The organism is Alloacidobacterium dinghuense (assembly GCF_014274465.1).
In the GTDB taxonomy this organism is placed as follows: domain Bacteria; phylum Acidobacteriota; class Terriglobia; order Terriglobales; family Acidobacteriaceae; genus Alloacidobacterium; species Alloacidobacterium dinghuense.
In genome coordinates this window covers 57672-173014 of sequence record NZ_CP060394.1, presented here as the reverse complement: position 1 = coordinate 173014, position 115343 = coordinate 57672, and the positions used below count along the sequence as shown (strand labels likewise).

Annotated in this window: 86 protein-coding genes and 2 tRNA genes; 63 read left to right on the top strand and 25 right to left on the bottom strand. The window is 56.1% G+C overall.

Annotated elements, in window-relative coordinates; translation table 11 throughout:
• The 4 genes from H7849_RS00665 to H7849_RS00650 all read left to right on the top strand — a co-directional run bounded on the left by H7849_RS00665 (window position 1) and on the right by H7849_RS00650 (window position 8729).
• Window positions 1-3552 (top strand): carboxypeptidase-like regulatory domain-containing protein, encoded by a 3552-nt coding sequence (locus H7849_RS00665; RefSeq protein WP_186743528.1) that lies wholly within the window; start codon window positions 1-3, stop codon window positions 3550-3552.
• A 133-nt stretch (window positions 3553-3685) separates the two neighbouring features.
• Complete coding sequence (locus H7849_RS00660; protein WP_251106519.1) at window positions 3686-5203, top strand: GH39 family glycosyl hydrolase; 1518 nt, start codon at window positions 3686-3688, stop codon at window positions 5201-5203.
• A gap of 6 nt (window positions 5204-5209) precedes the next feature.
• Window positions 5210-6349 (top strand): LacI family DNA-binding transcriptional regulator, encoded by a 1140-nt coding sequence (locus H7849_RS00655; RefSeq protein WP_251106518.1) that lies wholly within the window; start codon window positions 5210-5212, stop codon window positions 6347-6349.
• 1 nt (window position 6350) lies between these two features.
• Window positions 6351-8729 carry a glycoside hydrolase family 3 N-terminal domain-containing protein gene (locus H7849_RS00650; RefSeq protein WP_222439747.1) on the top strand — a complete coding sequence of 793 codons (2379 nt, stop codon included), beginning with the start codon at window positions 6351-6353 and terminating at the stop codon, window positions 8727-8729.
• A 30-nt stretch (window positions 8730-8759) separates the two neighbouring features.
• Here H7849_RS00650 and H7849_RS00645 read toward each other — a convergent pair whose 3' ends face one another.
• Window positions 8760-9860, bottom strand: coding sequence for an alpha/beta fold hydrolase (locus H7849_RS00645; protein ID WP_251106517.1), 1101 nt, complete (start codon window positions 9858-9860; stop codon window positions 8760-8762).
• 399 nt (window positions 9861-10259) lie between these two features.
• Here H7849_RS00645 and H7849_RS00640 point away from each other — a divergent pair, with 399 nt between their 5' ends.
• From H7849_RS00640 to H7849_RS00615, 6 genes are all read left to right on the top strand, one after another.
• Entirely contained in the window at window positions 10260-14735 is a 4476-nt protein-coding gene (locus H7849_RS00640) for a beta strand repeat-containing protein (RefSeq protein WP_186743526.1), read from the top strand.
• A gap of 198 nt (window positions 14736-14933) precedes the next feature.
• Complete coding sequence (locus H7849_RS00635; protein WP_186743525.1) at window positions 14934-17705, top strand: ligand-binding sensor domain-containing protein; 2772 nt, start codon at window positions 14934-14936, stop codon at window positions 17703-17705.
• Window positions 17702-18331, top strand: a complete 630-nt coding sequence (locus tag H7849_RS00630) for a response regulator (RefSeq protein ID WP_186743524.1) — start codon at window positions 17702-17704, stop codon at window positions 18329-18331. Before H7849_RS00635 ends, H7849_RS00630 begins: the two co-directional genes overlap by 4 nt.
• A gap of 103 nt (window positions 18332-18434) precedes the next feature.
• Entirely contained in the window at window positions 18435-21614 is a 3180-nt protein-coding gene (locus H7849_RS00625; protein WP_186743523.1) for an efflux RND transporter permease subunit, read from the top strand.
• On the top strand, window positions 21604-22806 hold the full coding sequence (locus H7849_RS00620) for an efflux RND transporter periplasmic adaptor subunit (protein WP_186743522.1): 1203 nt from the start codon (window positions 21604-21606) through the stop codon (window positions 22804-22806). The genes H7849_RS00625 and H7849_RS00620 overlap by 11 nt, the downstream gene beginning before the upstream one ends.
• 37 nt (window positions 22807-22843) lie before the next feature.
• Window positions 22844-24265 carry an efflux transporter outer membrane subunit gene (locus H7849_RS00615; protein WP_186743521.1) on the top strand — a complete coding sequence of 474 codons (1422 nt, stop codon included), beginning with the start codon at window positions 22844-22846 and terminating at the stop codon, window positions 24263-24265.
• Between the two features lie 105 nt (window positions 24266-24370).
• Here H7849_RS00615 and H7849_RS00610 read toward each other — a convergent pair whose 3' ends face one another.
• Window positions 24371-25237: a LysR family transcriptional regulator gene (locus H7849_RS00610; protein WP_186743520.1), complete on the bottom strand. Its 867-nt coding sequence runs from the start codon at window positions 25235-25237 to the stop codon at window positions 24371-24373.
• Window positions 25238-25472: 235 nt separating this feature from the next.
• On the opposite strand from H7849_RS00610, the gene katG reads away from it, so the two are divergent.
• Window positions 25473-27737, top strand: a complete 2265-nt coding sequence (gene katG, locus H7849_RS00605; protein WP_186743519.1) for a catalase/peroxidase HPI — start codon at window positions 25473-25475, stop codon at window positions 27735-27737.
• A 121-nt stretch (window positions 27738-27858) separates the two neighbouring features.
• On the opposite strand, the gene H7849_RS00600 is transcribed toward katG, so the two are convergent.
• Entirely contained in the window at window positions 27859-29442 is a 1584-nt protein-coding gene (locus H7849_RS00600; protein WP_186743518.1) for a trypsin-like peptidase domain-containing protein, read from the bottom strand.
• Window positions 29443-29617: 175 nt separating this feature from the next.
• The gene (locus H7849_RS00595; protein WP_251106516.1) at window positions 29618-30205 is read right to left on the bottom strand and encodes a YkgB family protein; all 588 of its coding nucleotides are present in this window, start codon (window positions 30203-30205) and stop codon (window positions 29618-29620) included.
• Between the two features lie 39 nt (window positions 30206-30244).
• On the opposite strand from H7849_RS00595, the gene H7849_RS00590 reads away from it, so the two are divergent.
• The 5 genes from H7849_RS00590 to H7849_RS00570 all read left to right on the top strand — a co-directional run bounded on the left by H7849_RS00590 (window position 30245) and on the right by H7849_RS00570 (window position 34559).
• The gene (locus H7849_RS00590; protein WP_186743517.1) at window positions 30245-31090 is read left to right on the top strand and encodes an AraC family transcriptional regulator; all 846 of its coding nucleotides are present in this window, start codon (window positions 30245-30247) and stop codon (window positions 31088-31090) included.
• Between the two features lie 87 nt (window positions 31091-31177).
• Entirely contained in the window at window positions 31178-31546 is a 369-nt protein-coding gene (locus H7849_RS00585; RefSeq protein WP_186743516.1) for a PadR family transcriptional regulator, read from the top strand.
• Window positions 31507-32133: a permease prefix domain 2-containing transporter gene (locus H7849_RS00580; protein ID WP_186743515.1), complete on the top strand. Its 627-nt coding sequence runs from the start codon at window positions 31507-31509 to the stop codon at window positions 32131-32133. Before H7849_RS00585 ends, H7849_RS00580 begins: the two co-directional genes overlap by 40 nt.
• A 331-nt stretch (window positions 32134-32464) precedes the next feature.
• Window positions 32465-33139 carry a heavy metal response regulator transcription factor gene (locus tag H7849_RS00575; RefSeq protein WP_186743514.1) on the top strand — a complete coding sequence of 225 codons (675 nt, stop codon included), beginning with the start codon at window positions 32465-32467 and terminating at the stop codon, window positions 33137-33139.
• A complete protein-coding gene (locus H7849_RS00570; protein ID WP_186743513.1) occupies window positions 33129-34559 on the top strand; it encodes a heavy metal sensor histidine kinase in 1431 nt (476 codons plus the stop codon). Before H7849_RS00575 ends, H7849_RS00570 begins: the two co-directional genes overlap by 11 nt.
• Before the next feature lie 3 nt (window positions 34560-34562).
• On the opposite strand, the gene H7849_RS00565 is transcribed toward H7849_RS00570, so the two are convergent.
• The 5 genes from H7849_RS00565 to H7849_RS00545 all read right to left on the bottom strand — a co-directional run bounded on the left by H7849_RS00565 (window position 34563) and on the right by H7849_RS00545 (window position 44273).
• The gene (locus tag H7849_RS00565; protein ID WP_186743512.1) at window positions 34563-35060 is read right to left on the bottom strand and encodes a hypothetical protein; all 498 of its coding nucleotides are present in this window, start codon (window positions 35058-35060) and stop codon (window positions 34563-34565) included.
• A 66-nt stretch (window positions 35061-35126) separates the two neighbouring features.
• A complete protein-coding gene (locus H7849_RS00560) occupies window positions 35127-38162 on the bottom strand; it encodes a TonB-dependent receptor (RefSeq protein WP_186743511.1) in 3036 nt (1011 codons plus the stop codon).
• Window positions 38163-38635: 473 nt separating this feature from the next.
• Window positions 38636-41497: a bifunctional YncE family protein/alkaline phosphatase family protein gene (locus H7849_RS00555; protein ID WP_186743510.1), complete on the bottom strand. Its 2862-nt coding sequence runs from the start codon at window positions 41495-41497 to the stop codon at window positions 38636-38638.
• 337 nt (window positions 41498-41834) lie between these two features.
• Window positions 41835-43478 (bottom strand): tetratricopeptide repeat-containing sulfotransferase family protein, encoded by a 1644-nt coding sequence (locus tag H7849_RS00550; protein WP_186743509.1) that lies wholly within the window; start codon window positions 43476-43478, stop codon window positions 41835-41837.
• 702 nt (window positions 43479-44180) lie between these two features.
• Window positions 44181-44273, bottom strand: a tRNA-Ser gene (locus H7849_RS00545).
• 174 nt (window positions 44274-44447) lie between these two features.
• On the opposite strand from H7849_RS00545, the gene H7849_RS00540 reads away from it, so the two are divergent.
• From H7849_RS00540 to H7849_RS00525, 4 genes are all read left to right on the top strand, one after another.
• Window positions 44448-45338, top strand: coding sequence for a hypothetical protein (locus H7849_RS00540; protein WP_186743508.1), 891 nt, complete (start codon window positions 44448-44450; stop codon window positions 45336-45338).
• A 156-nt stretch (window positions 45339-45494) separates the two neighbouring features.
• On the top strand, window positions 45495-46817 hold the full coding sequence (locus H7849_RS00535) for an APC family permease (protein WP_251106515.1): 1323 nt from the start codon (window positions 45495-45497) through the stop codon (window positions 46815-46817).
• Between the two features lie 172 nt (window positions 46818-46989).
• Window positions 46990-48771: a tetratricopeptide repeat protein gene (locus tag H7849_RS00530; RefSeq protein WP_186743507.1), complete on the top strand. Its 1782-nt coding sequence runs from the start codon at window positions 46990-46992 to the stop codon at window positions 48769-48771.
• A 107-nt stretch (window positions 48772-48878) separates the two neighbouring features.
• Complete coding sequence (locus H7849_RS00525; protein WP_186743506.1) at window positions 48879-50093, top strand: threonine synthase; 1215 nt, start codon at window positions 48879-48881, stop codon at window positions 50091-50093.
• Between the two features lie 220 nt (window positions 50094-50313).
• Here H7849_RS00525 and H7849_RS00520 read toward each other — a convergent pair whose 3' ends face one another.
• Window positions 50314-50724, bottom strand: coding sequence for an ester cyclase (locus tag H7849_RS00520; RefSeq protein WP_186743505.1), 411 nt, complete (start codon window positions 50722-50724; stop codon window positions 50314-50316).
• A gap of 236 nt (window positions 50725-50960) precedes the next feature.
• Between H7849_RS00520 and H7849_RS00515 the strand changes: the two genes are divergently transcribed.
• The 6 genes from H7849_RS00515 to rho all read left to right on the top strand — a co-directional run bounded on the left by H7849_RS00515 (window position 50961) and on the right by rho (window position 57305).
• Window positions 50961-51914, top strand: coding sequence for a WG repeat-containing protein (locus tag H7849_RS00515; RefSeq protein WP_186743504.1), 954 nt, complete (start codon window positions 50961-50963; stop codon window positions 51912-51914).
• A 133-nt stretch (window positions 51915-52047) separates the two neighbouring features.
• Window positions 52048-52383, top strand: a complete 336-nt coding sequence (locus H7849_RS00510; RefSeq protein ID WP_186743503.1) for a VOC family protein — start codon at window positions 52048-52050, stop codon at window positions 52381-52383.
• Window positions 52384-52570: 187 nt separating this feature from the next.
• Window positions 52571-53656, top strand: a complete 1086-nt coding sequence (locus H7849_RS00505; RefSeq protein WP_186743502.1) for a hypothetical protein — start codon at window positions 52571-52573, stop codon at window positions 53654-53656.
• A gap of 423 nt (window positions 53657-54079) precedes the next feature.
• A complete protein-coding gene (locus tag H7849_RS00500) occupies window positions 54080-55153 on the top strand; it encodes an isoaspartyl peptidase/L-asparaginase family protein (RefSeq protein WP_222439746.1) in 1074 nt (357 codons plus the stop codon).
• Between the two features lie 563 nt (window positions 55154-55716).
• Window positions 55717-55938, top strand: a complete 222-nt coding sequence (locus H7849_RS00495; protein ID WP_186743501.1) for a DNA-directed RNA polymerase subunit omega — start codon at window positions 55717-55719, stop codon at window positions 55936-55938.
• A gap of 116 nt (window positions 55939-56054) precedes the next feature.
• Window positions 56055-57305, top strand: coding sequence for a transcription termination factor Rho (gene rho / locus H7849_RS00490; RefSeq protein WP_186743500.1), 1251 nt, complete (start codon window positions 56055-56057; stop codon window positions 57303-57305).
• A gap of 115 nt (window positions 57306-57420) precedes the next feature.
• On the opposite strand, the gene H7849_RS00485 is transcribed toward rho, so the two are convergent.
• Window positions 57421-57768 carry a YciI family protein gene (locus tag H7849_RS00485; protein ID WP_186743499.1) on the bottom strand — a complete coding sequence of 116 codons (348 nt, stop codon included), beginning with the start codon at window positions 57766-57768 and terminating at the stop codon, window positions 57421-57423.
• A gap of 90 nt (window positions 57769-57858) precedes the next feature.
• Between H7849_RS00485 and pstS the strand changes: the two genes are divergently transcribed.
• Complete coding sequence (gene pstS / locus H7849_RS00480; RefSeq protein WP_186743498.1) at window positions 57859-59328, top strand: phosphate ABC transporter substrate-binding protein PstS; 1470 nt, start codon at window positions 57859-57861, stop codon at window positions 59326-59328.
• A gap of 2 nt (window positions 59329-59330) precedes the next feature.
• Here pstS and H7849_RS00475 read toward each other — a convergent pair whose 3' ends face one another.
• The gene (locus H7849_RS00475; protein WP_186743497.1) at window positions 59331-59888 is read right to left on the bottom strand and encodes a hypothetical protein; all 558 of its coding nucleotides are present in this window, start codon (window positions 59886-59888) and stop codon (window positions 59331-59333) included.
• A 146-nt stretch (window positions 59889-60034) separates the two neighbouring features.
• Between H7849_RS00475 and H7849_RS00470 the strand changes: the two genes are divergently transcribed.
• Together H7849_RS00470 and H7849_RS00465 are read left to right on the top strand one after the other, a co-directional pair.
• On the top strand, window positions 60035-61309 hold the full coding sequence (locus H7849_RS00470) for an alanyl-tRNA editing protein (protein WP_251106513.1): 1275 nt from the start codon (window positions 60035-60037) through the stop codon (window positions 61307-61309).
• A gap of 98 nt (window positions 61310-61407) precedes the next feature.
• Window positions 61408-61483 (top strand) — tRNA-Ala (locus H7849_RS00465).
• A 162-nt stretch (window positions 61484-61645) separates the two neighbouring features.
• Here the strand turns inward: H7849_RS00465 and H7849_RS00460 are convergent.
• From H7849_RS00460 to H7849_RS00450, 3 genes are all read right to left on the bottom strand, one after another.
• Window positions 61646-61930 carry a hypothetical protein gene (locus tag H7849_RS00460; protein ID WP_186743495.1) on the bottom strand — a complete coding sequence of 95 codons (285 nt, stop codon included), beginning with the start codon at window positions 61928-61930 and terminating at the stop codon, window positions 61646-61648.
• A gap of 214 nt (window positions 61931-62144) precedes the next feature.
• Window positions 62145-63194 (bottom strand): hypothetical protein, encoded by a 1050-nt coding sequence (locus tag H7849_RS00455; RefSeq protein ID WP_186743494.1) that lies wholly within the window; start codon window positions 63192-63194, stop codon window positions 62145-62147.
• Window positions 63195-63476: 282 nt separating this feature from the next.
• On the bottom strand, window positions 63477-63917 hold the full coding sequence (locus tag H7849_RS00450; protein WP_186743493.1) for a hypothetical protein: 441 nt from the start codon (window positions 63915-63917) through the stop codon (window positions 63477-63479).
• Window positions 63918-64159: 242 nt separating this feature from the next.
• On the opposite strand from H7849_RS00450, the gene H7849_RS00445 reads away from it, so the two are divergent.
• Window positions 64160-64702: a superoxide dismutase family protein gene (locus H7849_RS00445; protein WP_251106512.1), complete on the top strand. Its 543-nt coding sequence runs from the start codon at window positions 64160-64162 to the stop codon at window positions 64700-64702.
• An 82-nt stretch (window positions 64703-64784) separates the two neighbouring features.
• Here the strand turns inward: H7849_RS00445 and H7849_RS00440 are convergent, their stop codons facing one another.
• Complete coding sequence (locus tag H7849_RS00440; protein WP_186743492.1) at window positions 64785-65261, bottom strand: GNAT family N-acetyltransferase; 477 nt, start codon at window positions 65259-65261, stop codon at window positions 64785-64787.
• An 84-nt stretch (window positions 65262-65345) separates the two neighbouring features.
• Here H7849_RS00440 and H7849_RS00435 point away from each other — a divergent pair, with 84 nt between their 5' ends.
• The 23 genes from H7849_RS00435 (at window position 65346) to H7849_RS00325 (ending at window position 90848) form a co-directional block, all read left to right on the top strand.
• A complete protein-coding gene (locus H7849_RS00435; protein ID WP_186743491.1) occupies window positions 65346-67745 on the top strand; it encodes an ABC transporter permease in 2400 nt (799 codons plus the stop codon).
• A gap of 100 nt (window positions 67746-67845) precedes the next feature.
• A complete protein-coding gene (locus H7849_RS00430; RefSeq protein WP_186743490.1) occupies window positions 67846-68769 on the top strand; it encodes a Cof-type HAD-IIB family hydrolase in 924 nt (307 codons plus the stop codon).
• Between the two features lie 5 nt (window positions 68770-68774).
• On the top strand, window positions 68775-69500 hold the full coding sequence (locus tag H7849_RS00425; RefSeq protein WP_186743489.1) for a lytic transglycosylase domain-containing protein: 726 nt from the start codon (window positions 68775-68777) through the stop codon (window positions 69498-69500).
• A 94-nt stretch (window positions 69501-69594) separates the two neighbouring features.
• Window positions 69595-70677, top strand: coding sequence for a lysylphosphatidylglycerol synthase transmembrane domain-containing protein (locus H7849_RS00420; RefSeq protein ID WP_186743488.1), 1083 nt, complete (start codon window positions 69595-69597; stop codon window positions 70675-70677).
• Window positions 70678-70731: 54 nt separating this feature from the next.
• Window positions 70732-71193 (top strand): DUF1440 domain-containing protein, encoded by a 462-nt coding sequence (locus tag H7849_RS00415; protein ID WP_186743487.1) that lies wholly within the window; start codon window positions 70732-70734, stop codon window positions 71191-71193.
• Between the two features lie 138 nt (window positions 71194-71331).
• A complete protein-coding gene (gene nrdR, locus H7849_RS00410) occupies window positions 71332-71817 on the top strand; it encodes a transcriptional regulator NrdR (protein WP_186743486.1) in 486 nt (161 codons plus the stop codon).
• A 50-nt stretch (window positions 71818-71867) separates the two neighbouring features.
• Window positions 71868-72890, top strand: a complete 1023-nt coding sequence (locus tag H7849_RS00405; RefSeq protein WP_186743485.1) for an isocitrate dehydrogenase (NAD(+)) — start codon at window positions 71868-71870, stop codon at window positions 72888-72890.
• Between the two features lie 44 nt (window positions 72891-72934).
• Window positions 72935-73693 carry a carboxypeptidase regulatory-like domain-containing protein gene (locus tag H7849_RS00400; RefSeq protein WP_186743484.1) on the top strand — a complete coding sequence of 253 codons (759 nt, stop codon included), beginning with the start codon at window positions 72935-72937 and terminating at the stop codon, window positions 73691-73693.
• Between the two features lie 153 nt (window positions 73694-73846).
• A complete protein-coding gene (gene asd / locus H7849_RS00395) occupies window positions 73847-74911 on the top strand; it encodes an aspartate-semialdehyde dehydrogenase (protein WP_186743483.1) in 1065 nt (354 codons plus the stop codon).
• Window positions 74908-76386: a lysine-sensitive aspartokinase 3 gene (gene lysC / locus H7849_RS00390; RefSeq protein WP_186743482.1), complete on the top strand. Its 1479-nt coding sequence runs from the start codon at window positions 74908-74910 to the stop codon at window positions 76384-76386. Before asd ends, lysC begins: the two co-directional genes overlap by 4 nt.
• A gap of 9 nt (window positions 76387-76395) precedes the next feature.
• Window positions 76396-77076: a 4-hydroxy-tetrahydrodipicolinate reductase gene (locus H7849_RS00385; RefSeq protein WP_186743481.1), complete on the top strand. Its 681-nt coding sequence runs from the start codon at window positions 76396-76398 to the stop codon at window positions 77074-77076.
• Between the two features lie 57 nt (window positions 77077-77133).
• Entirely contained in the window at window positions 77134-78057 is a 924-nt protein-coding gene (dapA, locus tag H7849_RS00380) for a 4-hydroxy-tetrahydrodipicolinate synthase (RefSeq protein WP_186743480.1), read from the top strand.
• A 192-nt stretch (window positions 78058-78249) separates the two neighbouring features.
• The gene (locus H7849_RS00375; protein WP_186743479.1) at window positions 78250-78732 is read left to right on the top strand and encodes a hypothetical protein; all 483 of its coding nucleotides are present in this window, start codon (window positions 78250-78252) and stop codon (window positions 78730-78732) included.
• 23 nt (window positions 78733-78755) lie between these two features.
• A complete protein-coding gene (locus H7849_RS00370; protein WP_186743478.1) occupies window positions 78756-79589 on the top strand; it encodes a 2,3,4,5-tetrahydropyridine-2,6-dicarboxylate N-succinyltransferase in 834 nt (277 codons plus the stop codon).
• Window positions 79590-79655: 66 nt separating this feature from the next.
• Window positions 79656-81317, top strand: a complete 1662-nt coding sequence (locus tag H7849_RS00365) for a ribonuclease J (protein WP_186743477.1) — start codon at window positions 79656-79658, stop codon at window positions 81315-81317.
• A 9-nt stretch (window positions 81318-81326) separates the two neighbouring features.
• Window positions 81327-81836, top strand: coding sequence for a hypothetical protein (locus tag H7849_RS00360; protein WP_186743476.1), 510 nt, complete (start codon window positions 81327-81329; stop codon window positions 81834-81836).
• A 21-nt stretch (window positions 81837-81857) separates the two neighbouring features.
• Entirely contained in the window at window positions 81858-82823 is a 966-nt protein-coding gene (locus H7849_RS00355; protein ID WP_186743475.1) for a threonine ammonia-lyase, read from the top strand.
• A 9-nt stretch (window positions 82824-82832) separates the two neighbouring features.
• Window positions 82833-83615: a HipA family kinase gene (locus tag H7849_RS00350; protein ID WP_186743474.1), complete on the top strand. Its 783-nt coding sequence runs from the start codon at window positions 82833-82835 to the stop codon at window positions 83613-83615.
• Window positions 83593-83979 (top strand): DUF3037 domain-containing protein, encoded by a 387-nt coding sequence (locus tag H7849_RS00345; protein WP_186743473.1) that lies wholly within the window; start codon window positions 83593-83595, stop codon window positions 83977-83979. Before H7849_RS00350 ends, H7849_RS00345 begins: the two co-directional genes overlap by 23 nt.
• 20 nt (window positions 83980-83999) lie before the next feature.
• Window positions 84000-85016, top strand: coding sequence for a tetratricopeptide repeat protein (locus H7849_RS00340; protein WP_186743472.1), 1017 nt, complete (start codon window positions 84000-84002; stop codon window positions 85014-85016).
• 158 nt (window positions 85017-85174) lie between these two features.
• Complete coding sequence (locus tag H7849_RS00335; protein WP_186743471.1) at window positions 85175-86044, top strand: undecaprenyl-diphosphate phosphatase; 870 nt, start codon at window positions 85175-85177, stop codon at window positions 86042-86044.
• Window positions 86045-86182: 138 nt separating this feature from the next.
• Window positions 86183-88597 carry a DNA translocase FtsK gene (locus H7849_RS00330; protein ID WP_186743470.1) on the top strand — a complete coding sequence of 805 codons (2415 nt, stop codon included), beginning with the start codon at window positions 86183-86185 and terminating at the stop codon, window positions 88595-88597.
• Window positions 88598-89546: 949 nt separating this feature from the next.
• Entirely contained in the window at window positions 89547-90848 is a 1302-nt protein-coding gene (locus H7849_RS00325) for a metal-dependent hydrolase family protein (protein WP_186743469.1), read from the top strand.
• Window positions 90849-90866: 18 nt separating this feature from the next.
• Here H7849_RS00325 and H7849_RS00320 read toward each other — a convergent pair whose 3' ends face one another.
• Window positions 90867-92615, bottom strand: a complete 1749-nt coding sequence (locus H7849_RS00320; protein WP_186743468.1) for a DUF2339 domain-containing protein — start codon at window positions 92613-92615, stop codon at window positions 90867-90869.
• Between the two features lie 74 nt (window positions 92616-92689).
• Window positions 92690-96073, bottom strand: coding sequence for a TonB-dependent receptor (locus H7849_RS00315; protein WP_251106510.1), 3384 nt, complete (start codon window positions 96071-96073; stop codon window positions 92690-92692).
• A gap of 302 nt (window positions 96074-96375) precedes the next feature.
• On the opposite strand from H7849_RS00315, the gene H7849_RS00310 reads away from it, so the two are divergent.
• Together H7849_RS00310 and H7849_RS00305 are read left to right on the top strand one after the other, a co-directional pair.
• Complete coding sequence (locus H7849_RS00310) at window positions 96376-97026, top strand: response regulator (RefSeq protein ID WP_251106509.1); 651 nt, start codon at window positions 96376-96378, stop codon at window positions 97024-97026.
• A 170-nt stretch (window positions 97027-97196) separates the two neighbouring features.
• The gene (locus H7849_RS00305) at window positions 97197-98789 is read left to right on the top strand and encodes an OmpA family protein (RefSeq protein WP_186743465.1); all 1593 of its coding nucleotides are present in this window, start codon (window positions 97197-97199) and stop codon (window positions 98787-98789) included.
• Between the two features lie 259 nt (window positions 98790-99048).
• Here the strand turns inward: H7849_RS00305 and H7849_RS00300 are convergent, their stop codons facing one another.
• Together H7849_RS00300 and H7849_RS00295 are read right to left on the bottom strand one after the other, a co-directional pair.
• Entirely contained in the window at window positions 99049-99450 is a 402-nt protein-coding gene (locus H7849_RS00300) for a putative toxin-antitoxin system toxin component, PIN family (RefSeq protein ID WP_186743464.1), read from the bottom strand.
• Window positions 99451-99684, bottom strand: coding sequence for a hypothetical protein (locus tag H7849_RS00295; protein WP_186743463.1), 234 nt, complete (start codon window positions 99682-99684; stop codon window positions 99451-99453).
• 195 nt (window positions 99685-99879) lie between these two features.
• Here H7849_RS00295 and H7849_RS00290 point away from each other — a divergent pair, with 195 nt between their 5' ends.
• Window positions 99880-100764 (top strand): NAD(P)-dependent oxidoreductase, encoded by an 885-nt coding sequence (locus H7849_RS00290; protein WP_186743462.1) that lies wholly within the window; start codon window positions 99880-99882, stop codon window positions 100762-100764.
• A gap of 81 nt (window positions 100765-100845) precedes the next feature.
• Here H7849_RS00290 and H7849_RS00285 read toward each other — a convergent pair whose 3' ends face one another.
• The gene (locus tag H7849_RS00285; RefSeq protein WP_186747931.1) at window positions 100846-101046 is read right to left on the bottom strand and encodes a hypothetical protein; all 201 of its coding nucleotides are present in this window, start codon (window positions 101044-101046) and stop codon (window positions 100846-100848) included.
• A gap of 128 nt (window positions 101047-101174) precedes the next feature.
• On the opposite strand from H7849_RS00285, the gene H7849_RS00280 reads away from it, so the two are divergent.
• From H7849_RS00280 to H7849_RS00270, 3 genes are all read left to right on the top strand, one after another.
• On the top strand, window positions 101175-102185 hold the full coding sequence (locus tag H7849_RS00280) for a zinc-dependent alcohol dehydrogenase family protein (RefSeq protein ID WP_186743461.1): 1011 nt from the start codon (window positions 101175-101177) through the stop codon (window positions 102183-102185).
• Between the two features lie 146 nt (window positions 102186-102331).
• On the top strand, window positions 102332-102610 hold the full coding sequence (locus H7849_RS00275; protein WP_186743460.1) for a hypothetical protein: 279 nt from the start codon (window positions 102332-102334) through the stop codon (window positions 102608-102610).
• A 138-nt stretch (window positions 102611-102748) separates the two neighbouring features.
• Window positions 102749-104863, top strand: coding sequence for a chymotrypsin family serine protease (locus H7849_RS00270; RefSeq protein WP_186743459.1), 2115 nt, complete (start codon window positions 102749-102751; stop codon window positions 104861-104863).
• Here the strand turns inward: H7849_RS00270 and H7849_RS00265 are convergent.
• Both H7849_RS00265 and H7849_RS00260 read right to left on the bottom strand, forming a co-directional pair.
• Window positions 104860-106755: a sensor histidine kinase gene (locus H7849_RS00265; RefSeq protein WP_186743458.1), complete on the bottom strand. Its 1896-nt coding sequence runs from the start codon at window positions 106753-106755 to the stop codon at window positions 104860-104862. The genes H7849_RS00270 and H7849_RS00265 overlap by 4 nt on opposite strands.
• A gap of 66 nt (window positions 106756-106821) precedes the next feature.
• On the bottom strand, window positions 106822-107841 hold the full coding sequence (locus tag H7849_RS00260; RefSeq protein ID WP_432756515.1) for a YpdA family putative bacillithiol disulfide reductase: 1020 nt from the start codon (window positions 107839-107841) through the stop codon (window positions 106822-106824).
• Between the two features lie 126 nt (window positions 107842-107967).
• Between H7849_RS00260 and H7849_RS00255 the strand changes: the two genes are divergently transcribed.
• Window positions 107968-109491 carry a fumarate hydratase gene (locus tag H7849_RS00255; protein WP_186743457.1) on the top strand — a complete coding sequence of 508 codons (1524 nt, stop codon included), beginning with the start codon at window positions 107968-107970 and terminating at the stop codon, window positions 109489-109491.
• Window positions 109492-109547: 56 nt separating this feature from the next.
• Here H7849_RS00255 and H7849_RS00250 read toward each other — a convergent pair whose 3' ends face one another.
• Window positions 109548-110294, bottom strand: coding sequence for an outer membrane protein (locus tag H7849_RS00250; protein WP_186743456.1), 747 nt, complete (start codon window positions 110292-110294; stop codon window positions 109548-109550).
• 275 nt (window positions 110295-110569) lie between these two features.
• Between H7849_RS00250 and H7849_RS00245 the strand changes: the two genes are divergently transcribed.
• Window positions 110570-111142 carry a c-type cytochrome gene (locus H7849_RS00245; protein ID WP_186743455.1) on the top strand — a complete coding sequence of 191 codons (573 nt, stop codon included), beginning with the start codon at window positions 110570-110572 and terminating at the stop codon, window positions 111140-111142.
• A 34-nt stretch (window positions 111143-111176) separates the two neighbouring features.
• Here the strand turns inward: H7849_RS00245 and H7849_RS00240 are convergent, their stop codons facing one another.
• Window positions 111177-112376 carry a DUF481 domain-containing protein gene (locus H7849_RS00240; protein ID WP_186743454.1) on the bottom strand — a complete coding sequence of 400 codons (1200 nt, stop codon included), beginning with the start codon at window positions 112374-112376 and terminating at the stop codon, window positions 111177-111179.
• A 196-nt stretch (window positions 112377-112572) separates the two neighbouring features.
• Between H7849_RS00240 and mqnC the strand changes: the two genes are divergently transcribed.
• On the top strand, window positions 112573-113619 hold the full coding sequence (gene mqnC, locus H7849_RS00235; RefSeq protein WP_186743453.1) for a cyclic dehypoxanthinyl futalosine synthase: 1047 nt from the start codon (window positions 112573-112575) through the stop codon (window positions 113617-113619).
• 78 nt (window positions 113620-113697) lie between these two features.
• Window positions 113698-115335 (top strand): cellulose synthase family protein, encoded by a 1638-nt coding sequence (locus H7849_RS00230; RefSeq protein WP_186743452.1) that lies wholly within the window; start codon window positions 113698-113700, stop codon window positions 115333-115335.
• Window positions 115336-115343 lie beyond the last annotated feature (8 nt).

Here is a 115343-nt window from a genome sequence, read left to right as displayed (position 1 = left end):
ATGCAGGAAATACCCCACCAAACACCTTTTGCACGGTGCATTCATTATCTGACCCTTTTCGTCTTAATCTGCGCCACAGCCCTCACGGCTTCCGCGCAGTACCGTACCTCGATTCAAGGTGTAGTAACTGATACCTCTGGCGCGGTGATTCCTGGCGCTACCTTGACCCTGACTAACAGCGCAACCAACGAAAAGCAGGTTCGCACCAGCGATGCCGGCGGTGTTTACAACTTCAACGCATTGCCACCGGATACCTTCACCCTCGTCGTCACGAAGGATGGATTCCAAGAGAAAGATCTTAATAATTTGCAATTGATTCCGGAGCAGGCAAACTCAGTCAATGTGCAGATGGACCCAGGAGTGGAAACGCAGACGGTGACCGTCGATGCCTCCACTCAGTCGGCTCTCGATACCGAGACCGCGAACACTCAAACGTCCATCTCTGCCAACCAGATCGAGCACATGCCGGTGTATCAACGCGACCCCACCAGTCTCATTCGCCTGGCGCCCGGAGCTCTCTCCGATGGTGCGCAGGCAGCCGGAGGCGGCGGATTTCAGGCTCCAGGCACTCAGACCGGCGCTTCCTCGGGAGGGGGCGGCAACCTCGGGCATTCCAGCAGTATCTTCGCCACGGAAAACGGCCCTTCGGCCAATGTGAACGGCGGCCAGTTCGAGAATAACGGTTACACCATCGACGGTATCAGCACGGATAGTGCGGTCTGGGGCGGAGCTACGGTCATCACTCCAAGTCCGGAGTCGATCGGCGATCTCAAGATTGTTTCGAACGCCTACGACGCGGAGAATGGCCGCTTCGCGGGTGCCGTAGTCGAAATGATCACCAAGAGCGGAGCGAACAATCCGCACGGTAGCTTCTTCTACCAGATCACTCGCCCCGGTCTGAATGCGTATCAACGTTGGAATGGTCCGGGATCGGTAGAGGCATTTAATGCAGACGGGACAAAGAAGACTCCTGCGGAGCGCGGTCTTCTCCGCGATGAGGATCGATACAACCAGTGGGGCGGCAGCATTGGGGGGCCCATCTGGAAAAACAAGCTATACGCCTTCTTCGCGTACGAGAAACAAGCGCAGACTATCGGGGCGACCGGCACCGAGTGGTATCCAACCTCCCAATTTAACGGACTGGCGCCTGCAGGCAGCATTGCTGCCACATTTCTCGGTTTTTCGGGTTCAAGCGTGAACGGCACCGTGGTCGGCTCAACAACATGCAACGCGTACGGACTCACTGAAGGAGTAAACTGCAGGACCATTGCCGGTCAGGGCCTGAATCTCGGCTCGCCGCTGACGACCGGGCTAGGCAAGCAGGACCTCACCTGGCAAAGCCCCGCCAACCCTGGCGTCGGCAGCGGCCTTTCGAATGTCCCCGATATTGCCTTGTACACCGTCAGCAACCCTACCACCACAAACTTTCAGCAATGGAGCGGACGCATGGATGGCCAGATTGGCAGCAAGGATCATGCGGCTTTTGTCATCTATTGGGTTCCAGCCAGCAAAACCAATTTGAACGGCGCCCTCGGTTACCAACTCTTTCACCATGAGCAAATAAACGACGCCTTCTCGGGCATCTGGAATCACATTTTTTCCGCAAACTTCCTGAACGAAGCTCGCGCCAATGCTGCGGGGTGGCGCTATAACGAACTGGGCAGCAACCCTCAGGCTCCGTTTGGGCTACCCCAGATCCTGTGGTTCGGCTCGCCGAACAACTTTGGGAACATCGCCCTCGGACAACTCGGTGTGACCGCGCCTGCGCATCTGAATCAATGGACCTACGGCTATAAGGACGTCGCGACTATGGTTCATGGCTCGCAGACCTGGAAGTTTGGGGGTGACGTTACACGGCTCTACTATCTGAACGACCCGATCGGCGCACCGAACTACACCTTCTACAACATCTGGGATTTCCTGAATGATGCTCCGCAAGCCGAAGGCGGACCGTTCCAGGCAACGACAGGTTTTCCTGGCGGATTCCGCAACGATAACCGCCAGAACATCTGGGGCTTCTTCTTCCAGGACAACTGGAAGGCTCGTCCGAATCTGACCCTGACCGCAGGTCTTCGCTACTCTTACTTCGGACCGCTTTCCGATAAGAACAGCAACATGGGCGTTCTTCGCTTCGGCAGCGGCTCCACTTTTCTCACTGGCATCAGCATCAAACCCGGAATCAACGCATGGAACGCCCAAAAGCTCAACTTTGGACCACAGGTCGGCTTTAATTGGGCTCCGAACTTTTACAACGGAAAGATCGTTTGGCGCGGCGGTTACGGTCTGAACTACAACCAGGAGCAAATTGCGAACGCGAACGCCAACGACTTCAACCCGCCGGGAACCTCGTCTGTTCCGGGAACCAGCACCAGTCCAAGCAACATCAATCCGAATATTCTCTACGCGACTTCCTCAAGCCCAACGAATATCAATGGGTATCCGCCGAACCCGAGCGTGATTACCACATTTAATTCTGCCGGACTGCCAACGGTGGGAGCCGCGAACCTGAATGCACTGACGAACAATCTGCCCACGCAGTATGTGCACCATTGGTCTCTTGAAGTAGAAATGGATCTATCGCATGCATGGGTGGGAACCCTTACCTATCTGGGCAGCTCCGGCAAGCACCTCTTGTTCAACTATGACGCAAACGGATACGGGTTCACTCTCGGTGCGCCGCTCAATCCTCTGGTCAACAGCGTCAATACTGCCGGCAACCAGGGCAAAGCGACCAACAACATGATGATCGCCGACTTAAGGCATCAGTTCTCGCAAGGCTTCTCTTTTGAGGGGCAGTACACCTGGGCTCATAGCCTCGATACGAACTCGGGCCCGTACTTTCGCTCGCCCTATATTTACAACACCCAGTTTGCCTACGGACGATCGGACTTCGACATCAGAAACACCATCAAGCTGTTCGGCATCTGGCAGCCCGTCATTTTCCACGGCAATGACTGGAAGGAGAAGGTCGCTGGCGGATGGACGATCAGCGGCATCTTTACCTACCACACTGGCTTTGGTTGGACTCCGTTCTATATCGCGCCGCACCAGATCTACTGCAACCTTTGCAACTACGGCTTCCAGAATCTGCGGCCTTCCTACAACGGCACCGGCGGCAAAAGCACCAGCAACGACGCCTTCAAAACCGGAAGCAACTTCACTAACCCGGGTAGTTCGAATACCGGCACAAACAACGATCAGTTCACGAATAACTACTTCACGGTTCCGAACTATGCCAATGCGATTGCAGATAATCCTGGACAGTTCGCAACCGCCTTTATTCCTCCGCCGGGAATCGGCCGCAACGCGTTCCCCGGTCCCACGTACCGTGACGTGGATATGAACCTTGCCAAGGCATTCGGCCTGCCCAGGATTCCGGGGGTTGGAGAAAACGCAAAGATCGAAATTCAGGCCAACTTCCTGAATATCTTTAATTCACTGAACATTAACCCCACCAGCATTTCGAACAACATTGCAAACTCTGGGCTGGGCCAAGCGGGAAGTGCACTTGGATCGAGAATCATTACGTTTCAGGCGCGCTTCAGCTTCTAACTTCCGCCTCCCTGCGAGGGTGCGCCCGCGTGCAGGCGTACCCTCTTTTCTTCATTCGGAAATAGAGCAACGCAATCTACGCGCTGCAAGTGAGTTCGCAACCAGACTTCCGTACCTCTAGAGGAGTTCCCCTTTGCGATTGAAAGATTCCTTCTGCATCGGTTTGGTTCTCGCGGCACTGCTGACATCGAGCCAGCCCCTATTCGCCCAGGAAAAAATAGAAATCAACGCACAGGCGCAGACGACGCCCTTCCCGCACTTCTGGGAGCAGATGTTCGGCTCCGGCCGCGCCAACCTTACGCTGCGTGAGAGCTACCGCAACGACCTGCGCGCGGTAAAGCAGGCCACCGATTTCCGCTATGTGCGCTTCCATGCCATTCTTCATGATGAGAACGGCGTCTACAACGAAGATGAACATGGCAATCCGGTTTACAACTTCTCCTACGTCGACCAGATCTACGATGGCCTGCTGAAAAACGGCGTGCGCCCTGTCGTCGAGATCAGCTTCATGCCCAAGAAGCTCGCCTTTAATCCCGATGCGCTGCACCCCTTCTGGTACAAGCAGAATGTTTCTCCTCCGAAAAGCATGGAAGCCTGGGATGCTCTGATAACACACTTCGCACAGCATCTCGTCGACCGTTACGGCATCGATGAAGTTTCGCAGTGGTACTTCGAAGTTTGGAATGAGCCCAACATTGATTTCTGGAATGGCATCCCGCGCAAACAAAGCTATTTCGACCTCTACGCTCACACCGCGCGCGATTTGAAGTCTGTAAGCCCGCGTCTTCGCGTAGGAGGACCCGCCACCGCCGCAGCATCCTGGGTAGACGACTTCCTGAAATATGCCGCCGACAATCACGTACCTGTTGACTTCGTCTCCAGCCACGGCTATGCAGACGACACCGTCGAGAATCTCTTCGGAACCAACGAAGACATCCCGATGGATGATCGCGTCTGCCGCGCCATTGAAAAAGTAAGAAAGCAGATTCAAGCCTCAGCCATGCCTCATCTGCCCCTCTTCTGGACCGAATGGAATGTCCAGGGCATGAATGAATCGCGCGATACCTCCTTTGTCGGAACAGGTCTGGCAAACACTATCCGCGAATGCGATGGCGTCGTCGACATGATGTCCTTCTGGACGTTCTCCGACGTCTTCGAAGAGGGAGGCCCGATTCCGAAACCGTTTGAAGGACAATTCGGGCTGCGCGCAAAGGGAGGCATAAACAAACCCAGCTATTACGCATTCGCGCTGCTTCACCATCTGGGAGATCAACGCATCGCCAATCCTTCTACAAATGTCATTGCGACAAAACGTCAGGACGGAAGTCTTGCAATTGCACTGTGGAATCTGGTCGATCCCGACAAGACGGGAAGCGAAAAGGACATCCAGCTCGTCCTCCAAGGAGTGCCAACAAACGCAGTTGTCTCCATCAGCCGCGTTGACAATACGCACGGAAATACGCTCGCAGCGTATAAAGCGATCGGCAGTCCGCTCGATCCTACCGAAGCTCAGGTAGAACAGATGAACAAGCAAACAGCGCTCGGCGCGCCGGAACACCTTACCCTCACCGACGGCACGCTGAACCTGAAGCTCGACAGCAATGCGCTATTGCTTATCGAAGTCGGATTAGAACCAAAGCGGAGCAAATAACTAGCGATGCGGCAGGCTCGAAAGGGCGGCATGACTTCGAAGGATAGTAAGACTACTTCGGATAGAATCGTCACTCGGCCCGATCTCAAGGAACTCGCTCGCCATCTCGGGCTCTCACAAACCACCGTCTCTCGCGTGCTAAGCGGATCAGCTAAGAACCACCGCATTTCGTCCGAAACGGAGCAGCGTGTTCTCGCCGCTGCCGCGAAGCTTAACTACAAGGCGAACGTTCTGGCGCGAAGCCTTCGCAGTAAGCGAAGCAAAACTGTAGGCGTAATGGTTCCCGAAATCAGCGAAGGCTACTCCACTGCTGTTCTGGGAGGCATTGAAGAAGTTCTGCTTCTTTCCGGATTCTTCTACTTCGTCGTGAGCCACCGGCATCGCACTGACCTTCTGCGCGAATATCCTTCCCTGTTGCTCTCGCGTGCTGTCGACGGAATCATCGCCGTAGACTCCACAATCGAAGAAGATCTGCCAATACCGGTCGTCGCAGTGTCCGATCACCATCATCGTCCATCAGTGGTAAATATTGAGCTCGATCATCTGCTCGCCGCGCGTTATGCTCTCGATCACCTCACTCGCCTGCAACACCGCGAGATCGCGTTCATCAAGGGCCAAAGCTTCAGCTCTGACACGCTCGCGCGCTGGCGCGCAATCTGCAAAGTAGCCGCCGAACTTGGAATCGAGATCAACCCACGCCTGGTGATTCAATTGGAAGATCATGGACTCGGCACCGAGCCAGGCAGAACGGCAACAATCGCGCTGCTCGAACGGGACGTTCGTTTCACTGCCATCTTTGCCTTCAACGACCTCGCTGCAATCGGCGCCATCACGGTTCTCCGCGAAGCAGGAATACAAGTGCCCGCACAGGTGTCCGTCGTCGGTTTCGACGACATCTTGAGCGCAGCGACAAACAATCCTCCTCTCACCACCGTGCGGCAGCCTTTGCAGGAGATGGGCCGCGTCGCCGCGAGCACTCTGCTGCAAATGATTCACACCGAGAAACAGGACTGGTCGACGCACCCTATCCGCCTTCTGCCGACGTTTGTCGAACGCCAATCAACCGCCTGGGCTCCGCAAGCAAGCGAAGCCGCTTTCAGCGACTCCGCGCATCCACACAAAGAATCCAATCTACAGGGGAACTAAGTTGGCTCTCAAAGCACTTCACTTCGCCTCCGCATCACGGGCCGCAACCCGAACACTTGCAGTTTTCGGACTCAGCCTCGCTTTATTGCCGACAGCAATCGCACAGCAACGGCCCGCACCATCGAGCCCGCAGCTTGCCACTCCCGCCATCGAACGACGGGTCAACGATCTCCTGAAGCAAATGACCCTCGAAGAAAAGATTGGCCAACTCGTGCAGTACAACGACAGCGGCTATCAATCTGCCACAAGTCCCACACAGATTGCCGCGAATCCGGAAGCGAACAATAACGTGAACTCAATGGATCTGGCTTCCAGCGGAAGGCTCGGCTCGATGCTCAATACCGTCGGGGCCGAGCGCACGAACGCCTTCCAGCATGCGGCAGTCGATAAGAGCCGCCTTCACATCCCGCTGCTATTTGGCGCCGACATCATTCACGGCTATCGCACCATCTATCCCCAACCCATCGGCCTCGCAGCCACTTTCGACCCTGATCTCGTTCAATCCCTCGCGCGCATGTCAGCCGAAGAGTCTACAACCGCAGGCATACGCTGGTTCTACTCTCCCATGGTAGACATCTCCCGCGATGCGCGCTGGGGCCGCACCACTGAAGGCGCAGGTGAAGATCCGTACCTTGGCGCTGCCATGGCGCGAGCCTATGTGCTCGGTTACCAAGGTACCAGTCTCTCCAATCCCGACAGCGTCGCCGCATGCGTAAAGCACTTCGCTGCGTATGGAGCCGCCGAGGCGGGCCGCGAATACAACACGACGGACATGTCCGAGATTCGCCTGCGCCAAATCTACTTGCCGCCCTACAAAGCCGCCATCGACGCGGGCGCAGCCACCGTTATGAGCGCCTTCAATGCTCTCAACGGCACGCCGGCCACCGCCAATCGCTTCCTCATGCAGAACATTCTCCGCGATGAGTGGGGCTTCAACGGCCTCGTGGTCAGCGACTACACAGCGGTCATGGAGCTGGTCAATCACGGCATCGCCCTCGACGCGGCAACAGCAACCCGCAAAGCGCTTCTCGCTGGCGTCGATATCGACATGATGTCGCACTTCTACGACACAAAACTGCCGGAACTTATCAGCTCCGGACAGGTCCCGATGAGTGTCGTCGATGAATCGGTGCGCCGGGTGCTTCGCGTAAAGTTCGCACTCGGCCTCTTCGAACATCCCTACGCGCGCGGAACAGAAGTCACGGCCGCCGTCCCGGAGCACCGTCCTCTAGTGCGAAAAGCAGCGGAAGAATCCCTCGTGCTGCTCAAGAATGACTCCGCCGGCCAGAGCCAATCGGTACTTCCCTTCTCCACCGATGCCAGAAAGATTGCTCTCATCGGCCCGCTTGCTGACAACCCCGGCGAAATGATGGGCTCTTGGAGCGGCGGCCCACAACTGGCGGACGTTGTCACAATTAGGAGCGCACTCGACGCCCGGGCAAAACAATACGGCGGATCGGTGACATACGCCAAAGGCACAGAAATCACCGGAACATCAGAGGATGGATTCGCCGAAGCCGTGCACGCTGCGGAACAGGCAGATGTCGCCGTGCTGGCGCTGGGCGAATCCGGTGCGATGAGCGGCGAAGCCGGATCACGCGCATATCTCGATCTTCCCGGAAATCAGGAGAAACTTCTCGAAGCAGTGGCCGCCACCAACAAGCCCATCGTGCTGCTGGTCTTCTCAGGACGCCCGCTCGTGCTGGACTGGGCCGCGCAGCATGTTACCGCCATCATCGAAGTCTGGTTTCCCGGAACCGAAGCCGGCTCTGCCATCGCCGACGTGCTCTACGGCGATGTCTCTCCCAGCGGCAAGCTGCCCATGAGCTTCCCGCGTGCAGTAGGTCAGGAGCCGCTTTACTACAACCAATTCCCCACCGGACGCCCTCCGTTTCACGCGGATCTCACCAAGCCTCCCGGTCCCGACTCCCGCTTCGTCTCCCGCTATATCGACGTGCCCAATGATGCGCTCTTTCCATTCGGGTTCGGTCTCAGCTACACAAAATTCTCATACGGAAAAGTCGCGTTGTCGCGGCCGACTGTTCCGCTGCGCGAAGCCAATCGTGAAAGCGCGAAGAAGGTCATAACTGCAACCGCGACAGTGACAAATAGAGGAAACCGCACAGCTACTGAGATCGCGCAATGCTATGTTCGCAATCTCGGTGCAAGCGTCGAGCAGCCGATACGCAGTCTTCAGGGCTTCAGCAGAATCACGCTCAAACCGGGCGAATCCAAAGAGGTAACTTTCGATCTGGGCTTTCCGGAACTCTCCTTTTACAATGCGGAAAGCAACGCCGTCATTGAACCAACACACTACACCGTATGGATTGGCGGCAGTTCCCTCTCCTCAGACGAAGCAGACTTCAACGTAACACCATGACGCAAAATGAGACACCTGAGTCTGCGAATGCTAATGCGCGGTTGCAGGCTCAGACTCCTTCAACAACTCTGCCAGATATTGGCCCCAAATTGCCGGAAGCGTATGCGTGCCGTGACCTCGTGTTGCGTCAGTAATAGGCAGCAGAACGAACCTGCCGCGAGGCACGCGGCGAATCTCTTTGGGCATGATGTCAAGTTCCGGCGGATTGACAAAATCGTCGGCAGAATTTATCGCCATCACTGGAACCGAGATTTTCTCGAGATTCGGTGAAGGATCATAATTACGCGACGACGCAAATTGATAAAGAAAATCGTTGGCGTCGAGCGTGCTCAGATAGTTCGCATAGGCTTTCTTCAGATACTCATCCGCCGCATCTCGCGTCGGGTAGAGCTTCTGCATCTGCAGTGGCGAAGACCCCATGATCAGGAGAATATCGATCGCGGTCTTCAATCCCTGCTCTGGCTCTGTCTTGTATTCCCCGCCTTGCCATTTCGGATCGCTGGTAATCGCATCCATGGCCATTTCTCGCGTCATGCGATTCCGTCCGGCAATCGGGACTGGCATACATGCCAGCGGCATCAGAGCATCCGCAAATCCGGGATACGTTTCTCCCCAGACCCAGGAGTGCATGCACCCCATCGAAGTACCCATAATCAGCCGCAGATGATCGACGCCCAGCGCTTGCGTAACAACAAGATGTTCACCGAGCACCATGTCGTCATAGTCATATTTTGGAAAGCGCGCATGCAACCCGTCACTCGGCTTCGACGACTTCCCGTGACCGATATCGTCAGGAAGAATGATGAAATACTTCTGCGCATCCAGCAGGCCGCCGGGAACAAACAGAACCCCGGCGAATCGCGGAACAAGGAACTGCGTGCCCGCTCCGCCCGTACCATGCAAAATGAGCACTGCATTGTCGACATGACCACTCCCGTCGCGGTGCGGTTTGCCCAGAATTATGTAGTGCAAGCGCAACTCGGGCAGCGCCGACCCATCTTTGAAATGAAAGTCCTTCGCGACATAATCTCCTTCCTGCGGTGCAGACCACGCGGAAGAATCCTGCGCATAAGCGATTCGGACAGTTGCCAGAAACGCGAAAATCCCGGACACGCAAAAAACAACTGCCACAATGCATTGCTGCCTGACCCAATATTTTGCTAACTGCAGGAACTGAGCACGCCTCATCCGACGATCGCTCCTTGAAGTTAAATCTCTAACCATTGGCAAAGTACTCCCTCTATATATAGCCGACCGGATTTATCCGCAGGTCTGACATCCGCTCCCTTACCGCCTCGAATTGGTCCGGCAGAGCGTTAAGAAAGTCCACCCAATCAAGAAATCGTTCGTCGTTCGCAACAAAAAGGGACTGAAAGATCGTGACTCTTCTCTAAGCGCAAGCAATGGGATCAATGGCTCACCCATCGGACTAAGCCAATTGCACAATTGCACCCCGCCCATTCTTCATGATGGAATTCAACCCGAGTCTTAGACTCGTTTTCCCGGCCCCGGTTGTCCTCACGACACGCAATGACTGCAACAAATGTGTTGAAGCGGGTGCACATGAAGCGCTGGTTCAGGATCGCTTGGCTCTCACTTTTTCTTGCAGTCTTCTGCACTGCCGCCTTTGCTCAAGTTTCCGTATCGATCTCTCCAAACCCAGGCGAAGTCGTACCCGGTGGCCAACTGCAGTTCCTTGCGACCGTTTCAGGAACCACCAATTCAGTCGTGAACTGGAGCCTTTCCGGCTCGGGATGCAGCGGCATCACCTGCGGTCAGATCACGTCGCTCGGAGTATATATCGCGCCGCAAACCGCGCCTACCCCTCCAATCGTTGTCGTCACCGCAACATCTCTCGCCGACCTCACGAAATCCGCAAGCGCAAGTGTTTTTGTTGGGACCGCGTTCAATGTCAATGTCTCCGTCAATCCGCTGGCTGCGAATGTCGTCACCGGCCAGCAGCAGCTTTTCACCGCCGATGTTACTGGCTCTTCCAATACCAATGTCACTTGGACCTTATCCGGTAGTGGCTGCTCTGGAGCGTCTTGCGGATCAATATCGTCCACTGGTGAGTACCTGGCTCCCGCCACAGTCCCAAGTCCAGCAACTGTCACGGTAACCGCAACATCGGTTGCGAATCCTTTGAAGTCTGGCTCAGCCACGGTAACCGTAATCAAACCCGTGTCCGTCAGCATCTCGCCCACCGCCACTCAGGTGGTCGCAGCCAAGACACAGCAATTCACTGCCACCGTATCGAATACATCAAATACTGCGGTCACATGGTCGGTGAGCGGTTCCGGCTGTTCGGGCGCAGCATGCGGTACCGTTTCGAGCAGCGGACTCTATACCGCTCCATCAACTGTCCCGAGTCCCGCACAGGTCACAGTCACCGCTACTTCAGTTGCGGATTCCACCAAGTCCGCCGCAGCATCCGTGACCATCCTCCCGCCAGTCGCCGTATCTATTTCACCCACCAGCGCGCAGGTGGTCGTGAGTAAGACGCAGGAATTCACTGCCACAGTAACCAACGCCGCCAATACAGCTGTTACCTGGAGTGTTGGCGGCAGCGGTTGCACTGGAAGCTCGTGTGGTACCGTTTCGTCCAGCGGACTCTACACCGCGCCTTCCAGCGTTCCTTCGCCCGCACTGGTAACCGTCACAGCGACCTCCGTCGCTGATTCCTCAAAATCCGCCTCTGCCGCCGTCACCATCCTCCCAGGGGTCTCAATATCGATCAGCCCGACGACAGCGCAAGTCATCGCAGGTAAGACGGAACAATTTACCGCTACCGTCAAAAACACCTCCGATACATCCGTCACGTGGAGCGTCACTGGAAGCGGCTGCACAGGTGCTGCTTGCGGCGCCATCTCGTCGAGTGGACTCTATACGGCGCCTGGTACGCTGCCAAGCCCGGCGCTGGTCACTGTAACGGTGAAGTCGAACGCTGATCCAACAAAGACCGCCTCAGCCAGCGTGACGATTCTGCCTCCAGTCGGGGTCAGCGTGTCTCCGATAGCGGCAACAATCGTGATCGGCAAAACACAGCAATTCACCGCTACTGTGACTGGCATATCGAACACTGCCGTGACCTGGAGCCTCAAAGGCAGCGGCTGTTCCGGCGCAACCTGCGGCACTATCTCTACGACCGGCCTCTACACTGCGCCAGCCGCAGTGCCTAACCCGCCAACCGTCACTGTCACCGCCACGTCGCAAGCAGACACCACGAAGTCCGCGTCCGCGACCGTAACTGTTACATTGCCGGTCTCCGTCACAATATCGCCGACAAGCGCATCCGTCTTCGCGGGAGACACTAAGCAATTCACTGCATCCGTAGCGAATACTTCGAATACCGCCGTTACGTGGACTGTTAAAGGCAGCGGCTGCTCTGGTGCAGCCTGCGGCACGATCTCGACTACCGGACTGTACACCGCACCTGCAACGCCGCCCAGCCCGGCAAGCGTCACCGTTACGGCTACCTCCAACGCAGACAACACAAAATCCGCGTCGGCGGTCGTTACCCTCGTTCCTGGGGTCGTCATAAAAGTTTCTCCCACGACTGCCCAGGTAATTGCTGGGAAAACGCAGCAGTTCACTGCCACGGTCACCGGCAATTCAAATACTTCCGTGGCGTGGAGTGTCAGCGGGATCGGTTGCACCGGCGCTACCTGCGGCACGATCACATCGACTGGCCTTTATACCGCGCCTGCCGCGCAACCCACGCCACCGCAAGTGACGGTCACGGCCACATCGAGCGCGGACCTCGCGAAGTCGGCGTCGGTCTCAGTCACGATTCTCCCGCCCGTCGTCATCAAGGTATCGCCAACGACTGTGCAGCTAGCCATCAACAAAAGCCAGCTGTTTACGGCGACGGTAACCGGCGGCACCTCCAATACCGCCGTGACCTGGAGCGTCAGCGGCACAGGCTGCACCGGTACCGCTTGCGGAACAGTCTCTTCCGTAGGACTTTATACTGCTCCAGCAACCGTGCCAACACCCGCACAGGTGAGCGTCAAAGCAACCTCTGTTGCCGACTCGACAAAGACAGCCACCGCGGTCGTAACGATTTTGCCGACTATTGCCGTAAGCGTGTCGCCCGCCAAGGTGCAGGTTGCCGTAGGAACGAAGCAGCAATTCACCGCGACTGTAACGGGAACATCGAACCCCTCCGTGAACTGGACATTGAGTGGCTCTGGCTGCGGCAGTGGTGCATGCGGCACGCTATCTTCCACTGGGCTTTATACCGCGCCCGCAACTGTGCCCGCATCTCCGCAAATCACAATTACGGCAACCTCTACGGTCGATGCCACCAAATCAGATTCGGCGTCGGTGACCATTATTCACCCGCTTAACATCACAGTTACCCCGCCCAACGCTCTGGTAGCCCTGAAGTCGCAACAGCAGTTCTTCGCAAACATCATTGGAAGTCTGAACACCGCGGTTACGTGGAGTGTTACCGGCGCTGGCTGCTCTGGCGCGCAATGCGGAACGATTTCGGCGAGCGGCCTTTACACCGCGCCCGCAAGCCTGCCCAGCCCCGCAACGATCACGGTCACGGCAGCTTCGCAGGCAGCTCCGTCGCAAACGGCCTCAGCTACCATCATTCTCGTCGCGACCAATAACGCGAAATTCGACGGCCAATATGCCTTCCAGTTCAAAGGATTCGACAACAACGGAGCCTATCAGGTCACTGGTTCATTTATCGCAGATGGTGACGGCAATCTCACCTCCGGCATCGAAGACGTGAATACAGCCAGCGGAGTCACGCCGGACACATCGTTCACCGGTACCTATCAGGTAGGAGGCGATGGTCGCGGAACGATGACCATCGTCGATTCGCTGGGCACATCGACATACCAGTTTGTACTTGATCTGCTTGCCAATAAAGGACGCTTTATCGAATTCGACAATTCCGGAACCCGAGGATCGGGAGTCATCGAGCGTCAGGATCCCACCGCCTTCAGCACGACCGCTCTATCCGGCAGCTACGCCATCAATCTCACCGGCATGGACGTAAAGGGCAAGAGAATCGGCGCAGTCGGCCAGCTCTTCCTGCGCTCCGGATTCATCCCGCTGGGCAGCCTCGATGTGAATGATGGCGGCGTGGTATCGCCTACCTACGGGCCATTTAATGGCGATTATCTCGTACTGAGCAATGGTCGCAATGGTCGCGGCACGCTCGAGCTCAACATTCCTGGCTTTGAAGGCGGCTCATTCAAGTTCGCGCTTTACGTCGTCTCCGCGAATGAATTCTTCATCGTCTCCATCGACCAACTCAGCACCAGCAATCCGTTGTTCTCTGGGCCTGCAGAAATGCAGACGGGATTACCCTTCGCGCCCGCCTCCTTCACCGGAACAACCGTGTTCAATCTCAGTGGGAACAATGGCACGACAACGCAGGACATCATCGGACAACTGGCATTTAATGGCCCTGAGGGTCTGCTCGTCACCTTCGATCAAAATAACGGCGGAGCTATTACGACCGGCATCGTACTCACCGGGGCCAGCTCTGTTCAGATCACCGGACGCGGCACGCTCAATCTGGATAACAATAACGGCTCCAGCACCGTATGGGTCTTCTACGCAATCGCGCCGGATCGCGCCTTCCTGCTCGACGAGACAACGAACTTCGTAATGGATGGAGATCTTGAACCTCAGACGATCCAGCCACCCATCGTGAACACTGACGCGCTCGGAACCTATTTATTGGGCTCAGGCGAGGCCGTCTCCTTCACCAGTCCGCTTGAGTCCGGAACAGCCGCCTTCAACGGCAAGGGCAATGCAACCGGAACCATAGACACCAGCACTACTTCCTCCCAAACACCTAACCAAAGTCTGCTTGGCACCTACAGCCTCTCAACGTCTCTCAACAACGGGCGCGGAACCCTGACCCTGACCTCGCCAAGCGCTTCCACTACCGCCCTGTGGGTCGTAAGCAACTCTGAAGTAGTCGGGATGAGTCTCGATCCATCCGCGACGCAACCCACCATCCTGCATTTCGAGCAATAGTCGCTTCGCGGGCCTTCTTTTAAGCAGAAGGCCGCGCGAACTGATCGCGTGGTGCCCAGTCCTACTGTCTATGTTTCAAATTGCCGCACAACGATTTCCCAAAGCGATGTGACTGCACTGGTAGCTCATACAATGAGTTTGATGAGCCGCTTGTCCTTCAGGAAGATCCCTGCCTGCCTGCGGATTTGGACAGCAGGAATGCTTCTACTTGCGCTATGTGCATCTGCGCAACAGTTTTCCGTTACAAGTTGGGGCCATAAGGATGGCCTTCCATCGACAACGGTCTACGCTCTTACGCAAACCAAGGATGGATTCCTGTGGATAGGAACCGGAGACGGGCTCATTCGTTTCGACGGTTTTCAGTTTGTGCAGTTAGAGATGCCAAGTGCGGCGCTTAACCCACTCGGATCCGTAACTACGCTGGTTGCCATAAACTCTGATGGTCTCTTGATTGGGACAGTTGCAGGCAGGCTGATCAATTGGAACGGGAAGATTGAGGTACATACGACGCTCGATTCTGCTGTCGAGCACGTGCAAGAAATGGTCGATCATACTTTCGAGGTGAAGACCCACAACAAGATCTTTCACCTCGGGAATACTCTCTCAACGATTTCATCCGAAGCCATAAGCGATCTTCAAGCGGATCGCACAAAAGAACGAACGCTCGCTCAAACAGTTCACCTGAACCTCTTCAGCGAATCAGCCATTCGAAAAATACTTCATGGCGCGGGTGGGGCTACATGGTTGGCAACTGAAAACGAGGGGCTTTTCAGGATCGGCCAAAGAGGTGATATCCAGCATTTCACAAATTCGACAGGGCTTCCCAGCGATCACATATCGGATATTTTTGAAGATCGCGAAGGAAATATCTGGGTCGGCACGCAGAATGGACTCGCGCGCTTAAGACAGGATAAGTTCATCACCTACACCACTCGCGATGGGTTGTTGTCCGATATTGCTAACTCACTTGTCCCCGCTTCGGATGGTGGAATCTGGATCAGCTCACGATCGGGGCTTGAGCATTTCGCCGGCGCCGGGAGTACCCATGACATACGGTTCAAAGGTAGAACAGCAAACAATCTTCTTCTGCTCAAAGACGGCGCCCTTTTGCTATCCACGCCTGCCGGAATTGAAAGGCTGTTTCCGCGCGAAACTCATTCGCCTCAAATCATCCCGGACACGCAACACATCGAGCAGATGGCTCAATCTGAAAATGGCGATATATGGCTCTATGGACAGCAGGTTGGTTTATGGCACTCGCGAAGCGGCTCAAAGCCAGAGCGCGTGAATGAGCCTGCGCTAGTTGGACAGGTCGTCGCCTGCATGCACGGCGGCCAGCGTGATCAGGTGTGGCTTGGGCTGGATAGTGGCGAAGTTGTCCAGCGTCCATTTGCAGGCTCGCACATTTTTGCAACAGCTGATGGGCTGACAGGAGGTGCAATTCGATTCTTGTCTCCACAACCAGACGGTACATTGTGGGTTGCCTCTGACAAAGGACTCGCCTTCTTCGATGGAGAACATTTTCATCATTGGAATCGCTCTTCCGGCTTGCCCGGCGACCGATTGATATGGGCGATTCCCGATCAGCGCGGAAATCTCTGGCTTGGATACAGTACAGGCATCGCCCGATTGAGCGTCAGCGAACTATTACAGCCTTCTTCTCGAAATCAACCGCAATATGACTTCTACGATGACGGGGACGGACTGAAAAGCAATCCAGAAGCACATGGCAACAGCCCTGTTGCGCTAACTTCAGATGGTCGTCTCTGGACGAGCATGTCCGAAGGTATCGGCGTGATCGATCTGGCTCATGTGCATCTAAATGCCGTTGTGCCTCCGGTTCATATTCTCGATCTCACTGCTGATGGACATAGTTTGGCTCCAGTAAATGGAGTCAGGATTCCGGCGCACACGCGCACACTGCAAATCTCCTACACGGGCATCAGTCTCACTGAACCCCGGAAGGTTCGATTCCGCTATCGCCTTCAAGGATTTGAGTCCGATTGGCAGGATCCAGGATCGAGACGCAATGCGTTCTATACAAATCTGCACCCTCGTCTCTATCGCTTTCAGGTGCTTGCAGCCAACAACGACGGAATATGGAATGAAACAGGCGACAGCGTTACGTTCGATATCCTTCCCGCCTTCTATCAGACTCGATGGTTTCTCGTACTGTGCACGCTCGTAATCTTGTCTCTGATCTTCATCACATATCGCTTGCGCATCCGATTTGCCGCCAGGGAGCTTCGGGCTCGCTATGAAGAAAGGTTGGCCGAACGTACCAGGATTGCTCAGGACCTGCACGACAATCTTATTCAGGAGATGATGGGCATCAGCCTGCAGCTGGAGATCGCCGACGAGGTGACTGATGATGAGTCAACAGCGAAGGGCCCCATTCGCCGCGCAGTGGCTCTGTCTCAAGCCGCACTGGCGAACGGCAGGGACGCGCTGCATATCCTGAGGCAGAAGCCATTCAGCCGCACAGATATTGAAAATACTCTGAGAGACACAGCGCAGAGCATGACAGGATCAAAGGAAGCCATACGATTTGCCATCTCAGGAAAGGAGCGCCCGATCCAAGCTCTTACTGGAGAGGAGATCGTCCAGATCCTGCGTGAAGCATTGAGGAATGCCATTCAGCATGGAGTCCAGAGCGAAATTATTATTCGGTCTGAATACGGTGAGGAGTCAGTTACGTTTGTGTTACGTGACAATGGACCCGGCATTCGTGAAGAAATTTTGCGTGAAGGCAAGCCTGGACATTTCGGGATCCGTGGGATGCGAGAGAGAGCGGGCCGTATCGGATCATCGCTGACACTCAATTCATCTGCTTCCACAGGCACAGAGTGGACACTGCATGTTCCCGCCAAGAATGCATACGAGGCGGAAGACATCCCAATGAACCTTCCCACGTTCGAGCGTTTTCTACAATCGATTGGCAGATTCCTGACCGGAAGGCGTCGGCCATGAATCCTTCAGCGCGAATTCGGGTACTTTGCGTGGATGACCATCCGATCGTTCGCGACGGGTTGGCCGGCATATTTCTTCTTCAGCCTGATATGGAACTCGTGGGCGAAGCTGGGTCAGGCCAAGATGCGATCGAGCTTTACCAGAAATTGCAACCAGACGTGGTGCTTCTGGACCTCCGCCTGCGAGATATGACGGGTTATGAGGTGATGCAGCAGATCTTTTCGACATTTCCCGGAGCAAAGGTCCTCGTGCTCACCTCTCTGGAGGGTGATGCAGACATCGAGCGTGCACTTGCACTCGGAGCCAGGGGTTACGTCGTCAAGGGCACTGGCCGAGACGAGTTGGTTCGCGCCGTACGCGCGGTGAGTGCTGGGAAGAAGCACGTTCCCGTTGACGTAGCACAGAGACTGGCTGAACACTTCGCGTCGGAAAAGCTCAGCTCGCGTGAACTCGAGGTGCTTACTCTTATGGCACACGGCAAGCGGAATAAGGAAATCGGCGCAGAGCTGTCCATCGCTGAAGATACGGTGAAGATGCACGTAAAAAATATTCTTGGCAAGCTCGCCGTAAACGATCGCACGGAAGCAGTTACGATTGCACTCAGGCGCGGCATACTTCACCTTTAGGAATCGCGATACACCCGAAAGGGTGTATTTCCATACGCCTACATTCGCGTGTTAAACAGGGAGCGATTTTCGCTAACGTAGTCCTGTAAGTCAGAGGATTGCGATGTGGATTGTTAAAGTAGCGCTCTCACGCCCTTACACCTTTGTCGTTCTGGCGCTGCTCCTGTTTCTGGTTGCGCCGATCATGATTTTGCGCACGCCGGTGGACATCTTTCCGTCCATTAATGTTCCTGTTGTCAGCATTATCTGGACCTACACCGGACTCGTGCCGTCAGAGATGGAGACGCGCATCACCTCCATCTATGAACGCGCGCTTACGACCACAGTCGACAATATCGAGCACATCGAATCGCAATCACTCAATGGTGTGTCCGTTGTTAAGGTATATCTCCAGCCAAATGCCAATGTCGATGGAGCGATTGCGGAGGTAATTGCAGAGGCACAGGCAACAATGAAGCAGTTGCCACCGGGCATTACACCACCCCTTGTCATCCGTTATGACGCGTCTACCGTACCGATCCTTCAATTGGGACTAAGCGGACAAGGACTTTCAGAGCAGCAATTAAACGATCTTGGCGTGAACTTCATCCGTCCACAGCTTGCAACGATTCCCGGTGCGGCTGTGCCGATTCCGTATGGCGGTAAGGTGCGGCAGATCATGGTCGACATCGATTCACAGGAACTTACAGCCAAGGGGTTGTCAGCCACTGACATCGTGAATGCAGTTAACGCTCAGAATGTGATCCTTCCGTCCGGCACTGCGAAGATCAATTCCACCGAATACAACGTGGGACTCAACGGCACTCCGGTTACGGTTAAAGAGCTGAATAACATACCGGTGAAATCTGTAAACGGTGCTGTCGTTTATCTACATGACGTTGCCCACGTGCGCGATGGTTACGCAGTTCAGACGAATATCGTGCGCCAGGATGGACAGCGCGGGGTTCTTCTCAGCATTCAGAAATCTGGTAATGCCTCTACGCTGGACATTGTTTCTGGGGTGCGTGCGTTGCTTCCACGAATTGCTGCCTCGATGCCCTCTCAACTCGTGATGCGGCCTCTGTTAGATCAATCCATCTTTGTGCGCGCATCGCTACAAGGAGTTCTTCGAGAAGGTTTGATCGCCGCGGGGTTGACATCGATCCTGATACTCGTTTTCCTTGGCAGCTGGCGCAGCACACTCATTATCTGCATATCGATTCCTCTCTCGATCCTCACCTCTGTGCTGATCCTTAGCGCACTCGGCGAGACGATCAACATCATGACCTTGGGTGGACTTGCTCTGGCAGTCGGCATCCTGGTCGATGATGCAACAGTGGAGATAGAGAATATCGAGCGTCAATTGGGCTTGGGCAAAGAGCTACGGCAAGCCATCCTTGATGGGGCTCAGCAGATCGCAGTACCTGCTTTTGTCTCCACGCTGTGCATCAGCATTGTCTTCGTTCCGATGTTTTTCCTGAGTGGGGTGGCACGGTATCTCTTTGTGCCTTTGGCGGAAGCAGTCGTATTTGCGCTTCTAGCCTCGTATTTCTTCTCACGCACCATCATTCCGACACTAGTGATGTTTCTTCTGCGCAAGGAAGTAGAGAGAAAACGTAGTGTTCACTCCGCAGAGGAGTCCGGCTGGTTTGCCCGGCTTCACCGCCGTTTTGACGAGGCTTTCCTCAAGCTCCAAAATGCGTACTCCTCTCTCTTGCTGCTTTGCCTGAATCATCGCGCTCTCTTTGCAACTTGCTTCCTTGTTTTCTGCCTGCTCAGTCTCACTCTTGTCCGGATACTGGGAAATGATTTCTTCCCCTCGGTCGACACAGGACAGTTCCGCCTTCATGTTCGCGCTAAGACGGGAATGCGTATCGAGGAAACGGCGCGTCTTGTGGACCAGATTGAGCGCTCGATTCGAGCCAAAATTCCTGCTTGGGAGTTGAGTGGAATCCTGGACAATATTGGTCTCCCCACCAGCGGAATCAACTTGTCTTATTCCAACGCTGGAACAATTGGCAACGCGGACGCGGAGATATTAGGCTCGCTCAATACAAAACACCATCCGACTGCCGATTACATTGCTCGCATGCGAGAGGAACTCCCAAAGGAATTTCCAGGAACTGAGTTCTTTTTTCAGCCAGCCGATATTGTGAGCCAGACCCTCAACTTTGGCCTGCCTTCGCCGATCGACATTCAGATCGTGGGCAAGAACACAAATGCCAATTTCGCTGTGGCCTCACAGATCGCTGAAAAAATGAGGGCAATTCCGGGAGCCGTGGATGTGCATATTCAGCAGCTTATGGACCAGCCGCGTCTTCAGTTCGATCTTGATCGTGTGCGAGCACAGGAGGTCGGACTGACTGCGCGTGACGTGTCAAGCGGGCTACTTGTTTCGCTGAGTTCCAGCTTCCAGACCAGTCCCAATCTCTGGCTCAATCCTCAGAATGGTGTGTCCTACAACATTGCAGTTCAGACACCCCAATATAAGGTGAACTCTCTTGATGCGCTGCGCACCATCCCTATAACCGGAACGACCGGATCATCAGCCGAGCTTTTTGAGAATCTGACCAGCATGAGGCTGATGGAAGAACCGGCAGTTGCAAGTCACTACAACGTACAGCCTGTTATTGACGTGTATGCAAGTGTTCAAGGCAGAGACCTTGGTTCGGTTGCCGCAGAAGTAAAGAAAATCACAGACACGGCAGCAAAGCAGCTTCCCAAGGGCAGCTTTCTTGTAACCCGTGGACAGGTTTCGACAATGCGGTCCTCTTTTGTTGGTCTGTTTGCGGGCCTTGCTTTCGCAATTGCGCTCGTTTATCTGCTTCTCGTTGTGAACTTTCAATCGTGGAGTGAGGCCTTCATCATCATTACGGCCCTCCCTGGGGCTTTGGCAGGGATCTGCTGGATGCTTTTCCTCACTCGTACCTCTCTCAGCGTTCCCGCATTGATGGGGGCGATCATGAGCATCGGTGTGGCAACGGCAAACAGCGTGCTTGTGATCACTTTTGCCAATGAGCGTTTCGCGGAAACCAGGAATGCATTTAAGGCCGCCTTGGAGGCGGGAGCAACGCGATTGCGGCCGGTCATGATGACGGCGCTCGCAATGATCATTGGCATGGTTCCAATGGCTCTGGGCCTCGGAGAAGGCGGCGAACAGAATGCCCCTCTCGGACGCGCTGTCATTGGTGGCTTGCTCTTTGCGACCGTCGCCACACTTTTCTTTGTGCCCACAGTCTTCGCGCTCATGCGCCATCGATCTGGAATGGATCACACATCGGAGGAAACACCCAATGGAAGGTAAAAATATTTTGCGAACATCGCCAATGGTGCCTCGTGCAAATGGCAAGAAGTTGCTGTGGTTTCTGGTGATTCCTTGTCTCCTGTGTGTGTTGGGTCTTATCACTCTGCGCGAGAATGCGCAAGGCGGTAAAGTACTTGCTGCGAATACTCACTCTTCGCTGGCAATTCCTGTCAATGTCATTCAAGCAAATCAGGGTGAGGCTTCGAATGAAATCGTGCTGCCCGCTACGCTCCAGGCCTACGATGAGTCCCCGGTATATGCACGCACGAATGGCTATGTTCGTAAGTGGTATGTCGACATTGGGCAGCGCGTAAAGAGCGGAGAATTGCTCGCGGTTATTGATGCACCGGAAGTCGATCAACAACTCCTTCGTGCTCGTGCCATGCTCAGCCAGTCACAAGCGAACCTGACCCTGGCCGCAGTGACTGCAAAACGCTATCAGGAGCTGATTGCGGATAACTCGGTAGCTCAGCAACAAGTCGATCAGAACAACCAGAATCTTGCCGCTCAACAGGCAAATGTAGCGGCTGCTTCCGCTGACGTGGCCAATCTGGAACAACAACAGATCTATGAAAAAGTGATCGCTCCTTTTGATGGAATCGTCACGGAACGCCATACAGACATTGGTGATCTGATTAATGCCGGAAACAGTGGACCAGGTGCAGAGCTGTTCCGGGTATCGAGAACCAGCACCATGCGCATCTTCATTCCCGTTCCAGAGGAGTATAGTCAACAGATTCATGATGGCATGCATGTAAGCGTGGAGCTCACTGAGTTGCCTGGCCAGCGCTTCGACGGACAAGTGACGCGGAGCACGGAATCGATCAATGTATCGTCGCGCACGCTCATGGTTGAGGTTGATGTTCCTAACCCCGCGGGAAAACTCCTGCCGGGAGCATACGCGCAGGTTCACATCAAGCTGTTTGCTCCTACTCGCCCTCTTCTCGTTCCGGCGGGATCCATCTTGTTTCAGTCTGCCGGACCTCAGATCGCCGTAGTGACCGCTGAACATCAGATCGAGCTTCGCAAGGTGACAATTGGCAGCGACTTCGGCAATACCGTAGAAATCACCAGTGGAATCACAGCACAAGACAGTATTGTCGCCAATCCTCCGGACTATCTCGTTGATGGAATGCCGGTCACAATTCAGGGCCACAGTGGCAATGCAAAAGGTCAGGCAAGCCATGCGTGAATACAACGCCCTGCACCGACGCTTCTTAGTTTGCAGCTTGACGGCACTGTCTGCTTCAGGATTACTTCTCTCAGGCTGCACGGTCGGCCCGAATTATGTACGTCCGGCAGTGCCTACGCCTCCGGCTTTCCAGGAGCCTGCAACAACGAGCAATGCGACTCTTCCTTCCTCGGCTGCATGGTGGGAGGTTTTTCGTGATCCGAAGCTGAACGAGCTTGAAGTCCAGGCGGAAAAAGCTAACCGCGACATCGGCATCGCTGTTGCGCATGTTGATCAGGCGGATGCGGCAAGGCGCTCGGTACGATCGAATCTTTATCCGACAGTAGCTGCCCAGCCTTCTGTCTCACGAACACGCGAAGCTCAGCAACGTCCCAACAATGGCAATACCTATGGTCAAGCATCCACATACAACGACCTGCTACTGCCGCTAACCATGAGCTATGAGATTGATGTCTGGGGTCGAGTCCGGCGTATGGTGCAATCGGCAACAGCAGCGGAACAAGCTTCGCAAAACGACTTGCGTTTCGTGAAGCTGACAGTTGCAGCATCTGTCGCAACCGACTATTACATGCTGCGCGAAACAGATTCTGAAGTTGTAATTCTCCAGGAAACTGAAAAAGATTTACAACGCGGATACAACATCACAGATGATCAGTTTCGCCATGGCCTGATCAGTGAGCTTGCAGTCAAGCAGGCTCAGACTTTGCTCGAGCAGACGCGCGCGCAGATTGAAGGACTGCATATTCAGCGCGATCAGTCGGAACACGCCATCGCCGTGCTGACTGGACAGACAGTGGAAGGCTTTCATATCAGCCCCGATGTCCAGTCCGTCAACGTACCGCGCATTCCACCCGGCTTGCCGTCCGATCTGCTTGAACGACGTCCGGACGTTGCCTCGGCTGAACGCTTGGCAGCTTCAGCGAGCGCACAGATCGGCGTTGCCAAGGCTGCGTATTATCCTCAGTTCTCTCTCACCGGATTCGCAGGATATGAAAGCAGCAATCCAGCGTCGCTTCTTAATTGGCAGAACACGATTGCATCTCTTATGGGGTCAGCTGTAGCACCGATCTTTACAGGTGGAAGGCTGCGCGCCAATGTAGATCAGGCCCAAGCTGCATATCGCCAGGCAGTCCTGCAGTACGAGAAATCTGTACTTGTGGCTTATGGTGATGTCGAAGATCAACTCGCGTCCATTCATTATCTTGCGCGTCAGTCTCAGGCGGAAGCGAGCGCTGTCGCAGATGCAAAACGCGCAGCCGACATTGCGTTGAACCAGTATCAGGCTGGTCTCGTCAGCTATCTGGACGTAGTTGTTGCGCAGCAGACGCTGCTAACCAACGAACAGACTGCTGCGCAGGTTAACGGCGCCCAGGCAGTGTCCACGGTTGCACTGATTCGTGCGTTGGGAGGCGGATGGCAGTCGGGTACGGACATCACGGCCCTAAAGCCACATTCGTAATGAGCAACTCCAACTGTTCGCCCGCTGCGAAATATTGTGATGGACTGCGTGATCCTCGTGCTTGGAGATGTGTCCTTTTCAAGGCGATGCAAATTGACCGCCGCACTAATTCTTGATTCCTGACAAAAAGGCCTGCTGGACGCGGTTGAAGCTGCGTCCGCGCAGAATGGCGGCAACGATGGTGCGAGTCGCGCGCGCGTCACTGAGGTGCACGAAGCGGCAGCCGGCGTTCCGGTCTATCGCCATTTCTGGGACGAGCGAGATGCCAACCCCGGCGGCGACCATTCCAAAAAGGCTGCTGAACTGGTCGCTCTCGAACGCGATACGCGGCGTGACGCGGGCGTGGACGCAGGCAGCGATGCTGAGGTCGCGGAAACAGTGGCCGTCGCGCAGCATGACGAAAGACTCTCCTCGGAGGTCTTTGAGGGCAAGCGATTTTACGCTGGCGCGGGGATGATCCTTGGGCAGCACGGCGAAGAGTGGTTCGGTGCTAAGGGGAAACAACTCCAGGTCTTTGTGACGCAGCGGAAGAGCAAGAATCGCAAGATCGATCGACAGGTCTCGCAGGCTTTCGACCAGGATCGGCGTTGTTTCTTCAACAATGCGCAGCTTCGCATCAGGGTACTTCTTCGTGAAGGCCGTCGTGCAGCGCGGCATCAGGTAGGGCGCAATGGTCGGGATAACGCCTACGGCCACGCTGCCGCGAACGTCCGCGCACTTATCGGCCACGCTTGATCGCGCCGTCTCCATCTGGCTCAGAATTGAGCGGGCGTGGGGCAGAAAGGCACGACCGGCCTCGGTGAGGCGCACGCTTCGCCCCAGGCGGTCGAAGAGTTTTGCACCCAGATCTTCCTCAAGCTTAAGAACTTGTTGCGAGAGCGAGGGCTGGGCGACCTGGCAGCGCTCGGCGGCGCGGCTGAAACTTCCTGTTTCCGCGATAGCACAGACATAACGCAGCTGATGAAACTCCATAGTTGGTGCCTATACTCCGGATGGAAGCTATCTATTGGAACTATCTCTCTCCATGATGCTACATTCATTGAGTCGAGACAAATGGAGATATTACTGCGCGTGTTTTATCACGCGACTGGAAGAATGATGGCATTGCGAAATGCGAGATGCCATAAACACAACATCCACTGATTGAATGCCTGGGTTCCAATCGGGACCTGAAATCGGACTGAAACAGCAAAGAAGGAGAGATCGCATGTCAACCGCAGCAAAGTGCCCGTTCCATCACACCGCCGGTGAAGGCACATCGAATCGTGACTGGTGGCCGAAGCAGCTAAATCTGAACATTCTGCACCAGCACTCGCCCCTGTCCGATCCCCTTGGCAAAGACTTCAACTATGCCGAAGCGTTTAAGAGCCTTGACCTGGAAGCCGTGAAGAATGACCTTCGTGCGCTGATGACTACTTCGCAGGACTGGTGGCCGGCGGACTTCGGCCACTATGGGCCATTATTCATTCGCATGGCGTGGCACAGCGCCGGAACGTACCGCACCGGCGACGGCCGCGGAGGCGCGGGATCCGGTCAGCAGCGCTTCGCTCCTCTAAACAGCTGGCCCGACAACGTGAGCCTCGACAAAGCGCGTCGGCTGATCTGGCCGATCAAGCAGAAGTACGGCAACAAAATTTCATGGGCCGACCTCATCGTTCTCACCGGCAACGTCGCTCTGGAATCGATGGGCTTTAAGACTTTCGGCTTTGGCGGCGGCCGCGAGGACGTCTGGGAGCCGGATCAGGACGTCTACTGGGGCACGGAAACCACCTGGCTGGGCGGCGATCTTCGCTACGGCAAGGGGCAGTCCGGTGACGGCGTGCTCGTAGCCGACGCGGAGATGCATGGCAGCGAACATGATCGCACCGCCGGTGGCTCCAATGAGCGAAATCTGGAGAACCCACTCGCAGCAGTGCAGATGGGCCTGATCTATGTGAATCCGGAAGGCCCCGACGGCAACCCGGATCCTCTCGCCGCAGCTCACGATATTCGTGAGACCTTCGCCCGCATGGCTATGAACGACGAAGAAACGGTAGCGCTGATCGCGGGCGGTCATACCTTCGGCAAGACTCACGGCGCCGGACCGTCGTCTCACGTGGGACCTGAGCCTGAAAGCGCCGGCATCGAGGCGCAGGGCCTCGGCTGGAAGAGCAGCTTCGGCACTGGCAGCGGTGGGGACGCGATCACAAGCGGCATTGAAGTCATCTGGACGACCACGCCGACACAATGGAGCAACCAGTTCTTTGATCACCTATTTCGCTACGAATGGGAACTGACCAAGAGTCCGGCCGGAGCAAATCAGTGGAAGCCGAAGGGCGACGCCGGCAACGGAACAGTGCCTGATCCGCATGACCCGTCAAAGCGTCGCTCGCCGTCGATGCTGACAACGGATCTCGCTCTCCGCCTCGATCCTATCTACGAAAAGATTTCGCGGCGCTTCTATGAGAATCCAGATCAGCTCGCAGACGCCTTTGCCCGTGCGTGGTTCAAGCTGACGCATCGCGACATGGGGCCGCGTGCGCGTTATCTCGGCCCGGATGTTCCTGCCGAAGATCTCATATGGCAAGACCCCATCCCCGCAGTCGATCACAAACTGATTGATGAGCAGGACATTGCCACCCTAAAGAACAAGATTCTGGCTTCGGGACTACCGATCTCGCAACTGGTCTCTACGGCCTGGGCGTCGGCGTCCACTTTCCGCGGCTCTGACAAACGCGGCGGCGCGAACGGCGCGCGCATTCGTCTGGAGCCGCAGAAAGACTGGAAAGTGAATCAGCCGGATCAACTGGCGATTGTGCTGAAGACGCTCGAAGGCATCCAGAGCGAATTTAACAGCAGTCAGTCCGGCGGCAAGAAGGTATCGCTTGCTGACCTGATCGTCTTGGCCGGCTGCGCAGGCGTAGAGCAGGCGGCTAAGAATGCGGGGCACACTGTGACCGTTCCTTTCTCGCCGGGGCGCACCGACGCCTCACAGGAACAGACCGATGTGGACTCCTTTGATGTGCTCGAACCGATCGCGGACGGCTTCCGCAACTACCTCAAAAGCAAATACCGCGTGCCGGCCGAGTCGCTGCTGATCGATAAGGCTCAGCTGCTGACGCTCACCGCGCCTGAGCTTACGGTGCTCATCGGCGGCATGCGTGCGCTGGGTGCGAACTTCGGAGAAACCGAACATGGTGTCTACACCAGGCAGCCAGGAGCGCTGACCAACGACTTCTTCATCAATCTGCTCGACATGGGTACGGAGTGGAAGCCGGTCTCAGACGCGCAGGACATGTTTGAAGGGCACGATCGCAGAACAGGTGAACTCAAGTGGACCGGCACGCGTGTCGATCTCATCTTCGGTTCCAATGCCCAGCTCCGGGCGCTGGCCGAAGTCTACGGAAGTTCAGACGCGCAGGAGAAATTTGTTCATGACTTCATTGCGGCCTGGAACAAGGTGATGAACCTTGATCGCTTCGACCTTGCGTGAACTCGGAAGATAGCCTTCAGCTTACACCGCTCGAACCTCGACCCTATCCGGGATAAGGTCGAGGTTCGAGCAATTTCGCTTTCCCCGTTCTTAGCCAACTCTCGCTTCGAACCGCGGCGTATCAGGGCTTTAAGAGCGATTCTGCAAAACGGGCGGGAATAGCAAAATTCGACCCCCCGAAGTCACGTACCATCGCAAAATTGATACCAATAACCTGGCCTTGATCATTGAAGAGCGGGCCGCCAGAACCGCCGTGGGTGGTCTGGGCGTCATAAATGATTTTGTCCGGCAGTACATCGCCGATGTGTCCCTGAGTGGCGACAGGCTTGATCAAATGACGGTGCGCGAGCTCTTCCATCACCTCTTTCGGATCGCCCTTCGATGACGCCGCAATCGCCTGAAGAGTAGCTGCTCCAGTTCGTGCCAGAATCGCATCCACGCCGGTAGGATAGCCAAGCAACAGTACCGGACTGCCACCGACAGCCGAGTCGCGCCCATCGGCCAGCGCAATATGCCGAATACCAAGCCCTGAAACATTTCCTTTGACGAGTGCAACATCTGCGTCGGAAGAAATCTTCTTGGTTGTGATCGAGATGCCATGAGTCACGCTGGGGAAATAAGCCGTCATCTCAGCAATCTCCGGATCGAGCCCCTGATCGAGCATCTCCTTAATCTCGTCGTTCTGCCACCAGGGTTCGGCGACGTGATGGTTAGTGAGGATCTGTCCATCATCGGATGCAAGAAATCCGGTGCCAAAAACATCGAGGTGTACCTCTGGACCGATCCCTGTAAGGCTCACTAAGGGATTGTTGGACTTGTCGGTCTCAGGCTCGCCGGTGCTTGTCAGCGCCGCATAGTGCAATTTCAACCCGGTATCGTGATCGCGGAAGGCGAGCGCAACATGGATGAGACAGACGCTCGGCTCATCGGCCTCGATGATTGTGTGTGCAGCTTTTCCTTCGGTTTCGAGCTTCTGAAGGCGGCCTTCCACTGCCGATACCTGGTCTTTGAGAGCAACATTGTCTTCCGGTTGGCTGCTTGTGGTTCGCGCCGTCTCGTTTCCGAGGCTCTGGAGAGAACGTTGCATCAGGCTTTGTTGCGAGAGCGCGCCGGTTTGCAGTCGTGTAATAGCGGCATAGACCCTGACGTTTTCTGCATGTCCACGACGGTAGAAGGAGAATGAGACAAGGCCAACAATGATAAGCACAGCAACAATGGCTACGGCGCCCAGAAGCAGCGTCCGTCGCTCCTCGTTCACCGCCGTTACCACTTGCCGATTGGTGTTCTCGTGCTCCTCGGTAAGGCGAAGCCGCTCCCCAAGCTCGTCAGCGACCTGTTTGCTCTTAAGCTGAGAGCGTATCCGCGAAAGGAACTCGGGTGGATCAAGAGGCAGCGACAATGCATCGTCGGCCCCGAGATCCAATCCCCGAGTTCGCTCCGCCGAACTCCCATGAACTAACATCACAACTCGCACATTGCGAGTGTGCTTTGAACCTTTGATCTCAGAAAGAAGGTCGCAACAATCAAGCTGCGGTGGGTCCGCCCCGAGAATGACGAGGTCAGGCTCGAAAGCGAGAACGGCTTTCATTCCCCCGCTGTAGTCGGTTGAGACCTCGTATCCAGAGTCTCTCAACGTGGCCGCGAGGGCTTCTCTCAGGAGATCGTCAGATTCCACTACTAATAATTTCGCATTCTGGTCGTTCATAACATCCCATCCCAGGTGTGGCCTAAACAGAATCTCAGCCCACTGTAACGTGGCCGACGCCGATATCTGCGCCCTTCATTCATGCGTTGCTGTCTGTTAAAAGCACGATCAACGACAAGGTTGTAGGAATGGTGCGCTCGGCGCCGTACCACGGTCCACACGGACTTCGGACTTCTCATCTCGCAATCTCAGCAGCAGACGTGACCTTAACAATATCCTGCTTCATTAGATAAAACGACACAGCCAGCAGCACCACATCTTTCATCAGGAAAGCAACATTTCCGACCATTGCCGGAAATCCGCCAGCGGAAGCGGCCCAGCCATCCGGCATGAAGGGGATGATCGTGACCGTCGCGATGAAGGTAAATATTGACCCGAGAGCTCCCAACACTCCCAGTTTCTTGTTCCAGAACCCCGCCAACAACAACGCCCCGAACAGCCATTCGGAGACGCCCAGGAAGTAAGAGGAGCCTTTGATGCCAAAGACCGGATACATCCAAAAGATGAGAGCCCCGTGGGTAAAAAATGGAATCAGCCCCTGCGCTTCATAGTTAAACCATTTCTGATACCCGAAGAAGAAATAGATGATCACCATCGATGCGCGAACGAGATGGTTGTCAAGCTCTCCTTTGAAGAGGCTCGTTTTTGATAGGAGCCTGATGAGCATTTTCACGATTTTGTCCTTTCCAGGCGAGGCCACGCGATTTACTGTTGTCAGCCTCTGCTGCACAAGAAGTATTCTGAAGGAAGAGATGATACGCATTGTCACTAAACGTCTCCTTCAGATATCCTGTAGTCTCAAATGGATCGACTGACGCCTTTCTTCGAAAGATTTTCTCTCACGGCTCGTGTGTTCTATTCGGGACGCCTGTGCGGAAGTACCGGTAATCATGACAGCGAATTCGCTGGCCATCTTCACGTGCTCAAGAAAGGAAAGCTGAAAATCATTCAGCCAAATGCTCGTCAGATAGTCATTGATATCCCGAGCATCGTGTTTTTTCCACGCCCTCACCGCCACCGTCTTCGTGGCCCTGAGCAAGATGGCGCCGAACTCGTATGCGCCACCATCGAATTTGGCGCCGGAATGTTGAATCCCCTCATTGCGTCATTTCCTGAGCCGCTCGTCCTTCCGCTCGATGCCCTTCCCGAACTTGCGCCGACACTGCGGCTTTTGTTCTCAGAGGCCTTCTCAGAATCACCAGGCCGTCAGGCCGCCATCGATCGATTGTTCGAGTATGTCTTTGTGCTTCTCATACGATCAGCAATGAATGCGCGCCTGATCGATAGCGGAGTCCTGATAGGACTCAGTGATTCTCGTCTGGGCAGGGCAATTGAGGCCATGCATAAACACCCTGGGACATCCTGGTCGCTCGAACAACTGGCGCAACATGCTGGCATGTCTCGTGCGCGCTTCGCCGCCCACTTTCGCCGGGTTGTCGGCGTCACACCATTCGATTACCTGACAAATTGGCGCCTGGCGGTTGCCCAAACAATGTTGCGTAAAGGCAATTCGCTGAAACTCATCGCGCCCGCTGTCGGATATGCGAATGCGACAGCTCTATCGCGAGTCTTTACGCAACACCTCGGATTGCCGCCCTCCGAGTGGCTTGCTCACAGTCAGATTCAGACAACTCCTACAGGGAGTTGATCGAGTGCGGCCACTGTGCCAACCTCATGGATCGCCAAATGCCTTGATCTCGACCGACTCGAGAATTAGTCCTATTATGTATATGTAATGTCTGGACGCGACTATCTCGGCGAATTCGAACACATAACTGTTCTTGCGTTGCTTCGGCTGGAAGATCGCGCTTATGGCGTTACCGTGCGCCAGGAGATCGAGCAACGAACGCGACGCGAGGTCTCGATCGGAGCTGTATACGCAACCCTTGACCGCCTGGAAGCCAAAGGATACGTCACGTCTTACATGGGGGATCCAACCCCCGAGCGCGGTGGACGTTCAAAGCGTTTCTTTCGCGTCACGGCGAAGGGATCGGCAGCTGCAAGCCGCACACATCACGCTTTCCAACGCATGGCAGATGGTCTCAATTTCACTCGGAGCTTCGCATGGCATCAGAATCACGAGCCGCCCGCCCTCCGCGTATAGCGGATTGGCTGATAAGCCTGTTCGCCGTTCTTGACGAAGCTGAATCCATTCTCGGCGACTTGCAAGAGGAATTTTCTCTGAAGGTATCGAGATTTGGCCTGGCCTTCGCGCGACGGTGGTATTGGTCGCAGACGCTGAGAACTGTTGTGCATCTCGCGAGCGTCAGTGCGCGAACTCGCCCATGGTTGACAGCTTCCGCAGTTGTCGGTGGTTTCTTGGTTCGGAAAGTTCTCGGTCCCTTGGTAGAGCCTGCTATGTTTGCGCTGATTGAAAGGTCTCAGTTGCTCGAACGACACTTTGGCGCCTACAAATTCTTCGCATCAACTGGCATCGATGCGGCGCACCTTCTCGTGTTCCTGATCGTTGGCTTTGTCGTTGCCCTCGTTGCCGGAGAAGTAGAAATAGTGGCAACAACGACCTTGGCCATGATTTACGCTGCAATGGCTGTCGTCGCGTCTGTTTACATCGTCAGCAGTACAAGGGACAGCGCAATGCTTTGGCGGCTGACGTGGTATTTTGCTGATTCCTTCGCGATCGTCTTGGCCGGAGTCATCATCCGAACGCGTAGAAGATATTCCACGGTTTGAAGTGAGCCGTGCCGCCGATTCAGCGAGCCCTTCCGAGATCGGACAATTCCAAGGCCTGTTGCATGCCGACATATGTGTCGTGGCGCAAGCCATCTACTCTCTCGAAGCGCTGTCGGCCCTCGTTCTGTTTTGAATGGCATTAATGTTTTTGTGACATTCCCTTAACAACGGGCGACTATTCCCTTGATCTTGGGTATTTCTCGCAGCCAATCGATTCGAGGATAGTCAGGTATTGATTGGTTAACAGAAGGATGGTTGCCCGCTCCTCTTCCTATTCCAGTCGGTCTAGCAGGCGAAGCATATTGATTCCAGGGGTCCAGAGCTGTTGCCCATGAAAATTCTGGTTGTCGAAGATGAAGTCAAAACGGCGAAGTTCCTCAAGAAGGGGCTCAATGAAGCGGGCTTTGTCGTCGACGTAGCGAGAGGTGGTTTGGAAGGCCTCCACCTGGCGAGGGAAGTTGAGTTCGATTTGCTCATTCTGGACGTCATGCTGCCCGGCCTGGATGGCTGGCAAGTGCTTACCCGATTGCGCGAGTCAGGACGACGGTCCCTTGTCCTTCTCTTAACCGCCCGCGATTCAGTACAGGAGCGCGTACGAGGATTGGAACTCGGTGCTGACGACTACCTTGTGAAGCCGTTCGCCTTCTCAGAATTGCTGGCGCGCGTCCGTTCGCTGTTGCGCCGGGGGCCCTCTCGACCCCAGGAATCCATCCGCATGGCTGACCTGGAAATTGATCTGTTGCGCCAGCGTGCGACGCGGGCTGGCCAACGGTTGGATCTGACTTACAAGGAGTTTCTCCTCCTCACACTGTTGGCGCGCCGAGCAGGCGAGGTGCTGTCCCGCACCTTGATCGCCGAAGCGGTTTGGGACATGAATTTCGACAGCGACACAAATGTCGTAGACGTCAATGTCAGGAGGCTGCGCGCCAAAGTGGATGAACCCTTTCCGCTGAAGTTGATCCATACCGTACGAGGCGCAGGCTATGTCATGGAACATGACCAGTAGTATCGGCCCCCTCGGAAGATGGTGGGGTACTCTGGCCTTCCGGTTAACCGCGGGCTACGCGATTTCCGGCCTGCTCACGGTGTTCCTCGCTACCGCCGGGCTTTATGTGGTGCTGGTCTCAGAGCTTGAGCGAAGCACGGATCTGTTCATCGCGGACAAGCTGAATGTGCTCGGCACGATGCTGCGGGAAAGGCCTGATGACATCGACGCCCTGCGGGAAGAAGTTGAACTGGAATCAGCGGCACGCCGATACGAGCAGTTTTATATTCGTCTACTGGATCAACGAGGAAATCAGTTGATGGCGACGCCGGGCATGGCGGAGCAATTGGACCTGCCGCAATTCATCGCCCAAGCCCAGAGTCACCCGGATCGCGCCATTGCGTTGATGGGAAAGCAAGGGAAGCCATTTCGCGTCACGCGTGCGGCAGTGCCCGTGGGCTCGCCGCCAACTGATACCGACATCATTCAGATTGCGGTTGACGTCTCGCAGAAAGAAGAGTTGCTGGCGCGCTATCGGCGTTGGTTCGGGGCTATCATGCTGGGAACGTTTGTGATCTTCCCGGTAGCCGGATATCAGATCGCGCGCCGCGGCATTCGTCCCGTGGAAGAAATGGCGACCACGGCTCGCCACATCAGCTCCAGCAATTTGCACGAGCGCATTCTCCCGGAAGGGTATCCGGTTGAGCTGGCGTCGCTGGCCGACACCTTCAATAAAATGCTCGATCGTCTGGAAGAGTCCTTCGAGCGCATCTCCAGATTTTCCGCCGATATCGCCCACGACTTGCGCACACCGGTGAATAACATCCGCGGGGAGGCAGAAGTGGCTTTGGCCCGTGCTCGAACCGTCGACGAGTACCGCGATGTGCTCGGATCCTGCCTGGAAGAAACCGTGCGTCTATCTGACCTCATCGGCGATCTCTTGTTCCTTGCCCGCGCCGAAAGCCCATTGAACCATTTGCGTCGCGCAACCGTAGATGTGCACGAATTGCTCGGCAGTGTTCGCGAATACTATGAAGCTTCGGCGGCAGAGGGTGGCATCTCGCTCATGACGGCTGTCAGTACAGGGCCGGTGATCGGCGAACTGGACCGTCCGTTGATACAACGGGCGGTCGGTAATCTGATCGCAAACGCCTTAGCGCATACACCGCCAGGTGGAACCGTGATACTTGAGTCGAATACCGAGCATTCCACGATTCGCATCGAAGTTTCCGATACAGGAGACGGCATTCCGCCCGAAGCTCTCCCCAGAGTATTCGATCGTTTCTACCGTGTAGATACGTCGCGCTCGCAAACGTCAGGCGGCACCGGTCTCGGGCTAGCCATTGTCCAGAGCATCATGGTGCTTCACGGCGGCCGCGCGGAAATTGCGAGTCAACCGGGCCATGGCACGCGGGTGACTCTGCACATACCAGCCGCGTGATGATTACCCCGCCCCGGTCTGGCGGCGATAGAAGAGGATCTGCTTCTCTCCATTTGGGCGCTCGCGAGTTCTCTGGAGCGTTGCGCCATTCTCGATGAGTGACCACGTCTCTTGCGAGTGAAGAATACGCCCATCTTCGTGTTCCTCGATCGTGAAGACGAGGCTCGAATCCGTCCAGACGACCGATGTGTGGAATTCGTCTCCGTCCGCGCCCGTCGATACGGAAGCTCGTCCATCGGTCGTGTATTTCTGCACTGCGTGCCCGGAGATTTGCGAACCATGTGAAATCGACGTTTCCACTGTGAGTTCAGGGTTGTGATGTTCGATATGCAGCGTTACATCGCCGCTGCGCTTCGGTTGGCAGCGATCGTTATCCTGCTTCCACAGGCCCGAGAAATCCGGCATGGCCTGCGACCACGCCGCGACCGTCACCATCCCGAGCAGAAGCATGCTCAGGCCGATTCGCATCGAGCGATGTATCAACTTCCTGCTGTTTCTCATGCGCATCTCACGCTCAATCCGCACGGCGACTGATCTGCCGCTGCAGCATGGATATGTTGACGAACCTCAGAATGCAAACCGCAGAGCGAACTGAATCTCACGCGGCGTTCCCGACCCGATCGGGCTCACAGGCGTTGTTGTGTTCACCGTCTGGGTAATGCTGCCGAAACCGGGAACGGCGAAGGTGGCATTCGGCAGCCCATATTGCGGATGATTGAAGATGTTGAAGAACTCCGAGCGGAATTCGAGACGCGCTCGCTCTCCCAACGAAATCGTCTTGGCAACGCCGAAATCGATCTGCCATGCACCCGGGCCACGTACGATATTTCGCGGCGCGTCACCGAATGTTCCGGCAGCCGGCAGAGCAAACGCCGCCGGGTTGATCCATTCTCCGATGCTCTTGCCTCCGGTCGGAGTCACCGTGACGCCGGGCACGAGGTCGGGCCGCTGATCCGTGCTGTTGCCGTCCGGCACGCTCGCCGAGGAACGATTGACCAGCACATTCACTGGGAAACCGGTTCGAGCCAATGCTACCGAAGTCACTTCCCAATCGCGGGCAATGCTGCTCAGAATTCCCGCTTGGTTCAAATAGGATCTACCCGGACCGAAAGGCAGTTGATAAATAGCATTGGCATTTACCACGTGGCGTACATCCCAGATGCCGCTGGCGCGCTCGCACTGCGGACAGGCCACATTTTGCGGCACCAGGGAGTCGCCGTCACCGCTGCCGTCGGAGCCGTCGTCGATTTCATGTGACCACATGTAATTGGCCGAAAACAGCAATCCGCGCGAAAACGACCGCTTCACCGCCACCGAGAACCCCTGGTAGCTGCTGGCGTCTTTCGTGCCGCGCCAGCTTACCTGGCTGAAAGCTGGGTATGGACGAACTCCGGTGGCCGCATCGACGACGTTCACTTCCGAGAGCGTCAGGAGATATACGCCATGGCTTCCCACATACGAGACCGTGCCCACAAAATCTCCTGGCAGCTCACGTTGCACTGAAAGCCCCCACTGCTCCACATAGGTGTCTTTGCGCTGCCGGTCCTGAGCTCGCGGCGAAACAATTCCTGTCGTATTCGCTAGAAATGGATCGATGGGATAACTAAGATTCGGGATGGTCTTGTTCGACAACGAGTACGCGAAGACTTCGTTGCTGATGGGCAGGTTCTGGTCGTCTAGCTGCCCGTCTTCGTGATACATTCCGAATCCTGCGCGAATCAACGTCTTTCCATTGTTTTCCGGCGCCCACGCGAATGCCACCCGTGGATCAATATCGCCGTAGTTGGGCCGGCCGAAGCTGGCGCCAACGCCGCAGAATCCCTGCGGTCCGCAGGTGGCGAAGTCAAATGGGTTGGCGCGTCCCTGCACTTCGTGAAATATGTTGAAGAAGCTGTAGCGTGCGCCCAGGTTCACGGTAAAGTTCGGTGTCCATTTGAATTCATCCTGGACATAGCCGTAGTACTGGGTCTTGCGCAGGCCATTGATCGGCAGAGCGCCATTCAAGGTCGCGCTACTAACGCTGTTCTTGTCGAACGCTGTCGTCGAAGCGTACGTGATTGTTCCAGCCTCTGTATTTCCCTGGTTCAGCTGAATACGCCGGATCTCCACTCCAGCCTTCACCGTATGCCTGCTCTTGATCCACGTCAGGTTGTCGATCCAGGAAAACGAATTGCCCACGCCTGTACTGAAGCGGTTGTTGTTCAGCGTAGTGAATCCAGAGACCGAAACCGCATAAGGAATCCCAGTGTGATTGAGATCGTCGGTGTCGGCCGTACCGCGGTTGTATCCGAACTTAAACTCTTCCACCAGATTGGGATTGAAGATATGAAGCAACTCGATAGCTCCGTTGACCGGCGTCGACGTCAGCTGCTGCAGATCCTCGAGGTAATTGCCCGAGCTTGCCAGTGGTTGCGTATTGACCGCCCGGTCGTAGTTGAAGCGCACATAAGCCGTGGTCTTTTCCGTGAAGCGCTGGTCTAGCCGGATCATGGCTGAGTTCTCGTTCACCGCCTGCGTGCCTTCGCTGGAAAATTGATCGATGTTTGGGTCGCTGGTCGGCGCCGTGCCGAGCGGGTATGCGTTCACGATCGGCTCCAGCTCCGGCGAATCCGCAAGAACCTGTGTGCGGAACGCGCTGCTCGGCACGTAGCCGAGCAGCGGAAATCCCCAGCGTTGCCGGTATCCTTCATAGGCCAGGAAGAAGAACGTCTTGTCGCGCACGATGGGACCGCTCAGCGCCCCGCCGAACTGATTCAGGTGAAAAGGCGGCTGTGACGTCGAAGCCGGCACAGGCTGCTGCGCGTCAAAGACGTTGTTCCGCAGATACTCGAACGCGTTCCCGTGCCACTGATTCGTGCCTGATGGAGAGGTAACGGCCAGCTGCGGCCCTCCCGTTGCGCCGCCTTCTGCTGTCGTCAGCATCGAGTCAATACGAAACTCCTCGATTGCGTCCAACGGAATAGAGAGCCGCACGTAAGGTTGCTGCGGCTGGTTCACGATGTTGGTCGCGTCCACGCCGTCGTAAGTGAAATTGTCATCGTCGCGGCCGCGTCCCGCAAATCGAATAGACCGCTGGTTGCTGCCTCCGGTGTCCACAGCGCCAGGCGCCAGCGCCGTCAGCGTTGCCCAGTTGCGGCCGTTGATCGGCAGCTTATCCGCCTGCACTTTATCAATACGTCCACCCAGCGCGTCGGTGCTATCGTCCATCTGCTCCGAGCTGGCCGAGACCTGCAAATGCTCTTCGCCTCCTGCTACCTGCAGCGTTGCATCGAGAGTGCGGGTCCGCCCAATCACCTGCTTCACATCAACAAACGTCAGAGTCTTGAAGCCGGGATGATCGAAAGTGATCGTATAAGTACCCACCGGTAACTCGGGAATGTCATAGCTCCCGGTGGGGGACGACACGGTTTCGCGCTTCAGGCCGGTGTCCGGCATTTCCGCCACCACATGAACACCTGGAATGACTTTTCCCGAAGGATCGGTAATTGTGCCGTCCAAGCCGGCGCGATCGACTTGCGCCACAGCTGGTCCGGCGGGAAAAACAAGGACGCAGGTAGTAATCGCAAGCAACAATGCACGGGTAAAGAGCTGGATGGATCGCATTTTAGCCTCGAAAAAATTTGGGGGGTCGTGGCAGCCAGAAGCAGAATGAAGTTTTAGGCTCCACTCATCTTGCTGACATAGAGTTGACACCGCGGTGTTTGAAGAGTCGTAGGGCGTATGAGTTTCATCGTGTTGCAACAACCCGTAACTTCAGCACAGAGCAGCAGTGCCTCGATTCTTTTAGATTACGAATCTGTAATCGCGGGTGGTTATAGGCACATGACACCGCTATTAACGTTCCATCAAAACCCACACCTCGGCATCCCGGGACTCGGATTTGCCCTTTTTCACCCGATTTCCACTGATACAGAAAAGCGACAGGCGATGTGTTCTTTGCGTTGTCGCGGGACGAACCCGGGGCAGTAACGTTCACGCCGGAGGCAAGTGGGTTCAGTTTGTGGGGACTTGCGTTTGAGGCAGGGGAAAAAAAGCCCTCTCCCGATCGGGAGAGGGCTTTTGCAGTCGAACGTGTTTTAGTCGTCCAGGTCAGCTTTGGCAGGTGCCGGCTTGTGGAAGTCGCTCGGGGGGCGAACCGCCTTCTCGCCGGGATAGGGCCGCGTAAACCCGGTGGACATGTACCAGTTGAAATGATTGACAGTGTCCGGGTCTTCGGAGTCGGGCTTGGTCAGTTTGCCGGCGAAGATCTGCGTCTTCTTTTTGAGCCAGGCCGCCCTTAGGGTCTTGACCGCAGCGCTATCCGTTGTGTTGGCTGCTTTGGTTGCGTTTGCCGTAACGCCCTGGTTCAGCGGTACCTGGTTAGGCACGTGCGTCCACGGCTTGAAGTTGGCTGCGGACGGCGTGCCCTCGACAAAGGCCGTCCTCATGGGTGAGGCCACGAGGTCGAACTGGTTCATGGGCGGCAGACCGAGGATTTGTTCGATCGTCCGAGTCATGTTGACCTGCGTGTAGTAGGTGTGGTCGGTGGGTCCGTTCTGCACGGTGTATGGGCTGATGACATAGCCTGGGCTGCGGTGACCGTCGACGTGGTCGACGCCGTTCTGCGAGTCGTCTTCCTCGATGAAGATCGCCGACGAGGACCACACATTGCTGTGGCTGATGTAGTCGATAATGCGCCCAATCGCCAGGTCGTTATCCGCCTGCTCGGCGTCCGGGGTTGGCGGGCCCCCTGTGTGGTCACACATGACCCAGAGGACACTCAACGCGGGCACCGTACCGTTCGCGACGTCATTCTTGAAGTCCTGCACCCATAGATCGACGCGGAACTGGTCAGGAATGCCTAGGTCGAACTGCGGGAAGTTCGTAATGAGGTGGTCAGACACAGCCGGAACAGAGGACTGTGCCTGGACCGTGTTCTGATAGAACAGCGTCTTCTCAAGCCCCGCCTCGAACTTCTGTGAGTCTGCGTAAAACTGGCTCCAGCTCGGCTCGCTGGTTGACCCGCTCGGCTGTTTGAACGTATCGTTCTCGACGGCCTCGCCGTAGATCTTCACCGGCAGACCGCGGTCCGCCGCTTCCGAGAACAGGAAGCCTTTGTTCTGATAGGCAAGTGCATCGCCCATGTTCCCACCGGGATAGCTGCGGACCCAGTCGGGCGACTGTATGTCATCAGAGTAGGGCGCCATTGCCTCGGTGATCCACTGGTGACCGTCAGCCGACTGGCGGCTCGGGTCGTAGAAATTGTCGAGGAGCGGGAAGCGCTTCACCAGCTGGTGCACGTTCGGCGTATCCTTGCCGCCGAACACCGCCAGCGAGCTGTCGCCATCACCCTCGGCCACGTCGCCCAGGATCTGATCATAGGTGCGGTTTTCACGGACGATCAGGAACACGTGCTGGATCAGCGACGGATCGCCGATCTTGGCCGGGATTGCGACCGGGTTGGCATCCGGCCTGCCACCGGAGGCAGATTTGATATTTTCCGTCAGGTCCCAGTGGTTGTTCTCGAAAACCTGCTTTGTCCACGCCTCCAGCTTCTTGCTATTCGGCACGCGGACGATGCTGACTGTGCCATTGTCCTGGTGGGTATTGTAGTTGGTGACGCCGTAGTCAGTCTCGAACGAATTACGCGCCCCGATGCCCTTGTCGTTGGCAACGATGAGCACGTTATCGGCCTCGTCCAGCACGACCGAACTCGGAGCATAGGCTACCGGGATCATGCCCTTGACGGGATTCACGCCGGGGCTGAGGTCGACCACTCCGATCGCGTTGGCATTGTAAAGTGCGACATAGGCAATGCCGTTCTTGGCATCGACGGCGATCGAGTTCGGCGCGGCGCCGTAAGCTGATTTGCGTCTGCCGGGCAATTTGATCGGCAGCCCAAGGTCGATCGTCCGTATCACGTCGTTGGTGTCCGTGTCGATGACCGAGATGGTGTCGCTATAGGTATTGGCGACCAACAGGTCCTTTCCGTAGAACGCCATCCCGGTTGGGTGCAGACCGGTCGAGATGGTAGCGGTGACTTTCATCCTGGCCAGATTCACCACAGAAACGGTACCGCTGATCGCCGCGCCAACTTCCGGGTCGGCGACAATTTCCGTGCCCGCGGAGTTGATCTGGAAGTCCCCGTCCGTAGCGGCCCGGCCACCCTCGTTGCTGATGTAAGCGGTCGCGCCGTTGCTGCTGATCACGATGCTGTGCGGCGCGTTGCCGACGCGAATCTGCGTACCCTGCTTCGCTGCGCTGATGTCGATCTTGGTGAGCGTATCATTCTGGTTCAGCAGGGCATAGGCGCTCTTGCCATCCTTTGAGATTGCAATGCCGCCTGGATAAGCAGTGCTCGCCGAATATAAGGAGCCGCAGGGGTTGGCATAAGCTGCCGGAGGGCTGTTCGGAAAGCAGCTGATGAAGGAATTGTTCGGCGGAACGCTGACCTGGGCGTCGTCGCTCAGCAAGCCTTCCGCAGAAACCTTGGCGATGGCGACGTTGCTATCGTCCTGGCTGAACACCAGGTGCTTGCCATCCGCCGAATAGGCTATGCCGTTAAAGCTGCCGCTTGTATCCTTCCCGAACACGATGTAGTTCTGCAGGACATCGCCGGTATTGGTATCGAACACCTCGACGGCCCCGTTGCCATCGGAAGGAGACGTACCCATGGTGAGGACGGCAGCGGTGTGAGTCTTGACATTAGGGTTCAGCGCAACGGCCTTCGCGCGGACCCGGATGCCGAGGTCGACCTGTTGGCCGGCTGGCGTGATGACCTGGCCGCTGCTGACGACCCACGAGCCGTTCGGTTGCGGGCCGGCCGAGTATGTTGGAAACGGTACGGACTGAGCAGCGAGCGGAACACTCAGCCCTGTCGCCAGCAGGCCGGCGAGCGGACGCAGACGGTTGATCCGAGACTTGTTTCGAGACTTTTGTCGAGACGATTTAGGGGACATGGACCGTTCTCCTCTGTAGGTTTTTCTGGTTACACAACCGGGATCGACCGTGCGATATCGGGGTGAAGATACGACCAGCGCCCCTGGACATCGCGGTCACGAATCTTTGCAGACGATCTGTAATGGACTTATGACGATCAGCGCGGACGAACTACGCTGGAAGCGAGATTAGATTGCGCGCCGCACGGGAGCGTGACGGCAAGATTACAGTTTTGTCATCTGATTGCGAGGCAGGTATATGCAGGGTCGCTCGCACGCCATGGCCCGGTTGACCGGCTGTCTTTGCGCGTGGGCGTTGTCTTCGTGAATTTCCGGTGAGGTGGGCTGCTCAGTCTAATCACGATTGGGCGATACCCGCATCCAGTTCCGGCGCGTCGTCGACGAGCGCCCGTAGTGGCCCCAGCCAGGGTTCATAGCGTCGCCAGCGCCCGACGGACGTGCGAAAGATCGGCTGCCGTGCCTGCCACTTGCTGGGCGTATTCACAGCCCGCGGATTGCATTCGGGGCGCAGACACGCCTCGTGCCACGCCAGGCCGCAGGCCGCGATGATCCGCCGGATGACTGGTTCGGGCGCGCGGGTCAGCTCCTCGTAATCGACCTCGATGAAACGATCCGCCGGCAGCACGCTCCGCCAATGGTCTGTGAGCCGCTGGTAGTTGCGGAAATACGCGACCAGTTCGGCGCCTCCGGTCGGAAACGCCAGGCCCGGATGGAAATGCGTTTGATGGATCGACAGCGCCGTGTCGACTGCAGCGCGTCGGCAATGAATAATGGTTGCGCGCGGGAATGCCATGTGGATCAGCCCCGCCCAGAGGAAGTTGAACGGCATCTTGTCGGTCACTCGCGCCACCTTCGGTGCGATCGCGTGTAACAAGCCGAGATAGTCTGCCGCCGCCTTGGCCAGGAACGCCGTCTCGTTGACGGCAGCCCCAGAGCGGTGCCACGCCGCACCATGCTGGTTCCAGAAATGCAGTTCGCCGCAGGCCCCGGCCTCTGGATGGCTGGAGACGATCTGCTCGACGAGAGTTGTGCCGGATCGCGGCATGCCAACGATCAGCACCGGCGTCGCATCGCTGCTTCCGAGTTCAGGCGCCCGCGCGATCAACTCGGGTGTAAAGCGGGCAATCAGGCGGTCGATCTCGATCGAGAACGCCGCCGAGTCGAACGACACAAAGCCCCGGCGCACAGCATCTCCGGCGTCGAAATGCTGCATGGCCACGGCGTAGTCGCCAAGATCCTCCGCCGCCTTGCCAATGGCGAGGTGAAGCCGCAAGCGTTGCGCCGCTTCCAAACCTGGCGTGGCCAGGGCGTCTTGCATCCGTTGAAGCAGACCGTTGTCATCGCTCGTAACAGGGCGGCACCGGACCAGTTCGTAGTAGCTTCCCGCCAGCAGCGGCGCAATCGTGATCGCGCGTTGGAAGCATTCGCGGGCCTCGTCGAAACGGCCGAACTCAGTGAGCAGATTGCCCAGCAGGTCATGCGCCATGGGGTTCCTCGGATCGCGCGCCACCGTCTGTCGCAACACCTGTTCGGCCTCCTGATTGCGATCCTCGGTCAGCAGCGCGCGCGCCTTGCCAAGGCGGCCGAAGCTGGTCGTACCTCCGGTTGCCGCCGCGCGGCGGAAACAGCCGATCGCCTCATCGCGGTGGCCCAGCGTGTACACCAGGGCGCCGGCGCGGAACCACGCCTCGGTCAGCGACGGGCGCAGCGCAGTGGCGCGGTCGTATGCAACGATTGCCCCGCCAATGTCGCCCAGCTTCTCCAGGGCGATTCCCAGGCGGAAATAGGCATCGGTGTAGCGCGGGTTGCAGGCGACGGCCAGCTGTAATGCCGCGATGGCATCCGGCACGCGGCCAACCTCGAGACAGGCGAGGCCGAGATCGTGCTGGATGACGGGATTGAACGGCTCCAGCCGCGCTGCATCGCGTAATGGCGCAATCGCATCGGCTGGTCGGCCGGCCTCAAGCAACTTAGTGGCCAACGCAAGCAGAGGCGTCACCTGCTGCGGCGCGGATGTGTTTGGAGACTGGGACATGTCGCGAACCTAACGTGGAAGCTGTAGCGTGGCTATCAGAATCGCCAACGCAATTGTCATCCGAAGAATATTGTTCGCACCGTGAATTGCGCAATGCCTTCACTGCGGTTCTCAGCAAAAAGCTGCGATAGCCTGAACGTGAAGGAGGAACCTCGTATGAGCATCACCGCGGAGCCGCCTTCGCCGCAGACTCACACCACAGCGCGATATCGTCCGCAACGAGTAGGCCTGCCCGGGACAAGGTTGTTGGCTCGAAATATTGAAGAGCGATGGTTAGACAGGAATTCCCAATCCAAAGTAATTCCCAGCTCTTCCTGACCGCTCAAATCCGTCCTTTGGCGTCTTATGGCGCTTGCCCTCCGCCGCATCTGGAGCCAAGATTCTGGGTTTATACATGCGGGACAACGCTGCCATGAAACGAAAAAAAAACGCTGCCGAGACTGGGTTCACCCATCGACAGAATCAGGATGGCACAATTGATTCAATCTGCCTCCGTTGTTATCGCACTGTCTGTTCAGCAATGTCTGTAGACCGTCTCACAGATGGAGAGGGACAGCACAGGTGCAGCCTTAGCGACCTATACTCCTTGGGCTTAGAATCTGTAGACCGGAAGAATGACTACACCTGATGGGTATCGGGGAAAAGGTCTGGCGGAGAGAGAGGGATTCGAACCCTCGATAGAGCTTTTGACCCTATAACGGTTTAGCAAACCGCCGCCTTCGGCCACTCGGCCATCTCTCCGGGCTTCTTCGTTTCCGATTATATAGGAACCATTGCGCTTCAGGTCTGTGGGCAACCATTTTCCGCGTCGTGTTTTAGTACCATTCCGGCTTTCCCACCAAAATTGCCCTGCATCGTACCAGAAAGAAGGTCTGAGATGGCCTCGCACGATTTCAGTACGCGGAGGTATCCTTCATGATTCCCGAAACACGCAGCAACATTGGCAATGAGGTGGTCGTTGCCTACTTTTCAGACAACGCCAACGCACAGCGCGCGCTCGACGATCTGCTCGCCGAGGGCTTTGAACCGCGCCAGATGGGAGCTGCATTTCGCAATAGCACGGCACGTACGCGTGTTGCCGCAGCGCGTGAGATGGACGAGGTCGGCAGCAGAACAGTTCACAACCCGATCGAATCAGACACCGTCGGTTCAGGACCCGCTTCAGACACGCGCGCCGTCACACCCGCTGGCCTTTCCACCGGCTCGGGGAGCGTCATCAGCGGAGCAGGCCGTCCGGGACCCATTCCCGGCTCCGACATCCCGCACCACCAATCAACCACAGCAACCGGCAAAGCGCCAACAGTAGCAGACCCGCTTCCCGCGACCGGTGGCTTTCACGAAGCCCATGAGCACGACGAGGGCTGGTGGCAGAAGCTGAAACACTTCTTCTACGGCGAAGAGGCAAAAGAAGGCCGGAGCAAAGGAGTCGCCAGCGAAACCAGCATGAACTTCGGCACAGGCGAAGGCCATCTGGCGACATATCCAGACAACTACGAATACGCCTATTCAGGCTCGGCCTTTGAAAGCGCCTTTTCCGGAATGGGCGTCACGCAATCCAATGCGCGATCGTTGGTTGGATCGCTGCAGCAGGGCGGAGCCATCGTCTCTGTCGACGCAGCCGGACGTCTCGCCGATGCCGAGCGCATTCTTGAACGAAACAACGGCCGCATCCGTTACGAGGCGACTGCAGAAGCCGCCACGTGGAGCGACATTCCGGGCGAGCGAGTGCGCATCTTCGGTCGCCTTTCACGCACCTATCCCGGTTACCTTGCCGGATCCGACGCCTCAAGCCGAAAAGCATCCTGACGGGCAGTGAAAAGCGGCAGTTTCATGTATTCAATGAGCTGCCGCATTTTCTTCTAAATTTCCCCCGAATTTCTTTTAGAGTTCCTTTAGCGCCCTGATCACCGGGAGGAACCTGAAGTCAACGCTGTCATAAAACTGCCGGCGCCCAAGCCTCGTATGCGCCGCATGCGTCTCGTGCCGCTCATCGCCGCCACCTACTTCATGGTCTCCGGCGGCCCCTACGGCATTGAGGACATCCTCGGCGGAGCAGGCTACACAAAAGCGCTCCTTATCCTCCTGCTCTTCCCTTTTCTCTGGAGCTTTCCCACCGCGCTCATGTTGGGCGAACTCACCAGCGCCATCCCCGCCGAAGGCGGATTCTATGTCTGGGTACGCCGTGCCATGGGCCCGTTCTGGGGATATCAGGAAGCATGGCTCTCGCTCACGGCCAGCATTTTCGACATGGCCATCTACCCCACGCTCTTCGTTCTCTATCTCGGCAAGCTTTTCCCCGCATGGACCGCGGGATCGCGCGGCATAGCATGGGAAATAGCGCTGGTCGCCGCTTGCTGCCTGTGGAATCTCTGTGGAGCTCCCGCCGTCGGCGAAGGTTCTGTCACGCTCTTCATCCTGCTGCTCGCGCCCTTCGTCGTTCTTATCGTTCTCAGCTTCTTCCACGGACCGCACTGGCACAACCACATCGGTTCCTTCACCGGTGGCAGCATCAGCACCGCCGTCATCGTCGCGCTGTGGAACTACATGGGGTGGGACAACGCTTCCACTGTCGCAGGAGAAGTCGAGAACCCGCGCCGTAACTACCCGCTGGCCATGCTCGCCGCAGCCGCGCTGGTAGCTATCTCTTACGTCCTTCCCGTTGTCGCCATCGCCTATGCCGGAATACCCGTCAACCAATTCACCACCGGATCATGGACGGACACCGCGCGTTCTCTTGGCGGTCCGCTGCTCGCCGCAGCCGTAGTGCTCTGCGGCACGATCAGCGGCCTCGGCATGTTCAACGCGCTCGTCATGTCTTACACCCGCCTGCCCATGGTGCTCGCGCAGGATGGCATGCTCCCCGCATGGCTGGCCCTCAAAAACAAGCGCGGAGTCCCTTGGGCAGCCATCATCGTCTGTGGCATGTTCTGGGCCGCAGCCCTCGGCTTTCGCTTCGAAGAACTCATCTCGATCGACCTCATCCTCTACGGCAGCAGTCTCCTGCTCGAATTCATCGCCTTAGCCGTCCTGCGATTCAAAGAACCGGACCTCCCGCGTCCCTTCCGCGCCGGCAACCTCTTCATGGCCTGCACCCTCGGAATCCCACCGGCCCTGCTGATCGGCTACGTCATGTACTCCGCGCGTGACGAACGCATGGCGCACATGCCCGCGCTGCTCTTTGGATTTCTCATCGCCCTCGCCGGTCCCATCTTCTATTGGTTCTCCCGCAAACGCTGGGGCCACAAAACCATCACCGAATCCGCCCTCGCCCCAAGCGGCGATTGACGATCCTTAACGATTGCATCGATCGGCACAAAAAAGGGGTGCCCCATCCTGACGCAGTCAGGGTGGGAAAGCACGAACCCCACCCACGCCCCTCTCCGCGCAAAGCAGACAAAGCAACAATTGACCACCACAAACGCGCTTCAATAGACTTTCAAAAGAGAAATCCCAGCAAATGCCGTTCTGCCTGAATCTGCGCACTTCCATCGTCATCGCCACACTCTTCGCTTCGAGCCTGCTCCCGGCAGTTGCGCAACAACCATCCGCCAATCTACCGGCAAAGCAACAGCAGCCAAAACTGCAGCCGCGCGAAGAAAAGCCGCCCGCGCTCGTCGATCCCGCCGGCCCGACTGTGAGCCTCCAGACCAGTGAAGCGCTCTTCGATGTCGCCGTCGCCCTCAACGCCTGCGGCTATGACAACGGCCTCGCCGAATCCGACCCCGTCCGCGCCCGCATCCGCGACCAGGTCAACCAGGCCATGCAGCAGTCTGAAGCATCCCGCGACGCCCGCGACAAGCTCTGCGTCTACATCAGCCAGCATCGCCTCGGCGACGCCAGCCGTGACCTCGCGCAGTACGTCTCGCTCGCGCTCTATCTCACCCCGCCGCCCGAGCTCGCCCTCAGCGTCGATCAGGACGACATGCCCCCTGACTCAACCCAGGTCATCGACATGCTGCCCTTGCTGCACGCCTTCGTCGACGCCACCCAGCTTCACCTCATCTGGATCGCAAACCACACTGCGTATGAAGATGAAGTAGCCAAACTGCACGATCCGCTTACGCGTATGATCGTCACCACCAACGTCTACCTCAAGATGCCGGCCAGCACCTACAGCGGCAGCCGTTTCCTCGTCGTGCTTGAGCCGCTGCTCTCGCCCGCGGAAACCAACGCCCGCGTCTATGGCCCTGATTATGTCGTGGTCGCCTCGCCCGTGAACGGCGCCATCCACATGCAGGAAGCGCGTCACACGTATCTCCACTATGAGATCGAGCCGCTGCTCTACTCGCGCGCCAGCGCCATGGACCGCCTGCTGCCCATCCTCAAAGCCGTGCGCGACGCGCCTCTCGACTTCCAGTACCGCAGCGATGTCGTCTCGCTCGTCATCGAGTGCCTCATCCGCGCCATTGAAGCTCGCACCATGGACACCGACGTCGCCGAATACAAAATTCCCGACGATGTGCGCCGCAACGACCTCGAGCGCGAAACGCAAAAGCACAATGCATCGCTGCAGCAAATCGCCGCCGTCCGTCAGAAAGCAGTGAACCAGAGCATGGTCGCAGGCTTCGTCCTCACTCAATATTTCTACGACCAGCTCATTGCCTTCGAGCGCACGCCAGACAGCCTCAAGGAAGCCATCGGCCCCATGGTCTATGGCATGGACATCGACCAGCAGACCCACCGCGCCCGCGACATCCACTTCGCCGAAGAAGGCGACTCCGACGTCATCCGCCACGCCACCCGCACGCCGCACGGTCTCGATCTCGCCGAGATCAAATTGCACCAGGGCGACGCCGCCGGAGCGGAAAAGCTTGCCCAGCAAGCCTTAGCCGAGCACACGCCCGATCCTGGCCGCGCCGACTACATCCTCGCCCTCACCAGCGTCATGCAGGGGCGCATGGACGATGCCGAAAAGAGCTTCAACGAAACCCTCCGCCTCTCCAAAGACCCACGCATTCTCGCCTGGTCGCACATCTACCTCGGCCGCATTCACGACATCCGTGAAGAGCGCGACGAAGCCCTGGTCGAATACAAAACCGCGCTCACCGTTCGCGACGGCCAGCCCGACACCAAAGCCGCCGCCGAAAAAGGCATCAAGCAGCCCTTCGAGCCGCCGCACAGCGCCAGGCAAGATCAGGACGACAACAGCGATGACGACAACACGTCATCCGCCAAGCCGCAAACACAACAACAGACAACGCCCCAGACACAGAAACAGGCAAACACGCCTCATCCATAACCACCTCTACACTCGGATCGAGGCCACGCGAACAGCAGCAGCCATCGATCCGGAAGTGCCTGCGCCCCCATCGATAACAAATCAAAGTCTTCATTTACTCTGAATTCATGCCCGCAATTGCGTACCTGGAATGCTCCCGCTGCCAAAATCAAATCTCAGCCAACAAATACGAGACCGTTTGCCCCAAATGTGCAGGAGCGCTCTACGTCCGCTATGACACGGAAGCTCTGAAGAAGACCGCCACTCGCCCCGAGCCCGGCGGCTCGCAAAGCATGTGGCGCTACGCCAGCGTCCTGCCCGACGTGAGTCCAGTGACGCTCGGCGAAGGTTGGACCCCGATACTCCCCAGCCGCCGCAACCCAAACATCTTCCTCAAAGAAGAAGCCACCAACCCCACCGGCACCTTCAAAGCGCGCGGCATGTCCATGGCCGTCTCCATGGCCCGACACTACGGCCTCAAAAAACTGGCCGCACCTTCCGCCGGGAACGCCGCCGGCGCACTCGCCGCCTACGCCGCAGCCGCCGGAATCGAAGCCCACATCTTCATGCCCAAAGACGTGCCCTTCGCCAACTACCTCGAAGGCGTCGCCTATGGAGCCAACGTAACCCTGGTCGACGGCCTCATCTCCGACTGCGCCCGCATCGTCAACGAGCGCAAAGAAAAGGAAGGCTGGTTCGACATCTCCACCCTCAAAGAACCCTTCCGCGTCGAAGGCAAAAAAACGATGGGTTATGAACTCGTCGAACAATTGAACTGGACCTACCCCGACGCCGTCTTCTATCCCACCGGCGGAGGCGTCGGCCTCATCGGCATGTGGAAAGCTTTCGAGGAAATGGAACAACTCGGCTGGGTCACCGGAAAACGGCCGAAGATGATCGCCATCCAGGCCAGCGGCTGCGCGCCCGTTGCGAAGGCATACAAGGAAGGCGCCAACACCTCGCAGATGTTCGAAAACGCCTCCACCTTCGCCGCCGGCCTGCGCGTCCCCAAGCCCTACGGCGACTACATCATCCTCGACATCGTCCGCCAGTCCGGGGGCACCGTCGTCGACATCCCCGACGAAACAATCCTGGATTCACTCCTGGACTGGTCCCGCGACGAAGGCCTCCTGCTCTCACCCGAAGGAGCAGCCGCCACCGCCGCCTACGACCACCTCATCGAAAACGGCTTCCTCAAGCCCCGCGACAAGGTCGTCATCTTCAACACCGGAGCTGGCCTCAAATATGTGGACATGATCGCCGAAGCCATGGGAGTAACCCGCCCCAACAGCACCAAACTCCCCGAGCGCGTCCCCGTAGGAGGCATCATCACCCCGCAGTAAACCGATGTCATCCTGACGCTGACCCTGAGTAATAACGAAGGGGAAGGTGAAGGATCTGCTTTTTCTAAGCAGTAGCACGAAAAAGGGTGCCCCATCCTATCGCGTAGTTGGTGATAGGGTGGGAAAGCAAGGATTCCAGCCCAGACTTGAAAATTGAGCACTTCACCTGGTGGCAAACCCCGGAGTTCGCCACCCAGAAAAAGCAGCACATGGGGTTCGACTATTTCTTCAACTCACCAATCAACCGAGTAAAGTCCATAAAATTCACCCCCTCGACAATCTTCCCATCCTCGCAGCGAAGAAACGACGCCCCAACCAGCGTCAGCGCTTTCTTAGTCGGCGCATAACCCAGACCATCCCCAAGATGGGTCATCGTCGCCGTCCAGCGAACAGCAACTCGATCGCCCTCTTCGATCAGGTCATCCAGATCGACGTGCAGATCGGGAAACGTCTGGACCATAACGCGATAAAACTTCTTGAATTCCTCCGGTCCCCGAATGACGGAGTCAGGCTCAGGCAAACCGCGCGCTTCCCTGCCCTCCGCAAACATCTCCGAAATCGCTTCCTCACGCTTCTTGTTCCAGACCTCTTCAAACCACCGCCGAGCCAAACCCTTCGCATCTTCCGCCATAAAAAATCTCCGCCGAGGAGCTTAGCACGCAAGCCCGACTTCCGCGATGAATCTTCGATCCCTGGCTGAAATTTATTCACTGCAAAACCACGATCAGAAGGTTGTCATCCTGAGCGTAGCGAAGGACCTGCTGTTCCCCACCGATATCCCGCCAAGTCTCGTTATCCTAGAAGTGCGGTTGGATGGAACGAGGTCGAAGCTCGTCGCAAACTTTCTGGAGGAACCCAAGAGAGCAAATGCTTTACCCGATTTCCGTACCAATCCCCAATTCGGCAGAAGATCTGTGCGGGTACATCAATAGCTATGGTGAAGTGGCAATTCCGCCTTCGTATTTAGGGTGCGCTCATTTTTTTGAGGGAGTAGCAGCAGTTGTTGATGGAGAAGGCAGAAGCGGATTTATCGATCGTTGGGGGCGGGTGGAGATTCCCTTTCGCTTTGAAGGTCTGTCCAGATTTCACAACGGCATTTGCGCGATCAATGGCGGGTATATAAACCATGGCGGCGACTGGTTGATCGAGCCGCAATTTCTAGTTGCTAGTGAGTTCTCAGAAGGTCTCGCGTTTGTATCAAGAGATGGCGAAAATTTTGGTTTTATTGATTTAACAGGAAATTTTGTGATCCCTCCAGAGTTTCGGCCATGCCGTCGTTTCTGGGAAGGGTTGGCAGCTGTTTGTATCGATGACCGCTGGGGCTATATCGATACCGTTGGAAGATTAAGAATCCCGGCCGTGTTTGAGGGTAAGCGAGCAACCGGGTTTAGCAACGGCATGGCGGGCGTTCAAATGGATGGACGTTGGGGATTCATCAACCGTGAAGGTATCTTCGTTGTGAAGCCTGAGTATGAAGACGCGAGGCCTTTTGTTGAGGGGCGCGCTTGTGTTCAACAAGGTGGGAGATGGGGCCTTATCGATACTGATGGCAGGCAGGTTGTCGAGTGCAGATTCGACAAACTTGATCGGCTCGATGGAGGAATGGCGCCAGCGAACACCGATGGTAAAGCGGGTTTCATATCCCCCGAAGGGCGCTGGCTGATTGAGCCAACCTTCGACAGATGTTTCCGATTTTTCGGCGATCTGGCAATTGTGCGTCGAGGAAAAACCTATAGCTACATACGTCGAGATGGAGCGGTGGTGTGGACCTCAGAGGTGGGTGCTCTGGTCCAACACCCTCCCGCGCCATTTTTTGTATAGCCATTCCAGTTTTCGCTGATATCACAGAAGAGCACGCTGCTCCGCAGCGCGATGAGGCAGCGCACCCATTCAAGCCTCTTTTGGCTTGAGCGGGGCGGTTCCACCGCGCTATTCTCCCGCCCAGGAGGCACCAATGAAACTCGGCTACGTCATCAAATTCGTCGGCGACATGGATCGCGCCGTGAAGTTCTACCGCGACACCCTGGGTCTGCCCCTGAAATTCCAATCCCCCGGCTGGAGTGAATTCGCCACAGGCGAAACCACGCTCGGACTGCATCCGGCATCCGAGAAGAACCCTCCTGGATCGGTGGAACTGGGCTTCGGCACGCCCGACCTCGAAAAGTTCTACGAAGAGATGCGCGCCAAAGGAGTGCAGTTCAGCATGCCGCCCACAAAACAGGACTTCGGCGGCACACTCGCCCAGTTCATCGATTCCGAAGGCGGACACTGCAGCGTCGGCGAAGGATAACGCGTCCCAAACTTGAATGTTAGGCGCCACCACACTGAACCTTCCCCCTCGATTCTCAGAATACCTGCGCGCGACACAATAAATTCATACAGCCATAACTTTCGCTTGCATCTAGTCGCATAGCCTGATTGCGCATTCGGTTCGTCGCTCAAAATCCCACCCCCTTCACCACAAATCTGGAGGTCGTATGAAACAGTGCATCCCTCTCACGTCGGCACTTCTGCTTGCCGCTTCCATCATTCCAGCCTCAGCCCAATCTCCCAAGGTGGAGAAGGGTTATTCCATCAGCGTCTTCGCAAAGGGCGTTAAAGGCAAATACACCGCGCCCGACTCCATCGCAATTCTTCGCGATCACATCTTCATCGGCTACGGAGATGGTAACGACCCCACCGGCGCCGACGGTAAATCAAACCAGATCATCGAGTACACCAAAGACGGCCGCATCGTTCATATCTATACCGTCGTCGGCCACAATGACGGTCTGAAGGTCGATCCCTATACCGGAAAGCTCTGGGCCATGCAGAACGAGGACGCCAACCCGAACCTCGTCATCATCGACCCCGAAACACAGGAACAGAAGCTTTACACTTTCGCTGCGCCTCCGACTGCAGGCGGTGGATACGATGACATCACCTTCCGCAACGGCGAGGCTTACTTCAGCGCCTCGAATCCGGCCCACAATCCGAATACCTTTCCAGCCATCGTGAAGGCCAAAATCACCGGCAGCACCATCGATGTCACGCCGGTACTTGAGGGCGATGCAACCGCAACAGACGTAGTCACCGGCGACCCGGTAAAGCTCAATCTTCAGGACCCGGATTCAATGACCCTGACCCCTGGAAACGACCTTCTCCTCGACAGTCAGGGAGACTCCGAGCTGGTCCTCGTCCACAGACCCGGAAAAGACAATCAGAGCGCATTTCTCATTCCCCTCAGCTCGCCATTTGGCACTCCGCAGGCCGATGACACTCTATTCATCCCCTCCGATGATGGCTTCATCCTGGTAAGCGACACCCCGGCGAACATCGTCTACAAGATTCGCAAATCTGAATTCGCTCCCGGCACGCCATACACGGCTGCAGTAGGTGCTCCAGACGCCTCGGGCGCAACCGTAGGCTTTGTCGGAATCCTCGATCTCAACTTCGGCGGGCTGACCCCCATTGTTAGCGGACTGCAAAGCCCCCACGGAATGGGCTTCGTGAAAACCCGCAGCGACGAAAGAGAAGAGCGCGAAGAAGAGTGCGAAGACCGGCACGACCACGATGACCGCTAAACATCCCTGATCCGACATACCGCCTGCCATCCTGCCCCCTCTTAAGGGGCAGGATGAGCGGATGTCGGCATGCATAGCCTTCCGCTGGACTGATCCCAGAGAATGCCTTGTCAAGCGAAAAAACTGCTTGGATTTCCCTAACCAACTCATTCCAAAGAGGAAAATCCGCCCTTCAATTTGGCGTGTTTCCTGTGCCAGCCAGCTATAATAGAAATAGAAGCCAAGAAAGACCCGCCTTTGTCTGGGCGGGCTTTCCTATTTCGCCAGCAACTATTTAAGAATCAGATAAATACGCACAAACCAAGTGAATTCAAATAGATAGCGCCATCTCCAATAATCCCGTTTATTTCCATGAATTTACGGATGGGGGTAGGTGTGCCAGCTCCGGAATCTGCACAGAGGATCGGGCTCAAGCCATGTATCATGGCCACCATGCGCGAGCCAGCCTTTCTTATCTGCTCCTGTCTCTTAGCCCTTACCGCGACCGCCCAGCAGACCCATAAATGGGCAGTAGTCCTCCACGGAGGGGCAGGCGTCATCGAGCGCAAGAACATGGACCCGAAGACTGAGGCCGCCTACCGCGCAGATCTCGAAACAGCAATTCAGAAAGCCGCCGACACGCTCGACAAGGGTGGTTCAGCACTCGACGCGATCGAAGCAGCCATCCGCTACATGGAAGATGACCCGCTCTTCAACGCAGGTCGCGGAGCAGTCTTCAGCGCAGCCGGAAAGAACGAACTCGACGCCGCCATCATGGATGGGTCGAACCTCAAGGCCGGAGCCGTCGCCGATGTCACCCACACGCGCCACCCCATCACGCTCGCCCGCACCGTGATGGAAAAGTCGAAGCACGTCATGCTCATCGGCTCCCCCGCCGACGAATTCGCAGCCTCAAATGGCCTGGAGATGGTCGATCCCAGCTTCTTCTTCACCGAGCGCCGCTGGCAACAACTGGTCGAGGAACTGAAAAAAGAGGGCAAGCCGATCCCCCCACGACCTGCCGGAGCGCCGCCCGCCGCAATTGGAAAACCCAGCGCCGACCTGATGTTCCCCGTCGAATCGCCTGATGCCCACAAGTTCGGCACCGTCGGCGTCGTCGCCCTCGACAAGCAAGGCAATATCGCCGCCGGAACTTCAACCGGAGGCCTGACCGCCAAGATGTGGGGACGCGTCGGCGACTCGCCCATCATCGGTGCCGGAACCTACGCCGACAACAGCTCCTGCGCCGTCTCCGGCACGGGAACCGGCGAATACTTCATCCGCCTCACCGTCGCCCGGACCATCTGCGCCCTGGTCCAGTACAAAGGCATGGGTCTTCAGGAAGCCGCCGACGATGTCATCCAGCACCAACTTACTGATCTGAAGGGAGACGGCGGCATCATCGCCATCGACACCAAAGGCGACATGGTCTGGAGCTTCAACTCCCCCGGCATGTACCGCGCTCGCATCTCCGAAGGCGGAAAAGCTGAGATTGGCATGTACAAAGACGAAAAGTAACGAAAAGACAACAGGGATCAAGCGAACGCCTGATCCTTTGTCCACAGGGCGAGGCCGATTTGAATCATCAGGACGAGAATTTCTACCAATTAATGGAGGACGGACCCCGAAAATCTATGAAAAAAAATGTTGACCTTCTGGTACATCGGATTTAACTTCAAAAGTGCTGATTCGATGAAGAAGTGTTGGAAGTGATGCTCTAACTCAGTTTCGTACTCTGCCGTAATCTTTTTCATCCCAGATCCAAGCAGTTGTTTTGGTTTTGGCCCTCGGGGCGGCTTAATGTGTCATGTCGCCACGCGGGAGAAGGCGTTTGCGCCTGAAACTCAGCAGATTTTGTTGTAAACGTGGAGTGGAAACGATACCGCTCCACAAAAAAGCTGAAAAATTAGGTTAAAAAAATTGATCTAAGTCGCAGGTGGTTGCGTCTTAAGAGATGAGATTCCTAAGGAAAGCGGAACGAAATCAACCCTAATTCAGGGCGTTTCGATGACCGACGATCTACGGCCGGATTTATGAGCGCGAAGGATCGTGGAACTGTTTATGAATGAAGGAGAAATACAATGCGTTCTGATCTGATTTATGGGGCATTGACCCACGTTTCCAATCGCTACCAGCTGTGTCAGCTGGCTTCCAAAGCGACCCGTAAGCTGCACAAGCCGAATACGCGTGTGCAGGACACTACGAATGAAGTTATGGCTCGCTTCCGTTACCAGAACCCGGTAGCGGTCACCCCCATCGTTGAAGAGAAGGCAAAGGTTCAGCAGCAGCGCCGCGCAGCGTAAGCCGCGGCCTGCTGTGCAGGCCCTCCCCTCAGTAAAAACTGAAACATTCTGCCATACCAGAGATTCCTTCCATTCAAGAACGGCCTCCCTAAACAACCTACCCACCGCAGGTGACAATGACCATCTCCGAACTAAAAGAAAAAAACATCACAGAACTGAGCAAAATTGCCCGCCAGCTCGAAATTCCAGGCGCGAGCGGACTCCGCAAGCAAGACCTTATCTTCAAGATTCTACAGGCCCAAAGCGAAAAAGAGGGCCACATCTTTGCCGAGGGCGTATTGGAAATTCTGCCTGACGGCTACGGCTTCCTGCGCTCACCGGATTACAACTATCTGCCCGGTCCAGACGACATTTACGTTTCGCCATCCCAGATTCGCAAGTTCGACCTGAAGACTGGCGACACGATCAGCGGCAATGTGCGTCCGCCGCACGAGGGTGAAAAGTATTTTGCCCTGGTCAAAATCGAGGCGATTAACTTTGAGTCGCCGGAAGAGACGCGCAACAAGATCCTTTTTGACAACCTCACACCGCTGTATCCGCAGGAGCGCCTCAAAAGCGAGACCGTGCGTGACAACATCAGCGGGCGCGTGATGGATCTGCTCACTCCGGTTGGCAAGGGGCAGCGTGGATTGATCGTCGCTCCGCCGCGCACCGGCAAGACGATGCTGCTGCAGGCGATCGCCAACTCGATCACCTCGAACCATCCTGAGGTCGTCCTCATCGTCCTGCTGATCGATGAGCGTCCGGAAGAAGTGACGGACATGCAGCGCTCGGTAAAGGGTGAAGTGATCAGCTCGACATTCGATGAGCCGGCTGCTCGCCACGTCCAAGTGGCGGAAATGGTGATCGAAAAGGCGAAGCGCCTGGTCGAACACAAGCGCGATGTGGTGATCCTCCTCGACTCAATTACCCGTCTGGCGCGTGCTTACAACACGATCGTTCCTCCGTCGGGCAAGGTGCTCTCAGGCGGTGTTGATTCGAACGCCTTGCAGCGGCCGAAGCGCTTCTTTGGTGCGGCTCGCAACATTGAAGAAGGTGGCTCGCTCACGATCATTGCAACAGCCCTGGTTGACACTGGATCGCGCATGGACGAAGTGATCTTTGAAGAGTTCAAGGGCACCGGCAACATGGAAATCATCCTTGACCGCAAGCTGGTCGATAAGCGCGTCTTCCCGGCGATTGACATTCAGCGCTCGGGCACGCGTAAGGAAGAGCTGCTGATTCCCAAAGAGGATCTGAGCCGCATCTGGGTGCTGCGCAAGGTGCTCAATCCGTTGTCTCCGGTTGAGGCCATGGAGTTGCTCGTCGACAAGCTGGGGAAAACTCGGAACAACGCAGAGTTCCTCCTGAATATGAACTCGCTATAAACTGGATAAAAGTGAACGGAAGGGCGCGCCTGATAGCGCGCCCTTTCCACTTATATGCGAATAAACTTCAATTTTTCTAAGAGCTTGGCTGCCCGCTGCCCCTTCCAGGGATATGTCAATATTCCACTTTGAAGGTATCAAGCGTTGGCAAGAGGCAAGGATGAAGCTCTGTAATGAAATGCCCTGATTCGACGCTGGGGTTGGCATTGGCTACTGCGTTCGCTTCTTCGGCGTTTGGCGCCTCCAGAATGACCATGGCGACAAGTTCGCCGCCGTCTGTAATTGGTCCCGCGAAGAGAATCCGTCGGGCTTCCGTTTCACGACGAAGAAAAGCGAGATACCGCGGCATTAGGTCTTCATTGCCCTCAGTAATGTTCCATCGTGGACCCTTTTTTAGCAGACAAAGAAAATACGGCTTGAGGTTGCGCGGAATATCGGGGCGCCTTGGAGTGGATGAAGGCATGCTTTCATTATGGCGGATACCTGAACGGCTCTCCGCTACCGCTTCTTTTCACACAATTTCCGATAAGAATGAGGCAAGCTACTGAGGGCGATGAAAACTAGGCTCGCAAATTGGTCTACTCGCCGAAATTTGGCGTGGCAGTGGGCGCTGTCGGTGTGCGTTCTCTGCCTGCTCACTCCTTGTGCGCCTGCTGAGTCTGGTGCGGACGAAAGACTCCAAACAGTGCACACGATCTATGTGGATTCGTTTGGCGCGGGCGCCAATGCGCAGGCTGCTCGCAAGCGTGTGGTGGACAGGCTCGAGAAAGGCGGCATCCATGTCAGCGATAAGTCGGATGGCGCCGACGCCCTTCTGCACGGCAACGCCGTGATCTGGATGACGGGAACGATTTCAAACAATCTCCGTTCGAACAGCTCCAGGCAGACGATGTATCAGGGATATTTGTCAGTCGAGCTCACGGACTCAGCGAAGCGGACATTGTGGTCGTATCTGGCGACTCCGGGGCGATTTCGTACTTCGAACATTGTTGATGACCTAGCCGATCAGGTTGTCGCACGGCTTGAGCGGGAAATGAAGACAGGCATGGCGATCGCTTCGTTGCCTGCTAAGGCCACACCTGAACCCGGAGTTGCTCTGCACGGAGGTGGATCTACATTTCCGGCGCCTATCTATCTGAAGTGGTTCGAGTCCTTTCAACAAACGGCGGGCGGATTTCCGATTTCTTACGACACGATTGGCTCCGAGGCTGGATTAGAACGCTTACGCAATGGAAATCTCGATTTCGCGGCTTCAGACATCCGACCGGTTGAAAGTGCTCAGTCGGAGACCACTTATTTTCCTACCGTGGTCGGTGGAATCGTTCCTATCTATAACCTGCCGGATGCCGGCCACACACTCAATCTGACTCCCCAGGTACTGGCGGATATCTATATAGGTGTCATTCGCAAATGGAATGATCCGCGGATTCGCGAATCCAATAGTGGCGCACGTTTGCCGGATGCTGACATTGCCGTTGTGCACCGTTCTGACGGCAGTGGCACAACCTATGCGTGGACGAGTTACTTAGCGTCGGTAAGTCCTGGCTGGAAGAGCAAGGTGGGCGAGGGCGCCCGCGTCAAATGGCCCGTGGGCAGCGGAGTAGAGGGAAATGAAGGTGTGGCAGAGATGGTGGCGAAGACGCCGAATTCCATTGGATACGTTGAGATGACGTATGCCATCCAGCACCGGCTCAACTATGCCGCAGTGCGCAATCCCGCGGGACGGTTCATCAAGGCCGATCTAGCTAGTATCACAGCGGCTGCGGCGAAGTCGCATGTTACAGCAGAGAACCTTCGCCCTTCCCTTCTCGATTCCGAGGAGAAAGATGCCTACCCCATCAGTTCCTTTACGTGGATTGTAGTGCCGAAAACCGAAAGCGACGCACAGAAACGGGCCGCCATTGCCGGATTTCTGCGATGGATGTTGAGCATAGGACAGAAACAGTGCTCGTCGCTCGGATATGTGCCTCTGCCGCGTGAGGTGGTGGCTCAGGAATTGCAAGCCGTTGACGCTCTGAAATAACGTCAGTTGTTCTGCTCAACAAGGTGATCGCCGGAAAACTTCGGAATGCCGAAATGACCGCGCAGATGCAGCAGGTCAAGCGGACTAAGTGTGCCATTGATAGCAATCAGGTTGATACTGGTTGGGCTGGCCAACATTACTACCGCGCCTTCGACGTTGGTATGTTCGAAACGTATCCACACGTCAGTTCGCCCCAGATTACTCCGATCATGAACGGACTGCGCGGTTACCAGGTGCTTCCAACCGCGATCATGGTACTGCTGACGGACGGCTTCAAGGTTGCCGGGATCGTAGAGTCCCGGCAACGAAAACTTGTAGCAGTGCACTGAGATGCCGTTGAGTTTGGCAACAACGCGGCGCGTATTTTCATCGTCGATGAAGTTGTTGGCCAGAGCCAACATCGTGCGGTCAAAGGTGAAGTCAGTCCGGAAGGACGCACGCTGACCGACGGCATCCATGTTGTGGGGGATCCAATCGTCACTTTGCTGCGCACGGGCAGAGATGCAGGTGACGGTGAACGTAAGCACAAAAAGGGCGCAACTGAAGCGACGGGGAAACATAGACTACTTTTGATCAAACTCTGTTTTGAGAGAAAAGTCTTTGCTAATTCGAAATATTTCTTATGGAAGCCACAATACCGTCGGAATATTGACAGGGACCATGCACATCATTCGATAAACTATCTTTTAAGCGGTTTGCAGTGGTTATGAGTGAACGCCTCTATTATTCCGATTCTTTTCTGACAAACTTCTCCGCCCGCGTGGCAGATATCCGCGAGCTTTCCCGGACAGGAGGACAGTCTGTGTGGCAAGTGGCTCTGGATCGCACGGCCTTCTATCCGACCAGTGGTGGTCAGCCACACGATCAGGGAATGATTAGAGCGACTTCGCGCAACGGAGCAGCCTTAGAGATTCCGGTTATCGCGGTCGAAGAGGATGAGCAGGGCGGAGTTTGGCACCAGACATTGAAGCCGCTACTTGCCGGGACAGAGATTCAGGGGGAGGTTGACTGGGCCAGGCGCTTTGATCACATGCAGCAGCACTCGGGACAGCATCTGTTGTCGGCAATCTTTGCACGGGAAATGCAAGCGACCACTGCATCGTTCCATCTGGGCGAAGCATCATCGACGATTGATCTAGCGGTAGAAACGCTAGCCCATCACAGTCTCGAGCGCGTCGAGCGCATTGCAAACGAAGTAATTGGAGAAGATCGCGCTGTCACGATCTGGAACGTCGATCGTAGTGAAGCCGAGGCAATGCTGGCTGCAGGAAAGCTGCGTAAACTTCCTGAGCGCGGCGGGACAATCCGTCTGGTTGAGATCGCCGATTGCGATTTGAACGCGTGCGGAGGAACCCATGTGCGATCAACCGGGCAGATTGGCGGACTGCTAATTCGCAGTATCGAGCGTGTCCGGCAGAGCATTCGGGTAGAGTTTGTCTGCGGACTGCGCGCAGTGGTTGCGGCGCACCAGGACTTTTCGGTTCTTACACGCAGTGCAGCTTTGCTTTCAATGCCGCGCACGGAAGTCCCGTCAGGAATTGAACGGCTTGTTGCCGATGCGAAGTCGAACGCAAAAGAACTGCATAAGCTCCGCGAAGAGCTGGCGACTTATCATGCGATCCGGCTGGCAGTGGAAGACCAGATTGTGGACCGTCTACGGTTGGTCCGTAGGACGTTTGCCGAGCGCGATGCTGAATATGTGAAGCTGCTGGCCTCACGTCTTGTTGCTAGCGTTCCGCAGACTGTCGCTCTGCTGGTATCTGCGCACCAGGAGCCCTCGCTTTTGGTGCTGGCGCGCAGTGGCGATCTGGACTTTCACGCCGGAAATCTGCTGAAAGAAGCGCTCGTTAGCTTGGGTCTGCGTGGCGGCGGCTCACCTGATCTTGCGCAGGCACATGTGCCACATTTGCAGACCGCGAACTTGTTGGAAGCACTTGCCGCCATGGTGATCGATCGGGTCCATTCATCTGCAGTCAAGTGACAGGATTTACGCGAGCCGCCTGTAAATAGAGTCCGTCTGCGGCTTTGCGAATCAGCATAGCACTGTTAAACTGGAAGGAGTGGTTCCCTCCTGAAAAAGGGGCTATAGCTCAGCTGGGAGAGCGCCTCGTTCGCAACGAGGAGGTCGTCGGTTCGAGCCCGACTAGCTCCACCATAAACACCACTCGATTTTCAGCGGTTTTTCGTCTCAAAGACAATTACGAGAATATAGATTTTCCGCCGTGAGCATCAGCGTGAAAACTTATCAGTCTACAGCCTGCGCGTACAACTACGACCCAGATGATTTCCGAAACAGTAGCGTCGGCTTCAGCGATTCCTAACCCTCGGGCCAACTCATCATCTGCCAGATCCCAATATTCTCGACCTTGTTTATCTCGTGTTCCCGCTCGAGGAGATATTCTCCGGTTGGTATATTTCTGCCGTCGATACTCTGCACATAATTTACGGACGCCGACTTGAATGCCATGCACGGAAGGCCGGCGTGCCGGTTCTGCAGCTCAAAGCGGAAGGAAATGCTATAGACGACATCAAACGTTTCTGATGCATTGCACAATCCGGTCAGCTTAGCCTGCCCTTCGTGTAGTTCTTCCATTTTCTTCATTTCTTTTCCTTCACACTTTGGCGGGAGCGACCCAACTCAGAGGTTGCCAAGTGAAAGGATGATTTCACCGAAATGACTAAAGACAAGACTATCTTTTGGCTAATACGTGTTCTTCAGTCACCATCGCGGGCGACTGCATGGAACAAACATGTTGTTGCACACCGAATGCGCTGTCGTCATGGCAAGTCCGCAAAGACAAAACGTCTCAGTTAGGCTACTCCGCCAGAAGCGGTTCACACATGAACAATAGGCTAGGGCCTTGGGAACGAATGTATTGGGATTTATACTTTTGGCGGAGCCGCTCCAACGCGGTCGTGCGTTGGAAAATATCGCGGCGCTCCTCTCCCTTGAGACCAAACATATTGCGGTAAAGGTTCTCCGTCCCCGGCGTTGTTACTCCATCCGCATCAAAAATTAAACTCATTTCCTGGGCATGGTGCATGGCCTGCACCGCCAGAAGCTTGATTGCATCCGGATGAGGCTTTTGAATCGATCCGTCCAACGAAGAGATGCGGTGTGTTGACATCCAGTAATAGCAACAGTTGCTGTCCCAGATGTAGGCAATCGCGGCATCGTAAGTGGCCAAAGAATCGTTCCCCGCCCCATTTCCAAAATGCTTTGGCTTGGCGGCAATGGCACGTGCCTGTCCACGGGAAACGGCCTCGTCAATCAGGCGCCTCATAACATCCAGAGGCGAATAGCTCTTTTTCCCTCTAGCTTTCAAATTTGTTTCTAAGAAGCGGACGAATTCTGTACCGCTAATATCCACGCAATCTAATTCCTTGCATGCTCGTTTAATGTGTCCGTTATGTTTACTTTTTCGGGTATTCATTACATCGACATCTGTAGGGTGTCGCACATATGTGATCTGAGTCGTGTGCTTGAATCCTGCATTCATAAAAGCGTTCTTGACGAGGTCCGCATAGCTTGCATTCGGATTACAAACGAAATCAATCGAAGCCCATCGGGGCAATTGCTGCAGCAACAGATGGAGTACTTCGGCTTGTTCTTTGCGACTTAATCGCTCGTCAACGACCGGCCCACCGATGTGCGACCAATGAGGGTCGCGGGCATGAAAAAGACCGATCAGGCTTCTCGACAAGATATAGGGTAGTTTTCCAATGATGGTGTCGCCATCGAAGACCCTCAGTTCGCGATAATGCGCGGATCCGCGCGCGATGTTAATCCACCAGTCCTGGTTGAAGATGGGGAGATCAGATTGGTCGATGCCTGCAACCTGTTCCTGTTTGGAATCGATATTCATTGACGCTTTTGAGTGCTCAAATCATAGGTGAGTTGGCTGTTGCATGAAATATCGTAGTCAATTGTATCCTGCATGGCTTTGCAGCCAAATGTCCGGAACAATCAGGGGCGGAAAGTGCTTTCCACTGAGGCTTCACGTCCGGGATAGTGGGAAGCCACGTCTCGTGCGCAACCGGTGAGACGACCATGGATATCAAGTATCAAGACAGATTTATCTTTTCTTAATAATGACTTACAACGAATACTCGGTTGGGCGGACCCAGTTCGCCAGACCCCTGAGAATTTATTTTGCCTCGTTCAGGCTTGTTTTGACGATCGACGCTTTATGCTCTTTCTGGTCATCGTCAAGGATATAGAGTTTGCGTCCGTCGATTGCATATTTCAACTCAGCGCCGACAGTTACGTTCGCCGGCTTTGACCATGGGAAGAGCAATTTCTCGCGTGCGATATAAGTTTTGCCCGCACCCTGAATCGTGTAAACCTCATAGGTATCGATGTTGTCAGCTGTCGTCGCTGTTGTGTTCTGCGAATAATCCGTCTTGCCGTCACTCTTGTTTTTTGCCTGGCCATCCGTCGTGTAGGTCGTCGTGCTCTCCTCTTTGACCTTTTGCTGCTCCGTATCGAGCAATTTTCCACTTTGCCATTGACGGGTCGCTCCGTATGCCAAATTACTGCAAGCAAGAACTACGACGAGTAATCCGAACGCGAAAGATTGTCGCCTCATATCGCCTCCAGAGGGCTTACAGCTTGAAATGGGATCCGGGGAGATCCAATAGTGACTTCACTGAAATCAGCGCGTTTTGATCATCCTATTGACAATGAATGTTGGCAAGACTCTTTCGAGGGATGAAGATCAATCGGGTTATGCAGGCATTAAGCTACCCGGTTACATTTACTGCACATAGATGGAGTATTCTGGCATGCGTGCGGGCAGAGTCCTTTCAAACCCCGCGACGAGGAGCGGTAATGAGTTATCTGTCGAAGGCGATGCTGTTGGCAACTGTAGCGGCGTGGACCGTTGTTCCGGTACTAGCGCAGAAAACTCCCAAGCAGGTGAAGGTTGATCTGAAGACTGCGGATGGAAAAGACGCGGGCACGGCTGTGCTGTCGCAGAAAAAGTCCGGCGTAGAGATCAAGGTTGCCTTGGAGAATCTCCCGCCAGGCGAGCATGCGATTCATATTCATCAGACTGCGAAGTGCGATCCACCTGATTTCAAGTCGGCTGGCGGACATTTCAATCCTGCGGGCAAGAAGCATGGCATCAAGAATCCAGAAGGGCATCACAATGGAGACTTGCCCCTTAACTTGACGGCTGGCGCCGATGGCAAGGTGAAAAAGAGCTTTCTGGCGTCGGACGTCACCCTGGAACCAAATGCGTCGAATTCTGTATTTGCCAATGGCGGAACTTCGCTTGTCGTTCACGAGAAAGCTGACGACATGATGTCTGATCCAGCTGGGAATGCAGGGGCCAGGATTGCATGTGGCGTGATCACACCACCTTCGATGTAAGTCTATTCAGAGACTAATCAAAAACGTGGATCCCCGCCTGGCTTGGCTGGCGGGGACCCTTTTTTGCGGTTCTCTGAATATCTCAGCGGTGACCCAGCTCTTTGGACATGTTGATGAAGTGAGCTGGCTTTGTGAAGTGCTGGCCGGCTTCAACGGCAACTTGTTCGGTACCGGTGACCTGATAGCCGAATTTCTGATAGATCGCCCGCAGCTCTTCGCGTAGGTTGACAATACGAAGGTCCATGAACCGGCAGCCGGACTCGCGGGCGAATTCTTCTGCTGCCGTCGTCAATCTGGTACCGATGCCTGAGCGTTGACGGGCCTGATTCGTTGACAACAAGCCCAGATAGGCGCGTTCTCCGCGCAATTCTACGTAAACACTCCCCTGAATGACGCCATCTTCTTGGAACAACATGAAGCGGCCCTTTTCATAAAGGCGCGATACTTCTTCAAGAGTGATGCGGTCGCCCGCCTTGAAGAAAAGCTCGACAGAAAATGCCTGATTGATAAGCTGCGCGATAGCCGGCAGATCAGCTGCATTGGCAAAACGAAGTTCCATGCATTGAGTATCGCAAAATGCGTAGTTATGCAGGATTGATTGGTTTAGCATCATGATCAACCCGGCAGACCGCGAGGCGTGACAGTGGGAACCTTCTTGCAGGATTTGCGATTTGCAGCACGGCAATTGTGGAAACATCCGACATTTACCATAACTGCGATTTTGACGCTCGCGCTGGGAATTGGTGCGAACACGGCGATTTTTACTGTCGTTCAGTCGATTCTGCTGGCGCCTTTGCCGTATGTGGATCCCAGCCGAATCGTGGCGCTGGACACCAATTGGACAGACAGCGGACACGTAAGCCGCCGCGTGACTGGGCCGGACGCTGCCGATGTGCGCTCGCAAGCGCACAGTCTGGAAGCTCTGAGCATGTATGAAGGTGGCGACATGGGCGTGACGTTAAAGGATCACGCGGTATTTAGCCGTGTCGCTGGAGTCGATGTGAATTTTGAACGGGTCTTTGGACTGACTCCTATTGCTGGACGGCTCTTCAGCGATAGCGAAGCGCATCATGCGGCGCTGGTGAGCGATCGGTTCGCGCGCGACAACTTCGGCAGCGCCGAGGCGGCTCTGGGACAGACGCTTCGCATCGAAAATGAGACGCTGCAGATTACCGGCGTTATTCCTGGAAGCTTTGACTTTCCAGAGAAGACTCAGGTCTGGTTTGCACTTCCGCTGCAGCCCGAGTCGACGGAGCGGACAGCTTTCAATTACAAGGCAATCGGGAAGTTGCGGGCTGGAGTTTCTGTAGACGCGGCGCGCTCGGAGTTGGGAGCGATTTCGCAGCGGCTGCAGGCGGCATATCCGGATGCAAACAAGAACAAGCAGATGATGGTTGTGCCGCTGCAGGAGGAACTGACAGGCAAGGCACGTCCCATGCTGCTGCTTTTGTTTGCAGCGGTAGGGATGATTCTGCTGATTGCTTGCGTCAACGTGACGCATCTTGAACTGGCGCGGTCGATTGAGCGGCAGCGTGAGCTGGCGGTGCGTACAGCGCTGGGGTCGTCGCGCTGGCAACTGCGGCGGCTGGTGATGGCTGAAAGCCTGTTGATTTCGCTGGCGGGAGCGGCGTTGGGGATTGCCCTGGCGGTTCCCGCAGTGCGGACCTTGGTGGCCATGGCTCCGGTGGGTCTGCCGCGCGCGATGGAGATCCATCTGAATGGCTGGGTGCTGGCGTTTACGCTGGGGCTTTCCCTGCTGACTACGGTTGCGGCCTCGTTGGTGCCGGCGCGGAAGGCAGCAAAGGTCGATCCATCGGAAGCCTTGAAGCAGGACAGCTCGCGTGGTCTCGCCGGACGCAGTGCTTCGGCTCTGCGGAGTGGACTGGTGGTGGCGGAAGTGGCGGCTACGTTTGTGCTGGCGGTAGGCGCGGGGCTTTTGCTGCGGACGCTGGTCACACTTACTGCGCGTGATATGGGCTACCAGACAGGGCGCATGCTGGTGGTGGATGCAGACGCTCCAGCGCACACTGTGGACGAGGCGCAGCGTGTTTTGCAGCAGTATGATCAACTGTTTGGCCAACTGGCGGCGTTACCTGGGGTAAAGCGCGCCGCTGGCATTATGGGGTTGCCAACGGGAAGTCATGGGTCGAATGGCTACTACACGGTCACAGGTAAAGGGCCCATGGACGTTAATCATTCTCCATACGCGGATTTCAGCGTTGCGAGCCCGGGGTATTTCCAGACAATGGGGATTCCGCTGAAGCTGGGGCGCGATTTCAACGCACAGGACAATTACAGCGGCCAGTTTGTCGCCGTGATCAGCGAGTCGCTGGCGCGACAGAGTTTTGGCGACGCTAATCCGATCGGCAAGCAGATTCAGTGCGGGCTCGATTCCGACAAGTGGATGACGATTGTTGGAGTTGTCGGAGATGTGCGGCAGGATTCGCCTGCGGCTAATCCGGGACCGACTCTCTACATGCCGATGAAGCAGCATCCGTTTTACGCCACCGAGATCCATATCGTGCTCAGGACGAAGGTAGCGCCACTGACGCTGATGAATGCAGTGCAATCTGAGATTATGCGGACCAATTCGCAGATTGCGACGAAGTTCACCACCATGGACACGATGGTGGGCGAATCGATTTCTGCGGAGCGCTTTCGGTCGGTTCTGATCTCCTCATTTGCTGGCCTCGGGCTGCTGCTGGCCATGCTCGGCGTTTACGGGATGATGGCCTATTCCGTTGCCCAACGCACATTCGAGATCGGTGTTCGCATGGCCTTCGGCGCGGAACGGAACGCAATTCTGCGCATGATTCTGTCTCATACGGCGAGGCTCGCTTGCTGGGGAATCGTGCTTGGCATGGTTGCGAGCTTTGCGATGACGCGCCTGATTACGAGCATGCTGGTCGGTGTCAGCGCAGCTGATCCTCTGAGCTTGTTACTGGCGACTGTGTTGCTGTTGATTACGGCTGCGGTTGCGGCGCTGGCTCCCGCTTGGAGAGCGGCTCAGGTGGATCCCATGGTCGCGCTTCGGGCTGAGTAGTGTTTAAGGCTAAAGCGTCAGGCTTTCCTGTAGACCAAAAGACCTTGAAATCTGCGTATTACGGGATGTCACACCACGAAAACCGGTAGAATATCAGGGAATGTCTCAATTTCCGATCCGCAGCAGCTCCCCTGTAAAACTGATTGCCATTGATATCGACGGAACGCTTCTGCCTTCGACGGGCACCATTATCAGTGAGCGCAATCGGCTTGCCCTGCGTCAGGCTCAAAAGGCGGGTGTGGACATTGTGATTGCGACCGGGCGGAGACAGGCGTATGCGGCTCCCCTGATTCAGCCGATCGGGCTGAATCAGGAGACGGTGCTGATCACCTCGAACGGTACCATTATGCGAACTCTAGGCGGGGAGAGGATGGAGCGGGCTTTTCTTCCTTTGGAGACGGCGCGGGGGCTTTGCGGCGTTTTGCGGCAATTTGGCGGGACGACTGTTTTCACGTTTGACCGCGACGGCAAAGGTGAGCTGGTGATTGAGTCGCTGGAACAGCTGCACGCACGGATTGCGCTATGGGTGGAGGCGAACAGGCCGTGGCTTGAGGAAGTTCGGCCGCTGGAGGGGGCCTTTGATGCAGGAGAGTCTCCGGTGCAGGGTATGATCTGCGGCACGCTCGAGGAGATGGATCAGGCGGAGGAATGGCTAGCGGCGAGTCCTTTTGCCGAAAGGGTCGAGATGCACCAGACGCGCTATCCGGCAAGGAACTTGAGCATCCTTGATATCTTGCCGCCAGGGTGCTCGAAAGGGGTGGCCCTCCAAAGACTGTCAGCGCGGCGTGGGCTGCGGCGGGAAGAGGTTATGGCCGTTGGCGATAACTACAACGACCTGGAAATGCTGAAATTTTCCGGACACCCCGTGCTGATGGGGAATGCCTCGTCCGAACTGCTGGCTGAAGGACGGGACTGGGGTTGGCATGTGGCTCCCACCAACGACGAGGACGGTGTGGCGCAGGTGATCGAGGACATTCTTTGCAGTCAATTTGCGATGGGTTGCGATGTGAGCATGGTAGAGTGAGCGTGATGCAGCGGACCCGGGAGATTTTCGGCGGAATCTTGATCGGTGGTGCGTTGCTCGCATCGCATGCGCCTGCTCGCGCTGCAGAGCATGTGACGCTGAGGAACGGTTTCGATCTGATTTGCGACCATCAACAGGCGGATGGCGAACGGGTCCGGCTATTTCTTGATTCCGGCAGCACGAATTTTGTTGATGTTGACACGGGCGAGATTGTTGGCGTTGAGCATGTGGATCTGCCCAAAGCTCAGAATTCTAAGCACGCTGCAACTGCCGAAGATGAAAAGCTCACTTATCAGGCGATGCACGAGATGCTGGCGCGGGCCGGCGAAGCGCACGATCTTGATGTCGACCTACTCGCGAGCGTGGTGCGGGCTGAGAGTGGTGGTAATCCGCATGCGGTAAGCCGCACAGGGGCACAAGGGTTGATGCAGTTGATGCCGAAGACGGCTGCGGACCTCGGAGTCGACAACAGCTTTGCTCCTGGCGCCAATATCAATGGCGGAACGGCGTACCTCGATTCTTTATTGAAGAAGTATCACGACAATCTGGCGTTGGCGCTGGCAGCGTATAACGCGGGCCCGGCGGCGGTGGATCGGTGGCACGGGATTCCACCTTACAGGGAAACGCGGGCCTACGTCGCGCGGGTGATTCATGAATTCAACCGGCGCTACGCGGCTCGGATGGCAGAGCAGAAGCAGGTTGCTAGCATAAAGCCTGCGGTTGGGCGCTAAATCGTATTGACGCAGCATGCCTCTAGCCTGATTTCCTCAGGATGAGCACCTCTCGTCGTTCTAACCGCAACAAATTGTTAAGGAACAAAATCGTTTGAAGAAAAAGAACTGGATATTCTGGGCGGTGGCCCTGGCGGTGCTGATCGCGGTGGTTCTGGTAGCACGGAACCGCATTAATTTTCGTTGGGATGTTTTCCTGCATCAGCTGAAGCAGGCTGACTGGACACGGATCGGAGTAGGAATTGCTCTGATCTGGCTCGCGTACTGCCTGCGTGCGGTGCGATGGTCCATTTTCTTGAAACCCACAAAGCATGTTTCGCCTTTTGAGCTGATCGGCTCTATGGTGATTGGATTTACTGGCGTCGCGCTCTTCGGGCGCCTCGCCGACCTTGTACGGCCTTACTTGGTCTCTCGACGTACGCAGATTCCGCTGAGCGCGCAGATTGCCGTGTACACGGTCGAGCGCATGTTCGATATGGGTGCGATGGCGCTGATTTTTTCGACCGTGCTACTGTTTTCACCTGACCGGCATTCGCTGCCGCGCCCGGATCTCATCAACAAGGCAGCGCTGGGTGGATTGCTCGTGGCTGTTTTCCTGGCGTTGTTTACCGTGTTTGTGCGGGTTTCGGGCAGAGCCGTTGCGAGAGTTTTGGGTCGCGCTTTCGCCGCGCTTTCGCCGCGTTTGGGGGAGCAAATTGCGGAGAAGGTCCTGGGTTTTCGCGACGGACTCAACGCAATCGGCTCCATGGGCGATCTCCTTCTAGTGGTTGTGATTTCCCTGATTCACTGGAGCATGATTGCCTTTGCTTATCTCGAAACTGCGCGTGCGTTCGTAGCTGAACCGATCCTGGCCAACATGCATCTTGCGCAGTGCATGCTGCTGATGGCTGCGAGTATGGGCAGCTCGATTATTACGTTGCCAGTGGTGGGATGGTTTACTCAGATCGGACTGACGACGGCGGCGATGCAGGCCTTCTTCAAAGTGCCGTGGGAGCCTGCGCTGGGCTGTGGCGCAGTTTTGCTGCTGGTGACTTTTCTGAGCGTGATTCCGCTTGGACTGATCTGGGCACGGTTTGAGCATGTCTCCTTGAAAAAGGTAACGGAAGAGAGCGAACATGCAGGCGAAGAAATTGCCACGCAACATGAGCATCATCAAGTGAGTGAGTCGGCGGGCTAACGTAACGTACTTGAAAAATGCCTCAGGACTGCTAGTTTTCGCATCTCAAGAGCTATGGCAGAGGGAGAACGATCGGCATTGAAAGGCGCTTTGGCCGGATTGATCGGCGGTTTGGCCGGGGCTGGGGCGAAGCTCGTCGCTGAAGGTATCTTTCCGCCGCGCGCTGCCGGACAAACACCTCCTACCATTGTGCTGGCGGAACGCGTGGCTGGACACCCAATTGCCCCTGAAGAAAAACAGGCCGCTCTGGATAGCATCCATTGGGCTTTTGGCGCGCTGGCGGGAGCGGTATATGGGGCAATGGTCGAATACGAACCGTCCCTCGGTGCCTGGAAAGGCGCCGCCTTCGGTATCACCCTGAACAAGATCACGCATGAATCGCTGCTGCCTAAGATGGGGCTGTCTGCACCAACGGAATCGCAGCCTGCGCGGGAGCGCATCGGTGAGTGGGTTTCGCACGCGGTCTATGGGGTGGTAACAGACTCGGTGCGGCGTGCGGCACGCAAAGCGCTGTGACTCTGTCTTTCTCCGAATTGCGCGATGTGATTCCTCGGACATTTGCTGACACCGGTTCGAGTGATCGGTTGCTCTGGCTCGAGGCTGGCAGAGCAGTCAGCGTGTAATAGTTCCACTGTTAGAATCAAAGCAGACAAAATGAAGTGTCCTTACTGCGGGTTTGCGCAAGACCGTGTGGTGGACTCGCGCGAAAGTAAAGAAGCCGATTCGATTCGGCGGCGGCGCGAGTGTGAACGCTGCAACAAGCGCTTTACCACCTATGAACGCATCGACGAGATTCCTTATATGGTGGTGAAAAAGGACGGGCGTCGGGAGAAGTTTGAACGCCAGAAGGTTTTGAGCGGACTGCTCCATGCGTGCGAGAAGCGGCCCATTTCGGCGAGCAAGATGGAATCGCTGGTGGATGAGGCGGAGACATTCGTAATCGATTCGCCCGAGCGCGAGCGGACGACGACCGAGCTTGGCGAACTGTTGATGAACAAGCTCAAAGCCCTTGATACGGTGGCCTATATTCGCTTCGCCAGTGTGTACCGAGACTTTAAGGATGTTCGCGAATTCAAGGAAGAGTTAGAGCAGTTACTGAGCGGGAAGGAGCAGGGGAAGAAGAACAAGTCGGCGAGCTAACAAGTCTTGTTCTTTGCCACGACCTTCTGCCTTAACGATTTTGAAAGATTATGACTGAGAAAAAAGCACACAAAGTAACGTTGATTCCCGGAGACGGCATTGGGCCGGAGGTAACCGAAGCGGTGGTCCGCATTCTGGAAACTACGGGGATAAAGTTCGAATGGGAACGCTTTGCCGCAGGAGCGGAAGCGTTTGAGAAACACAAGGAATATATTCCGAAGGAATTGTATGAATCGATTGAGCGCAACAAGCTTGCCCTAAAGGGTCCAGTCACGACCCCGGTTGGAGGCGGCTTTCCTTCCATCAACGTGACGCTGCGGAAGAAGTTCGAACTCTATGCGAACTTCCGGCCGATCAAGAACCTGCCCGGTCTGGAGACGCGCTACCCGAATGTCGATTTGGTGATTATTCGCGAAAACACCGAAGATCTTTACGTTGGTCTTGAGCATGAAGTGGTGCCGGGCGTGGTTGAATCGTTGAAGGTGATTACGGCCAAGGCCTCGACGCGCATTGCGCAGTTTGCCTTCGACTACGCGCGTAAAGCGAATCGCAAGAAAATTCACGCGATTCACAAGGCCAACATCATGAAGCTCTCCGATGGCCTGTTTCTAAAGTGCGCGCGCGAGGTCGCCAAGGGCTTTCCCGAGATCACCTACGGCGAGCACATCGTGGACAACACCTGCATGCAGCTGGTGATGAATCCCTACCAATACGACATGCTTCTGCTTGGAAACCTCTACGGTGATATTGTCAGCGACCTGTGCGCCGCCTTTGTTGGCGGCCTGGGGCTGGTTCCGGGGGCGAACCTTGGGGTCGAGACTGCGATCTTTGAGGCCGTACACGGGTCTGCCCCGGACATCGCGGGAAAGGACATTGCCAACCCGACGGCGCTCTTACAGTCGGCGGTTCTCATGCTGCGGCATATCGATGAAGAAGAGGCTGCCGATAAGGTGCAGGAGGCTTTGGAAAAGGTCTACACCGAGAAGAAGACGCTCACGCGCGATGTGGGCGGGTCCAGTGGCACGAAGGCATTCGCTGATGCTGTAGTGAAGGCCATCGAAGAAGCAGCATAAGTCCCAGCCCAAGCACTTTTCTCACAAATGCGGAGTTCAATGAAATGAAATATGCGAAAGGTGCAGCGGCGGGCGTATGCCTTCTGCTGCTTGCCACAGCAGGCTGCAAGAAGCCTGCGGACCAGTCAGAAAAGACGGGTACCTACACGCAGATCGACTGGAACACCGCGGGAACGATCAGCGGAACGATTCATCTCTCCGGGAAAATGCCTGCTCCGGTGCAGATCGACATGGCGCAGGACCCAGCCTGCAACCTTGGCCCGACCAACTTCACAGAGCAATATGTGGGCAAGAATGGCAACCTGCAGAATGTCTTTGTCTACGTAAAGGATGGGCTGGGAACCAGGATTTACCCCGCACCTTCGACGCCCGTGGTGATCGATCAAAAGGGATGCCGCTATACGCCCCACGTTGTGGGTGCGATGGTCGGGCAATCGATCAGCTTCACGAACAGCGATCCGACGATGCATAACATCCATATGCTGCCAACTGTTGGCGGTAATCAAACGGTTGATATCTCACAGCCACCGAACGGCGGCGCCGAATCGCGTGTCTTCAGCCAGCCGGAGTTGATGATTCCGGTGCGCTGTAATAACCATCCCTGGATGCAGGCCTTCATCAACGTGGTGGCAAACCCGTTCTTCTCGGTCAGCGATGCGGATGGCCACTTCGAAATCAAGGGATTGCCGCCCGGGACTTATACCGTTGTGGCGGATCATGAAGTTCTGGGTGAGCAGCCAACGACTGTGACGGTCACTTCGAAGCAAACCGCGTCGCTGGACTTCAGCTTTGCAGCGAAGTAACTTGCACTTTTGCTTGGCTGCGATGGTTCCGCAGTTAGGAACGGGGTTCAACTGCGTGCCGCAAACAGTTACACTGTTCAGTACAGCGAACAGTCCATTGCGCAAGCGTTTTTTGGACATTTGGTGTACATCCTCGCTGGCGGAAAGAGGCACATGCGGCGGCAGAAAATCGGCATTCTTGGCGCGACCGGGATGGTCGGCCAGCGTTTCATTCAGCTCCTTGAGCATCATCCGTGGTTCGAAATAGCGTGGCTTGCGGCCAGCGACAAGTCGAGCGGCAAGAGCTATGGCGATGCCGTGAAATGGAAGCTCGACACCACGCTGCCTGCGCACATTGCGAAGATGCCGGTGTCACCCGCGACACCTGAAGGTGCTCCCAAAGTTGTTTTTGCCGCACTCGATTCGGATATTGCCCGAGATCTGGAACCGAAGTTTGCTGCCGCCGGCTGCGCTGTTATCTCCAACTCCAGCGCCTTCCGCATGCAGGAAGATGTGCCGCTCGTGATTCCCGAGGTAAACGCCGATCATCTGCCACTGCTCGAAAATCAGAGCTGGCGCAAACAGTCGGGTGGATACATCGTTACGAATCCAAACTGCTCTGCGATCGGCCTCGTACTGGCGCTGAAGCCGCTTGAGGAGCGCTTCGGCATCGAATCGATCTTCGTCAGCACCATGCAGGCGGTGAGCGGCGCGGGCTATCCGGGCGTAGCTTCGCTTGATATTCTCGGCAACGTCGTTCCCTACATCAAGAGCGAAGAAGAGAAGATGCAGGAAGAAACGCTAAAGCTGCTGGGTTCGCTTAAGGGGAGCCGGATCGAATCCCTGGCTGCAAAAATCTCAGCGCATTGCAATCGCGTTCCTGTCGAAGATGGTCACACGGAAAGCGTTAGCGTCAAGCTGCGCAAGCCTGCGACGAGGGAAGAGATTCTGGCTGCATGGGGCGACTTCAAGCCTCTTGCTGGGCAGAACTTGCCTACTGCTCCGGCACAGCCGATTGAATTCGTCTCAGCGGATGATCGTCCGCAGCCGCGCCTCGACCGGATGCGCGGCAACGGCATGGCTTCGACGGTTGGAAGGTTACGACCTTGTCCACTGCTGGACTGGAAGTTCACGGTGCTCTCGCACAATACGATTCGCGGAGCGGCCGGAGCCGCACTGCTGAATGCAGAGTTGCTCGTGTCGCTTGGGAAGCTAGATCCGGTGGCGGTCACGGCATGAAGAAACTCGTTGTGATGAAGTTCGGCGGCACCTCCGTCGAAGATTCAGTGGCCATCCACCGGACGGCTGGAATCGTTGCTGGCAAGCGTAAGAAGGGCTTACAGCCTATCGTCGTGGTCAGCGCAATGGCCAAGGTCACCGATCAGTTGTTGGCCGCTGCCAGCGCAGCTTCACGGGGTGATCGCAGCGGTGCGCTGGCAATCACGGCGCGTCTTCGCAGCCGTCACAAGGAAGTTGCCTGCCGCCTCACGGCACAAGCACGCGGCGAAGATGCTTCGCAATGCACCAACCTTACTGGCGCCGCGTACGCTGCAACGCAAACGTGGATTGACATTGAATTCGACGCGGTCGATGAGATTTTGCGGGGCCTGGCGGCTGTCGGTGAGTTAACGCCGCGCATCAGCGACATGATTGTCTCCTATGGCGAGCGGCTTTCAAGTCGCATGATTGCCGAAGCTTTTGCTGCGCGCGGGCTGGATGGGGTTCATGTCGATTCGCGTGTCTGTATCATCACCGACGCGCAGCACGGCAAGGCGATTCCGCAGGACGCCTTAATTGAAGAACGCCTGAAGGAGCACGTGCTTCCGCTGGCTGCGGAGAGCAAGACCGTGGTGATGGGCGGCTTCATCGGCTCGACAGAAAAAGGCGTAACGACGACGCTCGGGCGCGGCGGATCAGACTTTACAGCCGCACTTGTTGGCGGTGGGTTGCATGCCGAGGCCATCGAAATCTGGACCGATGTGAATGGCATTATGACCGCTGACCCGCGTGCCTGCCCGGATGCTCTGCGGGTAAAGACGATCAGCTTTGAAGAAGCGGCGGAGTTGGCTTACTTCGGCGCAAAGGTGCTTCATCCGGCTACGATCCTCCCAGCGGTCCAGAAAAATATTCCGGTGCTGGTACTGAACTCGCGCAATCCGGAAAATGAGGGGACACGCATCATTTCGCTTGCGCCACATTGCAATAGTCCCTTCAAATCGATCGCAGTCAAGAAGCGGCTGACTATTATCGACGTGGTTGCGAGCCGCATGTTGATGTCGCATGGGTATTTAAAGGCGATCTTCGATGTCTTCGATAAGCACAAGTGCCCGGTCGATATGGTTTCTACTTCTGAGGTGAGCGTTTCGCTTACGGTCGATACCAACGAGAAAATTCCGGAGATTGCTGCCGATTTGAGCAGACTGGCCGATGTGAAATACGAAGGCCGCAAGGCGCTGGTCTGTATGGTGGGTGAGAATATCCGCGGGCAAAACGGAATTGCAGGGCGCGTCTTCGGGGCGATTCACCACATCAACATTCGGATGATCTCGCAGGGAGCGTCAGAAATTAACATGAGCTTCATGATCGACGAAGACGATGCAGACGAGGCAGTACGCTCGCTCCATGCTGAGTTCTTCGAGAATCCTGACCCTGAGATTTTCGACGTTGAGGCCCGCAAGAGCGCGACGGCCGAAACGACTGCAGGACGGGCGTGAGGTAAGTCCATGCTTTTTCTTGTGCTGGGTCGGGGAAAGACGGGCCGCGTCATCGCCGATGTCGCGCGTGAGCACGGCCACGGAGTGCAGGTTCTTGGCGAAGAAGAAAATCGCAACGCCATGGCGTTGACACCGCCCTTTCTTACCGGCTTCGACGCGGTGATCGACTTTACGACGCCGGAAGCTGCAGTTTCCAATATGCGGGCGTGCCTGGCGAATGGCGCGCGCATGGTGGTTGGAACGACCGGCTGGTACGATCACCTGGACGATATGCGCTCGCTGGCGGCGCGCAAGGACGCAGGATTTCTTTATGGTGCAAATTTCTCCATCGGCGTGCAGGCCTTCTACCGGCTGGCGCGTGAACTGGCAGTGGCCGTTCCTTCATATCGATTCAGAATTCTCGAGACTCACCACGCTGGCAAGAAAGACGCGCCGTCGGGAACCGCGCTCTCGATTCGTCAGGCGGTGCAAACAGCGAATCCTGCGCTCAATGTCGAGATCGATTCGCAACGGGTGGGGGATGTTGCCGGTATCCATATTCTCGAAGCGCGTTCCGAGAATGAGTTGATCGAATTGAAACACGAGGCCTTCTCGCGACGAGCCTTTGCTGAGGGCGCTGTTCGTGCTGCTGAATGGATCGCTGGCAAAATCGGCGCCTGGAACTTCAGTGAAATCGCAAGTCAGCTGTAGCGATTCGCTTTCAACTCACGACACTGCCTGGGCTTCATCTTGTAAACTCGATCAGTTATGGATTTGATTGGCTGTGGTACAGCGCTTGTCACCCCATTTCGGGCGGACGGTGCGATTGATGAGCAGGCGCTCTATGCGCTGGTGCAGTGGCAGATTGAAAGCGGCATTGACTGGCTGGTCGCTTGCGGAACGACGGCCGAAACGCCCTCGCTGAACGACGAGGAATGGTTGCGAGTGATCCGCATTGTGACTGAAGCCGCATCAGACCGCGTGCCCGTATGGGTGGGCTGCACACACAATGCAACGCGCGAGGCAGTGCAGCGGGCTCGTATCGCATCGCAGGTGCCGGGTGTAACCGCCATTCTTACGGCCAATCCCTATTACAACAAGCCTGGACAGGAAGGACAGTATCAGCACTTCAAGGACATTGCGAGCAGCGTAAAGTTACCTGTGGTGCTCTACAACATTCCCGGGCGGACTGGCACAAACCTCGAACCGGCGACTGTGCTGCGACTGATTGAGGATGCGCCGAACATTGCGGGTGTGAAGGAGTCGAGCGGCAATCTGCCGCAGATCACCGAACTCGTGACGCAGGCTCCGCGTGGTTTCTGCGTGTATGCAGGCGATGACAACATGGCGCTAGGCGCGTTGGGCGTCGGAGCCGTTGGACTTGTTTCTGTGGCTTCGAATGAGATTCCCGCCGAAATGGCGCAGATGGTCCAAGCCGCGTTGACAGGCGACTGGCCGAAAGCACGGCAAATCAACCGTAAATATTTCCGGTTGATTCAAGCAAATTTCTGGGAGGCCAGTCCCTCTCCAGTGAAGGCTGTGATGGCCATGATGGGGCATATTGAAGAGCATTACCGACTGCCCATGGTTCCTGTTTCGCAGGCAACGCGTTCTCGACTGGAACGCCTGGTGGGAGAATTAGGGCTGCTCGTGCACGCTCCGCGTGAAGAAGGCCACTACAGGATGTTCTAGGTGGCGAGGATTCTGGAGTTGCGGAGCCGTCTTGATCGCATGGTTCTGCCTGCTCTTTTTGCTCTGTTTTTCTCTTTTGCAGGATCTTCAGCACGGCCACAAAGCAGCGCTCCTGTTTGTCCGATAAAGATCCAATCTCTGAAGGATGCCGCACCTTTTTCAGATCTTCCGAAGGAAGATCAAAGGAAGGTTTTGCACGCTCTGGGCGATGACATCGCGGAAATGGCTGAGCTCGACATAGCGAGCACAGACTATGGCCACGCCGCTTACCGCAACTATTTCGACCGACACCTCGAGTTCAAAGTGGTGCCTGGAGCCACACCGGCGGAAGAACTGTTGTTGATCCGGTATCACTCAAATACGATGTGCGGCACCGACGACAATTGCCCCGTATGGATTGTCCGTGCCACGCATGCCGGTGGCAAAACCAGCGCTCAGTCGTTGGTCCCTTGGCAAGAGGAACTGGGAACCAGCGCAGGCGGCGCGTGGGGTGTGGGAGTGCTTCCTCATGCCAGCTCAGAATATCCTGACTTGATTTTGTTGACACACCTCTCCTCTACACAGACAGGGCTCGCCTGCTACCGGGAATCAAAGCGCCATTACCTGCGGATGGATTGCCCGCCGGACTGCGCACGCCTTTTAGCGTACGGCAACGAGGAAGCTCAGGGTAAATAACACACTATACTCAGACATGAACAATGACTGACCTGAAAAGCCGTATCGAGCGCTCGTTCTCTGACTCCACAACAGATTCCGCCATGTCCATGGCTGCTTTCACAGAGCTTCGGGAGGCCCTTGAAAATGGCACGATTCGCTCGGCCGAGCCAGATTCCGCTTCTCCGACAGGTTGGCGCGTGAATGCATGGGTCAAGCAGGGCATCTTGCTGGGATTTCGGCTGGGGCAGCTAGCGGCTTCCGGCACTGACCTATCTTTTGTCGATAAGCACACCTACCCCCCGCGGAAGTTTGTGCCTGAGCAAGGCATACGGATCGTGCCAGGCGGCTCGTCTGTTCGTGCAGGGGCGTATCTGGCGAAATCCGTCGTGTGCATGCCTCCAATGTATGTGAATGTGGGGGCATATATCGATGAGGGCACGATGGTCGATTCGCACGCGCTCGTCGGTAGCTGCGCTCAAATCGGCAGGCGTGTCCACCTGAGCGCGGCGGCGCAGGTGGGCGGTGTCCTCGAGCCAATCAACGCCAGTCCCGTGATTCTGGAAGACGATGTGTTGGTTGGCGGCAACTGCGGTGTATATGAGGGAACAATTGTCCGTAAACGCGCGGTATTGGCCGCCGGGACGGTCTTGACGCGTGGCACGCCTGTTTATGACGTGGTGCACGGCAGCGTACTACGGGCAGATGGCGAAATGCCGCTGATCATTCCGGAAGGTGCTGTAGTGGTGCCGGGTGCCCGGGCTGTTTCAAAGGGGAAAGGACAGGAGTGGAACCTAAGCGTATACACGCCGATCATCGTGAAGTACAGGGATGAGAAAACCGAGCTAAGTCTGGCTTTGGAAGACTTGCTGCGGTAGTCGAAATTGCCACGGCTTTTGCGCAGGCTCCGTACCTGCTAGCATCAGATATTCCACCTAAGAAATATGGCCGACGCAAAACTGCAAATTATTCCGCTGGGCGGATTAGGCGAGTTCGGCATGAACTGTCTCGCCATCCGCTACAAAGACGACATCATTGTCATCGATGCCGGTCTCATGTTCCCCGAGTCCGAGTTGTTGGGCGTTGATATCGTCGTTCCTGATATCACATACCTCGTAGAGAACCGCGAGCATGTGCGCGGCATCGTGCTCACACACGGACACGAAGATCACATTGGGGGGCTGCCCTGGATCCTCTCCGAGTTGAACGTCCCCGTATATGGTACGGAGTTTACGCTTGCCTATGTCGAAGGCAAGCTCGAAGAACACAAGCTGCTCGATGACACAGAACTGATCGAGATCGCGCCCGGGTCGAAGTTCTCGCTTGGACCTTTCACCATCGAGCCGATCCGCGTAACCCACAGCCTGGTGGACTGTGTCGCGCTCGCGATTGATACGCCGGTTGGCGTCATCGTTCACACAGGCGACTTCAAGATCGATCTTTCCCCACCAGACAGCAAGGCCTTCGACCTCCATAAATTTGCGGAATACGGCCAACGCGGTGTTCTCGCCTTGCTGCAGGATTCGACGAATGTGGACCGTCCCGGGTACACGCCGAGCGAGTGGTCGGTGAAGCCGCGCCTTGACGAGCTGTTTTCGCGCACAAAGAAAAAACTTTTCTTTAGTTGCTTTTCGTCGTCAATCTACCGCATTCGCATCGCCATCGACCTGGCACACACGCACGGACGCAAGGTCGCAATTGTCGGAAGGTCGATGGTCGAATCATCCGAGATTGCTCAGGATCTTGGATACCTCGAGGTGCCTCCGGGCATCATCATCCATCCGGGCCAAATTGCCGATTACGACCCCGAGGAAGTGATGATCCTGATCAGCGGCACGCAGGGGGAGCCAATGAGCGCGTTAAGCCGCGCCGCTGTTGATAACCACAAACATGCACGCATTCTCCCCGGCGATACGGTAGTGCTTAGTTCGCGTGTGATTCCCGGTAACGAGAAAAGCATCTTCCGAGTCATCGATCACCTGTATCGGCGCGATGCACATGTCATCTTCGACGATGGCGCTTCAGGCCTGATTCACGTGAGCGGGCACGCCAGCCAGGAAGAGCAGCGGTTGATGATCAATCTCCTGCGGCCAAAGTTTTTTATCCCGGTGCATGGAGATTACAGACATCTGAAGAAGCACGCCGAGATGGCGCAGAACATGGGCGTTGTCGATCTTGCACTGGTGATTGAGAACGGCGACGTTCTCGAACTCGATCAGGATGATGCGCGCAAAACTGGGAAAATTACTGCGGGGCGCGTCTGCATCGACTCTGGATCAACTGCCGATGTGGTCGAAGACCTCGTCATCCGCGACCGACGCCATCTGAGCGAAGACGGATTTGTGCTGCCGATTCTCACTATCAACAAACTCAGCGGCAAAGTAGAGCGCCTGCCGGAGATTGTAAGCCGTGGTTTTGTGGGAGCCGATCAGGAGTTGATGGAAGCGGCGCGCAATGTCGTCAGCCAGACGCTCGAAAATTCGAGCGATGAGGAAAAGGCCGATTACGGAGTAATCAAGGAAAAGATCCGCATCGATCTGAAGCGCTATATCCAGAAAAATACCAGCCGGCGACCGTTGATCATGCCGGTAATTCTTGAGATTTGAGGAGCGACGATGCGTACAAAATTACTACTGGTTGCTGCCTGCACGTTGCTCTACGCGCCGTTTTCGCACGCGCAAACAGCAACAACCTGTCCCTCAACAAAAACGATCGATGAATTAATCAAAGCGATCGATGATGCCGTAAGCGGTCCCGGTGACAAGGATAGGACGTGCATGCGGCAGCTCTTCGTCTCCGACGGCCGCCTGATTCCGATCGCAAAGGCCAAGGATGGAAGCATTGCGGCGCGAATCTTAACGGTTGACGACTGGATCAACAGAGTGAAGGCGCGTGGCAGCGAGCCCTTTTACGAGCATCAGATCAAGTACTCAACCGAGGTGTACGACAATTTGGCTCATCTGTGGAGCACGTATGAGATACGCCCCACACCAGACGGCAAAGTAGAAGTGCGTGGCATCAACAGCATCCAGGCCGCGTTCAACGGTACAGAGTGGAAGGCTGTAGAAATCGCATGGCAGGCAGAAACCTCCGATACGCCCATTCCGCAAAAGTATCTTCCTTAAGCCGTTACTTGGAGTTTCAATTTGCTCGTTTCTTATAAGGAAATTCGCGACGCACAGGAACGTATTCGCGGCATAGCACTGCATACGCCACTAGTTCGGTTACAGATTCCGGGTTCGACAGGAAACATTTATGTGAAAGCCGAAGGCTTACAGCCGATCGGCAGCTTCAAACTACGTGGCGCGTATAACAAAATCGCACAATTGAGCGAGGAAGAGCGCAAGCGCGGCGTCATCACCTACTCGAGCGGCAACCATGCGCAAGGCGTGGCATATGCCGCACGAGCACTGGGCGCAAAGGCTGTGATCGTGATGCCGTCGAATGCTCCGGAAGTAAAGAAGCAGGCAACAGCGGCTCTCGGCGCAGAGATCGTGACCGTTGGTCCGGCGAGTTCGGAGCGCAAATTGAAGGCCGAGGAGCTGGAAGCGAAGTTCGGCTACGTGATGGTTCCTCCGTATGACGATAGAGCCATCATCGCGGGGCAAGCAACATGCGGACTTGAGATTGTTGAAGATCTCCCGGAGATTGATCTGGTTCTTTCACCGGTCAGCGGCGGAGGATTGCTGAGCGGCGTAGCTACTGCGGTCAAGCTCATCAAGCCGGACGTTCGTGTCTTCGGCATCGAACCGGAACTGGCTGCTGATGCGCAGGAAAGTTTCCGCGGCGGCAAGCTGGTAAGTTGGCCGGCGGAGATGACTACTCGGACGATGGCTGACGGGCTGCGGACGCAGAGCCTCGGCGAGCTGAACTTTGAGCATGTGCGCGCTTATGTTGATGACATCATTACAGTCGCGGAAAACGAGATCGTTGAAGCGATGCGAACACTGCTCTATCAAGCGCGCTTAACACCGGAACCAAGCGGTGCGGTGACAGCCGCGGCGGTACTTTTTCATCTCGAGCAACTGCTTCCCTTCCGCAATGCCGTTGTTGTGATGAGCGGCGGAAATGTAGAGCCTGAAGTACTGCGCCGAGTGGTTTGCACGGTTTAATTGAAGTCAATGCTTCGCACCGTCCGAGCAACCAGGTATGTAACTCCCTTACGGGAGGGCGGTTCGTTGCCGGCAATTATCGAAGCCGATGATCTGGGCTTATATGTTGTGAAATTTAGAGGAGCCGGGCAGGGACAGCTCGCATTGCTTGCTGAGTTGGTTGCCGGGGAAATCGGCCGGGCACTGGGCTTAAAGGTACCGGAACTGGTCTTCGTAGAGGTAGATCCTTTGCTCGGGCGCAATGAGCCGGATGCCGAGATTCGCGACCTGCTGAAGCGCAGCACGGGGCTGAACCTTGCGCTCGACTATCTACCTGGATCGACGATGTTTGATCCCGCCGCAGGCGATATTGCCGACCCACAGCTGGCCTCAATGGCGGTCTGGTTTGATGCGTTTGTTACCAACGTCGACCGCACACCGCGCAACCCAAATCTGCTCAAATGGCACCGGCAACTGTACTTTATCGATCACGGGGCAGCACTGTATTTTCACCACAACTGGGCAAGCATCAACCAGATGACGCAGTCACCGTTTACAGCGATTCTCAGCCATGTCCTGCTCACCTGGGCGTCGGAGCTAAACGCGGCGGATGTCGCTGCGCACCGATCGCTCAATATCGACGTTTTTACTGCAATCCTCGAAGCCGTTCCTGATGCGTGGCTTCAAGCGGAAAGCGATATCCCGACACCAACAGCGAAGCGGGCTGCCTATGCGCAGTACTTGAATGAGCGTCTGGCCGCGTCGTCGATTTTTGTGAAGGAGGCAATGCGTGTCCGCGCAGAGTTCGTTTGATTACGCAGTGATTCGCGTTGTACCCCGCGTTGAGCGCGAGGAATTTGTCAATGCGGGAGTGCTCGTCTTCTGCCTGGAAAAGAACTTTCTCGCTGCCAGGGTGCATGTCAACGTCGAACGCCTGAAGGCACTCTGGCCGGAAGTGGATGTTGATCTAGTACGCCAGCATCTCGAAGCATTTCCCAGGGTCTCCGCCGGCGATCCTTCAGCAGGACCAATTGCCCAACTGAGCCTACGTGAGCGCTTCCACTGGCTGGTATCGCCGCGGAGCACGATGATTCAGGTGTCGGCGGTACACAGCGGCATCTGCACCGGCAGTCCGCAGGAAGCCCTCGACAGGCTCTTTGATCGGCTGACATGCTAGAAAGAAGCGGGGTTAAACCGATGAGTGGCGGAATCCGTCAGACCAGTGTGATGCGAAAACAATTGCTTGCTTTCTCTGTCTTTCTTTTGATGGTCCCGCTGGCGATCGCTCAAAAGAACGTGCCGCATGGCGCCAAAGGCACAGTTGTCCACATTGCAAATCTTTATGTACAGGCAGATGAATCGGCGAACAGAGTGAGTTCGATTACGCCGGGCCGCGAGCTTGTGATTGCGGAACACAGCGGAAAGTGGCTGCGCGTGTTCGCCAATACCGATGTAGAAGTCGTCACTTCATCCGACGCTCCGGTTTTCGGGAATGAGACGAATGCCCAGCCGATTTCAGGCTGGATTATCGACAAGGGCGTAGTCACTGCAGACACTCCGAAGGGCGACGAGATCCTGTTTGGCGAGGCAGTGAGCACAGAGATTCTGGCAAGCCAGTCACATCCGCCGCCAGATGCGGCGCAGAGTGCTCGCCGTCTCTATCGCATGGTGGTAGACCTTTTCCCACAGTCGCCACGCGCGGCAGAGGCGATGTGGCGGGCTGCCGACATTCGCTGGCAACTGCAGAAAGAGGACGCCTTCTCACGACCCTCGGCCCACGAAAAAGAAAACTACCTGCGCGAGCAGATGGACGAGACCGAGATGAAAAAGATCCAGAAGCTCTACCCTCAGACAAAGTGGGCAGACCTTGCCGCGTTCGAGATGATCGACAACAAGATTTGCGGCGACTGGCAAGGCTCCGAGAAGTGCCCGGAAAAAGAAGCTGAGATTTATACAAAATATGCCGACGATCATCCGAACTCACCCAAAGCAGCGCAGGCTCTCTATCAGGCAGCGTGGCGGGAGGCTTCGGCTGGCGACATGTTTCAATCGGACAATGAAGATAAAAAGTCAGAGGAAGCGCGAGCACGAGCCAAGGACCTCGCTGGGCGCGTCCAGACGAAGTATTCCGACAGCGACTATGCGGCGCGCGCTGCAGGTCTGGTATACAAGATGGAGCAGCAGATTCCTATCTACGGCAGCGACCGGGAGTGATTGCTCGCTGACCATTTTGAGACTTTCGTAAATTTGCGCAGTGAAAGGATCTCCTAGACTTGTCTGAGGAGTTCTTTTTGACTAACTCTCACTTTGTGAGCACAGGCCCAGAGTGATTTTTTGTTCGCACAACTGCTCTCGTTAACGCTGGAGGCTTTTTGAACGATTACCTCATTTCTGTATTACTAGGTATTGTTGAAGGTTTAACAGAATTTTTGCCCGTCAGCTCAACCGCTCACCTGCGCATCAGCGAGGCATTGCTGCACATCAATCTCACCGATCCGTACTGGAAGATGTACACGATCGTGATTCAGCTTGGCGCCATTCTGGCGCTGTTGCTGATCTTTGCCGCTCGCATTATCGAATTCCTGCGAACCTTCCCTGAAGGCGCGGAACATGACCGGAATGTCTGGAATCACCCCCTGACACTGACGTTGGTGGCATTCGTCTGCACCGCCATCCCCGCGTTCCTGCTGACCAAGACAATCGGGAAGCATTTGGAGAGCTTGAAAGTAATGGCTCTGTCGCTGCTGATCGGTGGCATCGTGATGTGGGTGGTGGATGCCTGGAGCGATCGCAGTGACCCGCCAACCAAGCATGTGGAGCAGATGTCGCTCGGGCAGTCGATCTGGATCGGCCTTTGCCAGGTGCTTTCTGCGGTTTTTCCTGGAACATCGCGTTCCATGTCGACCATTGCTGCCGGGCAAGTCGTTGGCATGTCGAGGCCTGCGGCGCTTGAGTTCAGCTTCCTCGTCTCGATCCCCACGATGATTGCGGCCACCGGCTACGATCTGTTGAAGACACTACATCCGAAGCATGCCGAGGGCGCTGACTCAATTGCTCCGTTGGTGATGACAGGCCACGGTTGGGTCGTACTGGCAATAGGCTTCGTTGTCTCTTTTTTTGTTGCACTTGGCGTCGTCGAGTGGTTCCTGCAGTGGGTGCGGAAGCATGGATTTGTGCCCTTCTCTGTGTATCGGATCATCGTAGGAATCTTGTTGCTGGTATTTGCGGCTAGACTGGCGTAGGGAACGGCCTGTTCCCTGTCTGGGTTCCCCTTCCGATTTTTCCCTCAGAGCCATACCCGGCTTCTGGGATAATGGAGATGCTCTGGGGGTTCGGAACGGTAGAGCCGTCCATATCGGCGACGCCTTCGTGTGTCTCTCATGAAACCCCTGAAACTGGTTCTTACGCCAACGCGCAACCGCCGCCTGAATGAGCTGATCGGGCTCATGGTGCTGGTAGTTGCGGGCCTCCTTCTTCTCGCACTAGCTTCGTATCATCCCGCCGACCCATCTTTCAATACGGTCTCCGGCTCTGCCGCGCGTCCAGAGAACTGGATTGGCGTCATCGGCGCCTACATCAGCGATCTGCTGTTGCAGTTGGAAGGAGTGGCGGCTTTCTGCCTGCCGTTGTATCTGGCTGCGCTCGGCTGGACGTGGATGCGCTCGATGCCTGCGGGATCGCCCTGGGCCAAGGCCGTCGGAGCTTGCCTGACCCTGCTCTTTGTTCCAGCGATCTTCGGACTTCTGCCGGGTCACTTGCACTATCTCGGCGGCCTGCCCATGGAAGGGCTGACCGGTCGCCTCGTCGTCGACGCGCTGGTGCGTTATCTGAACTACCCCGGCGCTTGCATCTTCACGATTGCCATGGTCGCCGCTGCGGTCTATTTGTCCTCAACTTTCAGCTTCAATACTGCCAAGGAATGGCTCTCCATCCGGTTGGCCTTTGTGATGGCGTGGCGTGATCGCTGGGCGAACTGGAAACATGCGCGGGCGCGAGCCCGCGAAGCCAAGAAGATGGCCCGCGCCGATGCCCTGCGCGAGAAAGAGCTCATCAAGGCGCGCAAGGCAGACGCGAAGCAGGAAAAGCTCAATTTCCGAAAGAAACCCGACGTGGTGCCCGAAGAGGATGCCGCTCCGGCCCATCGGCAAGGCGGGTTTACCGATGTGATGCCTGAGCCGGCGCCTGCGCAGAAGAGCGTGTGGGAGCAGATGCCGCGTGCAACGGTTCCCGATCCAGAACCGGAGCCTGAACCAGCGCCGAGTATCGCCGTCAAGGAACGGGCGGACGCGGAAGAGCACAAGGTAACGGTGGCTCCCAAGTCGCACAACGGCTTCCGCCTGCCTCCGAGCACGCTGCTGCATCGCAGCGAAGATGCGCAGGTGGTCCGCGAAGATGAGTTGCGGGCCGAGGCGCAGGTGCTGGTTGAGAAGTGCGCTGAGTTCGATGTGACCGGGCAGATCGTTCAGATTAACCCCGGTCCAGTGGTGACGACCTTCGAATTCCGGCCCGAGGCGGGCGTGAAATACAGCCGCGTGACTGGCCTGGCTGAGGACTTGTGCCTCGCGATGCGCGCCGAGAGCATCCTCATCGAGCGCATGGCGGGCAAGAGCACCGTCGGTATTCAGGTGCCGAACCACGAGCGCGAAACAATCTGGCTGCGCGATGTGATCGAAGCGGAAAGCTTCGGCCAGTCGAAAAGCAAGCTGACACTGGCGATGGGCAAGGACATCAACGGTCGCATCGTGACCGCTGACCTGACGACGATGCCGCACGTGCTGATCGCCGGCTCGACCGGGAGCGGTAAGTCGGTTGCGATCAATGCCATGATCATGTCGGTGCTCTACAAAGCGACCCCGGAGCAGGTGCGCATGATCCTGGTCGATCCCAAGCGGGTTGAGCTTGGGATGTATGAAGGCATTCCGCATCTGTTTACGCCGATCATCACCGAGCCCAAGCTGGCGGCCAATGCTCTGCGCAACGCCGTGCGCGAGATGGAGCGGCGGTTGAAACTGCTGGCTTCGCGCAGCGTGCGCAATATCGACCAGTACAACAAGCTCTTTGACACCGGGACGCCGAGCCTCTTCGATGAGGAAGAGGAGCAGAAGCCACTGTCTTACATCGTCATCATCATCGACGAGCTGGCCGATCTGATGATGCTCGACAAGGCGAATGTCGAGGAATCGGTTACCCGGCTTGCGCAGATGGCGCGCGCGGTCGGTATTCACCTGGTTCTGGCAACGCAGCGACCTTCGGTCGATGTGATCACCGGCCTGATCAAGGCGAACGTACCGACGCGCATGTCGTTCCGGCTGGCGACCAAGGTCGATTCGCGAACCATTCTCGATTCGAACGGCGCGGAATCGCTGCTTGGACGTGGTGACATGCTCTTCCTGCCGCCGGGGACGTCGCGGTTGCAGCGCGTCCATGCCCCGTTTGTTACCGAGAAGGAGATTGCGGCGGTCACCGACTTCTGGAAGAAGCAGGGTGACGCCGAGTATGTCCAGGGCTTCCTTGAGTCGCCCAAGGACGAGAAGGGCCGTGACCTCGATATGGAGGCTGACGGCGAAGATTCAAACGACGAGCTCTTCGAAGATGCCGTGCGGCTGGTGATGGAGTTCGGCAAGGCCTCGACTTCCCTGCTGCAGAGGCGCTTGCGGATCGGCTATGGCCGGGCTGCGCATCTGATCGACATGATGGAGCGCGACGGGATTGTCGGCCCTGCTGAAGGCTCGAAGCCGCGTGAGATTCTCAAACCGCCGGACTGGCTGAACGAGGTCGAGCAGGCTATGCGTTAGCCTGCTCCCTCCCCATAAATTCGCTAAATTCTTGAAAATATTGGATTTGTAAATTTTTCCGCAGTCGTAAAGTATTGATAACAGACAATTTGTAAGTAAATTCCCTGCTATCAATAATTTGCAGCCAACAATTGAAAGCCCGCCTCACGGCGGGCTTTCCTGTCCTACTTTTTATTCTACCGGAACGAGAGAAATAGTACGCCAATCGGGCGTCAGTTTTTGGTCTTTGGAATGAATGAGTTACAAAAAAAGTTGCTGGTTACCCTCTTGACAAAGGAAAAGGGTGTAGAAAGCGCCGGGGGTAAAGCCCCTTCTTTGTTGGGGCCTAACGCGGGGCTGAAGCCCCGCTCTTTCACCGCCGTCCTGCTTCGCAGGACAAACGGTCCAGCTCCAACCTCAGTCGAAGGGATCATCATTGAAAAGTTGCTGGTTACCCCTTGACAAAGGAAAAGCGTGTAGAAAGCGCCGGGGCTAAAGCCCCTTCTTGTTGGGGCCTAACGCGGGGCTGAAGCCCCCGCTCTTTCACCGCCGTCCTGCTTCGCAGGACAAACGGTCCAACTCCAACCTCAGTCAAAGGAATCACCATTATTATTTTGCTGATCATCCCTTGATAAAGGAGAAGTAGGGAAAGGCGACGGGGCTGAACAGGCTGCGGAAAAAAGTCTGATTGTGAGAGAAGACCATCCCTCGGCGGCTAAAGCCGCACTCGTTTCCTGATACTTACGGCACGGCTGAAGCCGTGCCCCTTCAAAACAATGGCTTCTGAAGCCCCGTTCTTCCTACCGTTGTCCTGCTTTCGCAGGACAAAAGGTCTACTCCGACCTCTGTCAAAGATATCCAGATCGAAAAATTGCTGGTTACCCTCTTGAATTTTCAAATCTTTTTGCGTACAGGGCGCGACCATCTAAGATCGCTGCTGTTCTCTATTTTTCAATTCAGGACAGCATTTATGAATCACGCACGATGGATAGTCTTGGCAACGACCGCTTTATTGGCTGCGAATGGTTCGTTGACTGCGGCGGGACAGTCGGCCGGCGCAGATCATCACGCGACGGTGTTGCACGCGGCGCGCATGCTGGATATCTCAGCGGGAAAGATTGTCTCGCCGGGCGAGGTTCTGATCCAGGACGAGCATATTGTCGCCGCAGGATCGTCGGTAGACCATCCGGTGAATGCTCAGGTGATCGATCTCGGTGATGCGACCCTGATGCCCGGCTTGATTGACGCGCACGTGCACTTGTTTCTGCATCCCGGCGCCGAGGATTTGCAGACCGTCGAAGAATCCGTTCCTCAGCGGACGATTTTGGCGACGCTGGCAGCGAAGGATGATCTCATGGCCGGCTTCACGGCAGAGCGCGATATGGGGACCGAAGGCGCAGGTTCAGCCGACTCTGCTGTGCGCGACGCTATCAATGCAGGGCTGATTCCCGGCCCGCGGCTGCGCATCAGCGGGAATGCTATCGATATTCTTGGTGGTCATGAGGATGCAAACAACTACAATCCCGCGCAGCATGTGCTGTCAAACGCGACGTATGCGAATAACTCCGCCGAGATTGTCGAAGCAATTCGCCAGCAGTTCAAAGAGGGATCGGACTTCGTGAAGATGTATGAGACGGGTGAGGAAACGATCGACAACGGAGTTTTTTCGACACCCTACCAATACACCGAAGCCCAGTTGAAAGCCGCTGTCGAAGAGGCAGCGCGGGTCGGCAAGAAGGTTGCCGTACATGCCATGGGGGAGCCGGGCACTTTATATGCGGCTCAGGCCGGCGTGGCGTCCATCGATCACGCGGCGCAGTTGAGTCCAGAGACGATGCGCATCATGCGCGAGAAGCAGATACCCGCAGTGCCGACGTTCACCATCTCCGAATACTTCGCCGATCACCGACCAGATCCCGCAGCGGCCAAGCTCGAACGGGCGATTTTTGACTATCACGCGGCGGAGTTCAAGAAGCAGATGGCAGCCGGTATTCCGTTCGCTGTCGGATCGGATGTGGGGCCGTTTCCGCATGGCACGCAGGCGCGCGAACTGGTCTTGATGGTGAAGTTCGGCATGCCGGCGGCGCAGGTGCTGCAGGCCGACCTGCTGAATGGCGCGAAGCTGCTGGGCTGGGACGGACGGATCGGCGAGCTCAAGTCTGGCTACTACGCCGATGTGATTGCTGTGCCTGGCAATCCGCTCGAAGACATCAGCGTAACCCAGCGCGTCTCCTTCGTGATGAAGGGCGGCGTGATCTACAAGCGTCCCTGAGGCCTGGATTCTAATGAATTAGGGCTTGTTGGCACGCAGGCTGAGCCAATCGCGCTGGTAGGCAAAGCTGACGGCAAGCAACAGTATGCCGAGGCCGAGAAAGCTCAGGATGCGGTATCCCTGGCTCAGCTGGCGTGTGTCGACGAGAAAGACTTTGGCGATGCTCAGGGTGAGGAGGGCCAACGCCTGCCAGCGAAGAAAGGCTGACTTTTTCCAGAAACCTACGCCGAGCAAGGCTGCTCCGAAGACCATGGCCCAGGCTGAGTAGGTGAACTGTTCGTAGATGTAGAGATCGCCCCGGTGAACGGCGGTCTGCACCACCCAAAAGGAGTGGATTTCCAGGCAGACAGCGATCATGGCGAGCACGCTTGCGGCAATCCCAGCTCCGATTGCAATAGGCTTCCATTCCTGAGGGGAATGCAGCGCGATCCAGGCTGAGAAAGCGAAGACGACGATGGCAACGAGGTAGGTGGCGAATCGCCCGTTGAAGAGGACGGGTTGGCCGCCGCCGAGATGAATCACGTTCACGCCGACAAAGGCCAGGGCGAGCACTGAAACTGCCAGGAAGCGCAATTCTCTGTGATTTTGTTGCCTCGCCATCCAAATGAGCGCTGCGCCTTCGAGCAGCCATCCGATGGCAATGTAGAGCCCGTTGAGTTCCAAAGGAATAGCAGCAGTAAAGAAGATGACGCTGATGGCCAGATAGACCGCGGGCAATGCCATGGGCGTGCCGCTCAATTGGTGCAGGCGCGAAATGCGCAGCATGATCAGATAAAAAGCGGCCAGCGGCAAGGCGATCCACGGTCGGGCGTGGGTTCTGCCCGGCTCACTGAGTAGCGCATAGAACTCAAAGAACGCGAGTGCGGCATTCAGCAGGGGCAGAACGATTAGAACGACGTTGTCCTGAACGGTGAGATGTCTCGTTTGCGTTGCCAGGCGCAGATTGCGCAAGAGCTGCGGCGCAATGGCGAAGAGCAGGAAGAAAGCGACGAGAAAGAAAGCGGCCAGGGCGAACTGCCGGTCGGAGTAATAACTGATATACCACGCAATCGCATAAAAACTCGTTCCTATAAAGGCTGCGAGCAGCAGGCGCGCCCAAGGCCGCAGCGCAATCATGATAATCGCAGCTATGTCGAGCAGCAGAAGATAGCTGAAGAGTTCCAGCGCATGATTCTGCCCATTTGAAAGCAGGAGCGGGGTGATGAAGCCTCCGATGGCCGCGTAGAAGGCGAGCACTTCGGAGTTCTGCATCCAGCACAGAATGGCGTTGGAAGCTGTGACCAGCACCATTGCGAGCAAGGCAACAGTACCGGGCACAAGATGGAAGACCGCATAGGCGGCCCACAACGATAGATACAGAATGCCTGTTCCGAGCGCCTTGAGAGAGTAGGAAAAGGCGCGGTATCCCTGACTCCGAAAGCGCTCGGACCAGGCAATGATTCCGACACCGGCAATCATGCCGATGAGTACGCGGGCCGCAGGGCCGATCCACTGGTTATCGATGGCGAACTTGAGGAACCATGCCATGCCGATGAGCAATGCGATGATTCCGATGCGATTGAAGAGTTGGGAACCGATGCGCGTTTCGAGGGATCTTGCCTGGACTTTGGCGGCAGGTCGCGGCGTCGCGACTACAGCTTCGGGCGGAGGGGCGGGAATGTTGCGCGGCTGCGGTGCGGCATTTGCCTGCGCCGCCTGCTCCAGACGCCAGACTCTTGCAGTGAGCTCGGCTACCTGTTTCTGCAAGTCTTCAAAGTTGTTACTCATTCCCGTTCAATGTACAGGGAGCGCAAAAAAAATGGGAGCCGACCTGCTGCTCCCATGAAAAGCGATTTGCAACCTTAGTAAGTCAGCTTTAGGCCGAACTGGATGATGCGTGGCTGGAAGGTGCTGGTGATCACTCCATTGCTGCTAGGAGTGCCGCCTGTGATTGCGCTGACGGGGACAGTTGCTCCCGGCGCAAATGCAGAGCTGGCTGTACCGAGCGTTCCACCGAGGCCGCTGCTCGGCAGGTAGTAATTGCTGTGGTTAAAGAAGTTGTAGAACTCGGAGCGGAATTCGAGCTTCATGCTCTCAACGGGCAGGTTGAATTTCTTGTTCAGCGCGAGGTCTGTCTGGTAGAAGGCCGGAGTGCGTCCCGGGTTACGCGAGGAATTGCCGAAGGGGCTGAGCAGGTTTCCGGCTGCGTCCTTGGTTGGCGGCAAGACAAACGCGGCATAGTTGACGTACTGGACGTATCCGGTGCCGGGCAGCTTCGTTTTCTTGATCAGAGGCTGACCGGGAACACGGTCCGGGCGGTAGAGGTTGGCTCCGCGATAGCTGGCTGTGATTTGCTGCGAGACCTGATTAGCCGCGCTGGGCGAATAGGTGATGTTAAACGGCGTGCCAGCCTGCATGGTGTTGATGCCGCTGACCTGCCAGCCACCAAGAACCGCGTCGACGAATCCGTTGGTGTTGGAAAGATAGGCGCGGCCGTGACCGAAGGGCAGCTCATAGACCAGGCTGGTGACGTTCGCAATGGGCAGGTTGTAGTCCGATTGCGAATAGTCGGCGCTGATGTTGTTGCCATCCTGCGGCGACGGTGTGTTGCCTTCGAGCGAAGCGCTGGCGTTGTCGAGCGAGTGCTGCCAGGTGAATGAGTTCAGGAGCGTCAACCCGCCGACGAAGCGCTGCTCATAGCGGGCCTGCAGTGAATCATAGTGCGAGTAAAAGGCGTTGACCGCAGCGGTGATGTCCGACGGCCATTGGCTGAAGGGACGGGCGAACCCAGCATTGGGGTTCTTCTGGTTGGCGTTGAGGAAGCCCTGCAGCTTTACGCCGTGATTGCCGACATAGGCAACGTCGAAGACGATATTCTTTGCGAGCTGGCGCTGCACGCTCAGGAAGTAGCTCTCGACGTAGCTGTCCTTGGTGTCTTTGGGGATGTAGGTGATGTTGTCGGTCGCCTTGTTGAAGACTGTCAGCGAGGCGGGGAAACCGCGATCGATGGTAACGAAGCAATTCGTAGCCGGCGCACCGACTGGGCACTGAGAAGCAGCCGATGGCGCCACTGCCTGCGATCCGACCGAAGCAAACTGCGCTTGCGGAGCGTTGATGCCGAGGATGTCACCGGAGCCGGCGCGGGTGTAGTGGACGAAGCTCATGCCGAAGCCGCCATGAACGACTGTCTTGTCATCGAGCGAATAAGCGAAGCCGATACGCGGTCCGAAGTCGGTGAGGTCGGGATTGACGAGGGTGCTGCCGTAGACTCCGCTGCCGTGGACGGGCGTGATGCCATTGCCCGCAACTGCGCCGGGCGTGAGGGTGAGCACCGTCTGGGAGACAGGGTCGAAGTTCGAGATGTTGTTATTTTCCTCGGAGTAGGGCGAGCCGTATTCCCAGCGCAGGCCGTAGTTGAGGGTGAATTTCGGAGTGATTCTCCAGTCGTCCTGCGCGTAGACGTTGTCCATCGTGGAGCGCAGATGAGCGACGTAGTAATTTGCCAAGGCGTACGAGGATGGCATGCCGAAGAGGAAGTCGGCCCAGTAGTTGTCGGCAACCGGTGATCCGGTGGTCGTGTTGGTGTAATCGGAGGTGAAGCCGAACGATCCGTAGAGAGGGTTGTTGTCGTTGACTGCCATCCAGATGTGTTCGTATTCGTAACCGAACTTCAGCGAGTGCTGGCCCTTCACCCAGGTGAAGTTGACTTTGGGATCGAGCAAAGCCGGGTCCTGCCACTGCGGATTCGTGCTCTGGCGGCCGAAGGCGCTGAAGTTGGTAATGCCGATGGATGGCAAGCCGCCGGCTACGATCGGGTTGGAAGGCAGGCCGGGAATGGTAATGGAGTTGTTCCCGATGGAGAGCGTGAATTTACCGGCCTTGGTGCGCGAGAGGCCGAGGCGGGCATCGAGAACTTTGTTCGCGCCGAAGAGATGGGTGTAGCCGAGCGCTACCTGCTGATCGAGCACTCGAATTGTGCCGTTTGTCTGGCCGTCGAGGGGCAGCGGGATGGCCGGATAGTTGACGCCAGTCTCTTTGCGATCGCTGACGCGGAGAAACCATGAGCTGGTCGCATTCTGTTGCCAGTCAAGGCGCAGATCACCCTTGTCGGAGTTATCGGTGAACGGGACGAGGAGCGAGTAGTCGTTCGAAGCAAGGCCGGTCGTGGACGAACCGGCAATGGGAAGCGGGATCTGGCGGAAGAAGTTGACGACCTGCAGTGATGTTGGATTGAAGGCGCCGTCCGGAATACGCTGACCGGCGGCATAAGTCTGTCCAGTGATCGGGTTCTTGACTGGGACGACGAGGGTGCCGTTCAGCTCGTTCTGAGTGGGCAGGGTGAAGACGCCGAGAGGCTTCAGCGTCTGGCGGAATCCTTCGTAGTCGAGGAAGAAGAAGAGCTTGTTCTTGAGGATTGGGCCACCGAAGTTCATACCGAACTGGTTGCGGTTGAAAGTCGGCTTCTGAAACGGGACAGGGCCCAGAGTGCCGGTGAGAGTGGGCTTGAAGAAGCCGGCCGCGTTCAGATCGGTGTTGCGGATGAACTCGTACAACATGGCATGGAAATTGTTCGTGCCGGATTGCGAGGCGACGTTGATGGTAGCGCCCGATGAGCGTCCATATTCGGCGTTCTCGTTATTGGTGACGATCTGCCATTGGGAAACGGAATCCGGGGGAACAGCGATGATCTGGTTGTCGAAGCCCTGGTTGCTCTCGCCGTAAGCGTTGTTGTCCATGCCGTCGAGGAGGAAGTTGTTGAACATGCTGCGCTGGCCGTTGATGTTGTAAGCACCGGCACGGACGAGGCTGTTGACAGAACTGGTCATTGCAGCGGTCGGCGCCTGGCGGGATCCGGTGACCAGGGCGAGAAAGTCAGAATAGTTGCGGCTCACAAGCGGCATAGCCGTACTCTGATACTGCGTGATGATCTGGCCGCGCTGGCTGGATTCGGTTTCAAGCTGCAACTGGACGTTGTTGACCTCAACCGTCTCTTGCGCCTGACCGATTTCCAATGTGAGGTCGATGCGCTGGCGAGTGCCGACGGACAACGCAACATTGTCGGCTACGGCGGTGTTAAAACCTGTCATGGATGCGGTCACATGATAGGTGCCGACACGCAGAGAGGGTATTTCCCAGTTACCGTTGCTGTCAGAGATGACCTTGTTTTCGATTCCTGTAGCCTTATTGGTTACAATTACCGATGCTCCGGTAACGCTGGCTCCGCTGGAATCACGAATGGTTCCCACCAGACTTCCGTTTTCATATTGGGCCCTGGCAGACGCAGCAAACGCAGACACAACAAGGCACACGTAGAGAATACGCAAAACAGCAGTTTTGTATGTTCGCATTAGCCAGAAGATAACGGCTGACCAATAATATTCATTGAATAAGTCGTAAACGCAGGATGAAGATGAAGGCGCGAGGTATCGAAAGTATTACGTCCCTTGGTAACAATGCGGGAGATATCAATCGCATTCTTTAGCAGTAATCAGGCTGTTTAACAGATAAGATAGTGAGAGACATGGCATCCCCCCACATCAGCAAGACCATGACTATTCGTGTACTGGTTGCTGATCAGCATCCAGTCATTCGCATCGGCGTTGAAAACCTTCTGCATACACAAGCAGGAATCGAAGTTGTCGGAGAGGCAGGGGACGGCGACCAGGCGGTCTCCCGGACGCGCGAACTCTCTCCTGACATTTTGCTGCTCGCGCTCAATCTGCCTGGCCTTGAGACAATGCGCGAGATTGTGAACAACTCACCGGAAACCCGGACGATCCTGCTGACGAATTCAATTTCAAGGCAGGAAATTATGAAGGCGGTGCAACTTTGCGCCTCCGGCCTGGTGCTGAAAGATGCGCTGATAGACAACCTCACGGCTGCGATTCGCGCTGTGTTTGCGGGCAAGTGCTGGATCGGTGACCATCGCGCATCGAGCCTGGCGGACGCGTTGCCGGCTGCGGTAAAAGAAGAACCTCCACCGGCGAAAAAGAATAATGGATTGACGCCTCGTGAAATGGAGGTTGTACGTTGCGTTGTGAAGGGCTCCAGCAATCGCGATATCGCAACACATTTCCAACTCAGTGAAGAGACAGTGAAGAGGCACCTCTCAAATATTTTCGAAAAGACCGGCGTCTCCACGAGATTGGAGCTAGCCCTGTTTGCGATCGAGCACCAATTGGTTGCCTCTGACTCTTAATTTTCTTCAGGAGTTTTTCTCGTTTCTCTTCCTTTTCGCGGCCACCCCACGCCTCTCCCCTGGCATCCATTGCTATTGCTATGCAGCGCATGGAGCAGTTTCCCATTGCTCTCATCCTTCTTAATTGCTAGTTGCGAATTAAGGCATCAGCCAGGAGAGACCAAAATAATATGAAACAGAGAGCGTTACTTTTTCTCCTCATTTCTGCGTTGTGCAGTGGAGCGTTAGCGCAAGAGGCGAATCCTACGGCAACTCAACAGTGGCCGCAGGACCAGCAGAAACAATACCCACAACCGGAAATGCGCGATGGGGTTCCGGTCTACAAAGTTCAGGTAGTAGGCCGCGATATACCCGCGGTGAATTATTTTCATCGCAGCGGGAGCACGAAGATCGCATTTCAGGGCACGAGCCTGTTGCCCGAAGCAAAAGGTTCTGCTGTGGTTGAGAGCCGTCGCGGACGACTCGTCATCAACGCGAAGTTTGAAGGCCTTCGTCCGGCAAACAGCTTCGGCGTTGAATATCTGACGTATGTCCTCTGGGCCATTACTCCGGAAGGGCGCCCAAGCAACCTCGGCGAGATTCTGCCGCAGGGATCGAAGAATGAGATTGAAGTAACGACTCCGCTGCAGGCGTTTGGCCTGATCATCACGGCAGAGCCCTACTATGCGGTCACCATGCCGAGCGACGTTGTCGTGATGCAGAACTTTGTTCTCAACGATAAAACCCAGGGCATTATTGAACAGGTAAATGCACATTACTCTCTGCTTCCGCGCGGAGCCTATACGCAGACCGCGGGCCAGCATGCGGTGCTGAATCCCATTACGCGCAATGAAGCGTGGCCGCTGGAACTTTATGAAGCGATCAATGCGGTGCAGATCGCCGAGGCGTCGGGCGCGGACAAATATGCTTCGGATACGCTTGCCACAGCCAAGCAAAGTCTGCAGAATGCACAGGATCTGGAGGATCACAAGAGCCGCCAGAAAGAGCTGATTACTTACGCGCGCGCCGCTGTGCAAACAGCGGAAGATGCTCGCATCATGACGATCCGCAAGAAACGGGCTGAAGATGAAGCTAATACGAAGCAGCAGGCCCAGGACGCGCAGTTAGCCGCGGCACAGGCGCAAGCGGCAGCGGACCAGCAGGCGGCAGAACGCGCACGCGCGGAAGCACGGGCCGCCGAAGCCGAAGCGCAGGCTGCCCACGCCCATCAACAGACCCAACAGGCAAACGATCAGACGGAGCAGATACGCGAACGCCTGAAGGCGCAGTTGAACCAGGTGCTGGCAACGCGTGAGTCGGCGCGCGGCCTCATCGTCAACATGTCTGACGTGCTATTCGACTTCAACAAGTACACGCTGAAACCTGAAGCGCGCGAGAAGCTCGCGAAAGTTTCCGGCATTCTGCTGGCGTATCCCGGCCTGACGTTGCAGGTGGAAGGCTACACCGATAACATCGGGTCCGACGAATACAACCAGAAGCTCTCAGAAGAGCGTGCCGATGTAGTACGCGACTACCTTGTAAGCCAGGGAGTTGCACAAACAGGGCTCACCGCGACGGGATACGGCAAAAACGATCCAATTGCGGATAATTCCACCAATGATGGTCGCGCGCAAAACCGCCGCGTTCAGATGGTGGTTTCCGGCAGCTCGATTGGCGTCCAGGAGCAGCCTCCCAGCTCGCCAGGCAATGCTGCTTTACCAGCAACGAACAATCCGCCGACAGCACAGAACAGCGGAGTTTCCAACCCTCCAGAACAACAATAAGAGTCTTAAACCGTCCGAATGAGGCTGCTGGAAACGGCAGCCTTTTTTTGTCTCCACCAAGAAGCCAAATCACTGCGTCAGCTCCCCATGCCAAATGCGGAATGCTCAACGTACAGATGACTTTAGGTGTTCCGCATCCACTCCCCGGTGTGTTAAGCGCGGGGAGAACCCTCGCTCGCTGGAAGAACACCGAGCGGAGTTGAGTGTGTAGAGGTATGAGACACAAGTGTACTGTGCGCGAAGCCGGAGCTGGACTGAATCAGCACTTTTCCAAAAACTGGCTGGGAGTGAGAATTGGAATCCCGCGAAAAGGGTGAAGTACAAGCAGGTCTGCGTCGCCAGTGATGATATGAGTTGCTCGGCCAGTGACTGCGAGCGAAAGAAATTTGTTGTCTTTCGGGTCACGGCAAACCGATATCGGTGAAAGATTATCAATCCACTGCGCTTCATGGGTCAAAGCTGCAAGAAGGCGCGGGATGTCTTGCGCATCAATGTAGCGGCGAAATCGTTGGCGACTTAGCACGTCATACAACTCTCGAAGCGTTTCGGAGGAAAGAAGGATTTCCCCTTGTACGTGTGCCATGTCCACCGCAAGACGCGGCTTTGATTCCGGGGACAGCAAGGCGCTCACAAAAACGTTTGTATCGAAGACGCAGCGCAATTACGCGCCTTTCAGGAGGGCTTCGAGTATTTCGGGGGTAAGACCACGCTCCTGCGCTTTGCGCCCTGTCTCATCGAGCACCTGCTGCAAGGATGGAATCTCTCCACTCGTAAGCTCTTGAAGCCACAGACTGAGCAAAGCCTGCATCTTGCGCTTTTCTTCGGCGCGAGCTGCGTTATAGGCCCGCGCTGTTTGCGGGTCGAGATGGATCGTGATGGTGCTGCGGCTCGGCATAAGCAGTCTCTTCATCCATTGTAGGGCATCGCGGAAAGTTGAGTCGGGCGATGTCATTGAATTTTATCGACTTCTAGATAACGCGAATATGCAAATGGGACCAAATACGAGAGCTACACCGCGACGAGATTTGGTTTCATCGTTTCAGCAAAAAGCAAATCTCGTCGAGATGCGTCATCATCTAACGAGACAACAATGCGAATCACATTTCTTTGCACAGGTCAGATGGGTTCGGCAATCGCAAGCCTTCTCATTAAGAGTGGACACTCCCTCACAGTCTGGAATCGAACAAAATCCAGTTTGCAGCCACTATTGCAACAAGGCGCAACGGCTGCATCCAGTCCTGCTGAAGCAGCAAAGGCAAGTGAAATCGTCTTCACCATGCCGATGGATGACGCGGCGCTGGAAGAGATCGTGTTTGGCCGTGACGGCCTGCTCGAAGGATTGCCGGAGAACGCAGTGCACGTCTCATTGAGCACGATCAGCGTGCAGCTTTCGCAGAAACTCACTGTAGAACATGCGACGCGAAAACAGAATTTCGTCGCAGCGCCTGTCTTCGGGCGACCCAATGTTGCTGCCGAGGGCAAACTCTGGATCGTGGCTGCAGGCAAACCGGATGCAGTGGATCGAGTGAAGCCGCTGCTTGAGTCGTTCAGCCGGGGTATCACGGTGGTTGGAGATAAGCCTTACAAGGCTCATGCGTTGAAGATTGGCGGCAACTTTCTGATCACCGCAATGATTGCCTCTCTCAGCGAGGGCTTTGTCTATGCTGAATCGCAGAGCATCGATCCGGCGCTTTACATTGAAGCGGTCAACGCCGCACTGTTTCAGTCTCAATTTTACGCGGCGTATTCCAAGGTGATGCTGCATCCACCTGAAACTCCCGGCGCAACGATTGCCATTGGACAGAAGGACACACGCCTCTTTCGTGACGCCGCGGCAGCGACGAATACGCAAACCCCGCTTGCAGATCACTTTCAGGATCAGCTGCAACGAGCGAGCGAGGCAGGCTTGCGCGACCGCGACTGGGCTGCTGGATATTACCAGTTTGTCCGCAGCATTTCTCACCGCAGGACGTAGCTTGGCGTTACAACCGCGGTCTAACGGACGCGTCGCGCTCTTTCCTGCGTATGGCTATCTCTTCTAAAGTAACCGTGGGAGTTACGGGATTAAAGCGAGACGTGCCTCAATCTCCGTTAGAGCAGCTTCGAGAGCGGCCCGGCGAACTGGACTGGACGTGCGCTCATCGAGAATTCGCTCGCGCTGCAATTCCAGTTCCTGGCGCTGACGCTTGCGCGCCGCCTCTGCCGCAGCATTTGGTTTAGCGATTATGTGCTCCGGCTCTGCCTGCTTCTCTGCCACTTGTTCCTCCACGGACTTACTTTCCCATCCTCTGGCCATAGTTCTATGGTATCGCTACACCACCGCATCTGGGAGGATGAATCGCACATCTAACAGTTGAATTTACGTTACGCGGGGTGGAGAAATTCATGAGACTGTGGCGAATTCCTGCATTTGGCATTGACAAGCTGGAACTTATCGAGGCGCCTCAACCTAAACCAGGAGCGGGCGAAGTGTTAGTGAAGGTACGGGCCGTTTCGTTGAATTATCGCGATCTGATGGTCACGCTCGGTCATTACAATCCCAAGATGTCTCTGCCGCGAGTTCCTGTGTCTGATGGCGCAGGAGAAGTTGTCGCAATTGGAGAAGGCGTAACCACGGTGAAAACGGGCCAACGTGTTGCCGCCATCTTTATGCAGAACTGGCTGGACGGCGCGCCGACAGCGCAAAAGCAAAAGCGTGCGCTCGGCGGCGATGTCGACGGCATGCTGTCTGAATATGTCGTGTTGCACGAGAACGGCGTCGTGCCTGTTCCCGATCACTTGACCTGGGAGGAGGGAGCGACGCTGCCGTGCGCTGGCGTGACCGCATGGAATGCGGTCGTGAATGCGGGCAGAGTCAAGGCCGGCGATGTAGTCGTGATCCAGGGCACCGGCGGCGTTTCTATTTTTGCTCTGCAATTTGCCAAGGCGCTCGGTGCGCGCGTGCTGGGAACATCAAGCAGCGATGAAAAGCTTCATCGCGCCGAAAAATTTGGCCTCGACGCAGGAGTGAATTATAAGCACACGTCCGATTGGGCCAAGTGGGTGCTCGACAAGACGAATGGCGAAGGGGCTGATTTAGTTGTTGAAGTCGGTGGAGCGGGGACATTCACACCATCGCTCAAAGCGGTTCGCATTGGCGGAACAGTGGCGCAAATCGGCGTGCTGAGCCAGACGAGCGAAGCAGTGAACGTTGTGCCGATCCTTCACAAGCAGGTTCATGTGCAAGGAATTTATGTAGGATCGCGCGCTCATTTTCTCGAAATGAATCGCGCTATCGAGCAAATGAAGCTGAAACCCATTGTGGATGAAGTATTTAGCTTCGATCAGGCGCCAGAGGCATTGCGCCGCATGGAGTCAGCGACGCATTTCGGTAAGCTGGTAATCCGCGTCGCCTGATTACTTTTACAGTCTTTTCACATTACCATTTTTTAAAAATGCCCAATTGCATCATTTCTGAAGCAGGCGCATCTTAGTAGCGTACAGAACGCTGGGTGAAACGGGATTTTTACACGCTTCACCATGACACTGAGAGAGGCCTTGGGATGAATATTCTGCGTGCGCTTTTTGATTTTCTGTACGGGATTCTGCTTGGTTGCCGTCACGATCACCAGACGCGACCTTTCACCATAGAACAACAGACGTATAAGGTTTGTCTTGATTGTGGAAAGCATGTCTTTTATTCTGCTGACACCATGCGGCCACTGAGTGGGCGCGAATTACGGCGTATGAACGCAGTGCAATCGGGTGAGTTGAAGGTTGTGCCGGTTTCCGGTGCAACGGCTTCGCTCAAGAACGACGGCGAATCCAGGGCGGTCGCTTAAGCCTGGCGTCGGTACACCGCGATTCTCGTCGTGACAAAGTGGGGTGTTGGACTGTCTAATAGATTTTGACTACTCCCCCCTTTGCGAATGTTCAACTCCTGCAAATGCCGAGTCTATGTTGCGTGCGCATCGCTCCTGATGCTCGCGGCTGGTTGCGGGACGATTCCGGTAACGAGCGGCGGTGGGTTTGCCATCTCTTCTGCTGCGGCGACAGTTGCGACGACTGGACAGCTGCGTCTCAGCGCCACGATGCCAGATGGCGCATCAGCGGCGGTGAACTGGTCAGTTAGCACCGCGCATAATGGGACTCCGCTGGGCGCGGGATCGATCGATGCCACGGGACTGTATACGCCTCCCAATGCACTTTCCGCAGACAGCGTCCCCGTTGAAGTAACGGCGCATCTGCAAAGCGATCCTTCGCGAACCGCAAGCGAGACGATCACGGTAACGCCGGGATTTCTTCAGCCGCTGCTGCCGGAAAACGCTGCGCTCTCGCCGGGTGGAACATTGGAGGTTTCAGCGCAGATTGCCGAGGTCGACGCCGGCACGGTGCGCTGGAGCCTGAGTGACGGCACGATGGGAACGCTGAGCCAGCCGAACTGTCAGCACGGAAAGCAGCAGTACACCGTATGCAAGATGAGCTACACCGCGCCGAGCACGTTCTCGGGATCGCAGTCGGTACACATCACTGCAAGTGTGAATGATACGAATACGCGAACAACGCTGCATGTGCTTCTGAATACTGCGGGAGTCAACTCAAGCGCCCTGATCAATCAGGCGGCGCAAAACGGGTTGATCGCGCTGGGAGCTTCGGGCAGCAATGACGGCGATTACGATGTCTATAAGGATTCCGCGGGCAACAGCTACATCGCCGATTGCTGCGGTGGAACGCTCGGCGCGCTGGTAGAAGACACGGAGCACAGTCAATTCATCCTCAGCAACAATCACGTTCTGGCTGAATCTGATCAGGGGAGAATTGGCGACTCCATTGATCAACCCGGCCTGATTGACGATGCTTGCCGTCCTCTCAGCCAGGAAGGTTCGACGGTTCGGCCAATTGGCACGCTGCGTTATTTCGTGCCGCTTGCGACCAATGAATCGAATGTCGATGCCGCGCTCGCCGCGGTGACACCGGGCGCTATCAATTCTGACGGCAGCATTCTGCAGCTTGGGCAGACTGGAGGTGGAATCGGCGCATCTTTGAATGCTGCTCCTCCTGTCTCCGGCAACGGAGAGACCTTGAATGCGGAGAACCTTGATGGATTGCGCGTGGTTAAGAGCGGCCGCACCACGGGACTGACCTGCTCTACGGTGGAGAGCGTAAATCTCGCGGTAAAAGTTGACTACTACAAGGATTGTGCCGAGACCCAGCCTTATTACACCAAGACATTCACAGGGCAGATCGGCATTGGCGGCGACAGCTTTTCCGATAGCGGCGATTCGGGCTCGCTCGTTCTTGATGCGGCCAATGCTCAACCGGTTGGACTTTTCTACGCTGGAGGGACGGACGGGAATGGCAACGGATTGAGCATCGCCAATCCTATCGGCGATGTGCTGACCGAGCTGGGAAATCAGACTGGATCGAAGCTGAGCATCGTAGGCAGCAAAACCGGACATCCGATTACGTGCCTGAACTACGACAAAAATGCAGAGACTGCGGCTGCGCTCCCTGAACTTTCGCAAACTGCAGACGCGCAGGCAAAGAACGCGGCACAGAATGCGGCTGCGGAAATTGTGAACCACGAGAAAGGCGTTCTCGGCGTTGTAGCCGGAAAGAGCGCGGACAGTCCTGGGGAGGCCGCTGTAGCCGTCTACGTTGACAAGACACGACCAAACACGATGGTCCCGCAAACCATCGCCGGGGTGCGCACTGCGGTCATCCTGACGGATGCGCAAAGCATCGCGAACGGCAGCGCTCCGAAGCTTCCCGCCTATACTGCCGGGATACAGCTTTCATCGACAGCGCTCAGCAATGCGGCTGCAATTGCACGCGCATACGCTCCGCAATTCCTCGCCGATCCGGCGATCTTTGGGGTGGGCGTGACCCAGAGCCGGGACAATCCTCAGGAAGCAGCTCTGCTGGTTTTGGTCGATCTGAACAAAGTGGCGAAGGCGATGCCCGCGACCGTGGACGGCCTGCGCGTGCGTTACATGCAATTGCATCGCTTCCATGTCACGAAGTCGAAGTATGCGGGTGCGCGACCGATATCAAGTTGTGCCCTGCAATCGATGAAGCCGGTCGTGCTGCACTAGACGCTTTGCGAGTTTGCCTGCAGGCTCTCCTCCGGCACTTCTTCTCCGCGCACCAAAGGAAAGAAGAGCATGAAGACAGTTCCCGAACGAAAATCTCCATTGCTCTGACCATCCACGCTTGCGCGACTACGAATACGAACAGTACCGTGATGCTTGCGCACAATCTCAGCGCTTACCCATAGTCCCAAGCCGGTACCGGTCGCTTCCTTTGTGGTGAAAAACGGCTCAAAGATCCGACCACGTACCTCGTCTGTCATCCCGCAGCCTGTGTCCATGACAGAGACGCGGACACCCTCGATATCCGAGTCGCGCCAGGAACGCGAACGCCGCACACTGAGTACCAACTGTCCCGGGCCAGGCATCATGGCATCGAGAGCATTCCCAATCAAGTTCGCAAAAAGCTGCCGCACCTCGCCTGCGAAACAGAAGAGGTCGACTTCCGGCTCATAGAAGCGCCGAACTTCGACTTGAAGTGAGTTCACACGCCCTTGATGCAAGGTCAGCACGGAATCCATCAACTCGCTGACTTTTGCGGTAACGGGCAATGTAGATTGACGGTAAAAGCGCAGCGTCTGCTGGGTAATCTCAGATACGCGAGCTACTTCATGCTGAGCCAGTTCGACGTAGCGCAGGGTATCAACCGAGAGCGAGTCCTGCAGGCGAATCAGATAAAGAAGATTCGTGACTGCCTCCAGAGGATTGTTGATCTCATGCGCAATCGAAGCCGCTAGACGTCCTGTGGCGACCAGCTTTTCGGTCTTGCGCAAGGCGTCTTCAGAATTGCGGCGCTGCGTGGTATCGACGATCACCGCTCCGACCCAGCGCACTGCATTCGAGCTCGTGCGAACGGGATAGATGTTCACCAGCCAGCTGCGCACGCGTCCGGGATGGTCTTCGAATTCTCCGGTGACTTCAAGATCCTGCACCGGTGCTCCTGTTTCAAAAACTGAATCAATCGCGTGCCGAATAGGACTGGCTGCCGATTCCGGAAAGATGTCAGAAACGGTGCGGCCAAGATGACGGCTGATCGAACTCTGGTTCATGCTGGCAAAGAACTGATTCACTCGCACGAAACGAAACTTGCGATCGAAGAATGCAAACCCGATCGGAGCGTTGGCCAGCATGGAATCCAGAAGAGCCAGCGTATCGTTCAACCCTGCGCGCTGCTCTTCGATGGAGGTGACCATCATGTTGAAGGCCATGGTGAGGTCGGCGGCTTCATTCGTCGAAGAAATCTGGAGCGGAAATGAGGATGTGTCCTCGGGGTCACGCACGATCTGCCGCGTGGCCTGCATAAGAACATTCAGCGGCTTTGTAATTGTGCGCGCCATGAATGTCGCCAGCAGCGTGCAGCCAAGTACGGCTACCACGGCGGAAAAAAGCGTGATGCGCAGCAATGAATGGAGCTGTAAACGGTCTGCGTCTTCATTGGGATAGATCCAGACCAGAGCTTCCAGCCTACCGTTCACCTTGACCGGTGCGACGATCTCCCGGACGTTATCCTTGAGCGTGAAGAGCGTGGGTTTATCAAGGCTGCGCAGATAGTTGCGCTCGACTGATGTCAGGCTCAGCGTTCCCTTCGTCGAAGGACCGGTACCGACCTGCGTGACGCCCTGAAGGTCGGTGATTTGTACACTCCCGATGCTGGGAAAATCCAGCATCGAGTTGACGAGGGTCTGAAGTGTTTCTGTCTTGTTCTCGGCAAGCAGTGCACCCGCGTGAAACGCCAGCTGGGATCCCTGGTACTCCAGGCGCCGGTCGACGCGCTGTTGCAGCTCTTTCTGTTGTTCACGAACAAGAAAGACGGCGAAGACAGCGAGCACCAGCAGCTCGAAGAGCACGAGGCTCGCAATCAACTGACCGCGGATTGTTCGAGGCCGGAATAAAGCCATAGTTCCAAGGGACCGGTTACGCTTGCGCTCGATTCGCCCAGCATACGGGAGAAAGCACTATTCAGTTTATGCTCTCACGGGAGTTGAGAGCTTCTCCTTCAGGTCTGATGCGATTTGACGACCATGAAAACGGCCATTCTCAATGAAGATCTCATTGGTCCTTTCGCCGGCAATGATGACGCCCGCAAGATAGATGCCGGCCACGTTACTTTCGAGACTCTTTGGATCGCATGCGGGACAACGGTCCTCGCCCTCAAGATCGACGCCGAGCGCCGTGAGGAAATCAAAATCCGGATGATATCCCGTCATGGCGAAGACGTAATCATTCTTGATCGTCAGCAAACCTTCCGGCGTCTTCAGGATGACAGAGTCCTCACGAATCCCCTCAACGTTGCTCTCAAAATATGCGGTGATCTCATGATTCCTGATCCGATTCTCAATATCAGGAAGTATCCAGTACTTCACGTGCCTGTGCATGCGCGGTCCGCGGTGCACTAGCGTTACGCGCGCGCCGTGACGCCAGAGGTCGAGCGCCGCAATCGCAGCGGAGTTCTTGCCCCCGATTACCAGCACATCGAGATTGTAGTAAGGGTGAGGATCATCGTAATAGTGATGGACCTTCGGCAGCTCTTCACCGGAGATGCCGAGAAAGTTCGGCAAGTCGTAGTAGCCCGTGGCAACAACAAGTTTGCGCGCACGATGAGCGAACTTGCGCCCGAAACGATCGGTGACGTGTACGCGAAAATCGCCGTCTGCGCCAGAAATCGAATCGACGTTCTGGTATTGGCGAATGTCGAGCTGATAGTGGTCGGCCACCTTGCGGTAATACTCCAGGGCTTCATTGCGTACGGGCTTCTGGTTCACACTTGGAAACGGAATGTCGCCAATCTCCAGCAACTCGGGAGTAGTGAAGAAGGTCATGTGAGAGGGGTAGTGAAAGAGCGAATTGCATAGACATCCCTTGTCCACCAGAACGCTGCGCAATCCAGCGCGCTGCGCCTCAATGGCACAGGCCATGCCTGTCGGGCCAGCGCCGATCACAAGGACGTCAAAAATTTCGGGAGAGTGGCTGTTGCCGTCCATCATTCTAGATTAGACGATCGAGTGGATAGAAAAATTCATTTTTGGCCATGGGCAACGCCGAGGTTAACACCGAAGATGGATGAAGAGTAATTCGTTTATCCTGAAAGAGCAGAGGAATTCGAAGCTTTCATGGCAGCCATCAAGCAGGAAGACCTGATTCAGAGCGTCGCGAACGCGCTACAGTACATCAGTTATTACCATCCAAAGGACTTCATCACCAACCTCGCGAAGGCATACGAGCGCGAAGAGTCACCTGCAGCGAAAGATGCGATGGCGCAGATTCTGATCAATTCGCGCATGTGCGCCGAGGGCCATCGTCCTCTCTGCCAGGATACGGGCATCGTGACGGTTTTCCTGAAGGTCGGGATGGAGGTGCGATGGGACGCCGAGTTGACCGTTGAAGAGATGGTGAACGAAGGCGTGCGCCGGGCATATTTGCATCCCGACAATATTCTGCGCGCTTCGATTCTCTCGGATCCGGCGGGAGCGCGCAAGAACACACGCGACAACACACCTGCGGTGGTCAACGTGCAGTTGGTCAAGGGCGACGAAGTTGAAGTCATCGTCGCGGCCAAGGGCGGCGGTTCCGAAGCCAAGTCGAAGTTTGTCATGCTCAATCCATCGGATTCAATTGTTGAGTGGGTGCTGAAGACCGTTCCAACGATGGGCGCGGGCTGGTGCCCGCCGGGAATGCTTGGAATTGGCATTGGCGGGACGGCTGAGAAAGCGATGCTGCTGGCCAAAGAGGCGCTGATGGAGCCGATTGATATTCAGGATCTGATGGAGCGCGGTCCGCAAAACCGGGTTGAAGAGCTGCGGATTGAGTTGTACAGGAAGATCAACGAGCTTGGCATCGGAGCACAAGGGCTCGGCGGCCTTACGACCGTGCTTGACGTAAAGATTCGTGACTATCCGACGCATGCCGTGAACTTGCCCATCGCACTGATTCCGAATTGTGCCGCTACCCGGCATGCGCATTTTGTGCTCGATGGTTCAGGGCCGGTGGCGCTCGATCCTCCGTCACTTGAAGACTGGCCAGAACTCACTTATGACACCTCCACCGCTCGCCGTGTAAATCTGGACGCGGTAACGCGCGATGAAGTAGCGACGTGGAAGCCGGGTGAAGTGCTTTTGCTCAATGGCAAACTTTTGACCGGAAGAGATGCTGCGCATAAGCGCATCACTGACATGCTCAATCGCGGCGAAGCGCTGCCCGTCGATTTTAGGAATCGCTTTATCTACTACGTCGGCCCCGTCGATCCGGTTCGCGACGAAGTTGTCGGCCCTGCCGGTCCCACAACAGCAACGCGCATGGACAAATTTACGCGCCAAATGCTTGAATCGACGGGATTGATCGGCATGGTGGGCAAGGCAGAACGCGGTCCAGCAGGGATCGAAGCGATTCGTGATAACCGCGCGGTCTATCTGATGGCGGTGGGCGGCGCGGCCTATCTGGTTTCGAAGGCCATCAAGGCTTCTCGCATTGTTGCTTTTAAGGATCTGGGCATGGAGGCAATCTACGAGTTTGAGGTTGCCGACATGCCGGTGACGGTCGCCGTCGATTCGAAAGGCACGTCAGTGCATCAGACGGGGCCGAAGGAATGGCAGGCGCGGATTCAATCCCGCCTCGGTGGTGTACCGATTCTTGCCTAGAAACACAAAAGGCCGCGCACACATCAGCGCGGCCTTTTGTTATTTAAGCAGCCAAGCTACTGCCTTCCCCAGCGCCAGACAACACCTGCGGTAAAGCCGAGGTTGTTCTGCGTGGACCCGCCATAACGGCTCATCAGATAGCTTGGGGTCAGGCGTACCGCCAATGTCGGACTCAGGTTGTAATCCACTGACGCTCCGGCCGTCAGGTTAAAGGCGTTGCCATCGCTATAGAGGCCGATCAGCTCGGGAGGCAGACCTCCGGTGCCGGTGCCGAAATTGCCATGACCTACGCCAGCCAGGACGTGGCCCGTCCATGCCCAATGGACGCCTTCGAAGAAGCGAACCGTTGGCCCGCCCATAAAGGTGTATTGGCTGATACTCGGCTGGTAAACGCCGTAGGGATTTGGTCCAGTGTAGGTCGTCCCGTAGTATCCGCGCCCATCGACGGTGATGCCGATTTTACCGAAGGCATAGTCGGTGATGCCTGCATGCCAGCCTTTTTCATTGATGCGCTGCAGATGATCGCCCGGATGGAAACGCAGGTAGTTTCCGCCGAAATACGCCTCATATTTGTGCGTGTACGTATCCTGGATGGTCTGCTGATCGCGCAGTTTCCGGCGAGCCTTGACCCTCTCCTGCGCCTGGCGCAGTACCTGAGCACGCTCCTGCGGCGACGTTTGTGTCGGCTGCGTCTGCTCAGTCGATTGCGGTTGAGATGTGGTTTGCTGCGCTCGCGTCTGAAGCACGGCCAAAGAAAAAATTGTGATTGCCAGAACCGGGTAAAAACGGTTGGAACGAAACATGAACCTGAATGCCTCCACTGCCGGGCGAAACAAAAATTGAGACAGTCGTATTTCCTAGCAAAAGACAGATACGGGTCTCTAAGGCCAAAGCTCTTTTTATTCTATTGCACCAATGAGTTATTGACTCAATCAGGCACATTTTCGGGAGCTTGTTCTTCCATACAGAACGAGAGAATGTTGCATGAGACCATCAAATCACTTGCGTGATCGCTGTCCGCCTGATTTCCTAAGAGGGTCTGTCTGCATCCAACTCTGGCATTGAGGACACAACCTGCATGAAATTCTTACTCGGGCTGATTCTGGGGCTGCTGATTCTTCCCGCCTGCGTTTTTTTCTACTTTCGCTTCGGAAGTCCTCCGGTTGCTGTACTCGATCTGCCATTTCCGCTGGAGAGGGAAATTGTGCGCACTCCGCTGGGCGCTCGCATTGAGCGTGAAATGCCGAAGACGCCGCCGATGTCGGCCAGCGAGACCAATATGCTCATCGGCGTGCACATTTACCGCGAGAATTGTGCCGCCTGTCATGGGCTTTATGGACGCCCCACGCCGTATGCCGATCATATGTATCCCAATGCCCCGCAGCTGTGGCAACCGCATGGGAGCGGAGTTGTAGGCGTGAGCGATGATCCTCCCGGGGAGACTTACTGGAAGGTCAAAAACGGCATTCGGCTTACAGGGATGCCGTCGTTTAAAGGGGTATTGAACGAGACGCAGATGTGGCAGGTCACGCTGCTGCTGGCGAATGCAGACAAGCCGCTTCCCAATGGCGTGCTCGATCTGCTGAAGCAACCGTTGAATTTCGACCCCCCCGCCGCCCAGGCGCTTCCACCTGTTCCGGAGACAAAATAACCGGGCGCGATTTGATCACGCCCGGTTCTCGGCGCTAGTAGGCCGACTTGATCGTGTACGTCACGCCTGCCGTGAACTGGAACGAATTGCGCTTCGTCGGCGGAAATGCGAGCGGCACGTTGTTCAGATATGTATCCAGTGTGCCGATTTGGAAGCCAAAGTCTTTATACGCCGGGAAGACGAGGGCATCGGTCTCCGAAACTGAATAGGCACGCGTGTTATTCCACGCCGGGATGTATTGGACCTGCTGCGTAAAGAGGATGCTCTTGGGCAGGTGGAGCGTGTAGTAGCCGCCAAAAGTTGAACCAATCAAATTCTGATTCTCATTCGTCACGGTATTGAAGAAGGCCTGGCGCTCGTACTGCACTGTTGCCTTTACATCGAGTTCCTGCTTCGGCGTCTTGATGACCGTGTAACCGATGCCACCACCGTAGATCTGTTGCAGATCGAGGTTCTGGCTGTAGTTGTGATCGAAAGCTACCTGGCCCAGGAAGTAGAACCGGGGCGAAACATATTCGTCCCGTTCAGCATCGGCATGGAATATCGAACTCTTGGTAAAAGTAGAGGGGACAAAGTTGCCATTCGCGTCAATGTACGAAGGCTCGGTGATCTTTCCATAGGACTGCAAATAGTCGATGGTGGTACGGTTGCGCGGATCAAGCCAACTAACGGTTGGCACGACACGCATGAGGGCAACGCCTCCGTTAAATGAGTACTGGTTCTGAGTGGCCTGAACAAGCGTCAGCCCTGCGGTGGCTGATCCATTCCAAGCCTGGAAAAACCCGGGATGCCCGACTAATTGTTTATTCAAAGTCGCCTGATCGACGACGTATTGCGCATTCTTGATGGGGATCGGCGCAATCGTCGCGTTGGTCGTTGGTTGCACGGTGATCTGCTCATTCGCAACCGATATGGTGCCGATCGGGACGCTGGCCGGAATCTGGTGGTGCTTGATCTGAACGCTCTTTTCGATCACAGCTATCTTTTGAGCCGTGTGCAGTTCCTTGATCTTGCTCCATTCAACGGTAATGTCGCCGACGATGTCACTGTGAAAGCTCACGGTGTCGCCGATCGCCTGAACGAATTTTCCGGAAAGCTGGTCGCCGTTCGTGAAAATGATCACATCAGGTTGCGGCTTGTCGTCGGCAAACAAATGTATGGCGGACAAGAAGAAGATCATCGCAACCAGCGGAAGGGTCGCATGCCGCGCAAAGCGGCGAGTGAGATTCAGCATACGGAACCTGCTCCTGAAGAATTTTTTACATCTGCGAAACGTAAATCCGGGTTTGGGCCTAACTTACTTTCTCTGATGCAACTACAGGACAAGGCAGTATGACCAACATGTCTCATGGGCATGATACCGCGATATGCAGTTGTCTGCTTTCACAAAGGGTCTGGAAGGTTATGCCAATACCTTTTAGAATCGATGTATGTCGATCACTCGCCAACAAGCCCTCGATTACTTCCACTCAGATGACCTTATCGGTCTTGGCATGGAAGCGGATGCCATGCGCAGGAAGCTGCATCCGGAAGGCGTAGTGACCTACATCATCGATCGCAACATCAATTACACGAATTTCTGCACCGAATACTGTACCTTCTGCGCCTTCTATCGGCCGCTTAAGGGCAAGATGGCATCCGAAGGCTATATTCTCGACTTTGAAACGATCTATCAAAAGATAGCCGAAACCGTCGAGATGGGCGGCACGGGCGTGCTCATGCAAGGCGGTCTGCATCCTGATCTTAAGATCGAGTGGTTCGAGCGGCTGCTCAAGGGCATCAAACAGCGCTTTCCGCAGGTGTGGATGCACTGCTTCTCGGCCTCTGAGATTCTCGCGATCGCCGAATACAGCAACCTGAGCGTGCGCGACACGATCATGCGTCTGCGCGATGCGGGCCTTGACTCGATTCCCGGCGGCGGCGCTGAGATTCTCGACGATGAAGTACGCCATCGCATTGCGCGGCTGAAGTGCTCCACCGACGATTGGGTGCTGGTGCATCGTACGGCTCATCAGCTTGGCATGCGCACCACAGCAACGATGATGTTCGGCGTTGGCGAGACTTTTGAGCAGCGGGTGAATCACTTCGAGCAGGTGCGGCGATTGCAGGAAGAAACCGGCGGCTTCACGGCTTTCATTCCCTGGAGCTTTCAGCCACACAATACAGCGCTTGGCGGACGTGGATGGGACGAGGCAACTGCCGTTGAATATCTGAAAGTGCTCTCGATCTCGCGCCTGTACCTCTCAAACATTGAAAACGTGCAGTCAAGCTGGGTCACGCAGGGATTGAAGGTGCTGCAACTCGGTCTGCGCTTCGGCGGCAACGATGTTGGTTCGGTTATGCTCGAAGAAAATGTCGTAAAAGCTGCCGGAACGTCTAACTGCACAACAGAAGAGGAGCTGCGCCGCATTATCCGCGATGCCGGATTCAAGCCCGTACAGCGCGATACCCTCTACCGGACCATGTTCCTGAACTAGCGCATCGACTCTCCGGTAAATCGCATACAATTAGCGTTTCAGGTACGTGGAGGCCCGGCCCTGCTGTCGATACTTCCTATGAAATCCATCTTCGCCTCCTTGCCGGCTTTGCTGGCGCAGGCGAATCAGCACAGCCTCTCGCACTATCTCCGCTCGCACTACGGCGATCGCACCTTCGAGCATCTCTATCGCTGGAACATCTTCGACACAGCACTTCTGATTCCCTACTTCCTGGTGATGATCATTCTGGCATTCTACGGATTGCATCGTTACCAACTTGTCTATCTGTATTACAAGCACCGCAAGAACGCGGCCAAAGAACCACCAAAATATTTTGAGAAGTTGCCGCGTGTCACTGTTCAGCTGCCCATTTTCAATGAGCAGTTCGTCATCGACCGCCTCATTGAATCCTGCTGCAATCTCGATTACCCGCGTGAGCTGCTCGAGATTCAGGTACTCGACGATTCGACTGACGAGACGAAGGATGTAGCGCTCAAGATCGTTGAGCAGTATCAGGCTGCGGGCCATCCGATTGTCTACATTCACCGCACAGACCGTTACGGGTTCAAGGCTGGAGCGCTCGATCACGGGCTTAAGACTGCAACCGGTGAATACGTCGCCATATTTGACGCCGACTTTGTTCCGCCACGCGAGTGGCTGATGCAGGTTATCCACCACTTCGTCGAGCCGGAGGTAGGCATGGTTCAGACGCGCTGGACGCATCTGAACCGCGACTACAGCTTTCTCACGCAGGTTGAGGCCATCCTACTCGATGGTCATTTTGTTCTTGAGCACGGTGGACGTTCGCGCGCCAACGTATTTTTTAACTTCAACGGGACTGCCGGCATGTGGCGTACTTGCGCGATCGGCGAAGCGGGGGGCTGGCAGCACGACACGCTGACGGAAGACACCGATCTGAGCTATCGCGCGCAATTGAAGGGCTGGCGCTTCAAGTATCTCCAGGATGTGGAATGCCCCGCCGAGGTTCCGATCGAGATGACGGCCTTCAAGACGCAGCAGGCGCGTTGGGCCAAAGGGCTGATACAGACCTCGAAGAAAATTCTGCCGAAGGTCTTCGAGAGCGAGGTTCCCTTTCACACCAAGCTCGAAGCCTGGTACCACCTGACGGCGAACATCAGTTATCCGCTCATGGTGGTGCTTTCGACGCTGTTGATGCCGGCGATGGTGATCCGCTTCTATCAGGGCTGGTTTCAGATGCTGCTGATCGACTTCCCGCTCTTCATGGCGTCGACCTTCTCGATCTCGTCGTTTTATCTGGTTTCGCAGAAAGAGCTTTTCCCAGGCCGGTGGTATCGAACCTTTCTCTATCTTCCATTCCTCATGTCGCTCGGCATTGGCTTGACCGTCACCAATACCAGAGCGGTGCTCGAAGCGTTGCTGGGCATTAAAAGCTCATTCAAACGCACGCCAAAGTACCGGGTGGAAAAACGTGGCGAAAAGTCGAAGGCGGCGAAGTATCGCAAGCGGCTGGGCATCGTTCCGTGGATTGAATTGCTCATCGGTTGCTATTTCGCAGTGACGATCTGGTATGCCGTCAGCAATGAGAATTACTTCACGGTACCCTTCCTGATGCTGTTTGTTGTCGGCTATTGGTACACGGGATTGCTCTCGCTGCTGCAGGGCCGCTTCGAGCGTTGGCGTTCTGGCGCGAACCTCGAAGAGTCCTCGCCGAAGCCGTTTCCAGTCGGGGTATAAGCCACTTC

Coding starts and splice junctions, on each gene's coding strand:
- H7849_RS00665 (WP_186743528.1), top strand. CDS start 1: ATGCAGGAAATACCCCACCAAACACCTTTTGCACGGTGCATTCATTAT.
- H7849_RS00655 (WP_251106518.1), top strand. CDS start 5,210: ATGCGGCAGGCTCGAAAGGGCGGCATGACTTCGAAGGATAGTAAGACT.
- H7849_RS00640 (WP_186743526.1), top strand. CDS start 10,260: ATGACTGCAACAAATGTGTTGAAGCGGGTGCACATGAAGCGCTGGTTC.
- H7849_RS00635 (WP_186743525.1), top strand. CDS start 14,934: ATGCTTCTACTTGCGCTATGTGCATCTGCGCAACAGTTTTCCGTTACA.
- H7849_RS00630 (WP_186743524.1), top strand. CDS start 17,702: ATGAATCCTTCAGCGCGAATTCGGGTACTTTGCGTGGATGACCATCCG.
- H7849_RS00625 (WP_186743523.1), top strand. CDS start 18,435: ATGTGGATTGTTAAAGTAGCGCTCTCACGCCCTTACACCTTTGTCGTT.
- H7849_RS00620 (WP_186743522.1), top strand. CDS start 21,604: ATGGAAGGTAAAAATATTTTGCGAACATCGCCAATGGTGCCTCGTGCA.
- H7849_RS00610 (WP_186743520.1), bottom strand. CDS start 25,237: ATGGAGTTTCATCAGCTGCGTTATGTCTGTGCTATCGCGGAAACAGGA.
- katG (WP_186743519.1), top strand. CDS start 25,473: ATGTCAACCGCAGCAAAGTGCCCGTTCCATCACACCGCCGGTGAAGGC.
- H7849_RS00600 (WP_186743518.1), bottom strand. CDS start 29,442: ATGAACGACCAGAATGCGAAATTATTAGTAGTGGAATCTGACGATCTC.
- H7849_RS00595 (WP_251106516.1), bottom strand. CDS start 30,205: ATGCGTATCATCTCTTCCTTCAGAATACTTCTTGTGCAGCAGAGGCTG.
- H7849_RS00590 (WP_186743517.1), top strand. CDS start 30,245: ATGGATCGACTGACGCCTTTCTTCGAAAGATTTTCTCTCACGGCTCGT.
- H7849_RS00585 (WP_186743516.1), top strand. CDS start 31,178: ATGTCTGGACGCGACTATCTCGGCGAATTCGAACACATAACTGTTCTT.
- H7849_RS00580 (WP_186743515.1), top strand. CDS start 31,507: ATGGCATCAGAATCACGAGCCGCCCGCCCTCCGCGTATAGCGGATTGG.
- H7849_RS00575 (WP_186743514.1), top strand. CDS start 32,465: ATGAAAATTCTGGTTGTCGAAGATGAAGTCAAAACGGCGAAGTTCCTC.
- H7849_RS00570 (WP_186743513.1), top strand. CDS start 33,129: ATGACCAGTAGTATCGGCCCCCTCGGAAGATGGTGGGGTACTCTGGCC.
- H7849_RS00565 (WP_186743512.1), bottom strand. CDS start 35,060: ATGAGAAACAGCAGGAAGTTGATACATCGCTCGATGCGAATCGGCCTG.
- H7849_RS00560 (WP_186743511.1), bottom strand. CDS start 38,162: ATGCGATCCATCCAGCTCTTTACCCGTGCATTGTTGCTTGCGATTACT.
- H7849_RS00555 (WP_186743510.1), bottom strand. CDS start 41,497: ATGTCCCCTAAATCGTCTCGACAAAAGTCTCGAAACAAGTCTCGGATC.
- H7849_RS00540 (WP_186743508.1), top strand. CDS start 44,448: ATGATTCCCGAAACACGCAGCAACATTGGCAATGAGGTGGTCGTTGCC.
- H7849_RS00535 (WP_251106515.1), top strand. CDS start 45,495: ATGCGCCGCATGCGTCTCGTGCCGCTCATCGCCGCCACCTACTTCATG.
- H7849_RS00530 (WP_186743507.1), top strand. CDS start 46,990: ATGCCGTTCTGCCTGAATCTGCGCACTTCCATCGTCATCGCCACACTC.
- H7849_RS00525 (WP_186743506.1), top strand. CDS start 48,879: ATGCCCGCAATTGCGTACCTGGAATGCTCCCGCTGCCAAAATCAAATC.
- H7849_RS00520 (WP_186743505.1), bottom strand. CDS start 50,724: ATGGCGGAAGATGCGAAGGGTTTGGCTCGGCGGTGGTTTGAAGAGGTC.
- H7849_RS00515 (WP_186743504.1), top strand. CDS start 50,961: ATGCTTTACCCGATTTCCGTACCAATCCCCAATTCGGCAGAAGATCTG.
- H7849_RS00510 (WP_186743503.1), top strand. CDS start 52,048: ATGAAACTCGGCTACGTCATCAAATTCGTCGGCGACATGGATCGCGCC.
- H7849_RS00505 (WP_186743502.1), top strand. CDS start 52,571: ATGAAACAGTGCATCCCTCTCACGTCGGCACTTCTGCTTGCCGCTTCC.
- H7849_RS00500 (WP_222439746.1), top strand. CDS start 54,080: ATGGCCACCATGCGCGAGCCAGCCTTTCTTATCTGCTCCTGTCTCTTA.
- H7849_RS00495 (WP_186743501.1), top strand. CDS start 55,717: ATGCGTTCTGATCTGATTTATGGGGCATTGACCCACGTTTCCAATCGC.
- rho (WP_186743500.1), top strand. CDS start 56,055: ATGACCATCTCCGAACTAAAAGAAAAAAACATCACAGAACTGAGCAAA.
- H7849_RS00485 (WP_186743499.1), bottom strand. CDS start 57,768: ATGCCTTCATCCACTCCAAGGCGCCCCGATATTCCGCGCAACCTCAAG.
- pstS (WP_186743498.1), top strand. CDS start 57,859: ATGAAAACTAGGCTCGCAAATTGGTCTACTCGCCGAAATTTGGCGTGG.
- H7849_RS00475 (WP_186743497.1), bottom strand. CDS start 59,888: ATGTTTCCCCGTCGCTTCAGTTGCGCCCTTTTTGTGCTTACGTTCACC.
- H7849_RS00470 (WP_251106513.1), top strand. CDS start 60,035: ATGAGTGAACGCCTCTATTATTCCGATTCTTTTCTGACAAACTTCTCC.
- H7849_RS00460 (WP_186743495.1), bottom strand. CDS start 61,930: ATGAAGAAAATGGAAGAACTACACGAAGGGCAGGCTAAGCTGACCGGA.
- H7849_RS00455 (WP_186743494.1), bottom strand. CDS start 63,194: ATGAATATCGATTCCAAACAGGAACAGGTTGCAGGCATCGACCAATCT.
- H7849_RS00450 (WP_186743493.1), bottom strand. CDS start 63,917: ATGAGGCGACAATCTTTCGCGTTCGGATTACTCGTCGTAGTTCTTGCT.
- H7849_RS00445 (WP_251106512.1), top strand. CDS start 64,160: ATGAGTTATCTGTCGAAGGCGATGCTGTTGGCAACTGTAGCGGCGTGG.
- H7849_RS00440 (WP_186743492.1), bottom strand. CDS start 65,261: ATGGAACTTCGTTTTGCCAATGCAGCTGATCTGCCGGCTATCGCGCAG.
- H7849_RS00430 (WP_186743490.1), top strand. CDS start 67,846: ATGTCTCAATTTCCGATCCGCAGCAGCTCCCCTGTAAAACTGATTGCC.
- H7849_RS00425 (WP_186743489.1), top strand. CDS start 68,775: ATGCAGCGGACCCGGGAGATTTTCGGCGGAATCTTGATCGGTGGTGCG.
- H7849_RS00415 (WP_186743487.1), top strand. CDS start 70,732: ATGGCAGAGGGAGAACGATCGGCATTGAAAGGCGCTTTGGCCGGATTG.
- nrdR (WP_186743486.1), top strand. CDS start 71,332: ATGAAGTGTCCTTACTGCGGGTTTGCGCAAGACCGTGTGGTGGACTCG.
- H7849_RS00405 (WP_186743485.1), top strand. CDS start 71,868: ATGACTGAGAAAAAAGCACACAAAGTAACGTTGATTCCCGGAGACGGC.
- H7849_RS00400 (WP_186743484.1), top strand. CDS start 72,935: ATGAAATATGCGAAAGGTGCAGCGGCGGGCGTATGCCTTCTGCTGCTT.
- asd (WP_186743483.1), top strand. CDS start 73,847: ATGCGGCGGCAGAAAATCGGCATTCTTGGCGCGACCGGGATGGTCGGC.
- lysC (WP_186743482.1), top strand. CDS start 74,908: ATGAAGAAACTCGTTGTGATGAAGTTCGGCGGCACCTCCGTCGAAGAT.
- H7849_RS00385 (WP_186743481.1), top strand. CDS start 76,396: ATGCTTTTTCTTGTGCTGGGTCGGGGAAAGACGGGCCGCGTCATCGCC.
- dapA (WP_186743480.1), top strand. CDS start 77,134: ATGGATTTGATTGGCTGTGGTACAGCGCTTGTCACCCCATTTCGGGCG.
- H7849_RS00370 (WP_186743478.1), top strand. CDS start 78,756: ATGACTGACCTGAAAAGCCGTATCGAGCGCTCGTTCTCTGACTCCACA.
- H7849_RS00365 (WP_186743477.1), top strand. CDS start 79,656: ATGGCCGACGCAAAACTGCAAATTATTCCGCTGGGCGGATTAGGCGAG.
- H7849_RS00360 (WP_186743476.1), top strand. CDS start 81,327: ATGCGTACAAAATTACTACTGGTTGCTGCCTGCACGTTGCTCTACGCG.
- H7849_RS00350 (WP_186743474.1), top strand. CDS start 82,833: ATGCTTCGCACCGTCCGAGCAACCAGGTATGTAACTCCCTTACGGGAG.
- H7849_RS00340 (WP_186743472.1), top strand. CDS start 84,000: ATGAGTGGCGGAATCCGTCAGACCAGTGTGATGCGAAAACAATTGCTT.
- H7849_RS00330 (WP_186743470.1), top strand. CDS start 86,183: ATGAAACCCCTGAAACTGGTTCTTACGCCAACGCGCAACCGCCGCCTG.
- H7849_RS00325 (WP_186743469.1), top strand. CDS start 89,547: ATGAATCACGCACGATGGATAGTCTTGGCAACGACCGCTTTATTGGCT.
- H7849_RS00320 (WP_186743468.1), bottom strand. CDS start 92,615: ATGAGTAACAACTTTGAAGACTTGCAGAAACAGGTAGCCGAGCTCACT.
- H7849_RS00310 (WP_251106509.1), top strand. CDS start 96,376: ATGACTATTCGTGTACTGGTTGCTGATCAGCATCCAGTCATTCGCATC.
- H7849_RS00305 (WP_186743465.1), top strand. CDS start 97,197: ATGAAACAGAGAGCGTTACTTTTTCTCCTCATTTCTGCGTTGTGCAGT.
- H7849_RS00295 (WP_186743463.1), bottom strand. CDS start 99,684: ATGCCGAGCCGCAGCACCATCACGATCCATCTCGACCCGCAAACAGCG.
- H7849_RS00290 (WP_186743462.1), top strand. CDS start 99,880: ATGCGAATCACATTTCTTTGCACAGGTCAGATGGGTTCGGCAATCGCA.
- H7849_RS00280 (WP_186743461.1), top strand. CDS start 101,175: ATGAGACTGTGGCGAATTCCTGCATTTGGCATTGACAAGCTGGAACTT.
- H7849_RS00275 (WP_186743460.1), top strand. CDS start 102,332: ATGAATATTCTGCGTGCGCTTTTTGATTTTCTGTACGGGATTCTGCTT.
- H7849_RS00270 (WP_186743459.1), top strand. CDS start 102,749: ATGCTCGCGGCTGGTTGCGGGACGATTCCGGTAACGAGCGGCGGTGGG.
- H7849_RS00265 (WP_186743458.1), bottom strand. CDS start 106,755: ATGGCTTTATTCCGGCCTCGAACAATCCGCGGTCAGTTGATTGCGAGC.
- H7849_RS00260 (WP_432756515.1), bottom strand. CDS start 107,841: ATGATGGACGGCAACAGCCACTCTCCCGAAATTTTTGACGTCCTTGTG.
- H7849_RS00255 (WP_186743457.1), top strand. CDS start 107,968: ATGGCAGCCATCAAGCAGGAAGACCTGATTCAGAGCGTCGCGAACGCG.
- H7849_RS00250 (WP_186743456.1), bottom strand. CDS start 110,294: ATGTTTCGTTCCAACCGTTTTTACCCGGTTCTGGCAATCACAATTTTT.
- H7849_RS00245 (WP_186743455.1), top strand. CDS start 110,570: ATGAAATTCTTACTCGGGCTGATTCTGGGGCTGCTGATTCTTCCCGCC.
- H7849_RS00240 (WP_186743454.1), bottom strand. CDS start 112,376: ATGCTGAATCTCACTCGCCGCTTTGCGCGGCATGCGACCCTTCCGCTG.
- mqnC (WP_186743453.1), top strand. CDS start 112,573: ATGTCGATCACTCGCCAACAAGCCCTCGATTACTTCCACTCAGATGAC.
- H7849_RS00230 (WP_186743452.1), top strand. CDS start 113,698: ATGAAATCCATCTTCGCCTCCTTGCCGGCTTTGCTGGCGCAGGCGAAT.